112 protein-coding genes and 2 tRNA genes (2 of these 114 running past the window's edge) are annotated in these 110,374 nt (G+C 64.7%); 70 read left to right on the top strand and 44 right to left on the bottom strand.

Features of this window, described 5'->3' with window-relative positions:
* From ACUJB0_RS26445 to ACUJB0_RS26415, 7 genes are all read left to right on the top strand, one after another.
* Positions 1–1,565 carry the 3' portion of an alpha/beta hydrolase family protein gene (locus ACUJB0_RS26445; RefSeq protein ID WP_444847837.1) on the top strand. It extends 331 nt beyond the left edge of the window, so only the last 1,565 of its 1,896 coding nucleotides appear in the window; the start codon falls outside the window, past its left edge; its stop codon occupies positions 1,563–1,565.
* Positions 1,566–1,633: 68 nt separating this feature from the next.
* The gene (locus ACUJB0_RS26440) at positions 1,634–2,374 is read left to right on the top strand and encodes a substrate-binding periplasmic protein (protein ID WP_444847920.1); all 741 of its coding nucleotides are present in this window, start codon (positions 1,634–1,636) and stop codon (positions 2,372–2,374) included.
* Between the two features lie 63 nt (positions 2,375–2,437).
* Positions 2,438–2,848 (top strand): phasin family protein, encoded by a 411-nt coding sequence (locus ACUJB0_RS26435; protein ID WP_444847836.1) that lies wholly within the window; start codon positions 2,438–2,440, stop codon positions 2,846–2,848.
* 144 nt (positions 2,849–2,992) lie between these two features.
* Positions 2,993–3,658, top strand: coding sequence for a TetR/AcrR family transcriptional regulator (locus ACUJB0_RS26430; protein ID WP_008446927.1), 666 nt, complete (start codon positions 2,993–2,995; stop codon positions 3,656–3,658).
* Between the two features lie 17 nt (positions 3,659–3,675).
* Positions 3,676–4,458 (top strand): tetratricopeptide repeat protein, encoded by a 783-nt coding sequence (locus ACUJB0_RS26425; protein ID WP_444847835.1) that lies wholly within the window; start codon positions 3,676–3,678, stop codon positions 4,456–4,458.
* A complete protein-coding gene (locus ACUJB0_RS26420) occupies positions 4,458–4,994 on the top strand; it encodes an LOG family protein (protein ID WP_444847834.1) in 537 nt (178 codons plus the stop codon). Before ACUJB0_RS26425 ends, ACUJB0_RS26420 begins: the two co-directional genes overlap by 1 nt.
* 220 nt (positions 4,995–5,214) lie before the next feature.
* Positions 5,215–5,601, top strand: coding sequence for an RNA polymerase sigma factor (locus tag ACUJB0_RS26415; RefSeq protein ID WP_444847833.1), 387 nt, complete (start codon positions 5,215–5,217; stop codon positions 5,599–5,601).
* Here the strand turns inward: ACUJB0_RS26415 and ACUJB0_RS26410 are convergent.
* Positions 5,552–6,070: a YgjP-like metallopeptidase domain-containing protein gene (locus tag ACUJB0_RS26410; protein WP_444847832.1), complete on the bottom strand. Its 519-nt coding sequence runs from the start codon at positions 6,068–6,070 to the stop codon at positions 5,552–5,554. The genes ACUJB0_RS26415 and ACUJB0_RS26410 overlap by 50 nt on opposite strands.
* 78 nt (positions 6,071–6,148) lie before the next feature.
* Here ACUJB0_RS26410 and ACUJB0_RS26405 point away from each other — a divergent pair, with 78 nt between their 5' ends.
* Positions 6,149–6,499: a VOC family protein gene (locus ACUJB0_RS26405; RefSeq protein WP_444847831.1), complete on the top strand. Its 351-nt coding sequence runs from the start codon at positions 6,149–6,151 to the stop codon at positions 6,497–6,499.
* On the opposite strand, the gene ACUJB0_RS26400 is transcribed toward ACUJB0_RS26405, so the two are convergent.
* The 3 genes from ACUJB0_RS26400 to ACUJB0_RS26390 are packed head-to-tail and all read right to left on the bottom strand — an operon-like array spanning position 6,496 to position 8,410.
* Positions 6,496–6,861, bottom strand: coding sequence for a cupin domain-containing protein (locus ACUJB0_RS26400; protein ID WP_444847830.1), 366 nt, complete (start codon positions 6,859–6,861; stop codon positions 6,496–6,498). The genes ACUJB0_RS26405 and ACUJB0_RS26400 overlap by 4 nt on opposite strands.
* 47 nt (positions 6,862–6,908) lie before the next feature.
* Positions 6,909–7,739: an AraC family transcriptional regulator gene (locus ACUJB0_RS26395; protein ID WP_444847919.1), complete on the bottom strand. Its 831-nt coding sequence runs from the start codon at positions 7,737–7,739 to the stop codon at positions 6,909–6,911.
* Positions 7,740–7,795: 56 nt separating this feature from the next.
* The gene (locus tag ACUJB0_RS26390) at positions 7,796–8,410 is read right to left on the bottom strand and encodes a hypothetical protein (RefSeq protein ID WP_444847829.1); all 615 of its coding nucleotides are present in this window, start codon (positions 8,408–8,410) and stop codon (positions 7,796–7,798) included.
* Positions 8,411–8,537: 127 nt separating this feature from the next.
* Between ACUJB0_RS26390 and modA the strand changes: the two genes are divergently transcribed.
* The 4 genes from modA to ACUJB0_RS26370 are packed head-to-tail and all read left to right on the top strand — an operon-like array spanning position 8,538 to position 11,478.
* Entirely contained in the window at positions 8,538–9,281 is a 744-nt protein-coding gene (gene modA, locus ACUJB0_RS26385; protein WP_444847828.1) for a molybdate ABC transporter substrate-binding protein, read from the top strand.
* Between the two features lie 4 nt (positions 9,282–9,285).
* Complete coding sequence (modB, locus tag ACUJB0_RS26380; protein ID WP_444847918.1) at positions 9,286–9,972, top strand: molybdate ABC transporter permease subunit; 687 nt, start codon at positions 9,286–9,288, stop codon at positions 9,970–9,972.
* Between the two features lie 2 nt (positions 9,973–9,974).
* Positions 9,975–10,676, top strand: a complete 702-nt coding sequence (locus ACUJB0_RS26375; RefSeq protein WP_444847827.1) for an ABC transporter ATP-binding protein — start codon at positions 9,975–9,977, stop codon at positions 10,674–10,676.
* Positions 10,666–11,478, top strand: coding sequence for a TOBE domain-containing protein (locus ACUJB0_RS26370; RefSeq protein ID WP_444847826.1), 813 nt, complete (start codon positions 10,666–10,668; stop codon positions 11,476–11,478). Before ACUJB0_RS26375 ends, ACUJB0_RS26370 begins: the two co-directional genes overlap by 11 nt.
* Here the strand turns inward: ACUJB0_RS26370 and ACUJB0_RS26365 are convergent, their stop codons facing one another.
* On the bottom strand, positions 11,479–12,276 hold the full coding sequence (locus ACUJB0_RS26365) for a helix-turn-helix domain-containing protein (RefSeq protein WP_444847825.1): 798 nt from the start codon (positions 12,274–12,276) through the stop codon (positions 11,479–11,481). It lies immediately after the preceding gene.
* Positions 12,277–12,376: 100 nt separating this feature from the next.
* On the opposite strand from ACUJB0_RS26365, the gene ACUJB0_RS26360 reads away from it, so the two are divergent.
* Positions 12,377–13,201, top strand: coding sequence for an inositol monophosphatase family protein (locus tag ACUJB0_RS26360; protein WP_444847824.1), 825 nt, complete (start codon positions 12,377–12,379; stop codon positions 13,199–13,201).
* A 30-nt stretch (positions 13,202–13,231) separates the two neighbouring features.
* Here the strand turns inward: ACUJB0_RS26360 and ACUJB0_RS26355 are convergent, their stop codons facing one another.
* The 3 genes from ACUJB0_RS26355 to ACUJB0_RS26345 all read right to left on the bottom strand — a co-directional run bounded on the left by ACUJB0_RS26355 (position 13,232) and on the right by ACUJB0_RS26345 (position 15,304).
* Entirely contained in the window at positions 13,232–13,591 is a 360-nt protein-coding gene (locus tag ACUJB0_RS26355; protein ID WP_161092206.1) for a KGG domain-containing protein, read from the bottom strand.
* Between the two features lie 141 nt (positions 13,592–13,732).
* Positions 13,733–14,176, bottom strand: coding sequence for a TIGR01841 family phasin (gene phaP / locus ACUJB0_RS26350; protein WP_444847823.1), 444 nt, complete (start codon positions 14,174–14,176; stop codon positions 13,733–13,735).
* A gap of 99 nt (positions 14,177–14,275) precedes the next feature.
* Complete coding sequence (locus ACUJB0_RS26345; RefSeq protein ID WP_444847822.1) at positions 14,276–15,304, bottom strand: NADP-dependent oxidoreductase; 1,029 nt, start codon at positions 15,302–15,304, stop codon at positions 14,276–14,278.
* Between the two features lie 124 nt (positions 15,305–15,428).
* On the opposite strand from ACUJB0_RS26345, the gene purU reads away from it, so the two are divergent.
* From purU to ACUJB0_RS26325, 4 genes are read left to right on the top strand one after another with little or no spacing between them, the layout of a single operon-like run.
* Positions 15,429–16,298: a formyltetrahydrofolate deformylase gene (gene purU / locus ACUJB0_RS26340; protein WP_444847821.1), complete on the top strand. Its 870-nt coding sequence runs from the start codon at positions 15,429–15,431 to the stop codon at positions 16,296–16,298.
* A gap of 18 nt (positions 16,299–16,316) precedes the next feature.
* Positions 16,317–16,859 (top strand): YaeQ family protein, encoded by a 543-nt coding sequence (locus tag ACUJB0_RS26335; RefSeq protein ID WP_161086175.1) that lies wholly within the window; start codon positions 16,317–16,319, stop codon positions 16,857–16,859.
* A gap of 12 nt (positions 16,860–16,871) precedes the next feature.
* Positions 16,872–17,318 (top strand): copper chaperone PCu(A)C, encoded by a 447-nt coding sequence (locus ACUJB0_RS26330; RefSeq protein WP_444847820.1) that lies wholly within the window; start codon positions 16,872–16,874, stop codon positions 17,316–17,318.
* Positions 17,318–17,803 (top strand): YcnI family copper-binding membrane protein, encoded by a 486-nt coding sequence (locus ACUJB0_RS26325; RefSeq protein WP_444847819.1) that lies wholly within the window; start codon positions 17,318–17,320, stop codon positions 17,801–17,803. Before ACUJB0_RS26330 ends, ACUJB0_RS26325 begins: the two co-directional genes overlap by 1 nt.
* Before the next feature lie 15 nt (positions 17,804–17,818).
* On the opposite strand, the gene ACUJB0_RS26320 is transcribed toward ACUJB0_RS26325, so the two are convergent.
* Positions 17,819–19,105, bottom strand: a complete 1,287-nt coding sequence (locus ACUJB0_RS26320) for a Xaa-Pro dipeptidase (RefSeq protein ID WP_444847818.1) — start codon at positions 19,103–19,105, stop codon at positions 17,819–17,821.
* 181 nt (positions 19,106–19,286) lie between these two features.
* Here ACUJB0_RS26320 and ACUJB0_RS26315 point away from each other — a divergent pair, with 181 nt between their 5' ends.
* Positions 19,287–19,670: a hypothetical protein gene (locus tag ACUJB0_RS26315; protein WP_444847817.1), complete on the top strand. Its 384-nt coding sequence runs from the start codon at positions 19,287–19,289 to the stop codon at positions 19,668–19,670.
* Between the two features lie 14 nt (positions 19,671–19,684).
* On the opposite strand, the gene ACUJB0_RS26310 is transcribed toward ACUJB0_RS26315, so the two are convergent.
* Positions 19,685–20,464 carry a head GIN domain-containing protein gene (locus ACUJB0_RS26310; protein WP_444847816.1) on the bottom strand — a complete coding sequence of 260 codons (780 nt, stop codon included), beginning with the start codon at positions 20,462–20,464 and terminating at the stop codon, positions 19,685–19,687.
* Positions 20,465–20,670: 206 nt separating this feature from the next.
* On the opposite strand from ACUJB0_RS26310, the gene ACUJB0_RS26305 reads away from it, so the two are divergent.
* The 3 genes from ACUJB0_RS26305 to ACUJB0_RS26295 all read left to right on the top strand — a co-directional run bounded on the left by ACUJB0_RS26305 (position 20,671) and on the right by ACUJB0_RS26295 (position 23,314).
* Entirely contained in the window at positions 20,671–21,315 is a 645-nt protein-coding gene (locus ACUJB0_RS26305; RefSeq protein WP_161086169.1) for a class I SAM-dependent rRNA methyltransferase, read from the top strand.
* Between the two features lie 71 nt (positions 21,316–21,386).
* On the top strand, positions 21,387–22,508 hold the full coding sequence (locus tag ACUJB0_RS26300) for a type IV pilus twitching motility protein PilT (RefSeq protein WP_161086168.1): 1,122 nt from the start codon (positions 21,387–21,389) through the stop codon (positions 22,506–22,508).
* Between the two features lie 104 nt (positions 22,509–22,612).
* A complete protein-coding gene (locus tag ACUJB0_RS26295; protein ID WP_444847815.1) occupies positions 22,613–23,314 on the top strand; it encodes a YjjG family noncanonical pyrimidine nucleotidase in 702 nt (233 codons plus the stop codon).
* 24 nt (positions 23,315–23,338) lie between these two features.
* Here the strand turns inward: ACUJB0_RS26295 and arr are convergent, their stop codons facing one another.
* The 5 genes from arr to ACUJB0_RS26270 form a co-directional block, all read right to left on the bottom strand.
* Positions 23,339–23,728 carry an NAD(+)--rifampin ADP-ribosyltransferase gene (gene arr, locus ACUJB0_RS26290; protein ID WP_444847814.1) on the bottom strand — a complete coding sequence of 130 codons (390 nt, stop codon included), beginning with the start codon at positions 23,726–23,728 and terminating at the stop codon, positions 23,339–23,341.
* Between the two features lie 175 nt (positions 23,729–23,903).
* A complete protein-coding gene (locus tag ACUJB0_RS26285; RefSeq protein ID WP_444847813.1) occupies positions 23,904–25,178 on the bottom strand; it encodes a cytochrome c in 1,275 nt (424 codons plus the stop codon).
* Positions 25,179–25,188: 10 nt separating this feature from the next.
* A complete protein-coding gene (locus ACUJB0_RS26280) occupies positions 25,189–25,911 on the bottom strand; it encodes a c-type cytochrome (RefSeq protein WP_444847812.1) in 723 nt (240 codons plus the stop codon).
* Positions 25,912–25,960: 49 nt separating this feature from the next.
* On the bottom strand, positions 25,961–26,620 hold the full coding sequence (locus ACUJB0_RS26275) for a 3'-5' exonuclease (RefSeq protein WP_444847811.1): 660 nt from the start codon (positions 26,618–26,620) through the stop codon (positions 25,961–25,963).
* Positions 26,621–26,639: 19 nt separating this feature from the next.
* Positions 26,640–27,110, bottom strand: a complete 471-nt coding sequence (locus ACUJB0_RS26270) for a ProQ/FINO family protein (RefSeq protein ID WP_444847810.1) — start codon at positions 27,108–27,110, stop codon at positions 26,640–26,642.
* Positions 27,111–27,582: 472 nt separating this feature from the next.
* Between ACUJB0_RS26270 and rpoD the strand changes: the two genes are divergently transcribed.
* From rpoD to ACUJB0_RS26250, 4 genes are all read left to right on the top strand, one after another.
* A complete protein-coding gene (rpoD, locus tag ACUJB0_RS26265; RefSeq protein WP_444847809.1) occupies positions 27,583–30,072 on the top strand; it encodes an RNA polymerase sigma factor RpoD in 2,490 nt (829 codons plus the stop codon).
* Positions 30,073–30,198: 126 nt separating this feature from the next.
* A complete protein-coding gene (locus tag ACUJB0_RS26260) occupies positions 30,199–31,299 on the top strand; it encodes a CPBP family intramembrane glutamic endopeptidase (protein WP_444847808.1) in 1,101 nt (366 codons plus the stop codon).
* Positions 31,300–31,310: 11 nt separating this feature from the next.
* Positions 31,311–31,787 (top strand): hypothetical protein, encoded by a 477-nt coding sequence (locus tag ACUJB0_RS26255; RefSeq protein ID WP_444847807.1) that lies wholly within the window; start codon positions 31,311–31,313, stop codon positions 31,785–31,787.
* Complete coding sequence (locus tag ACUJB0_RS26250; RefSeq protein ID WP_444847806.1) at positions 31,784–32,116, top strand: hypothetical protein; 333 nt, start codon at positions 31,784–31,786, stop codon at positions 32,114–32,116. Before ACUJB0_RS26255 ends, ACUJB0_RS26250 begins: the two co-directional genes overlap by 4 nt.
* 23 nt (positions 32,117–32,139) lie before the next feature.
* Here ACUJB0_RS26250 and ACUJB0_RS26245 read toward each other — a convergent pair whose 3' ends face one another.
* From ACUJB0_RS26245 to ppc, 10 genes are all read right to left on the bottom strand, one after another.
* Positions 32,140–32,829, bottom strand: coding sequence for a DUF899 family protein (locus ACUJB0_RS26245; RefSeq protein WP_444847805.1), 690 nt, complete (start codon positions 32,827–32,829; stop codon positions 32,140–32,142).
* A gap of 8 nt (positions 32,830–32,837) precedes the next feature.
* Positions 32,838–33,617: a 3-hydroxybutyrate dehydrogenase gene (locus ACUJB0_RS26240; protein WP_161086159.1), complete on the bottom strand. Its 780-nt coding sequence runs from the start codon at positions 33,615–33,617 to the stop codon at positions 32,838–32,840.
* Positions 33,618–33,678: 61 nt separating this feature from the next.
* Positions 33,679–36,636 (bottom strand): sensor histidine kinase, encoded by a 2,958-nt coding sequence (locus tag ACUJB0_RS26235; RefSeq protein WP_444847804.1) that lies wholly within the window; start codon positions 36,634–36,636, stop codon positions 33,679–33,681.
* A 19-nt stretch (positions 36,637–36,655) separates the two neighbouring features.
* Positions 36,656–37,774, bottom strand: coding sequence for a PAS domain-containing sensor histidine kinase (locus ACUJB0_RS26230; RefSeq protein WP_444847803.1), 1,119 nt, complete (start codon positions 37,772–37,774; stop codon positions 36,656–36,658).
* A 49-nt stretch (positions 37,775–37,823) separates the two neighbouring features.
* Positions 37,824–38,234: a PAS domain-containing protein gene (locus tag ACUJB0_RS26225; RefSeq protein WP_444847802.1), complete on the bottom strand. Its 411-nt coding sequence runs from the start codon at positions 38,232–38,234 to the stop codon at positions 37,824–37,826.
* A 129-nt stretch (positions 38,235–38,363) separates the two neighbouring features.
* Positions 38,364–39,089: a DsbC family protein gene (locus ACUJB0_RS26220; RefSeq protein ID WP_444847801.1), complete on the bottom strand. Its 726-nt coding sequence runs from the start codon at positions 39,087–39,089 to the stop codon at positions 38,364–38,366.
* A 24-nt stretch (positions 39,090–39,113) separates the two neighbouring features.
* Complete coding sequence (locus ACUJB0_RS26215; RefSeq protein WP_444847800.1) at positions 39,114–40,064, bottom strand: lipase secretion chaperone; 951 nt, start codon at positions 40,062–40,064, stop codon at positions 39,114–39,116.
* Positions 40,065–40,072: 8 nt separating this feature from the next.
* The gene (locus ACUJB0_RS26210) at positions 40,073–40,588 is read right to left on the bottom strand and encodes a nuclear transport factor 2 family protein (RefSeq protein WP_444847799.1); all 516 of its coding nucleotides are present in this window, start codon (positions 40,586–40,588) and stop codon (positions 40,073–40,075) included.
* 68 nt (positions 40,589–40,656) lie between these two features.
* The gene (locus ACUJB0_RS26205; RefSeq protein WP_444847798.1) at positions 40,657–41,589 is read right to left on the bottom strand and encodes a hypothetical protein; all 933 of its coding nucleotides are present in this window, start codon (positions 41,587–41,589) and stop codon (positions 40,657–40,659) included.
* Positions 41,590–42,152: 563 nt separating this feature from the next.
* Entirely contained in the window at positions 42,153–44,978 is a 2,826-nt protein-coding gene (gene ppc / locus ACUJB0_RS26200; RefSeq protein WP_444847797.1) for a phosphoenolpyruvate carboxylase, read from the bottom strand.
* Positions 44,979–45,126: 148 nt separating this feature from the next.
* Here ppc and hemC point away from each other — a divergent pair, with 148 nt between their 5' ends.
* From hemC to ACUJB0_RS26180, 4 genes are read left to right on the top strand one after another with little or no spacing between them, the layout of a single operon-like run.
* Positions 45,127–46,152 (top strand): hydroxymethylbilane synthase, encoded by a 1,026-nt coding sequence (gene hemC, locus ACUJB0_RS26195; protein ID WP_444847796.1) that lies wholly within the window; start codon positions 45,127–45,129, stop codon positions 46,150–46,152.
* A gap of 7 nt (positions 46,153–46,159) precedes the next feature.
* On the top strand, positions 46,160–46,963 hold the full coding sequence (locus ACUJB0_RS26190) for a uroporphyrinogen-III synthase (RefSeq protein ID WP_444847795.1): 804 nt from the start codon (positions 46,160–46,162) through the stop codon (positions 46,961–46,963).
* A complete protein-coding gene (locus ACUJB0_RS26185) occupies positions 46,960–48,105 on the top strand; it encodes a uroporphyrinogen-III C-methyltransferase (protein WP_444847794.1) in 1,146 nt (381 codons plus the stop codon). The genes ACUJB0_RS26190 and ACUJB0_RS26185 overlap by 4 nt, the downstream gene beginning before the upstream one ends.
* A 2-nt stretch (positions 48,106–48,107) precedes the next feature.
* Complete coding sequence (locus ACUJB0_RS26180; RefSeq protein ID WP_444847793.1) at positions 48,108–49,304, top strand: heme biosynthesis protein HemY; 1,197 nt, start codon at positions 48,108–48,110, stop codon at positions 49,302–49,304.
* A gap of 221 nt (positions 49,305–49,525) precedes the next feature.
* Here ACUJB0_RS26180 and ACUJB0_RS26175 read toward each other — a convergent pair whose 3' ends face one another.
* Both ACUJB0_RS26175 and ACUJB0_RS26170 read right to left on the bottom strand, forming a co-directional pair.
* Entirely contained in the window at positions 49,526–49,804 is a 279-nt protein-coding gene (locus ACUJB0_RS26175) for a hypothetical protein (RefSeq protein ID WP_444847792.1), read from the bottom strand.
* Positions 49,791–50,549 carry a DUF899 domain-containing protein gene (locus ACUJB0_RS26170; RefSeq protein ID WP_444847791.1) on the bottom strand — a complete coding sequence of 253 codons (759 nt, stop codon included), beginning with the start codon at positions 50,547–50,549 and terminating at the stop codon, positions 49,791–49,793. The genes ACUJB0_RS26175 and ACUJB0_RS26170 overlap by 14 nt, the downstream gene beginning before the upstream one ends.
* 397 nt (positions 50,550–50,946) lie before the next feature.
* Between ACUJB0_RS26170 and ACUJB0_RS26165 the strand changes: the two genes are divergently transcribed.
* Entirely contained in the window at positions 50,947–51,444 is a 498-nt protein-coding gene (locus ACUJB0_RS26165) for a hypothetical protein (protein WP_444847790.1), read from the top strand.
* A 138-nt stretch (positions 51,445–51,582) separates the two neighbouring features.
* The gene (ppa, locus tag ACUJB0_RS26160; protein WP_117009736.1) at positions 51,583–52,125 is read left to right on the top strand and encodes an inorganic diphosphatase; all 543 of its coding nucleotides are present in this window, start codon (positions 51,583–51,585) and stop codon (positions 52,123–52,125) included.
* A 40-nt stretch (positions 52,126–52,165) separates the two neighbouring features.
* Here ppa and ACUJB0_RS26155 read toward each other — a convergent pair whose 3' ends face one another.
* Positions 52,166–52,756, bottom strand: a complete 591-nt coding sequence (locus tag ACUJB0_RS26155; protein WP_161090862.1) for a Crp/Fnr family transcriptional regulator — start codon at positions 52,754–52,756, stop codon at positions 52,166–52,168.
* A 245-nt stretch (positions 52,757–53,001) separates the two neighbouring features.
* Between ACUJB0_RS26155 and ACUJB0_RS26150 the strand changes: the two genes are divergently transcribed.
* Entirely contained in the window at positions 53,002–53,634 is a 633-nt protein-coding gene (locus tag ACUJB0_RS26150; protein ID WP_444847789.1) for an HdeD family acid-resistance protein, read from the top strand.
* A 2-nt stretch (positions 53,635–53,636) separates the two neighbouring features.
* On the opposite strand, the gene ACUJB0_RS26145 is transcribed toward ACUJB0_RS26150, so the two are convergent.
* Complete coding sequence (locus tag ACUJB0_RS26145) at positions 53,637–54,764, bottom strand: GNAT family N-acetyltransferase (RefSeq protein ID WP_444847788.1); 1,128 nt, start codon at positions 54,762–54,764, stop codon at positions 53,637–53,639.
* Positions 54,765–54,891: 127 nt separating this feature from the next.
* Here ACUJB0_RS26145 and ACUJB0_RS26140 point away from each other — a divergent pair, with 127 nt between their 5' ends.
* Both ACUJB0_RS26140 and ACUJB0_RS26135 read left to right on the top strand, forming a co-directional pair.
* Positions 54,892–56,955, top strand: a complete 2,064-nt coding sequence (locus ACUJB0_RS26140) for an NAD(+) synthase (protein ID WP_444847787.1) — start codon at positions 54,892–54,894, stop codon at positions 56,953–56,955.
* Positions 56,956–57,068: 113 nt separating this feature from the next.
* On the top strand, positions 57,069–57,407 hold the full coding sequence (locus ACUJB0_RS26135; RefSeq protein WP_020705920.1) for a P-II family nitrogen regulator: 339 nt from the start codon (positions 57,069–57,071) through the stop codon (positions 57,405–57,407).
* 67 nt (positions 57,408–57,474) lie between these two features.
* Here the strand turns inward: ACUJB0_RS26135 and ACUJB0_RS26130 are convergent, their stop codons facing one another.
* From ACUJB0_RS26130 to ACUJB0_RS26115, 4 genes are read right to left on the bottom strand one after another with little or no spacing between them, the layout of a single operon-like run.
* Positions 57,475–57,921 carry a GNAT family N-acetyltransferase gene (locus tag ACUJB0_RS26130; protein WP_444847786.1) on the bottom strand — a complete coding sequence of 149 codons (447 nt, stop codon included), beginning with the start codon at positions 57,919–57,921 and terminating at the stop codon, positions 57,475–57,477.
* A gap of 49 nt (positions 57,922–57,970) precedes the next feature.
* Positions 57,971–60,163, bottom strand: a complete 2,193-nt coding sequence (locus tag ACUJB0_RS26125; protein ID WP_444847785.1) for a formylglycine-generating enzyme family protein — start codon at positions 60,161–60,163, stop codon at positions 57,971–57,973.
* On the bottom strand, positions 60,163–60,801 hold the full coding sequence (locus ACUJB0_RS26120; RefSeq protein ID WP_117009744.1) for a trimeric intracellular cation channel family protein: 639 nt from the start codon (positions 60,799–60,801) through the stop codon (positions 60,163–60,165). Before ACUJB0_RS26120 ends, ACUJB0_RS26125 begins: the two co-directional genes overlap by 1 nt.
* 57 nt (positions 60,802–60,858) lie before the next feature.
* Positions 60,859–61,551, bottom strand: coding sequence for an FMN-dependent NADH-azoreductase (locus ACUJB0_RS26115; protein ID WP_444847784.1), 693 nt, complete (start codon positions 61,549–61,551; stop codon positions 60,859–60,861).
* A 115-nt stretch (positions 61,552–61,666) separates the two neighbouring features.
* Here ACUJB0_RS26115 and ACUJB0_RS26110 point away from each other — a divergent pair, with 115 nt between their 5' ends.
* A complete protein-coding gene (locus ACUJB0_RS26110) occupies positions 61,667–62,560 on the top strand; it encodes a LysR substrate-binding domain-containing protein (RefSeq protein WP_444847783.1) in 894 nt (297 codons plus the stop codon).
* Positions 62,561–62,564: 4 nt separating this feature from the next.
* Here ACUJB0_RS26110 and ACUJB0_RS26105 read toward each other — a convergent pair whose 3' ends face one another.
* Together ACUJB0_RS26105 and trxB are read right to left on the bottom strand one after the other, a co-directional pair.
* Positions 62,565–63,233 (bottom strand): Smr/MutS family protein, encoded by a 669-nt coding sequence (locus tag ACUJB0_RS26105; RefSeq protein WP_444847782.1) that lies wholly within the window; start codon positions 63,231–63,233, stop codon positions 62,565–62,567.
* A gap of 3 nt (positions 63,234–63,236) precedes the next feature.
* Positions 63,237–64,190 carry a thioredoxin-disulfide reductase gene (gene trxB, locus ACUJB0_RS26100; protein ID WP_161090812.1) on the bottom strand — a complete coding sequence of 318 codons (954 nt, stop codon included), beginning with the start codon at positions 64,188–64,190 and terminating at the stop codon, positions 63,237–63,239.
* A gap of 247 nt (positions 64,191–64,437) precedes the next feature.
* Here trxB and ACUJB0_RS26095 point away from each other — a divergent pair, with 247 nt between their 5' ends.
* The 6 genes from ACUJB0_RS26095 (at position 64,438) to ACUJB0_RS26070 (ending at position 72,890) form a co-directional block, all read left to right on the top strand.
* Positions 64,438–66,795, top strand: a complete 2,358-nt coding sequence (locus ACUJB0_RS26095) for a DNA translocase FtsK (RefSeq protein WP_444847781.1) — start codon at positions 64,438–64,440, stop codon at positions 66,793–66,795.
* 15 nt (positions 66,796–66,810) lie between these two features.
* The gene (gene lolA / locus ACUJB0_RS26090; RefSeq protein WP_444847780.1) at positions 66,811–67,446 is read left to right on the top strand and encodes an outer membrane lipoprotein chaperone LolA; all 636 of its coding nucleotides are present in this window, start codon (positions 66,811–66,813) and stop codon (positions 67,444–67,446) included.
* A gap of 65 nt (positions 67,447–67,511) precedes the next feature.
* Entirely contained in the window at positions 67,512–68,816 is a 1,305-nt protein-coding gene (locus ACUJB0_RS26085) for a replication-associated recombination protein A (protein ID WP_161084354.1), read from the top strand.
* 74 nt (positions 68,817–68,890) lie between these two features.
* On the top strand, positions 68,891–70,210 hold the full coding sequence (locus tag ACUJB0_RS26080; RefSeq protein WP_444847779.1) for an NRAMP family divalent metal transporter: 1,320 nt from the start codon (positions 68,891–68,893) through the stop codon (positions 70,208–70,210).
* A 149-nt stretch (positions 70,211–70,359) separates the two neighbouring features.
* Positions 70,360–71,988, top strand: coding sequence for a diguanylate cyclase domain-containing protein (locus ACUJB0_RS26075; RefSeq protein WP_444847778.1), 1,629 nt, complete (start codon positions 70,360–70,362; stop codon positions 71,986–71,988).
* Between the two features lie 71 nt (positions 71,989–72,059).
* Entirely contained in the window at positions 72,060–72,890 is an 831-nt protein-coding gene (locus tag ACUJB0_RS26070; RefSeq protein ID WP_444847777.1) for an alpha/beta fold hydrolase, read from the top strand.
* Between the two features lie 4 nt (positions 72,891–72,894).
* Here ACUJB0_RS26070 and ACUJB0_RS26065 read toward each other — a convergent pair whose 3' ends face one another.
* Together ACUJB0_RS26065 and ACUJB0_RS26060 are read right to left on the bottom strand one after the other, a co-directional pair.
* Entirely contained in the window at positions 72,895–73,314 is a 420-nt protein-coding gene (locus ACUJB0_RS26065) for a hypothetical protein (RefSeq protein WP_161084350.1), read from the bottom strand.
* Between the two features lie 67 nt (positions 73,315–73,381).
* The gene (locus ACUJB0_RS26060; protein ID WP_444847776.1) at positions 73,382–73,717 is read right to left on the bottom strand and encodes a DUF2917 domain-containing protein; all 336 of its coding nucleotides are present in this window, start codon (positions 73,715–73,717) and stop codon (positions 73,382–73,384) included.
* Positions 73,718–73,893: 176 nt separating this feature from the next.
* Here ACUJB0_RS26060 and ACUJB0_RS26055 point away from each other — a divergent pair, with 176 nt between their 5' ends.
* The 12 genes from ACUJB0_RS26055 (at position 73,894) to ACUJB0_RS26000 (ending at position 89,247) form a co-directional block, all read left to right on the top strand.
* Positions 73,894–75,318 carry an aminotransferase-like domain-containing protein gene (locus ACUJB0_RS26055; protein ID WP_444847775.1) on the top strand — a complete coding sequence of 475 codons (1,425 nt, stop codon included), beginning with the start codon at positions 73,894–73,896 and terminating at the stop codon, positions 75,316–75,318.
* 131 nt (positions 75,319–75,449) lie between these two features.
* Entirely contained in the window at positions 75,450–75,647 is a 198-nt protein-coding gene (locus ACUJB0_RS26050) for a hypothetical protein (RefSeq protein ID WP_444847774.1), read from the top strand.
* Positions 75,648–75,737: 90 nt separating this feature from the next.
* Positions 75,738–77,027 carry a serine--tRNA ligase gene (serS, locus tag ACUJB0_RS26045; protein ID WP_444847773.1) on the top strand — a complete coding sequence of 430 codons (1,290 nt, stop codon included), beginning with the start codon at positions 75,738–75,740 and terminating at the stop codon, positions 77,025–77,027.
* Between the two features lie 66 nt (positions 77,028–77,093).
* A tRNA-Ser gene (locus ACUJB0_RS26040) sits at positions 77,094–77,183 on the top strand.
* 30 nt (positions 77,184–77,213) lie between these two features.
* Positions 77,214–77,303, top strand: a tRNA-Ser gene (locus ACUJB0_RS26035).
* Between the two features lie 136 nt (positions 77,304–77,439).
* Entirely contained in the window at positions 77,440–78,636 is a 1,197-nt protein-coding gene (locus ACUJB0_RS26030; protein ID WP_444847772.1) for a helix-turn-helix transcriptional regulator, read from the top strand.
* A gap of 406 nt (positions 78,637–79,042) precedes the next feature.
* Positions 79,043–80,242, top strand: coding sequence for a XylR family transcriptional regulator (locus ACUJB0_RS26025; protein ID WP_444847771.1), 1,200 nt, complete (start codon positions 79,043–79,045; stop codon positions 80,240–80,242).
* Between the two features lie 92 nt (positions 80,243–80,334).
* Positions 80,335–81,579, top strand: coding sequence for a hypothetical protein (locus ACUJB0_RS26020; protein WP_444847770.1), 1,245 nt, complete (start codon positions 80,335–80,337; stop codon positions 81,577–81,579).
* 87 nt (positions 81,580–81,666) lie between these two features.
* Positions 81,667–84,792, top strand: coding sequence for a TonB-dependent receptor (locus ACUJB0_RS26015; RefSeq protein WP_444847769.1), 3,126 nt, complete (start codon positions 81,667–81,669; stop codon positions 84,790–84,792).
* A gap of 62 nt (positions 84,793–84,854) precedes the next feature.
* Entirely contained in the window at positions 84,855–86,372 is a 1,518-nt protein-coding gene (locus ACUJB0_RS26010; RefSeq protein WP_444847768.1) for a tryptophan halogenase family protein, read from the top strand.
* 44 nt (positions 86,373–86,416) lie between these two features.
* Entirely contained in the window at positions 86,417–88,057 is a 1,641-nt protein-coding gene (locus ACUJB0_RS26005) for an alpha-L-fucosidase (RefSeq protein ID WP_444847767.1), read from the top strand.
* A 224-nt stretch (positions 88,058–88,281) separates the two neighbouring features.
* Entirely contained in the window at positions 88,282–89,247 is a 966-nt protein-coding gene (locus ACUJB0_RS26000; protein ID WP_444847766.1) for a glycoside hydrolase family 62 protein, read from the top strand.
* A 30-nt stretch (positions 89,248–89,277) separates the two neighbouring features.
* On the opposite strand, the gene ACUJB0_RS25995 is transcribed toward ACUJB0_RS26000, so the two are convergent.
* Positions 89,278–90,888, bottom strand: coding sequence for a glycoside hydrolase family 43 protein (locus ACUJB0_RS25995; protein ID WP_444847765.1), 1,611 nt, complete (start codon positions 90,886–90,888; stop codon positions 89,278–89,280).
* Positions 90,889–91,019: 131 nt separating this feature from the next.
* Between ACUJB0_RS25995 and ACUJB0_RS25990 the strand changes: the two genes are divergently transcribed.
* Both ACUJB0_RS25990 and ACUJB0_RS25985 read left to right on the top strand, forming a co-directional pair.
* Entirely contained in the window at positions 91,020–91,286 is a 267-nt protein-coding gene (locus ACUJB0_RS25990) for a PAAR domain-containing protein (RefSeq protein ID WP_161090822.1), read from the top strand.
* Positions 91,287–91,332: 46 nt separating this feature from the next.
* Positions 91,333–91,662 (top strand): hypothetical protein, encoded by a 330-nt coding sequence (locus ACUJB0_RS25985; protein ID WP_444847764.1) that lies wholly within the window; start codon positions 91,333–91,335, stop codon positions 91,660–91,662.
* Here the strand turns inward: ACUJB0_RS25985 and ACUJB0_RS25980 are convergent.
* A complete protein-coding gene (locus ACUJB0_RS25980; RefSeq protein ID WP_444847763.1) occupies positions 91,659–92,171 on the bottom strand; it encodes a UPF0149 family protein in 513 nt (170 codons plus the stop codon). The two genes, ACUJB0_RS25985 and ACUJB0_RS25980, sit on opposite strands and share 4 nt — an antisense overlap.
* Before the next feature lie 121 nt (positions 92,172–92,292).
* Between ACUJB0_RS25980 and ACUJB0_RS25975 the strand changes: the two genes are divergently transcribed.
* On the top strand, positions 92,293–92,808 hold the full coding sequence (locus ACUJB0_RS25975; RefSeq protein WP_444847762.1) for a hypothetical protein: 516 nt from the start codon (positions 92,293–92,295) through the stop codon (positions 92,806–92,808).
* 1 nt (position 92,809) lies between these two features.
* On the opposite strand, the gene ACUJB0_RS25970 is transcribed toward ACUJB0_RS25975, so the two are convergent.
* Positions 92,810–92,959 carry a hypothetical protein gene (locus ACUJB0_RS25970; protein WP_444847761.1) on the bottom strand — a complete coding sequence of 50 codons (150 nt, stop codon included), beginning with the start codon at positions 92,957–92,959 and terminating at the stop codon, positions 92,810–92,812.
* Between the two features lie 118 nt (positions 92,960–93,077).
* On the opposite strand from ACUJB0_RS25970, the gene ACUJB0_RS25965 reads away from it, so the two are divergent.
* The 7 genes from ACUJB0_RS25965 (at position 93,078) to ACUJB0_RS25935 (ending at position 99,762) form a co-directional block, all read left to right on the top strand.
* Positions 93,078–93,806: an SIMPL domain-containing protein gene (locus ACUJB0_RS25965; protein ID WP_444847760.1), complete on the top strand. Its 729-nt coding sequence runs from the start codon at positions 93,078–93,080 to the stop codon at positions 93,804–93,806.
* Complete coding sequence (locus ACUJB0_RS25960) at positions 93,803–94,777, top strand: phosphotransferase family protein (RefSeq protein WP_444847759.1); 975 nt, start codon at positions 93,803–93,805, stop codon at positions 94,775–94,777. Before ACUJB0_RS25965 ends, ACUJB0_RS25960 begins: the two co-directional genes overlap by 4 nt.
* A 124-nt stretch (positions 94,778–94,901) precedes the next feature.
* Complete coding sequence (locus tag ACUJB0_RS25955) at positions 94,902–95,189, top strand: hypothetical protein (RefSeq protein WP_444847758.1); 288 nt, start codon at positions 94,902–94,904, stop codon at positions 95,187–95,189.
* 116 nt (positions 95,190–95,305) lie between these two features.
* Positions 95,306–95,449, top strand: coding sequence for a hypothetical protein (locus ACUJB0_RS25950; protein ID WP_444847757.1), 144 nt, complete (start codon positions 95,306–95,308; stop codon positions 95,447–95,449).
* Positions 95,450–95,591: 142 nt separating this feature from the next.
* Entirely contained in the window at positions 95,592–95,729 is a 138-nt protein-coding gene (locus tag ACUJB0_RS25945; RefSeq protein ID WP_175001208.1) for a hypothetical protein, read from the top strand.
* A gap of 129 nt (positions 95,730–95,858) precedes the next feature.
* On the top strand, positions 95,859–96,224 hold the full coding sequence (locus tag ACUJB0_RS25940) for a hypothetical protein (RefSeq protein ID WP_161084375.1): 366 nt from the start codon (positions 95,859–95,861) through the stop codon (positions 96,222–96,224).
* Between the two features lie 79 nt (positions 96,225–96,303).
* On the top strand, positions 96,304–99,762 hold the full coding sequence (locus ACUJB0_RS25935) for a response regulator (protein WP_444847756.1): 3,459 nt from the start codon (positions 96,304–96,306) through the stop codon (positions 99,760–99,762).
* Here the strand turns inward: ACUJB0_RS25935 and ACUJB0_RS25930 are convergent.
* On the bottom strand, positions 99,759–101,159 hold the full coding sequence (locus ACUJB0_RS25930) for a M16 family metallopeptidase (RefSeq protein WP_444847755.1): 1,401 nt from the start codon (positions 101,157–101,159) through the stop codon (positions 99,759–99,761). The two genes, ACUJB0_RS25935 and ACUJB0_RS25930, sit on opposite strands and share 4 nt — an antisense overlap.
* Before the next feature lie 4 nt (positions 101,160–101,163).
* The gene (locus tag ACUJB0_RS25925) at positions 101,164–102,477 is read right to left on the bottom strand and encodes a M16 family metallopeptidase (protein WP_444847754.1); all 1,314 of its coding nucleotides are present in this window, start codon (positions 102,475–102,477) and stop codon (positions 101,164–101,166) included.
* A gap of 116 nt (positions 102,478–102,593) precedes the next feature.
* Between ACUJB0_RS25925 and ACUJB0_RS25920 the strand changes: the two genes are divergently transcribed.
* From ACUJB0_RS25920 to ACUJB0_RS25905, 4 genes are read left to right on the top strand one after another with little or no spacing between them, the layout of a single operon-like run.
* Positions 102,594–103,073: an acyl-CoA thioesterase gene (locus tag ACUJB0_RS25920; RefSeq protein WP_117009770.1), complete on the top strand. Its 480-nt coding sequence runs from the start codon at positions 102,594–102,596 to the stop codon at positions 103,071–103,073.
* A gap of 9 nt (positions 103,074–103,082) precedes the next feature.
* Positions 103,083–103,361, top strand: coding sequence for a KTSC domain-containing protein (locus ACUJB0_RS25915; RefSeq protein WP_444847753.1), 279 nt, complete (start codon positions 103,083–103,085; stop codon positions 103,359–103,361).
* A 26-nt stretch (positions 103,362–103,387) separates the two neighbouring features.
* A complete protein-coding gene (locus tag ACUJB0_RS25910; protein ID WP_444847752.1) occupies positions 103,388–103,876 on the top strand; it encodes an SET domain-containing protein in 489 nt (162 codons plus the stop codon).
* Positions 103,877–103,878: 2 nt separating this feature from the next.
* The gene (locus ACUJB0_RS25905) at positions 103,879–104,346 is read left to right on the top strand and encodes a hypothetical protein (RefSeq protein ID WP_444847751.1); all 468 of its coding nucleotides are present in this window, start codon (positions 103,879–103,881) and stop codon (positions 104,344–104,346) included.
* On the opposite strand, the gene ACUJB0_RS25900 is transcribed toward ACUJB0_RS25905, so the two are convergent.
* Positions 104,333–107,185 carry a bifunctional diguanylate cyclase/phosphodiesterase gene (locus tag ACUJB0_RS25900; protein ID WP_444847750.1) on the bottom strand — a complete coding sequence of 951 codons (2,853 nt, stop codon included), beginning with the start codon at positions 107,183–107,185 and terminating at the stop codon, positions 104,333–104,335. The two genes, ACUJB0_RS25905 and ACUJB0_RS25900, sit on opposite strands and share 14 nt — an antisense overlap.
* 116 nt (positions 107,186–107,301) lie before the next feature.
* On the bottom strand, positions 107,302–108,057 hold the full coding sequence (locus ACUJB0_RS25895; RefSeq protein ID WP_506737538.1) for a spermine/spermidine synthase domain-containing protein: 756 nt from the start codon (positions 108,055–108,057) through the stop codon (positions 107,302–107,304).
* Between the two features lie 144 nt (positions 108,058–108,201).
* On the opposite strand from ACUJB0_RS25895, the gene ACUJB0_RS25890 reads away from it, so the two are divergent.
* The 3 genes from ACUJB0_RS25890 to ACUJB0_RS25880 form a co-directional block, all read left to right on the top strand.
* On the top strand, positions 108,202–108,477 hold the full coding sequence (locus ACUJB0_RS25890; protein ID WP_028819676.1) for a hypothetical protein: 276 nt from the start codon (positions 108,202–108,204) through the stop codon (positions 108,475–108,477).
* A 13-nt stretch (positions 108,478–108,490) separates the two neighbouring features.
* Positions 108,491–109,660: a GGDEF domain-containing protein gene (locus ACUJB0_RS25885; protein WP_444847749.1), complete on the top strand. Its 1,170-nt coding sequence runs from the start codon at positions 108,491–108,493 to the stop codon at positions 109,658–109,660.
* A 123-nt stretch (positions 109,661–109,783) separates the two neighbouring features.
* Positions 109,784–110,374, top strand: the 5' end (the start) of a protein-coding gene (locus ACUJB0_RS25880; protein WP_444847748.1) for a Ppx/GppA phosphatase family protein. The gene runs 864 nt beyond the window's last position; only the first 591 of its 1,455 coding nucleotides appear in the window; the start codon lies at positions 109,784–109,786; its stop codon lies off the right edge, out of view.

Below are 110,374 nucleotides of genomic sequence, written 5' to 3'. Positions count from 1 at the left end.
GTCTGGACGGAACGAAGGTGGCCGGCCTGGGCGAGAAGGTCATCGGCAAGGCCGAGCGTGGCAACACTGCATCGCCGAATATGCTGGTGTACACCGACAGGGAAGACGGCGACATCGGGCTGGTCAACGCGCGCACCGGCGCGATGAGGAAATTCAGCTACCCGAGCGGCAAGGCCATCAAATGGGCCTTCGACAAGCGCGGCGAATTGCGCGCGGTAACCCTGGTTAACTCGGCCTTCTGGAAAGACGTCTCCAAGGTCTCCAACTGGTACAAGCCTTCGGCCGGCGCCGAGTGGGAAAAGCTGGCGGAGTTTTCCATCACCGAGGATTACTGGGCGCCGCTCTACGTGCCTGACGAACCCAATACGCTGGTGGTCTCCTCGCGCTCCGGCCGCGACACCTACGCCATCTTTGCCTACGACACCAAGCATCGCGCGCTCGGCGAATTGATGGCGGGCCATCCAACGGTGGACATTGTCAGTGTCGATGGCATAGACCAGGCCTCCTTTGAGCAGGTCTCGACGCGTGGCATGAAGCCGCAGCAAGTCTGGTTCAATCCGGCTTGGGATGCGGTCCAGCGAGCGATCGACCAGGCGCTGCCAAAGCGGTTTAACCAGATCAGTGGAAATCCCAAGGGCATGGTGCTGGTGCGGTCCTCCAGCGACGTGGATCCGGGCTCATGGTATCTGCTGGATGTGACCAGCGGGGAGCTGCGCCTGATCTGCGTGACCAAGCCCAAACTGGCCGGCGTCGATATGCGGCCCATGGAAACATTTAAATACGCCGCCGCCGATGGTTTGAGCATTCCGGCGTTCCTGACCAAGCCTTCGGACAAGCCGGGCGCCGTGCCGTTGGTGGTGTTGATACATGGCGGCCCCACGGCCCGCGACTACTGGGGATGGAACGAGGAAGTGCAGATCCTTGCGGCGCATGGCTACGCCGTGTTCCAGCCTCAATTCCGCGGCTCCAGCGGCTTTGGCCGGCGGTTCGAGGAGGCCGGGTTTGGCCAATGGGGCTTGTCCATGCAGGACGATATAACCGCCGGGGTGGAGTATCTGATCAAGCAAGGCATCGCCGATCCCAAACGTATCTGCATTGCCGGCGCCAGCTACGGCGGCTATGCGGCATTGTGGGGGCTGGTGAAAACGCCGGACCTGTATCAGTGCGGCGTCAGCTTCGCCGGCGTCTCCGATATCGAATTCATGTTCCGTGACCGCTCGGACAGGACCGAAGACAAGGTGATGCGGGAATTCATGTTGACCCGCATCGGCGACGCCCGGTCGAACAAGGAGCGGTTCGATGACGTCTCGCCGCTCAAGCACGCCGACCGTATCAAGGCGCCGGTCCTGATTATGCATGGCAAGGAAGACGTCCGGGTGCCCATCGCACATGCCGAGAAAATGAAGGAGGCACTCGAAGAGCAGCACAAGAAGGTGCAATGGCTCACCTTCGAGAAGGAAGGGCACGGTTTGTATTATGTGAATAACGAGATCGCTTATTACAAAACGTTGCTGGAGTTCCTCGACAAGTACATCGGTCCGGCAAACGTCGCCGCCACGCCATAGTTTTCTCCAGCAAACTGGCTTAATATCAGCCTTATCGATGGTCGAGTTCGAGGTTGGTGATGCGCGTGATGTCCTGTTTGTCGCTGTTGCTGCTGTGCGCCGGCCTGGCGTCGGCCGCGCCGGACGTGCCCGTGCTGAAGATCTACGGCATGGACAGCAAGCCGGTCAGCTATGCCGACGCCGGCCAGCCGGCCGGGTTGGCGGTCGAGCTGGCGCACCGCATCCAGGACAAGCTGGGCCGCCACGACGCGATCGACATCGTGCCTTGGGTACGGGCGCAATCGCTGGCCGAGGCCGGTCCCAACGTGCTGTTGCTGACCGTGGTCCGCACCCCGGAGCGCGAGCGGCAGATGCAGTTTGTCGGGCCGATCTTCACGTCGCGCCTGGTGGCCTACGCCGTCAAGGGCCGGCTGGCCGAGCTGCGGCGCCACGATCCCAGCCTGTACAAATTGCACGCCGGCGCGCGGCGCGGCAGCATCTTCGCCAACACGGCGCGCGGCCTGGGCTTCAACCTGACCGACGAAACCAATACCTCCGAGATCGCCGCCAAAATGCTGATGAGCCGGCGCTTCGACCTGTGGTTCGACGGCGAGGAACTGATGCCCGGCGCCATGGAGCGGGCGGGACACCGGCCCGCCGAAGTCGAGGTGGCGCTGCGGCTGGGCACGGCCGAGGTGTATTTCGCCTTTTCCAGCGGCACGTCGAAGGAGCTGGTCGAAGCCTGGGCCGGCGCGCTGCGCGAGCTCAAGCGCGACGGCAGCCTGCAGAAAATCCAGCACAAGTGGCTGGCGTTTCTTCCCGAGCATTAGAAAACCTTCTCTAGTTTTGCCGACTACAATAAAATATCGGCAATGCAAATTCGGGAAGTTCACATGGCAAAGAAGTTGAAGCGGCATGACGATCAGCAAACGGCTGAAGTGGTCCGCATGTCGTCGCAGGAAATCTGGCAGGCCGGCTTGAGCGCCTTCGCCAAGGCGCAGGAGGAAGAGGGCAAGTTCTTTTCCATGCAGCTGTTCGAGGAACGCGTGCTGCGCGCGCTGAGCTCGATCGGCGTGCCCACCGCCAAGGAGGTCGAGGCGCTGACCCAGCGTGTCGACGAACTGACCCGCCAGGTGATCGCGCTGGGCGGCACGCCGGCCCCGGCCAAAAAGCCCGCTGCGGCCAAGGCGGCAGCGAAGGCCCCGGCCAAGCCCGCCGCCAAGCCGGCCGCCAAAAAAACCGCCGCCGCGCCGGCCGAGGCCAAGCCCCCCGCACGCGCACGGGCCAAAACCAGCGCGAAATAGCAGCGAATTAGCCGCCGTTGGGCGGCCGATAGCCGCATCTTTCGGCATTGAGCCGGCATATGCGCGTAAAAGCACGTGCGGATGTTTCTAAGATAGTGACATCGGTGTTATGCTTGCAGGAGAATAAACAGAGGTTTCCTTGCTATGCTACAAAAAGCACCCCGCCGTACCCGCGAACGCATACTCGAACTGTCGCTGCGCTTGTTTAATGAATTCGGCGAACCCAACATCACCACCACGGTGATCGCCGAGGAGATGAATATCTCGCCGGGGAATCTGTACTACCATTTCCGCAACAAGGACGACATCGTCAACTCGATCTTCGTGCAGTTCGAGGCCGAGATCGAGCGCATCCTGACCGTGCCCAACGGGCGCCGCTCCAACATCGAGGACGTATGGCTGTACCTGCACCTGATGTTCGAACTGATCTGGCGCTACCGCTTCTTCTACCGCGACCTCAACGACCTGCTGTCGCGCAACCGCAAGCTGGAGCTGCACTTCAAGCAGATCCTGGCGCACAAGATCAAGGTCGCCAAGCAGCTGTGCGAAGACCTGCGCAGCGAAAAATCGCTGGAAGCCTCCGACACCGCCATCGACGCCATGGCCACCAACATGGTGGTGGTGGCGACCTATTGGCTGTCGTACGAATACGTGCGCAATCCGCGCAAGTACAGCGAGCAGCAGTCGATGGCCGATGCGCTCGCGCGTGGCTGCTATCAGGTGCTGTCGCAGATCGGTCCATATCTGCGCAACGAAACCAGTTTGCTGTTCCAGAAACTGTCCGAAGAATACCTGAAGAAGCTCAAGTAAAGCTGACGGAGACTGTCATGGCGTGGAACCTCTTTCCGTATCCCGACCCCGCATACCAGTACACGCCCGCCAGCCTGGAGGCGGCCTGGCCGTTGCTGCACAGCGGCGACCAGGAACCGTTCCCGACCCACCCGCTGCTGGTGCAGGCGTGGATCGCCTTCCATGCCGGCGAGTTCGAGCGGGCCGCGCGGCTGGGGCTGGATGTCGGCGTGAACGGCTACTCGGTGGCGCACAAGGCCATCTGCATCTACGCGCACTACCTGGAGCGCAGCCCGCAGAAAAAACTCGCCACCTTCGAATGCGTGGCCGAGCGCTGCGAGCGGCAGCAACTGGAGCAGCCTGGCAATTCGGCCGGCTTTTACTGGCACGCCTACGCGCTGGGCCAGTATTCGCAAGGGATCTCGGTGGTCAAGGCGCTGGCGCAGGGCCTGGGCGCCAAGGTGCGCAACAGCCTGGACACGGCGATCCGCCTGACGCCGCAGCGCGCCGACGCGCATATCGCGCTGGGTGTGTACCACGCCGAGATCCTCGACAAGGTGGGCGCCATGATCGGCGGCCTGACCTACGGCGTCAAAAAGGAAGAATGTTATAAACAGTTTCAGATCGCGCTGTCGCTGACGCCGGAGTCGGCGATTGCCCGCGTCCGCTATGCGCGCGCGATGCTGATGTTGGAAGGTAAAAAGAAGCAGGCGGAGGCGATCAGCCTGTGCGAAGAGGCCGCCCGCTGCCCCATCCGCGATGCGATGGAACGGCTCGATTCGGACGCGGCCAAACGAGAACTGGAAGAGGAAAAACTGTAGTGAAAGCAATCTGCGTGTATTGCGGCGCCAACGCCGGTGTGAATCCTGTGTACGCCGAGGCGGCCCGCGCGCTGGGCCGGGCTTTGGTCGAGAACAACCTGTCGCTGGTCTACGGCGGCGGCAAGGTGGGCCTGATGGGTGTGATCGCCGACGAGGTGCTGCGCCTGGGCGGCGAGGTGACGGGCGTGATCCCGACCGCGCTGGTCGAGCGCGAAGTGGGCCATACCGGCCTGACGCGCCAGTTCATCGTCAAGGACATGCACGAGCGCAAAGCCATGATGGCCAAGCTGGCCGACGGCTTTATCGCCATGCCGGGCGGCATGGGCACGCTGGAGGAATTGTTCGAGATGCTGACCTGGTCGCAGCTGGGCATCCACGCCAAGCCGATCGGCCTGCTGAACGTGGACGGCTTTTACGATGGCCTGACCGGCTTCATCGAGCATGCCAGCGAGCAGGGCTTCATCCGTCCGCAACATGCGGCGCTGATGATGTCCTCGCCGGACGGCCAAGCTTTGCTGCAAATGCTGAGGGCTTGAGCCTCGCCCGCAAATAAATATTTTTGCGGGACCGATCCGTTTTGTCGCGGTTCGTCGTCTTACAGGAAACAGGCCCGATCGGCGGGCCTGGCCAACCCGAGACGAACCATGACTACCTTGATGAATTCCCTGACTGTCGATCCAAAGCTTGCCGCTTTTGCTACGATCGACTCGATCATGGGCGATGTCGTCCATGCGGCCAAGGCTTAGACAGGCGGACATGGACGATGTGATGCTTGAAAAACTGCTCGGCGAAATGCGACCCAGGCTGCATCGCTACTGCGCCCGCATGAGCGGTTCGGTGATCGACGGCGAGGACATCGTCCAGGATGCGCTGGCGAAGGCGTACGCGGCGCGCGCATCGTTCGGCGGGCTGGACAATCCGCAAGCCTGGCTGTACCGCATCGCCCACAACGCCGCGCTGGATTTCCTGCGCCGCCGCGCGCGCATGCCGCCGATGGAGGACGAGGACGAGCTCGCCGTCGAATTCGCGGACGGCCAGGTCATCGGCATCCGCGATTTCCTGTACGCGCGCTACGCGATGGAGGGGCTGGAGATTACTCCGCTGGGCTCCACAGGCGCTTGCCCGACTGGTCCAGCTCGGTGAGGTAGAGCCGCAGGTCGAATTCGTACTGGTGGTAGTTCGGCTCCATGTACGTGCACAGCTTGTAGAAGGCCTTGTCGTGCTGCTTCTCCTTGATGTGCGCGAGCTCGTGCACGGCGATCATGCGCAGGAATTCGATCGGCACTTCCTTGAACAGCGTCGCCACGCGGATCTCGTGCTTGGCCTTGAGCTTGCCGCCCTGGACGCGCGAGATGGACGTGTGCAAACCCAGCGCGTGATTGATCACGTGGATCTTGCTGTCGTACTCGACCTTGTTGATCGGCTCGGCGTTGCGCAAATGTTCATTTTTCAAATCCTGCACGTACTGGTACAGTGCCTTGTCGGTGCGCAGCTCGTGCGCCTTGCTGTAGCGCTTGAGCAGCACTTCGCCCAGCCGGTTCTGGGCCAGGAGTTGCGACACCTGCTGCTGGGTTTGTTCGGAATAGGCGCTGAGGTACTTCAGGGAGGACATGTTGTGGCACGGCTGGAAAGAATCGAGGCGTGAATGTACCACAGCTGACGGACCTCCCATCAATGAAAGGAGTGAAACATGCGGGTAACACGAATAGTGAGCAACATCGCCACGGCGGATACCGAGGCGGCCAAGGCATTTTATGGCGGCGTGCTGGGCTTGTCGGTGGTGATGGACCACGGCTGGATCGTGACGCTGGCGGGCGAGGGCGAGGCTGCGCCGCAGATCAGCTTTGCATCCGAGGGCGGCTCGGGCACGCCGGTGCCGGACCTGTCGATCGAGGTCGATGACCTGGATGAGGCCCACCGGCGCCTGGTCGCCGCGCGCGTGCCGCTGGAGTACGGCCCGGTCAGCGAGCCGTGGGGCGTGCGGCGCTTGTTCGTGCGCGATCCGTTCGGACGGCTGCTGAACATCCTGTCGCACAGCTAGCCGAGCTGCTGCGCGATGGAGCGGGTTTTCTCGGTGACCGTGTCGCCGGTGTGCAGCGTGGCTTTCTTTTCGATCAGCATGAGCAGGCATTCCTGCTCCGCCACCGGATTGTGGCGCACGCCTTTTGGCACGACGTAAGCCTGCCCCTCGGACAGTTCGACCGCGCCGTCTTCCATCTCGATGCGCAGCCGGCCCTTGAGGATGAAGAAGAGTTCGTCCTCGGCCTCGTGGCTGTGCCAGGTCAGCGAACCGAGCACCTTGGCGACCTTGATGTAGTTGTCGTCAAGGTCGCCGATCACGCGCGGCGACCAGTGTTCGGACAGCGCGGCTGCGCTGGCGGCGGGGGAGAGGACTTGCTTCATGGCGGTTCCTGTGGGGACGATGGAGCGGCCACTGTAGCCTGCCGCGTTCAGCGAGTCTTGAACGTTTGTGCGTCCGCGTTCAGGCGCAGCCAGCGGGCCGGCGGGATGCCGTAGGCCGCGACGAAATGGCGTGTCATGTGCGGCTGGTCGGCGAAGCCGGCATGGACCGCGCTGTCGGCCAGCGGCATGCCGCGCAACATGAGCCGGCGCGCCAGTTCCAGGCGGCGCAAGGTCAGGTAGCGGTGCGGACTGGTGCCGAAGAATTGCCGGAAATCGCGCGACAGGCTCCAGCGATCGCGGCCGCTGGCTTGCGCCAGCTGGTCCAGCGTCAGCGGCGAGAGCAGGGCGTCGTCAATATGTTCGCGGGCGATCTGGGCGGCGCGGAAGTCGCCGCCCGCCGGCGCCGGCTGGCCGGCCACCAGGCGCAGCGCGGTGGCGACGTTGACCAGCGCGTCGTCGCGTTCCATTGCATCGGGCGCGGAGTCGAAATTATTCAGCAGGGCGCGCGCCGCCTTGACCAGCCTGCGGTCGCCGGAGACGCCGCCATCGATGAACGGCAGCGGCGCGCCGCCCAGCACCTGCTGCAGCAACGCCGGCGCCAGGTAGGCAATGCGGTAGTGGAAGCCGTCCCTGGTGCCGGCCTGGCCGTCGTGCAGTTCGTCGGGATGCAGCACCAGCGCCTGTCCGGACAGGCTGTGGCGCATCGACGACCGATAGCGGAACGATTGAACGCCGGACATGGTCAGGCCGATGGCGTAGCTGTCGTGGCGATGCGCGCCGTACGCCGCGCCCTGGAAGAACGCTTCGAACAGGTCCACGCCCTCGGCCTGCCGGCCGTGGCGCAGCCAGTCCGTGCGTTGACGTGGCGGCAGGCTCATGGCCGGCCGCCGGCGTGGTTCGATTCCTGCCACATGCCGCTTCCTTTCACGCGATGCTATCCCGGATGCGCGCCGGCGGCGCGGGCCTGGTTGATCCCGGCTTGGCAGCTCGCGAGCGCGGTGGCGAACTTGGCGCGCCCGGGCTGGGGCTCGTTGGGATAAATGTCCGAATGTATCTGATGATAAACCGTGTGGTCGATGACGAGGTAGCGCTGGTAGAGATCCGTTTCCTCGCCGGAGTCGCCGGTCACGAAGCCATACACGGTTTCGTTGCAGTACAGGCCGTCACCGAGTGCCACCGTGACCGGTGAATTGCCGAATGCCAGGCTCATGGCACAGAAGAGCAAGGCCAGCAGCCATGCGACGCCGGCCACGAGACCGATGACGGCGCCCAGGATCCTCGGGCGGCTGTCGATGGAATAGAGCACCTGCACGCCGGCCGCGATCAGCGCGAGGGCGATGGCCATTACATTGGCGGCGTGACCTGCAAACGAAAATCCCGAAACCGCCGCCGCCGCGACGGCCACGACCAGGCCACTCAGGCACAGGTGGCGCCGCGCCGTCACGGTGCCGGCGGCGTCGAGCTTGGCCCCGCGCAGCCGCACCAGGGGCAATAGCAGCGCGGCCAATATGCCCACCGCGAACAGGGCAAGCAGTGCTTTAAAGAGCATGGGATGCAATCATGGTTTTTAAATAATATTTCAGCATAACATTCCTAGTCCCTTGTGCGTAGTGCCGGAACCGGACTATCGCTATATAATCGAGTTTATTGCGATTCATTACTTAAAGGAAAAATCGATGCGTGCGTTGAAACTTGGGGTGGTGTTGATGTTGGCGGCGACGGGCGCCTCGGCTGCGGAGATCACGGTGTCGGCTGCGGCCAGCCTGACCAATGCCTTCAAGGAAATCGGCGCCGCCTACGAGAAGGAGCACGCGGGCGACAAGGTGCAGTTCAATTTTGCCGCCTCCGATCCGCTGGTGCAGCAGATCGCCAAGGGCGCGCCGGTGGACGTGTTCGCCTCGGCCGACCAGGATGCGATGGACAAGGCCGACACGCTGAAATTGCTGGCCCCGGCCAGCCGCAGGAACTTCGCCAGCAACAGCCTGGTGCTGATCACGCCGCTGGCCGCCACGCTGCCGATCAAGGGCATCGCCGACTTGCAGCAGGCCGGCGTCGCGCGCGTGACGATGGGCAACCCGGCCAGCGTGCCGGTGGGGCGCTACACCAAGCACGCGCTGGAGCAGGCCAAGCTGTGGGCGGCCGTCGAACCCAAGGCCATCTACGGCGCCTCGGTACGCCAGAGCCTGGACTACGTGGCGCGCGGCGAGGTCGATGCCGGCTTTGTCTACGCCACCGATGCGGCCGTGATGAAGGACAAGGTCAAGGTGGTCGCCACCGTGCCGACCGAGACCCCGGTCAGCTATCCGATCGCGGTGATCGCGGCGGGGCCGCAAGCGGCGACCGGCCGCAGGTTTGCCGACTATGTGCTGTCGTCGTCCGGCCAGGCGATCCTGGCCAAGTACGGTTTCGGCCGCCCGTAACGTGATAAACGGTTTTCTCGCCGAACCGGCATGGATCGCGTTGCGGCTGTCGCTGAAGGTGGCGTGCTGGGCGACATTGCTGGACCTGCTGTTCGGCGTGGCGCTGGGCTATCTGCTGGCGCGCAAGCGCTTTCCGGGGCGCGAGCTGCTGGATGCGCTGCTGACGCTGCCGATGGTGATGCCGCCGACCGTGCTGGGCTACTATCTGCTGGTGGTGATCGGCCGCCATGGCGTGATCGGCGCGTGGCTGCAGCGCACCTTCGGCATCAACCTGATCTTCACCTGGCAGGCGGCGGTGATCGCGGCGGCCGTGGTGGCGTTCCCGCTGGTGCTCAAGGGCGCGCGGGCGGCGTTCGAGACGGTCGACACGCAACTGGAGCAGGCCGCCAGGGTGCTGGGGATCTCGCCGTTCGGCGTGTTCCTGCGCGTGACGCTGCCGCTGGCCTGGCGCGGCGTGCTGGGCGGCGCCTTGCTGGCCTTCGCGCGTTCGATGGGCGAGTTCGGCGCGACGCTGATGGTGGCCGGCAGCATCCCCGGCAAGACGCAGACGCTGTCGATCGCCGTGTACGAGGCCGTGCAGGCGGGGCAGGACGACAGCGCCAACCTGTTGGTGATCATCACTTCCGTGGTCTGCATCGTGGTGCTGATCGCGGCGAACAAATTGACGCCTAACCGCAACCCGCAGGCTTGAGCATGCAAATCAATATCGACATCGGCAAGACCCTGCGCTCCGGCTCGCGGACCTTCGAGCTGCGCGCGCAGCTGACGTCGAGCAGCCAGCGCATTGTGATCTACGGCCCGTCTGGCGCGGGCAAGAGCCTGCTGCTGAAGGCGGTGGCCGGCCTGAGCACGCCCGACCGCGGCCACATCGAGGTGGCGGGCCGCCGCCTGTTCGACAGCGGCGGCGGCATCGACGTACCGGCGCAGCGGCGCCAGCTGGCCTATCTGTTCCAGGACTACGCGCTGTTCCCGCATTTGAACGTGCGGCAGAACATCGCCTTCGGCTTGCAACGCGGCTGGCGCAACCCGCTGGCGCGGGTCGACGGCGACGCGGTGCGCTACTGGCTACAGGCGTTCGAGCTGGAACATGTGGCGCATCAGTTGCCGCATCAACTGTCCGGCGGCCAGCGGCAGCGGGTGGCGCTGGCGCGCGCGCTGGCGCCTGAGCCGCAGGCGCTGCTGCTGGACGAACCGTTCGCGGCGCTGGACCCCGGCCTGCGCCAGCGCATGCGCGCCGAGCTGGACGCGCTGCAACGCCGGCTCGGCATTCCGATGCTGCTGATCACGCACGATCCCGAGGATGTGCGCGCCTTCGGCGACCATGTGCTGCGGATGGAAAATGGTAGCATGGCCGAAATCAGGGATATGGACATCGTGGAGCGCAATGAAGCCTGAAGAACAAGCAATGGCCTTGCAGGGCAATGTGTGGCTGACCGTCGGCGGCCAGAAGCTGGGCGGGCAGGACCGGATGGCGTTGCTGGCGGCCATCGCCGAACACGGTTCGATCACGGCCGCCGCCAAGGCGGTCGGCATGAGCTACAAGGGCGCGTGGGACGCCATCGAGGCGATGAACAACCTGGCCGGCGAGCCGCTGCTGGAGCGCCTGGCCGGCGGCAAGGGCGGGGGCGGCACACGGCTGACTTCGCGTGGCGCGCAGCTTGTGGAAAATTTCCGTAAAATCGACGAAGCGCATCGCCAGTTCGTGGCGCACTTGAGCAGCCAGTCGCACGCGCTGGCCGATGATTTTCTGTTGATACAAAGGATGAAGATGAAGACCAGCGCGCGCAACCAGTTCAGCGGCAAGGTGGTGACGCTCAAGGAAGGCGCGGTGAACGATGAGGTGACGCTGGAAATTGTCGGCGGCCAGCACATCGTCGCCACCATCACGCGCGACAGCAGCGACAGCCTGAGCCTGGTGGAAGGCGCGGAGGCCTTCGCGCTGATCAAGGCGTCGTCCGTGATCGTGGTGACGCAGATGGGCGGCGCCCGCTTCTCGGCGCGCAACCGACTGACCGGGAAGATCACGCGGGTGCAGGTGGGCGCGGTCAACACCGAGGTCAGCATCGAGCTGCCGGGCGGCGGCGCCATCGCTGCCATCGTCACGCGCGACAGCGGCGACGCGCTGGAACTGCATGTGGGCATGGAGGCGACCGCGATCTTCAAGGCTTCCAGCGTGATCATCGGCACGCCGGCCTGATCAGGTGTCGAACTGGGCGAAGCGCGCCGGCGTGACGCCCAGGATGCGGCGGAACAGGGCGATGAAGCTGCTGACGCTGTCGTAGCCCAGGCTCAGCGCCACGGTCGTCACCGAGGCGCCGCCGTTGAGCAGTTCCATGCCTTTTTGCAGGCGCGCCACCTGGCGCCATTCGACCAGCGACATGCCGGTCTGGTCGCGGAAGTGGCGGGTCAGGGTGCGGCGCGACCAGCCCAGCCTGGCGGCCCATTCGTCGAGGTCGGTTTCATCGGCGGGATTGTCGGCGATGGCCGCCGCCATCGCCTGCAGGCGCGCATGGCGCGGCATGGTCAGGTGCAGCGGTTCCTCGTCGGCGGTGCGGATCTCGTCCAGGAACACCGTCAGCAGGCGCCGTCCGGCGGCGTCGGCCGGCATGCCCTGGGGCCAGGAGCACATTCGCTCCAGCAGCGACACCGCCAGCGGCGACATGCGCATCACGCGCGACTGTGCCGGCAGGTCGGCGCACAGGGAGGGCGCCAGATGGATGGTGTAGCCGGCCAGGCCGGGCTTGAAGGTGTTGGCGTGGGCGCTGGCGCCGTGCGGCATATTGGGCGGTATCCAGCCCAGCCGGCCACGCGGCAGCACCTGGCGCACGTCGCCGGCCTCGACCACGATCACGCCTTGCAGCGGGATGTACAGCTGCCCCTCCGGGTGATGGTGGGTGTGCGTGGTGCGGTCGGTGTTGTGGTCGGCGTGCTGCGCGGACACGATGACGGGCATCTCGTCCGTCAGGCGCTTCTCGCCGTAATAATTACTGCCCATATGATTTTGGCCCGATTGCGATATTACTTGTCTGTCGCCAGTTAGTGTTTGTTTCGAATTGCTGGCAATCTACGACTTTGGTTTATAACAAGGAATCGGCATGACTGCAATCGATACGGAAGAAGTCCTGGCGCTGGTGCGCGAGGCCGGCGCCGATCTGTGCGAGACCTTTTGGCGTGGCGAGCCGGTGGTGGAGGTGGACGACATGATGGCCGCCTTCCATCGCATCGACGGCGCCGCCAACGCCGGCATGAAGCGCGCGCTGGCGCGCCTGTACCCCGGCATCGCCTGGATGGAGAACGAGCTCGACACCACCGAGCCGGAGGACGACGAGACGGCCGCGCTGGCCGCCGGTGGTGAATACTGGATCTGCGACGCCATCGACGGCGCCGGGCAATTCCTGCGCGCGATCCCGAACTGGGCCATGTCGCTGACCTTGATGCGCGAGGGCGTGCCGGTGTTCACCGCGATCTTCGACGCGGTGCATGACGAGATGTTCCATGCGGTATGGGGTCACGGCGCCTACCGCAACGGCGAGCGCATCCGCGTCAACGGTCGCGCCAACCACTACCAGGGCATCGTCGCCACCAGCCAGCCACCGTTCGCCGGCCGCGACCGGCATGCGGTGCGCCGCTCCGGCGCCGCGCTGAGCGCCATGCTGCCGGACGTGGCGGCGGTGCGCAACCTGAGCGCGACGTCGCTGCAGCTGGCCTATGTGGCGTGCGGCCGCGTCGACGCGTTCTGGGAATTCGGCGACGACAGCATCAATTGCGTCGGAGGCGCGCTGCTGGTGCGCGAGGCCGGCGGACAGGTGACGCAAATCGACGGCCGGCCTTATCAGCTGGGTTCGCCGAGCATCGCCGCCGCGTCGCCGGGCGCGCATGCCTCCATGCTGCTGCGCTTGCAGGAAGTGCTGGCGGCCTGACCGAAAGAAGCGGCGCCAGCGTGCTGCCGCCTAGCGTTCGGCGGTCTTGCCGCCTTGCTGGTTGCCTCCCTTGGACGATTGCTCCGACCCGGCGCTGTGCGACGCCGCGGCGTTTTTCGCGGCGTTGGCGCGGGCCGCGGATTGCCGGCTTTCCCCGCCCTTGCGGCCGATCTGCGCCATGTGTTCGCGGTCGCGGCTGACCGCCTCGCCGCCTTTCTGGCCGGCCCGGCGCGCTTCCTCCGAATCGAATTCATGGGCCGTGCCCTTTTGATGGGCCGCCTGGCCGCCCTTGCTGGCGATGGCGCGCTGGGTTGCTTCGTCCATTGCCGCAAAGCCGCGCTTGGCCGTGCCTTTCGGCTTGCTTTGATCGTTACCTGAATTACTGGCCATAAGACCTCCTCGTGAGTGTGATGAAATTCCGTCTGGGTTCCCCGAGCGGCGGGCCGGAAGCCCGCTGCTCTGCATGGTTAGAGGTGCTACGTTGACGGAAGTTCCACTCGGGCCGAGGCGCGCTTGATGCGATTGCTGTGTTTAGTGACGCAGCTCGCTGGCCATCTGGTATCTGGACATCTGCTCGGCGGCGCGCGCGGTCTGTTCGGAGGCCTGGTGCATGATTTCCTCGGCCACGTTGTTGGCGGCGCGACGCACCGCCGGCATGTGGGTGGCGGCCGTTTGCGCCAGGCTGGAGTTGGCGCGGCTGAGGATGTCGACCAGGTGCCTCTGGTAATTTTGCAGCGCGGCGCCGCCCGGCGTGAGCTGGGCGCTGACGGCCGCGCCCAGTTGCGTGGCGTCCTTGCTGGCCATCAGCCGCTGGACGTTGCCGCCCATTTCGGCGATCAGGTCGCGGCCCAGTTGCATGTTCAATTCGCTCAGGCTTTGCAAGGCTTCCAGCGTGCGCTGGTTCAGGTCGGTGTACAGGGTGATCAGGATCTCGATCTGCGATTTGATCGCGGGGGTAATAAATTGGGGGAACATGGTCTTCCTCGTCGTGAACTAAAAAAAACGCCGGGCTTGCGGCCCGGCGGAATGTGCAGCCGAAGGATAGACGCTGCGGACGCGGAAAAGTTCCCGAATTTATTCGGCCGCCACCTGCAGCACCAGTTTGCCGAAGTTCTTCCCTTCGAACAGCATGTTGAGCGCCTGCGGGAAGTGCTCCAGTCCCTGCACGATGTCCTCCTTGCTTTTGACTTTGCCTTCCTTCATCCACTGGCCCAGCGCGGCGATGCCCAGGTGGTAGCGGTCGGCGTAGTCGAACACGACGATGCCTTCCATGCGCGCGCGGTTCACCAGCAGCGCCAGGTAGTTGGCCGGGCCCTTGACCGGCGTGGTGTTGTTGTACTGCGAGATGGCGCCGCAGATGACGATGCGCGCCTTCAGGTTGATGCGGGTGAGCACGGTGTCGAGGATGTCGCCGCCGACGTTGTCGAAGTAGACGTCGACGCCGTTCGGGCAGTGTTCCTTGAGGCCGTCCTTGACCGAGCCGCCCTTGTAGTCGATGCAGGCGTCGAAGCCGAGCTGGTTGACCACGAAGTCGCACTTGTCCTTGCCTCCGGCGATGCCGACCACGCGGCACCCGAGCTGCTTGGCCACCTGGCCGACCGTCTGGCCGACCGCGCCGGCCGCGCCGGACACCACCACCGTCTCGCCGGCCTTGGGCTGGCCCGATTCGATCAGGCCGAAGTAGGCGGTCATGCCCGGCATGCCCAGCGTGTTGAGGTAGGTGGGCAGCGGCGCCAGCTTGGGATCGACCTTGCGGAAGCCGTGGCGCTTGTCCCCGGCCGGGCCGACCCAGTAGCGCTGCACGCCGGTGCCGCCCTGCACGTAGTCGCCGACCGCGAAGTCCGGCGACTTCGAGGCCACCACCACGCCGACGCCGCCGGCGCGCATCACCTCGCCGATGCCGACCGGCGCGATGTAGGATTTGCCCTCGTTCATCCAGCCGCGCATGGCCGGATCAAGCGACAGGTACAGCACCTTGACCACGACCTCGCCATCGGCCGGTTCGCGCACCGGCTCGCTGACCTGCTGCCAGTCGCTGTCCTTGACCATGCCGACCGGGCGGGCCGCCAGGCGGAATTGAAGATTTGTCTCGTTGATTGTCATTTTGTATCCTCAAAGAAGAGTGTGGCAGCCAATATATCTCAAATTGAACGATCGTGCTATTTTTACGGTGTGGGCCCAGCCGTGCGACAATACCGGCCTTGTTAGACCTATAACGATGGTGGATATGAGCAATCCCGAATACATTTTGACACTCTCTTGCCTGGACCAGCGCGGTATCGTGCATCGCGTATCGGGCTTCCTGGCCGACCACGGCTGCAACATCATCGATTCCGCCCAGTTCGGCGATAGTGAATCGAAGCTGTTCTTCATGCGCGTGCACTTCGCGCTGGAAGACCGCAACGTCAGCGACGACCTGCTGCGCGCCGACTTCGGCCTGCTGGGCGCGGAGATGCAGCTGGACTGGGAGCTGCGCGACGCCCATTACAAGCCGCGCGTGATGCTGATGGTGTCGAAGATCGGCCATTGCCTGAACGACCTGCTGTTCCGCTACAAGAGCGGTCTGCTGCCGGTGGAGATTCCTGCCATCGTGTCCAACCACATGGACTTCTACCAGCTGGCGGCCAGCTACAATATTCCGTTCCACCACCTGCCGCTGGCGACCGGCGCGCCGCAAGAAGCCAAGCTGGCGCAGGAAGCCAAGATCATCGAGCTGATGAACTCGCATAACATCGACCTGGTGGTGCTGGCGCGCTACATGCAGATCCTGTCGCCCGGCCTGTGCGCGGCGTTGAAAGGGAAGGCGATCAACATCCACCATTCCTTCCTGCCGAGCTTCAAGGGCGCCAAGCCGTACGCGCAGGCGCACCATCGCGGCGTCAAGCTGATCGGCGCCACCGCGCACTTCGTCACCGGCGACCTGGACGAAGGTCCGATCATCGAGCAGGACGTCGAGCGGGTCGACCATTCGATGGACGCGGAGACGCTGTCGGCCATCGGCCGCGATGTCGAGTGCGTGGTGCTGGCGCGCGCCGTGAAGTGGTTTGTCGAACACCGCATTTTGCAAAACGGCGACAAGACTGTCGTCTTCAAATAATCACACAGAGATTCACCGATGGCCCTCAAAGCAACAATCTACAAAGCCGACCTGCAGATCGCGGACATGGACCGCAACTTCTACGAGACCCAGTCGCTGACGCTGGCGCGCCATCCGTCCGAGACCGACGAGCGCATGATGGTGCGCCTGATCGCCTTCGCGATCCACGCCAACGAGGCGCTGACCTTCACCAAGGGCTTGTTCGACGTCGAGGAGCCGGACATCTGGCAGAAGGACCTGACCGGCGCGATCCAGCTGTGGATCGAAGTGGGGCAGCCGGACGAGAAGGTGATCCTGAAGGCCTGCGGCCGTTCGGAGCACGTCTACGTCTACAGCTACGCCGCGACCAGCCACATCTGGTGGAAGGCGCTGGCCAACAAGGTCGAGCGTTGCAAGAACCTGACTGTGATCAACCTGGACGCGGACGCCACCGAGCAGCTGGCCAAGATGGCCCAGCGCACCATGCAGCTGCAATGCACGATCCAGGACGGCCAGATCTGGCTGACCGACGGCACCAACACGGTGGAAGTCGGCCGCGAGACCTTCAAGGGCGAGCGTTGATATAATCGGCCGATGAAAAACATCCTCTCAGCATTGCTGTTGGCGGTGGCCGTTCCGGCGGCCTTGGCCCAGGTCGAGGTCGGCGACGCGTGGATCCGCGCCACCGTGCCATCGGCCAAGTCCAGCGGCGTGTTCATGCGGCTGAAGTCGAAGCAGGATGCGCAGCTGGTGGCGGTGCGCGCCGAGGTGGCGGGCGTGGCGGAAATCCATCAGATGCAGATGGAAGGCCAGCTGATGAAAATGCACGCCGTGCCGTCGCTGGACCTGCCGGCCGGGCAGATGGTGGACCTGGCGTCCGGCGGCTACCACGTGATGCTGATGGATCTGAAACGGCAGTTGAAGCAGGGCGAGACCGTGCCGGTCACGCTGGTGTTCCGCAAGAAGGGCAAGCAGGCCGACACCGTCACCATCAATGTGCCGGTCAAACCGCTGACGTACACACCACCGAAAGGGCAGTAATGAAAACGACTCTGACCATGCTGGCTTTCTCCGCCGCGCTGCTGGCGCCCGCGGCGCAGGCGCACGTGACGCTGGAACAAACCACCGGCCTGGCGGGCAGTTTCCAGAAGCTGACCTTCCGTGTCGGCCACGGCTGCGACGGCAGCGCCACCAAGGGCTTGACGGTGTCGCTGCCGCAAGGCGCCACCAGCGCCAAGCCCATGCCCAAGGCGGGCTGGAAGGTCGACGTCGGCACCAACGGCGGCGTGCAGGAAATCAGCTGGACGGGCGGCCCGCTGCCGGATGCCTATTTCGACGAGTTCGTCATGCAGGTCAAATTGCCGGCGCAGCCGGGCAAGCTGTATTTCCGCATCGTGCAGCAATGCGACAAGGCCAGCGTGGCCTGGGACGAGATTCCCGGCGACAGCGCCGTCAAACTGAAAGCGCCGGCGCCGATGCTGGAAGTGCTGCCGGCGCCGGCCGGCACGGCCCAGCACCAGCACTGATCCAGGCCGCGCGGTCTACTTGACGACCGCGCCGCCCTTCATCACCCACTGGACGTTCTCCAGCGTCTTCACATCCTTCAGCGGCTCGCCGTCGACCGCGATCATATCCGCGAACTTGCCGGCCTCGATCGTGCCCACCCTGTCGGTCCAACCCAGCAGCTCGCTGGCGTTGACGGTGGCGGTGCGGATCGCCTGGATCGGCGTCATGCCCAGCTTGACCAGGATGCCGAACTCGCGCGCGTTCAGGCCGTGCGGATAGACGGCGGCATCGGTGCCGAAGGCGATCGGCACGCCGGCCTTGATGGCGCGGGCCACGTTCTGGCGCGCTATCGGCAGCACCACCTTGGCTTTTTCCAGCAGCGGCTTGGGCAGCTTGATGGCCTCGGCGTTCTCGATCAGCCAGTCGCCCAGGTACAGCGTGGGCACCAGCCAGGTCTTGTGTTCCTTCATCAGCTTGATGCCTTCGTCGTCGATGTAGGAGCCGTGCTCGATCGAGTCGATGCCGGCCAGCACCGCCAGCTTGATGCCGTCGCCGCCGTGCGCGTGGGCGGCTGCCTTGCGGCCCAGGCGGTGGGCGTCGCCGACGATGGCCTTCAGTTCCTCCAGCGTGTATTGCGAGGTGCGCGGATCGTCGCCGAACGACAGCACGCCGCCGGTGGCGCAGATCTTGATCACGTCGGCGCCGTACTTGATGTTGCGGCGCGTGACCTTGAGCGCCTCGTCGACGCCGTCGGCCACGCCCAGGCTGGTGATCTTGTACTCGGGCGCGTGCATGGTGTCGTCGCAGTGGCCGCCGGTGATGCTCAGCGGCGGGCCGGAGGCGGCCATGCGCGGGCCGGGCACGTCGCCGTCGTTGATGGCGTCGCGCAGGCCGATGTCGGTGTAGGCGTCGGCGCCGACATCGCGCACGGTGGTGAAGCCGGCCTGCAGCGTCACGCGGGCGTTCTTGGCGCCGGTCAGCGTGACGCGCGGCACCGACTTGGCGACGATGGAATAGCCGGCGTCCTGCGGATCGCCGGTCAGGTGGGTGTGCATGTCGATCAGGCCTGGCAGCAGGGTCTTGTTGCCGAGGTCGATGACCTGTGCGCCGGCCGGGATCGCCAGCTGGCTGCCGGCGGCGGTGATGCGTTCGCCGCTGACCAGGACCACGGCGTTGTCGACCAGCGCGCCGCTGCGCACATCGAGCATGTGGGCGGCCTTGATGGCGGTGACGGTGGGCGGGGCGGCGGAGGCGGCCGAGCAGGCCAGCAACAATAAGGGCAGCGCGAAGGCGCGGCGGACGGACATGGCGATAACGTTCAAGCGGATCTCCTTGTGGTGAGTTTCTTATTCGCGCCGGATTGATGCGGGCCAAACAGCGCCCGCCTAGCGTACCCGCGTCTACAGGCGGGCGCTACAATTTTTTGGATGAACTCCCGTAGCGATTCGTTGGTCTGACACATGGGTTCAGTTTTTTGGGAGCGGCTTCGAGGAGGTAAGGGCCATGCTGTTCGACAAACAATTTAAAACTGTGGAAGAACTCTGGGATTACGAGGAAAACGAGCGCATTAGAGAAAGCAGCGAAAAGGTCGCCAAACAGATCGGGCTCCAGGATAGCGAGCAAAAGATACTGAGCGAGGCGTTGAGGACCGCCCGCTACAGTGGAATGCAAGATGCGTTGTACACTGGCCGGATGAAGGGATACTACGAAGGCTGCCTGGAGGGCCGGCAAGCGCTGGTAGAAGTGCTGTGCGGGCTACTTGAAAAATCCGCTGTAAAACCTTCCCGGGAAACCTATAAAATGATTGCCCTGGCCGAACTGTCCGAATTGAGCGACTGGGTCCGGCAATTGATGGCCGGTGCCGAACCCAATGAGATATTTGACTGATCTAAAATGAGCCGCTATTGCGGCGAACCACCCAGCCGCTTGACGCTGCCCGAACCCAGCACGCTGCTGGTCAGCTTCGGATCGCCGTAGTAGCTGATGTCGCCCGAGCCGGCCACGCTCAGGTTCAGTGTCTGCTTGGCCCACACGGTCGCCTCACCCGAGCCGCCGATGCTCACCGTCACATCGCGCGCGGCCAGCTGGCCGGCCTGCACCCGTCCCGACCCGCCGATCGACACCTGCAAGCGCTCGACATTGCCGCCGACCTTCAGGTTGCCGCTGCCGCCCAGCGCGATCGCCACCGATTCGCTCTCCAGCTTGCGCACATTGATCGAGCCCGAGCCGCCGACGTCAAATGTCAGGCGCTCGCCGCGCAGCTGGTCGGCCTCGACCGAGCCGGAGCCGGCCACCGCGATCTTCTCGATCGAGCGCGCCTGCACCACGATCTTCATCGTGTGCGACTCCAGGTTGACATCCTTGCGCGTGGGGCGGATGCGCAGCGTGCCGTTGTCGACCACCGTCTCGATCAACGGCAGCAGATTGTCGTCGGTCTCGATGCTGATGCCCTCGGTGTTGCCCTGGCGGAGCTCGATGTTGCCGCTGACGCTGGTGGCCAGCGAGGTGAAGTGGCCGATCTCGCGGTTCTGCTTGACGATCTTGCCGCTGCCTTGCACGCGCTCGCCGTGGAACCAGCTGAACGGCCCGGCCACGGACACGCCCACAGGCGCGGCGACGGCCAGCAGGCCGGCGGACAGGAACAGGATGCGCAGCGCGCTGCGGACGGATGGATTTGCCATGATGATCTCCTCGTGATGGTTGGCACAGCTCTTGAGGTTGGATACTACGGACTTGCCCCGGCGCGCGAAACCGGGCTGCGACAGATTGCAGCGGGCGCGGAACAGAATGCACAGGCCGGGGAGCAGGCCGCGTCCGGCGGCGGGCTGGTCGGCCCGCATGAGGTATCATTCGGCCTATCTCGCAACACCGCACATATTGGACGCACATGCTTATCATCACCATCAAACAGGGCAAGGAAAAGAGCCTGCTGGCCGGCGACCCCTGGATTTACGCCTCGGCGGTCGACAAGGTCGACGGCAAGCCGCAGGAAAAGAACAAGCCGGGCGCCACCGCCACCGTGCAGACTTCGTCGCGCCAGTTCATCGGCCGCGCAGCCTACAACGCCAAGTCGCAGATCTGCGCCCGCATCTGGACCTACAAGGAAGACGAGCCGGTCGACCACGCGCTGATCAAGCGCCGCGTCAAGGCCGCCGTGGCCAAGCGCGCCGCCAGCGTGCGCGCGGCCGGCCCCAACGACCTGGTGCCGGTGGTGCGCGGCGACGAGGATGGCTTGTCCGGCCTGCTGGTTGACAGCTGGGGCGGCGTCAAGGGCTACCTGATCTGCCAGTTCCAGTCGGCCGGCGTCGACGCGTGGAAAGTGGCCATCGTGCAGGCGCTGCTGGCCGAGACCGGTTGCCCCAACGTCTACGAGCGCTGCGACGACCTGGTCCGCAAGGGCGAGGGCTTGCCGATCTTCTACCGCGCGCTGGCCGGCGAGGAACCGCCCGACCACGTGCTGGTCACCGAGGGCAAGCAGCGCTACAGCATGGACCTGCGCACCGGCTTCAAATATCCCAAGGTCCGCAGCTAAAATATTTCGATGCTGCAATTTTTTCTCTTATAATCGTTGACGGAGCACCACCGACCCCACCGAGAGCAGAGATGGAACATTACCAGTCGTCGCAGATACGCACCCTGACCTACATCGAGAACGAAGACCATCCGGTGTTCGGCACGCTCGTCGAGCAGATCCTGCATCTGCTCAATTCCAAGCTGATCTTCAGCGACATCCTGATCCACCAGAACAGCCCGTTGTTGCTGCGCCAGCCGAAGGGGCTGGTGGCGGTGACGGATTCGCCGATCACGCGCGAGGAGCTGCAGGAGTTCTTCGAGGTGGTCGAGCCGAACTGGGCCGAGCGCATCCAGGACCGCGCCTTCGACCGCGCGGTGGATTTGCACACGGCGCGCATCCGCGCCAACTGCTTCAGCTTCCAGGGCAAGAAGCGGCTGGGCTGCGTGATCCGCCGCTTCCCGAAGGAGCCGATGGTGCTCAGCCAGCTGGGCCTGCGCCAGGCCGAGCAGAACTTCGCCAAGCTCACCAGCGGGCTGGTGCTGATCATCGGCGACACTTGCCAAGGCAAGTCGACCACCATCGCCGCCATGCTGGACGAGATCAACAAGCACCGTTCCGGTCACATCATCACGATTGAGGACCCGGTGGAAACGCTGATCCCGCAGCGCCAGTGCGTGATCACGCAGCGCGAGGTGGGTTTCGACGGCGACGTCGAGAGCTTCTACCTGGGCGCGCTGGACGCGCTGCGCGAGCGGCCGGATGTGATCGTCATCGGCGAGATCCGCGACGCCCAGACCGCGCAGGAAGCGCTGGCGCTGGCCGAATCGGGTCCGCTGGTGCTGGCCTCGCTGCACGCGCGCTCGACCGAGCTGGGCCTGCAGAAGATGGTGCGGTTGCTGGGCAATGGCGAACCGCAATCGCAGGCCCTGGCGCACGCGCTGCGCGGCGTGCTGTGCCAGGCGCTGCTGCCGTCGGTCGATGGCGACCGCTACCACCTGGCCACCGAGTGTTTAACGTCGAACCCGGAAGTGGTGGGCATGATCGCCAGCGGCCAGATCTCGGCGTTGCGCAACTGGATGGAGACCAAGCCGGGCGAGGGCTGCCACACGATGAACGCCTCGCTGCGCGCGCTGCTCACGGCGGGCAAGGTCAGCGTCGACGACGCCCGCAACGCCACCACCGACCGCATCGGCTTCGCCGAGCACTACTAACCGCCAAGCAATTGGTCAAGTCTGACATTCGGACACGAGCTCTGCTGTAGGCGCGGCTTACAGCAGGGCTCGTGTCCGAATGTCAGACTTGACCCCACCATGATATGAAACACAGACTATTTCTTTTCGACCTGGACGATACGCTGCTGGACTTTAAGGCGTCCGAACAACTTTCCTTCGTGCGGACCATGCAGGCGCTCGGCCTGCGCGATGATGTGGAGGCGGTTTTTCTCCAGTATCAGGCGATCAACGTGCAACTCTGGCGCGACTTCGAGACGGGCGCCGTGACCAAGGACTTCCTGAAAGTGGAACGCTTCCGCAAGACGTTCCAGGCCAACGCCCTCGAGTTCGACCCCGAGGCGGCCAGCAGCATTTATCTTGAATCGCTGTCCGATACCGTGGTCCTCATCGACGGCGCCAAACAGCTGTGCGAAACGCTGTCGGCCATCGGCGAGGTGGGCATCATCACCAACGGCGTCGAGGCCATCCAGAACCGCCGCATCGCCAGCTCGGGGCTGGCCCAGCACATTTCCTTCGTCGCCACCTCCGAGGCGTGCGGCCACGCCAAGCCCGACGTCCGCTTCTTCGACTACGCGGCCAGCATGGCGCGCTCCTTCGCCAAGCCGGAAGCGATCATCGTCGGCGACCGGCTCGATGCCGACATCCTCGGCGCCAACCGGTATGGCATAGAAAGCTGCTGGTTCAACCCCGGCCGCCTCGCCAACGCATCGGACGCGGTGCCCACCTTCGAGGTCGCCGGCCTGGCGGAAGTCGTTCCGTCGCTCAGGAGCCTGGCCGCCGCGTAGACGTTTTACGCCGGGTGGACCGGCTCAATCGTCGACCGCCTCGATGCCTTGCAGCCTGAGCTTCTCGACGTGGTCCTTCATCGCCTGTAGCGCTTCGGGTGAGTGGCCTTGCCATTCCTTGACCTCGCCCACTACGCGCAACGCTTGCTTGGAGCGATAGGACTTGGTCGGGTTGCCGGGGAATCTTTTATCCGTCAGGTTGGGATCGTCCACGATCTCGCCAACCGGCTCGACGATGTAGATCCTGGCAGGCGCATCGCCCTGCGCCAGCTCTGCTCCCCACGTGGCCGCCTCCAGCGTTGCGCTCAGGTAGACATGGTTCGCCTTGCGCCGCGTGCCGTAGTTCGAGGTGTAGCCGGGTTCGATCAAATCGCCGACCTTCAAGTCGGCCCTGGTGCCGTGGTAGTACTCCATTCATGCCTCCCAAACATTGGGGTCAGGTCTGACATTTGGGGTCAAGTCTGACATTCGGACACGAGCTCTGCTATAGGCGCCAACGACTGCAGCAGAGCTCGTGTCCGATTGCCAGACTTGACCCCATTTTAGTTCAGCTGAGCTCGTGTCCGAATGCCAGACTTGACCCCATTTTTTAATCCAAAGGAATCGCGCGGTAGCGGTTGACGTCGTTGCCGTTGACCGGCGGTGCGTTGTTGCCCCAGGCGCTGCGCAGGTAGGACACGACCTGCGCCACTTCGGTGTCGTTCAAGACGTGGCCGAATGGCGGCATGCCGTATGGACGCGGGTTGCCTTCCGTGCCGGGCGCGAAGCCGCCGTTGAGCACGATGCGGATCGGATTGACCGCTTGCTCCATCGTCAGCGCGCGGTTGCCCGCCAGCGGTGGATAGCCGGGCGGCAGGCCGGTGCCGCCGGCGCCGTGGCAGTCGACGCAGTGCTTCTCGTACAGCTTGGCGCCGGCCGCCAGGTAGGCCGTCGCTTCGGCGCCCTTGTCGCGCTCGAAGTCGGATTTCTTGTCGTCGCCTGGCAGCGCTTTCAGGTAGACCGCCATGGCGTTGATGTCGCCGTCGCTCAGGTGCTGCAGGCTTTGCTGCACCACCTCGGCCATCGGCCCGAACACGGTCGCGCGTGGCGACACGCCGGTTTTCAGCAATTGCACGATGTGCGGCTGCATCCATTCGCCCAGTCCCGCCTCGGCGCCGGCGTTGAGCGACGGCGCGTACCAGCCCAGCACCGGGATCAGGCCGCCGGACAGGCCTTCGCCGTCGCTCGCGCCCAGCGTGTTGCGCGGGCTGTGGCAGGCGCTGCAGTGGCCCAGGCCCTGCACCAGGTAGGCGCCACGGTTCCAGTCCACCGATTGCTTGCTGTCCTCGCGGAACACGGCCGGCTTGAAATACAGCGCGCGCCACGCGGCCAGCATGAATTGCTGGTTGTAGGGGAAGCGCAAGGTGTGCGGCTGGTTGGCCTGCGCCACCGCCGGCACCGACTGGAAGTAGGCATACAGCGCGTCCGCGTCGTCGCGCGTGATGCGGGTGTAGTTGGTGTATGGGAAGGCCGGATACAGCAGGCGACCATCCTTCGATTTGCCGTTGTGCAGCGCGTGCCAGAAGTCGTCCGCGCTCCAGCCGCCGATGCCGGTGGCCTTGTCGGAGGTGATGTTGGGCGAGATGACGTTGCCGAACGGCGTTTGCAGCGCGCGTCCGCCGGCGTATTGTGCGCCGCCGCGCACGGTGTGGCAGGCCATGCAGTCGCCGGCCTTGGCCAGGTAGGCGCCGCGCGCGATCCGCTCAGCCGGCGCCAGCTTGGCGGTGACGGTGGGCGCCGGGCCGGCGTCGTCCGAGCCGCCGAACAGCACATACAGGATGCCGGCCGCCAGCAGGACGATAACGGTATAAATGATTTTCTTCATGAGCTGGCCCTCAAGGTGCCGGCACGCTGCCGCAGTTCAGCGGCAGGGGCAGGGCGATGCTGTCGGCGGCGCCGGGGCGGGCGGCGGCGTCCGGTGTTTGCTTGCTGAGCCAGCCTGAGACGGCGGCCACGTCGGCCGGCGTCAGACGGTTGGCGATCTCCGCCATGCAGTCTGGCGCGGCGGCGCGGCGTACCTTGTTTTTCCATGCGCCGAACTGGGCGTTGATGTAGTCGCTGGGCAGGCCGACCAGGCCGGGGATCGCCGGCGCCACGCCGGTCAGCGCGCTGCCGTGGCAGGCCACGCAGGCCGGGATCTTTTTCGACGGATCGCCGTTGCGCACCAGCGCCTCGCCGCGCGCCAAGGCGTCGCCGCCGGCGCTGGCGCCGCTGCCGGCCTGCGGCGGAGGATAGGGCGGGTGCTGTTGCGAGAAGTAGTCGGCGATTTCACGCAGATAGGCGTCCGGCAGATGGTCGACCATATAGGTCATCATCGGATAATGCCGCCGTCCCTCGCGGAAATTGACCAGCTGGTTGTACAGGTAGCCTGCGGGCTTGCCGGCGATGCGCGGGAAGAAGGCGTCGCCGCGTTCCTTGGCGGCGTGGCAGGCGGTGCAGGCGGCCACGCGTTGTTCCAGCGTGTCGGGCAGGGTGGCGGGCGCGGCCGCCAGCGAGGGCAGGCCGAAGCCGGCCAGAGCCAGCGCGGCGCCCGCGCGCACGACGTAAGAGGTAGACATGCCATTCCTTGAGGTCGTAACTATCTGGCAAGGATACCAGATCATCCCGCTACTGCGGCTTCGGCGGACGCGGAAGTTTCACCGCTTTCATCGGTGGCAGCTTGTTGCCGGCAGCGATGAAATGGCGGTAGACCCGCAGGGCGACCTGGGCGTCGTCGGCCGCGTACAGGATCTGCTTTTCGTTCAGGCGCGGCAGCGCCCAGTTGGTGGTGGAGATCTTCTTGGACTTCTGCAGCTTCTGGCCGAAGAACTTGGCGACGGCGGTCTTGGCGCCGAGGTCGTTGCGTTGTCCCGGCGTGCGCAGCGCCACCGACAAATCGACCACGCCGGCCGCGCGGATCGCCAGCTTGGCGTGCAGCCGCTTGACGTCGTCGGACAGGCCGAAGCCCACCTTGAGCAACGCCGGCGTTTCCAGCACCGCCTGCAAGGCCTCGAGGATGGTCGCCGAGGTGCTGGCGCCGATCTGGAACAGGTAGGCGGTGCTGTCGGTGGAAAACTGGATCAGGTGCGGACCGGTCGAGGTCTCGCCCTTGGTGAAGGTCGGCTTGGACTCGGTGTCGAAGCCGATGGCGTCCGTGGCCAGCAGGGCGTCGCGCGCGGCGACCGCCTGCCCGGCCGTGGTGACCAGCTGCACATCGGCGATGCGTATGCCGATGTAGGGCGGAAGCTCGGCCTCCGCCGGCACGGCAGGCTGCTGCTGAGTGTTCAACTGAGCCAACTGAGCCAACTCAGCCTTTGCGCGAGAATTTCGCGGTCAGCTGGTTCAGCTTGTCGGCGCGCACGCGGGCCGCTTCCTCGGCCGCGGCCGCTTCGCGTTCGGCCTTCTTGCGCTCGGCTTCTTTCTTGAAGCGTTCCTGCAGCACCTGCGTGGCGTGGGCGCGGTGGGTGTCGGTCACTTCGGCGCCGGGGGTGCCGTCCAGATCGTGGCGCACCTTGGCTTTTTCCATGACCTTCAGGTAGCGCAGCGAACCGGTGTGGATGCCGAGCGCGGTGCGCATGGTTTTGCGGTCCAGTTCGGGCATCACGGCGAGGATCTGCTTGTCGATACCGATCGACAGGGGCAGGAAATCGCGGAAGGCCGGGAATTGGGTTTGCAATTGTTTCAACAAGCTGCGCGGGGACAGCGCTGCTGGTGCCGCGGTGGCGACCGGCTCGGTGGCAGGCGCCTGAGGGGTGAGGCTAGTGTTCATCGACTTCATAGTTTAAGCAAGAGGCGTGAGCATATCATGGGGACTACGGGATTGCAGTGCCTTTTAGGCCATGATGTAAAAATAACCACAGCACCATCATACGCCAGTTGGACGCCGCAGGTGCGTTTGCGCACCAAAACATGTATAATGCGAGACGCACTTTTGCAGGACGGTGCGTTTCAGTTTGGTACAGGATGCGATTTGGACGGTCTGACAAGAGTGTGTAGCCCTTGTTATATGGTTTTAAGATGTCGGATATAGGTACTATCAATTATCCTGATGTCTCGCGATACGGCATACTTTGCCCTCTCCCTATTCTTCACTGAAAAGAGAAACAAGCCCGTTGTTGGACGCGGGCTTTTTTTATTCCGCAGATAATCGTCAGCTAAATTACAACATTTCCATCCATGCGCACTGGTAACGGTCGGCGCGGGCTATGGCATTTTGTATTTTCTGGCGAATACGCATTGAGAGATATTTAATGACAAAAACGCCGAAAACTTTAACGTTGTCCGTCAAGGCCGCCCGTACCAGCTCCGCTCCGCTGGTGGTGCCGAAGACGACTCTATCTTATGTGATCGATAATGCGCAAGAGGCAGCGAGCAAAGTAACGGTAGTCAAAAAGAAAACGCGCCTGAGCGCCGCGGCCGAAGCGGCCCAGGCGGAAGCCCAGGTGGCGGTGCAGGCCGATGCCTCGGATGCACCCATCAAGACCGTCAAGGTGGCGCGCAAGACCGCCGTCCTGCCGGGCGCCGACGACGCCGCGCCGGCCGTGGTGGTCAAGGCCGCGCCGAAGTCCAAGCTGGTCAAGGTCGCCAAGGCCGAGCCGGCACCGGTGGTTATCGTGACCGCCGGCCCGGCCGTCAGCCAGGTGACCGACGCCGCCACGCTGGCCTCGATCGACACCTCCGGCTATCTGCTGCCGAGCGTCAAGGTGCCGGGCCGCCGCGGCCGCAAGCCGTCCGAATTCACCCCTGAGAACGACGAAGTGGCCGCGCTGAACGCGGTCGAGCGCGCCGAGCTGAAGGCCGTCTCCAAGGCCCGCGAGCGCAAGGCCAAGGGCGGCGCCGCCGACATGCTGGGCATGGATTCCAAGAGCACCGCCGAGGAGCTGGAACGCCGCCGCACCCAGATCAAGAACCTGATCAACATGGGCAAGGAGCGTGGCTTCCTGACCTACGCCGAGATCAACGACCAACTGCCGGAAAACATTGTCGACCCTGAAGCGATCGAAGGCATCATCGCGACCTTCAACGACATGGGCATCGCCATCTACGAGCGCGCGCCGGACGCCGAGTCGCTGCTGCTGACCGACAGCGTGGCCACCGTCACCTCCGACGACGAAGTGGAAGCGGCCGCCGCGACCGCGCTGTCGACGGTCGACTCCGACTTCGGCCGCACCACCGACCCGGTCCGCATGTACATGCGCGAGATGGGCGCCGTGGCGCTGCTGACGCGCGAAGGCGAGATCGAGATCGCCAAGCGCATCGAAGGCGGCCTGAAGGACATGATCCAGGCCATCTCCGCCTGCCCGACCACGATCGCCGAGATCGTCGCGCTGGCCAAGAAGATCGAAGCCGACGAGCTGAAGGTCGATGAAGTGGTGGACGGCTTCGTCGACCTGAACGAGGCGAACAACGCGCCGGCCGTCGCGGCCGCGCCTGCCGTCGCGTCGGACGATGACGAAGAAGAGGAAGAGGAAGTCGAGGAAGAAGACGGCGACGCCAACGGCGGCGCGGCGGGCTTCTCGACCGAGCAGCTGGCACAGCTGAAAAAGGCCGCGCTGGAAAAGTTCGACGTCATCTCGACCCAGTACGACAAGATGCGCAAGGCCACCGGCGGCTACGGCTCCAAGGGCTACGTGTCGGCGCAGGAAGCGATTTCCGCCGAGCTGTTGGGCATCCGCTTCACCGCCAAGGTGGTCGAGAAGCTGTGCGACACGCTGCGCGGCCAGATGGAAGAAGTGCGCCACATCGAGCGCGCCGTGCTGGAGCTGTGCGTGAACAAATGCGGCATGCCGCGCGCCCACTTCATCAAGGTCTTCCCGGGCAATGAATGCGACCTGGACTGGGTTGACGGCGAAGTCGACAGCGCCTATCCGTACAGCGCCATCCTGGGCCGCAACGTGCCTGCGGTGAAAGAGCTGCAGAAGAAGATGATCGACCTGCAAGCCCGCGTGGCCTTGCCGCTGGCCGACCTGCGCAAGATTAACAAGCAGATGGCCGCCGGCGAAAAACGCGCGCGCCAGGCCAAGCGTGAAATGACGGTCGCCAACTTGCGTCTGGTGATTTCGATCGCCAAGAAGTACATCAACCGCGGCCTGCAGTTCCTCGACTTGATCCAGGAAGGCAATATCGGCCTGCTGAAGGCGGTGGACAAGTTCGAATACCGTCGCGGCTACAAGTTCTCGACCTACGCGACCTGGTGGATTCGCCAGGCCATCACCCGTTCGATCGCCGACATGGCCCGCACCATCCGCGTGCCGGTGCACATGATCGAGACGATCAACAAGATGAACCGCATCTCGCGCCAGATCATGCAGGAAACCGGCAGCGAGCCGGACCTGGCGACGCTGGCGGTCAAGATGGAAATGCCGGAGAACAAAGTCCGCGAAATCATGAAGATCGCCAAAGAGCCGATCTCGATGGAAACGCCGATGGGCGAGGACGGCGATTCGCAGCTGGGCGACTTCATCGAAGACAACACCACCCTGGCGCCGCTGGACGCCGCGCTGCACGCGTCGATGCGCAACGTCATCAAGGAAGTGCTGGACTCGCTGACCCCGCGCGAAGCCAAGGTGCTGCGCATGCGCTACGGCGTGGAAATGTCGAACGACCACACGCTGGAAGAAGTGGGCAAGCAGTTCGACGTGACTCGCGAGCGTATCCGCCAGATCGAAGCGAAAGCCATGAGCAAGCTGCGCCAGCCATCGCGCTCGGACAAGCTGAAGACCTTCCTGACGCAGAACTAAGCGTCTGCAGGGTTGAAGAAGAGGGGAGGCCATGTGCCTCCCTTTTTTATTTTGCGGTGACAAACCGCGTATTTCTTTTTAACCGGATTGCAATACACTAGCGCTTTTCCCACCACCGGCCGCTGCATGGAAACCCCAGTCTTTCGTCCGTTCTCCCGCAGCCTGTGGCTGGGCCTGCTGGCCGGCAGCGTCGCGGTGATGCTGCTGACGGAGATGCATCACTACCTGCTGCAGTTGCGCTACCCGCCGGGCGCCACGCCCATCGAACGCATCGACGATCATTCCGATACCGCGCTGTGGCTGTGGCTGCAATTGCTGGACTTCATCGGCGGCATCGTGGCCGGCGCGCTGGTGGCACGCTGGTCGCCGCGCGGCTCGTGGCGGGCGCTCGGGCTGGCGGCGGCGGGCTTGCTGGTGTACTCCTTCTTCGATTTCCTGCCGCATACCAAATCCTGGTTGCGATGCGCGCTATGGTTCCTCGCGGTGCCGTCGGGTGTGCTGTGCGGCGGCGCGCTGTACCGCTGGCGCGAGCGCGGCAGGGCCGAGGAGCCGGCCCGCGCCGCGCCCGCCGATCACATGCAGGATCTGCCGCACACGCCGCTGCCGCAGGCGCTGTTGATCATGGCGATTTGCTTTGGCGGTTTTATTTTGGATTCGTTCGGCATCGCATCCAGCGGCGCTGATGGGTTGAGTTTCAATGACGGGGTCTTCGCCGCCATGGCCGTGCAGGAACTGCTACTTGCCTGCGTGGCGCTGGCGGTGCTGCACGCCTGCCAATATCCGCTGGCGACCCTGCTGCCCAAGCCGTCATGGGGCGGGCTGGGCATCGGCGCCGTGCTGTACATCGTCGCCTGCGTGGCCGCGCTGGGTGTCGGGCTGCTGTTCGGCGGCGAACCGATCCAGCCGGTCGACACGATGCTGGCGCAGTCGCATGTCACGTTGCCCGCGCTGGTGGCGATGGCGCTGATCAACGGCACCTTCGAGGAAGTGTTTTTGCTGGCCTACCTGCAGCGCGGGCTGCGGCGCTTCGGCGCTTCCAACGCCATCGGCGCCGCGATCCTGGTGCGGCTGCTGTGCCACTGGTACCAGGGGCCGGTCGGCGCGGCCAAGGTGCTGGCGATGGGCCTGGTGTTCGGGATATATTATGCGCGCAGCGGGCGGCTGTTCCCGGTGATCGCCGCGCACGCGGCGGCGGATTTCCTGCCTTTTCTCGATGTCGTGCAGTGAAAGTGAGAGCGATGATCAAATCGGTATTTTTCGGCGCGGCCCTGGCCTGCGCGTCCATGATGGCGGGCGCGGCGCGTATCGATATCGCCACCGGCATCCAGCTGGCGCAGATCGACTTCGATACGTATCACGCCTTGCTGCTTGAACGCTGCAAGACGGAGGCGCCGGATTCGGTCGATGCGCTGGCGGAGGCCTTGGCGCAGTGGAAGGCGCAGAACGCGGACGCGCTGCTGATCCTGCGCCAGCTGTACAAGGTGCAGCTGATCCAGCAGATGCGGGCCCGCCAGCCGGCGGCAACCGAGGCGGAAATCGATGCCCATGTCGCTGCGGTGATGGGCGTGTTCAACGGGGGCCTGAAGGACAAGGTGGCGGCCTTGCCGGCCGGCGAGGCCAGGGCGTCCTGCGAGGGTGGGTACGCCAACGACCTGGAGACCAACCCCGACATGGATTTCAACGAGCTGCTGGAGCGCATGACGCTGGGGCGTTGAGCGGCCTGCTGGCGGACGGGTTTGACGAGCTGCGCGCGGCGATAGGCGGGTTGTTGAAGCAGATACTGCCGATGGTCGGGGAGGGCGATGTGGCGGCCACGCTGATCGGCTCGTCCATGCCGGTCGATCCCGACGGCGGCGATGGCTGGCGGGCCGCCATGTTCGACATCGAAGACCGGCGACGTAAGCGCGCCTACGTGGTCCTGCCCTATCGCCAGCGCGCCACCGGCGGCTGGCAATACGGCCCCATGGAATTCTCCGAGGGGCGCTGCCAGATTTTTGCGGGTAATGAACGAAAACTGTTTATATCAATGTACTGTTCTACCTGACGCGCGGCCGCCGCAGCGCCGCCTCAGTAAGATAGTTTCGGATACCAGTCCGTGCCGCGTCCGGCCGGCGTCAGGTCCAGGATATTCCACAGCGGCGTCGGGTCCGGCGCGCCGCGTGGGTCCTGGCCGGGATCCTCGGTGCCACCCAGCTCGCTGGCCCAGAAGTGGTGGACCTTGCCGTCGCGCTTGACCCAGACGTCCAGCGCCGGCCACTCGCTGCCGTCCGGCGCCAGGCCGCGATAGTCGCGCGGGAAATCGTCGCCCACGCATTGGTAGAACGCCAGGTTGCGCCATCCGCGCTCGCGCGCGAAGGCCAGCTGGCGCGACACCGGCGAACGGCCCAGCACCGCCACCGCCACCCGCTGCGACAGGTCGCGCGACGGAATGTCGATGGCGCCGAGGAAGGCGGTACACATCGGGCACGGCCGCTCGCGCTGCGGCCCGTACATCCAGAAGTAGGTGACCAGCGTGTCATGCTGGCCGAACAGGTCGGCCAGCTTCACCGTCTTGCCGTTCTCGTCGAGGAAGCTGTAGTCGGGCACCTCGCCGCCAAGCGGCAGGGCGCGGCGCTGCGCGGCCACGCGTTCGATGTGCCGCCGCAGTTCTATCTCTTCGGCCAGCAGGGCCGTGCGCGCGGCACGGTAGGCGGCGCTGTCGTTCGGATAGGGAGTGCTTCGGGCAGCCAGTTCAGCTGCCGGCGTCAGCGTGGCCATGGCGCCTCCTACTGCATGAACCAGCCGTGGCTGACCACCAGCGATTGCCCGGTCAGCGCGTTCGACGGGAAGCTGGCGAACAGCAGCGCCACTTCGGCCACGTCCTCGACGGTGGTGAACTTGCCGTCCACGGTGTCGGCCAGCATCACTTTCTTGATGACGTCTTCCTCCGAAATGCCCAGGGACTTGGCCTGCTCGGGGATCTGCTTGTCGACCAGCGGCGTGCGCACGAAGCCGGGGCAGATCACATTGGCGCGCACGCCATGCTCGGCGCCTTCCTTCGACACCGCCTTGGCCAAGCCGATCAGGCCGTGCTTGGCCGTCACATAAGCCGACTTGAGCTTGGACGCTTCCTTCGAGTGCACCGAGCCCATGTAGATTACGCTGCCGCTACCGGCCTTGTACATATGCGGCAGGCAAGCCTTGGTGGTGAGGAAGGCGCCGTCCAGGTGGATGGACAGCAGCTTCTTCCAATCTTCGTAAGGGAATTCCTCGACCGGATGGATGATCTGGATGCCGGCGTTGCTGACCAGCACATCGATTTGCCCCCAGGCCTCGACCACGCTGGCGATGCCGGCGTTGACCTGGCCTTCGTCGACCACGTTCATGGCGACGGCCATGGCCTGGTGGCCGCTGGCTTTCAGTTCATTGGCGGTGGCCTGCGCCGCCTCCAGGTTCAGGTCGGCGATGACGATCTTGCCGCCTTCGCGCGCGTACACCAAAGCGATTTCCTTGCCGATGCCGCTGGCGGCGCCGGTGACGATGCAGACTTTGTCTTTCAGTTTCATGAACTTGCTCCTCGCAGGTGGGAATACAAAATGTGATTACAGCGATACCGCGCAGCGCCGTCTATGCGCTGGCGTACATAGTGGGCAAGGACAGGCGCACAAACGCGCCGCCTTCATCCCGGTTGCCCAGCTCCAACTTCGCGCCGATGCGCTCGGCCCGCTCGCGCATGCCGACCAGGCCCCAATGGCCACTGCGGCCGCCTTGCGCCAGCGTCTCCGCCGCGATGCCCTTGCCGTTGTCGCTGACCTGCAGCGTCAGCCGTTCGGTGCCGTAGTCCAGCTCCACTTCGATGGCGTTGGCCTGCGCGTGGCGGAAGGCGTTGCAGATGGCCTCGCGGCCGATGGCGAACACCTCGTCGGCGGTGATGACGGGCAGGGTGTATGGTGCGCCTTTTTGATCGAGCCGGAAACTGGCCGAAAGTCCAGCCGCCAGCCGCTGGCCGAAGCGCTCCAGCGACTCGCCCAGCGTCTCGTTGTCGCGCAGCGGCGAGCGCAGGCCGCGCACCTCGTCGCGGCCCTCGACCAGCGCCTGCTCGATGTAGCCGATGCCGCGCTCCATGGCGGCGCGCGCCGGCAACGCGGGCGGCACCTGTTCCATCGCCAGCTGCATCATTAAAATGGTGCCCTGCGCCTCCTGCAGGAAGGTGTCGTGCAGCGCGCGGGCGATGCGTTCGCGCTCGCTCAGGCGCTCGATGTGGCGCGCCTCGATCAGGCGCGCCATCTGCGCCAGCCGCCAGCGCCAAGCCGCCACCAGCGCCGCCGCCACCGCCGCCGCGCAGATCAGCTTGAACCACAGGCTTTGCACGAAGGTCGGCGGGATCGTCACCGGCAGCGCGGCGCCCTCGGTGTTCCAGACGCCGTCCTTGTTGGCGGCGATGACCTGGAAGCGGTACTGGCCCGGCTCCAGATTGGTGTAGAACGCCTCGCGCCGGTTGCCGGCCGGCTGCCAGTCGCGGTCCACGCCCTCGAGCCGGTAGCGGAAGGCGATCCGCCCCGGCATCGACAGGCCCAGCGCGCTGAACGTCAGGTGCAGATTGTTCGCGCCTTGCGGCAGCGTCAGCGGCGCGTCCGGCGCATAGGCCCGGCCACCGCTCTCGACTGCGCGCACTTCCACCGGCGGCGGCATGGTGTCGCGGCCGATCTGGCCGGGCGATATCAGCATGACGCCGCTGTGGCTCGACAGCCAGAGCTTGCCGTCGCTGGCCTCCACCATCGACGGGAACGGCCCGGTCGGCTGGACCGCGCCGGTCAGCCCGTCGTCCACGCCCAGCAGTTCGTAATCGACCGCTGCGCCGTCAGTGACGAAGCGGCGCAGCTGCGCGGCGGGGATGCGGAAGGCGCCGTCATGGCCGTGCAGCCACAGCTCGCCGCCGGCCGTCTCCACCACGCCGCTGATGCCGCGCAGCGCGTGGCCGTCGGCCGCCTGCAGCGGCACGAAGCGCTTGCCGTCCCACAGCGCCGCGCCCAGTTCGCCCGCCACCCACAGGTGGCCGTTGCGCTCGGCCGCGCTTAGCACGTTGCCGATCGCCAGGCCCTGCGCCGCGCCCAGCACCGTGACGGCGGCGCCGTCGACGACAGCGATGCGGTTGCCCTGGTAGCCGATCCAGACGCGGCCGCGCTGGTCCGGCCACATCGACAGCACGCGCGCGTCCGGCAGCCGCGCATCGTCGACGTGGCGCCAGGCGCCGTCGTGGTGGCGGTAGAGGCCCAGGTTCAGGTAGCTGGCCCACCAGTCGCCGCCGCCGTCCTGGGCCAGCGCGCGCATCATCGGCGCGTCGCGCAGCGTGTCGGACGGCGGCGCGATCAGCGTGCCGCCGTTGGGGCCGGGCAGCCAGATGCCGTGCTCGGTGCCGAGCGCCGGGCGGCCGTCGCGGCCGGTGGTGGACGACAGGAAGGAGCGCGTCGTGTGCTCGTACCGCGTGCCGGCGGCGTCGGCCAGCCAGGAGCCGGCGCTGAAGCCGCCGATCCGCACCTTGCCGCCGGCGTCGGCCCGCAGCGCCGGCGTGGCGATGTCCAGGTCGCTCGGCAGCGGGACCACGCGGTTGCGGCGGAACTGGTCCAGGCCGTTGACGGTGCCGATCCAGACGTTGCCGTCGCGGTCCTCGAAAAAGGTTTGCGGATTCAGGCCGCTCAAGCCCTGCTCGCGCGTGATGCGCTGGCGCGGATCGGGGAACACGTCCGGCAGCATGCGCTCGACCCGGTCCTCGCTCAGCAGCCACATGGTGCCGGCGCGGTCGAACCACATGCCGCTGCCGGGCAGGTCGGGGTGGGACGGCGGCTTGCCGTCGGGCGCGCGCTGCGACAGCTTGTAGTTGGCGTCGTTGCCGTTGGAGGCCCAGACGGTGCCGTCCGGCCCCGCCGCCATCGACGACAGCGGAATGTTGGCCGGGCTGGCCACGTGGTAGCGGCTGTCGCCCTGGCGGCGGTAGTAGATCGCGCGGTCGCTCGACACCCACTGCGTGCCGTCGCGGTCGAACAGCACCTGCCACACCGAGCGGGCGCCGGGATTGAAGCCGCTGTCGGGGCCGACGCGGCGCCAGCGGCCGCCGTCGAGCCGGGCCAGTCCGCCGGCGCTGGTGGCCCACATGGCGCCGTCCGGCGCGCGCGCGAAGCTGTAGGTGGCGCCGGGCGGGAAGCCGTCGGCGGCGCCGTAGTGGCGCACCTGGCCGTCCTTGAACACGCTGGCGCCGCCGAAGCGGTAGCCGACCCACAGCGCGCCGTCGGGCGCCGTGTACAGCGGCAGCACGATGGTCGACTGCAGCTTCCGGCCGCCGACCTGCTCGCGCCGTTCGAAGTTGAGGCCGTCGAAGCGGTACAGGCCGTTCGGCGTCGACAGCCACAGCCAGCCGTCCGGGGTCTGGGTGATGGCCTGGATCTGCGCCGGCGCGCCCTCGGCGGCGGTCCAGGCGTGATGGCTGTAGTCGCTCAGCAGGCGCGCATGTTCCGCAGCGGCGGCCGGGCGCGACGCCAGCAGCAGCACGGCGGCCAGCAGCCAGGCGCGGCGCGGGCTAAAGCTCATCGGGAGAGGCGGGCGGATGTCAGGGTACCGGGATGGTGGCCGGCAGGTTCATGCGCAGCACGGTGCCGGCGCCGGGCAATTGCGCCACCGCCAGCTCGCCGCCGAAGTCCGCCAGGCGGGCGCGGATGGCGCCCAGGTCGAGCGCGCCGCGTGGCGACTGCGGCTCGGTCAGGCCGTCGCCGCTGACGATGATCGACAGCTGCTGCGGCCGCAGGTTGAGCGTGGCCTGTACGCTGCGGGTGCCGGCCTGGTCGCACAGATAGCCCAGCGCCGTCAGCACGATGCCGTAGATGCCGGTGACCTGGCGCTGGTCCAGCGTCGCGCTGTCTTCCAGCAGCTCCAGCCGGCAGCTCAGGCCGTGGCGCCGCTCCAGTTGCTGCATCTGCCATTCGATCGCGGCCGACAGGCCCAGCTCCAGCGTGCGCGGATGCAGTTCGTTGATCAGTTCGCGCACCGCGAGGATGCTGGCGTCCAGCGTGCTCAGCGCCAGCGTGGCGCGCTGGTGCAGCAGCGGCTGGCGCGCGCGGGTGCGGTTGTGCAGGGCGGTCACGTCCAGCTTGAGCGCCAGCAGGTTTTGCGCCAGGTCGTCGTGCACGTCCTGGGCGATGCGGCGGCGTTCGCTTTCCTTGGCCGTGTGCTGGTGGTGGGACAGGGTGCGCAACTCGTGCAGGGACGAGGTCAGCCTGCTCTCCGCGCGCTTGCGGTCGGTGATGTCGACGCACATGGCGATCAGCATCTTGGGCCGGCCCTGCTTGTCGTAGATGGGTTGCTTGTGGGTTTGCAGCCAGCGGTTTTCGCCGAGGCCGGCGTGCCACAGCTCCTCCTCGTAGACGACGTGCTTGCCGCTTTCAAAGGCCATGCGGTCGTGTTCGAGGAAGTAGGCGACCTGCTCGGGCGGGAAAAAGGCGGCGCCCTCGTTGCCGCGCATGGCCTCGAAGGGGATGCCCCACAGCGCCTCGCAGGCCGGGTTCATCAGCAGGACATTCGATTGCGCGTCCTTGATGAACAGGGCCAGCGGCATGGCGCTCACCAGCTGATGCAGATCGCCGTCCGGTGCCGCGGCCACGCCGTCGCCCTGAACCCGGCTGAGCATGCTTTCAATATCCGATTTTCCCAGCGATTCGATCAGGTTTTTCATGACGGCGTAGGCAGTGGTCCGATGTTCACATTCTAATGCTATTTTGCTGCTAGCCTTCAGTCCGTTTGCGATCGGTGATGTCGACGCACATGGCGATCAGCATTTTGGGCTGGCCCTGCTCGTCGTAGGTGGCTTGCTTGTGGGTTTCCAGGCGGCGGTTTTGGCCCAGGCCGGCGTGCCACAGGTCTTCCTCGTAGACGGTGTACTCGCCGCTGTCGAAGGCGATGCGGTCGTGCTTGAGGAAATAGGCGGTTTGCTCGGCCGGGAAGAAGGCTGCGCCGTCGTTGCCACGCATGGCTTCGAAGGGGATGCCCCACAGCGCTTCGCAGGCCGGGTTCATCAGCAGCACGCGCGATTGCGCATCCTTGATGAACAGGGCCGCCGGCATGGCGGCGATCAGCGCGTGCAGCTCGCCGTCGGGCGCGGCGTTGCCGATCTCAGTCTTGATACGGTTGAACATGCTGTCAATTTCCGATTTTCCCAACGAGTCGATCAGGTTTGTCATGGCAATCCAAGGTAGTGAATGTTGTTATATTCTAATGCCTTTTTTGCCAGATTGACCAATCTTTAAGGAAATAATTAAGCCGGCCTACCTGGCCGTCGCGTCCAGCTTGGCCTCCAGTGCCTGCTTGTCGAACGCGGTGCCGGTGCGGGTGCCGTCGCTGAAGTAGATGGTCGGCGTGCCTGCCACGTGCAGTTTCTTGCCCAGCGCGAGGACTTGCTCGTTGGGTGTCGGGCAGGCGGCCGGCGCGGCCGGTGCGGGCTTGGCGTTGACGATCCAGTCGTGCCAGGACTGGGCGCGGTTGGCCGCGCACCAGATGTCCTTGGATTTGACCGCCGAGTCGTCCGACAGGATGTTCAGCAGGAAGGTGTAGATGGTGACGTTGTCGATGCCTTCCAGCGTCTGGTGCAGCTTGCGGCAGTACGGGCAGTTGGGATCCTCGAACACCGCCATCACGCGCTTGCCGTTGCCCTTGACGGTCTTGATGGCGGTCTCCAGCGGCAGCTCGGAGAAATGGATCGCGGCCAGCTGGTCGGCCCGGGCCCGCGTCAGGTCCTGGTAGTTGTTGGCGGTGTCGACCACCTTGCCGACGAACAGGTAGCGCGCGCTTTCATCGGTGTAGAAGATGTCGCCGTTGGTGCTGATTTCGTACAGTCCGCCGTATGGCGTCTTGGTCACCGAGTCGACTTTGATGTTGACGCCCAGGCGGGGCGTGATCAGGGCTTTGATGCGGGCTTCCGCTGGTGTTTCGGCGTTGGCGGCGGGCAGGGCCAGGAGGCTGGCTGCCAGCAGCAGCGCGGTGGTTTGCTTCATGCGTCGCGTTCCTGTTGAGTGGAGTTATTCGATGCCGCTGGCGCGTGCGCGGATGCGTTCGCGCTCGTTGGGGAAGATCCGCGCTTGCAGTGCTTCCAGCTGGCGGCGGCGGGCGTCGGTGCCGGCGGTGGCGGTCAGCAGGGCGGCGTCGGCGCGGTAGCGCAGGTAGAGCGCGCGCCAATCGCGCTCCTCGCCGGCGGCGGATTCGTAGCTTTGCGTGGCGCGGGCCAGCAGTTCGCCGGTGTCGGTGTCGCGTGCCGCCTCCCACGTGGCGTCATGCAGGCGGCGCTCGCGCAAGGTGTTGGAATCGGGTTCGGCTTCGTTGCCGGTGGCGGCGCCCGCGCCCGCGTTGGCGCGCGCGCGCAGGTCGGCCACTGCTTGCGCCAGTTCGGCGTCATCGGCGCCAAACCAGCGGCTGGCGATGGCCGGCCCGAACGTGCTCTGGCGCAGGCGCGCGCGCTGCTGCTGCCACGTCGCCAACTGCTCCACTTGCTGCGGCGTGGGGGCGGACCCGGCGGCCAGGGCGATGCGCTGGCCTGCCAGCAGCTCGTCATGCGCGCGCATGTAGGCCGTGTAGCGGGTGGCCAGCGTCCTGGCCTGTTCGCCTGCGGCACCGCTGACTTGCCGCTCCAGATGCGTGCGCAGTTGCGCGGCGCGCGCATCGAGGTCGGCGCCGTCGCCGCGCACCAGGAAGAATTCGAACAGTACCCGCAGCGGCGCATCCACCACCAGGTTGCCGCTGGCGTCGGTCGACAGCGAGGAGGGCGCGAGCTGATCGTCCAGCGGCAGTTCGCTTGGCTGGCGCGGGCCGTTGTTCCATCTGGCGAGGCCGAAGGTGTCGTGCGGCGCCGACGCGGCGGCTGGCGGCACCTGCACGGCCGGGCTGTCGCTCGTCGGCCAGTACCACACCAGCGCCACGCCGGCCAGGACGGCGGCGCCCAGCCAGTAGCGTTCCCGGTGCAGGGATGTCGTCATGGCCGGCTTCAGTATTTCTTGTTGATCGCCGGCGCGGCCAGGTCGGAGCCCGGCACCGCCTTGCTGGCGCCGTCCACGGTGGCGGCGTAGCGGGTGAGCACCTTCCACGCCCCGTCCACCTGTTTCCAGGTGTCGACCACAAACACCTGGCTGGGCAGCGCGCTGTTTTTCGGCGCGGCGATTTTCCACATGAAGCTGACCACCGCCAGCTCGCCGTATTCGTGCACCGCCATTTGTTCGATGTTCGATTCCAGCGCCGGCGCGGCAAACGCCTGCTGCTGCCATTCCGCGCGCGCGGTGGGACGGCCGGGCACGGCGGCGCTGCGCAGTTCGAATTCGTCGGCGACGATTTTTTTCACGGCCTCGGCGTCGCGGTTGTGCACCGCGTCCAGCCAGTCGTTTTCCAGGGTGCTGAACAGTTGTACCGTGCGGGTGACGGTCGGCACGGTGCGCGGCGGCGCGGCCTGCGCCACGGTCTGTGCCAGGGCCAGCAAGGCCAGCCCGATTATCGATGTCTTTTGCATGAACGTTCCAGTGAAAGGGACGCCGCCGCGATGCCCTGCGGCGGCTGGATCAGTTCAGACTGATTGTATTACGGATAGTGCTGCGCGCACGCCTGGCTAGGCTGCAGCACCCAGTTTTGCTGGATCAGATACTTCATGGTGCCGAAGGTCTGGTTGTACTTGGCGCCGTTCGAAGCGGTGGCGGTGGTGCCGAAGTTCCATGCGCACTTGTCGCCGTTCTCCATGCCGCTTTGCGTCGAGTACCAGGCGTTGCCGTCCGGGTCGGTGACCGCCTCTTCCAGTTCATGCGAGAAGATGCTGGCCATGGCGTCCGCGCCCGGCGTGTTGTTCGGGCTCGGCGACGTGGCGCCGCACGCCGACGCGCACTGGGTTTCCGGATTGCCGACAAAGGCGTACTTGATGTTCTGGCCGTTGAAGTTGGTGTTGGTGTGCCAGCCGCAGTACTGGGTGCAGAAGCCCGAGGTGGCGGTGGTGTTCTTGTCGGTCATCACGAAGTACACCGCGTTGGAATCCAGCGGCAGCGCGCCGGAGCTGATGGCGCTGGTCACCACGGTCTGGATGTTGGCGTCGGTCAGCTTGCTGCCCAGCGTGCCGGAGTTGCTGGTGCTGCCGGCCAGTGTCACCTGGTTGACCACGTGGGTGTTGCTGGCGTTGTAGTAGGTGGTGTTGATGTTGAAGTAGGGCGAGCCGCCGATGTGCGAGGCGATATTGTTGAGCACGTTCTGCGACGCGCTGTCCCAGGCCGAGCCGTACCAGATGTAGTAGACCTTGGTCGGCGCCACCATGACCGGGCCGCCCTGATAGGTCAGGTTGGCGCTGCGTTGGGCCTTCAGCGTGGCGGCGCGCTCGGGATGGCTCATCGAATCAAGGTCGAGCTCGCCCCAGCCCTTGCCGGTCGGTTTGAACAGGGAGTCCTTGTCTTCTTTGATGGCGCCGGCGTGCGCGGCGGTTACACAGGCCAGGCAGGCTGCCAGCATGGTCAGTTTGCGGCTGAATGTCATGTTGTCTCTCCAAAAGGTGTGTCGTCAGGGTGTGCCACAAGGTTCAACTGCGTAAAGTCGTCCTGGGGGACGATCTGTTTTGTGCGTCGCCACGCAGGACAGCAGCCAGGCGCGGCGCGCACGCTTCCAACGCGTACCTTGCCGGCACGCGTGAAATCGGGGGAATTCGGAGATTGGGGGGCTCTAGAGCCAGAGCGCTGGGTGGGCCGGAGAGGGGCCAGACGGATGCAGCGGGCGACGGGTGCTCAACTTCATGTGTATCCTCCGGGTCAGATCTTGCCGCTTCGTTCCGCTCCGCGCTTTTGGCGCCGGCGGATATCATTTATACCGTTTCAACTTGTCGATCGGGTGTGATTAATTCTACTTAAAGCTTGCAAGTTGCCTCAGGATTTTCGTGCGGTGTGTCTGCAAATCCATACACTTTTCGGGAAGAATCCCAAGTATCGCGATGCTGAAAACCATCACTGTTTGGCTGGTTGATGACAGGTGGTAGGTTTTTTTTCATTTTTTAACAAAAACGCCCCGGACCTTGCGGCGCGGGGCGTTGTTTGGCGTGCGGTGGCTTAGCCGGTGTTGCGCAGGCCGGCCGCGACGCCGTTGATCGACAGGTGGATGCCGCGGTGCACCCGCTCGTCAGCCTTGCCCGGCTCGCTCGACAGCGCGCGGTGGCGCTTGATCAGCTCGACCTGCAGGTGGTTCAGCGGATCGAGGTAGGCGAAGCGGTTCTGGATCGAGCGCGCCAGCAAGGGGTTGCCGGCCAGGCGCTCGCTGGCGCCGGTGATGCTTTGCAGGATGTTCAGCGTGTTCGCGTGTTCCTCGGTGATGCGCTTGAAGATGCGCTCGCGCAGTTCCTTGTCCTGCACCAGCTCGGCGTAGCGCGAGGCGATCGCCAGGTCGGTCTTGGCCAGCACCATGTCCATGTTCGACAGCAGCGTGGCGAAGAACGGCCACTGGCGGAACATGGCCTGCAGCTGGGCCAGGCGCTCGTCGCGCGGGCCGTCGGCGATCCAGGCGCCGATGGCGCTGCCGAAGCCGTACCAGCCCGGCAGCAGCAGGCGGCACTGGCCCCACGAGAAGCCCCATGGAATCGCCCGCAGGTCCTCGATGCGCTTGGTCGACTTGCGCGAGGCCGGGCGCGAACCGAGGTTCAGCTCGGCGATCTCGGCGATCGGCGTGGCGGCGAAGAAGTAGTCGGTGAAGCCCGGGGTCTCGTAGACCAGGTTGCGGTAGGCCTTGTAGGCGCGGTCGGAGATCTCGGCCATCACGGCCTCGAACTGGCGCAGCTGGGTCAGGTGGGCGCCGTCGGCCGACTGCGGCATCAGGCTGGCCTCCAGCGTGGCGGCCACCAGCAGCTCCAGGTTGCGGCGGCCGATGTCCTTGTTGGAGAACTTGGAGGCGATGATCTCGCCCTGCTCGGTCAGGCGGATCTGGCCGTTGACGGTGCCGTGCGGCTGCGCCAGGATGGCCTCGTACGACGGACCGCCGCCGCGGCCGACCGTGCCGCCCCGGCCGTGGAACAGGCGCAGCTTGACGCCGGCCTTTTCAAACACGGTGACCAGGTGGGTCTCGGCCTTGTACAGCTCCCAGTTGGAGGTGAGGAAGCCGCCGTCCTTGTTGGAGTCCGAATAGCCCAGCATGACTTCCTGGATCTGGCCCTGGCGCGCGATCAGCGCCTTGACCAGCGGGATCGCCATCACGGCTTCCATGATGCCGGCCGCGCGCTGCAGGTCGGGGATGGTTTCGAACAGGGGGATCACCATCAGGTCCAGCTCCTGTTCGGCGATGCGCAGCAGGCCCATCTCCTTTTGCAGCAGCAGCACTTCCAGCAGGTCGGACACGGTCTCGGTGTGCGAGATGATGTAGTTGCGGATGGCGCGCGCGCCGTACAGCGCGCGGATCTGGCGCGCCGCGCGCAGCACGCCCAGCTCGGAGTCGGTCTCGGCCGAGTAGGCGATGTACGGCGAGTACAGCAGGCGCGGTTGAGCCAGCTCGCTCAGCAGCAGCGCCACCTTGGCGTCCTCGTCCAGCGACGAATAGTCGGCCTGGCCGCCGGCCTTGGCGAACAGCTCGCCCAGCACGCGCTCGTGGATGTCGGACGACTGGCGCATGTCCAGCGAGGCCAGGTGGAAGCCGAAGATGTCGGCCGCGCGCTTCAGGGTCGACAGGCGCGGCTGCACCAGCACGGCGCCGTGGTTGGCGTTGAGCGAGTCCACCAGCACCTGCAGGTCGGCCGAGAACTCGGCCGCCGTGGCGTATGGTTCGGCGTGGCCCACTTCCTTGCGCAGGATGTTGGTCGCGCCCAGCGCGCGGGCGGTGCTGGCCAGGCGGGCGTAGATGCCGATCAGCGCGCGGCGGTAGGGCTCGTCGGCGCGGTGGTCGGAGGTGTCCGGCGACTGGTCGGCCAGCGCCTGCAGCTGCGGGCTGCAGGCGATCATCAGCGTCGACACCGACAGTTCGGCGCCCAGCAGGTGCGCCTCCTCCAGGTAGAAGTCGAGGATGGTGGTGGCCTGGCGCGTCAGCGCGTGTTCCATGGTGCCGCCGTTGACGTTGGGGTTGCCGTCGCGGTCGCCGCCGATCCAGCTGCCCATCTGCACGTAGGGCGCGGTGATGGCCTTGGCCTCGCCGCCATCGCCGTAGTGCGCGGCGATGTCGGACTCGATGTCGTCGTACAGGCCCGGCAGCTCGCGCAGGAAGGTGATGCGGTAGTAGGACAGGGCGTTTTCGATCTCGTCGGCCACGGTCAGCTTGGAGTAGCGCAGCATGCGGGTCTGCCACAGCGTGGCGATGCGGGCGCGCAGCAGGTGCATATTGGCCGCCTGTTCCTTGGGCGTGAGCGGCAGGTCGCGCTCGGCCAGCAGGCGGGCGATATCGTGTTCCGCGTCAAGAATGGACTTGCGCTGCACTTCGGTCGGGTGGGCGGTCAGCACCGGCGCGATCAGCGCGTCCTGGAAGAAGGTGCTGACGGTTTCCTGGCTGACGCCGGCTTCCTTGAGCTTGCACAGGGCGAAGTTGACGCTGCCTTGCTGCGGCTTCGAGCCGCCCAGCAGGTGGGCGCGGCGGCGGCGGATGTGGTGCTGGTCTTCCGCGATATTGGCCAGGTGCGAGAAGTAGGAGAACGCGCGCACCACCGAGATGGTCTGCTCGCGCGTGAGGATCTTCAGCATGCCGTCCAGTTCCTTGGCCGCGCCGGCGTCGGCCTCGCGGCGGAAGCGCACCGCCGTCTGGCGGATGGTTTCGACCACGGCGTAGACTTCCTCGCCCTCCTGGTCGCGCAGTACGTCGCCCAGCAGGCGACCTAACAGTCGGATGTCTTCTTTGAGTGGCGCGTCTTTGTCCGCGCCAGGTTGTTCAGCCGTTTGATCGTTCGTTGCACTAGATTGGTTTGCCATGAGATAAGCCGCAAAGATGTGAAAAGTCGGTGCAAAGGCTTGTGGCCCGGTTCTGCAAGAAGGTGAGCATGATAAAATTTGTGATCTTAAACACGCACGTGGTACTGGCCTGCGCCGGTCAGCGTCAGCTACAGCGAAAGAACTGGTTGTGAAAATATCGGAATTACTACAAAATCCTCCGTCCACCTTGGTGATCGCTTCGCGTGAAAGCCGGCTTGCCATGTGGCAGGCCGAGCATGTTCGGGCTCGCTTGACTTTATTATATCCGCAGTGCGATATTAAAATTGTAGGAATGTCGACAAAAGGCGACCAAATTCTTGATCGCACCCTGTCCAAGGTCGGCGGCAAGGGCCTGTTCGTCAAGGAACTGGAGGTCGCCATGGCCGAGGGCCGCGCCGACCTGGCCGTGCACTCGCTCAAGGACGTGCCGATGGAGTTGCCGGAAGGCTTCGCCCTGGCCGCCGTGCTGGAGCGCGAAGACCCGCGCGACGCCTTTGTTTCCAACGATTACGACTCGCTGGCCGCCTTGCCGGCCGGCGCCGTGGTCGGCACCAGCAGCCTGCGCCGCCAGTCGCTGATCGCGGCGCGCTACCCGCACCTGGTGATCAAGCCCCTACGGGGCAACCTCGACACCCGCCTGGGCAAGCTGGACCGCGGCGACTACGCGGCCATCATCTTGGCCGCCGCCGGCCTCAAGCGCCTGGGCCTGCCCGGGCGCATCCGCGCGCTGCTGGATCCGGCCGACAGCCTGCCTGCCGCCGGCCAGGGCGCGATGGCGATTGAAATCCCCGAACGCAAGGCCGTGGGCGGCGTCGACCTGATGGCGCTGCTGGCGCCGCTGAACCACGAAGCCACCGCGCAAGCCGTCACGGCCGAGCGCAAGGTGTCCAAGGTGTTTGGCGGCAGCTGCCAGGTGCCGCTGGCCGCCTACGCCACGGTGGAAGACGGCCAGATGCACCTGCGCGCCATGGTCGCCACGCCGGACGGCGTGCGCATGGCCAGCGCCGAGGTGCGCGGCGCCGCGGCCGAGCCGGAAGCGCTGGGCGAGCAGGTCGCCGCGCTGCTGCGCGCGCAGGACGCGGTCGACATCCTGGCCTCGTGCCTGAGTGAAGCGGCCCAGTCCGAGGCCGACGCCCGTTCGGCCACGCTGGCCGGCGGCCCGTCCGGCGCCTGACCCGGGGATGACCGGCGCCGTCGTCATCACCCGTCCCTTGGCGCAAGCCCGCCCGCTGGCGGCGCGCATCGCCGCGCTGGGCCGCCGGGTGGAACTGCTGCCGCTGCTGGAAATCGAACCCCTGCCCGAGCCGGCCGCGCTGCTGGCCGCGCTGGCGCGGCTGTGCGCGCCGCAGCCGGGCTATAAACTGGTGGCCTTCGTCTCGCCCAACGCCATCGACGCCGCCTTCGCCCATATTCAACAGTGGCCGGCCGGCGTCCAGCTGGCGGTGCTGGGGGAGGGCAGCCGCGCCGCGCTGGCCGCGCACGGCATCACGCCCGACACGGCCGACATCGTCAGCCCGGCCGACAGCGCCCACAGCGACTCCGAACACCTGCTGCAAACGCTGGACCTGGCGGCCCTGCGGGGCCAGCCGGTGCTGATCGTGCGCGGCGAAAGCGGCCGCGAGCTGATGGCCGACGGCCTGCGCGCGGCCGGCGCGGTGGTCGACGTGGTGCCGGCCTACCGCCGCTCGGTGCCGCGCCTGACGCCGGCGCTGGCGGCCACCTTGCGCGATTTGCTGGCGCAGCAAAACGACTGGATCATCACCAGCTCCGAGGCCCTGCGCGGCCTGTGCGCGCTGCTGGCCCAGCTGGACGCGGAACACCCTGATGCAACGCAGCAGAACAGTGTTGCGGCGATGCAACAGCAGCATTTGATCATTCCGCACGCCCGAATTGCCGAAACGGCAAACAATTTGGGCTTTTCCCGACTGACGCTCACCGGATCAGGCGACGAACGCCTGCTGGCCGCGTTACAATCACGCCTATGAACGATTTGCCTACCTTACCCGATCCTGTCGTCTCCGCCGGCGCCGCCGCCGAGACTCCGCCCGCGGCCAAGCCGCAGCCCGAGCCGAGCCTGCTCGAAACCGTGCAACAGCCGCAAATGCTGCTGGTCGGTATCGTCGTGCTGGCCATTTTGCTGGCCGGCCAGACCTGGTCCTCGCACAACCAGGTGCGCAACCTGCGCGAGGAAATGGCGCGCCGCCTGCAAAAGGGTGACGCCAGCAACGCCGAGACCGGCACCCTGGCGCGCGCCGTGCAGGAGACCAGCAAGGAGCTGCAAGGCAAAGTCGCCCTGTTGGAGAGCAAGCAGCAGGAAGCGCAGAGCCAGCAACTGGCGCTGGAGCAGCTGTACCAGGACCTGTCCAAGAACCGCGACGAGTGGGCGCTGACCGAGATTGAGCAAGTGCTGTCGACCGCCAGCCAGCAGCTGCAACTGGCCGGCAACGTGCCGGGCGCGCTGATCGCGCTGCAGAACGCCGACCGCAGCCTGTCGCGTTCGGACAAGCCGCAATTCATCACCATCCGCCGCGCCATCGCCAAGGACACCGAAAAGCTCAAGGCCCTGCCAAGCGTGGACTCGGTGGGCATGGCGCTGCGCCTGGACAACGTGATCGCGCAGATCGACACGCTGCCGATGCTGTCGGACGAACAGCCGACGCTGCCGGCGCCGCCGGAAAAGAAGGCCAAGACCAAGCCGGCCGTGGGCAAGGGCGGCAAGCCTGAGCCGGTCGAGCAGACCAGCCCGTGGCTGCAAGCCATGCAGGACGCCTGGAGCGGCTGGAGCACCGAGATGTGGACCGATGTGCGCCAGCTGATCCGCGTACGCACCGTGACCACGCCGGACGCGCTGATGCTGTCGCCGACGCAGGCCTACTTCCTGCGCGAGAACCTCAAGCTGCGCCTGCTGAACGCGCGCATGGCGCTGTTGTCGCGCAACGAGGCGGCCTTCCGCGCCGACCTGATCGCGGCGCAGGAAGCGCTGGTCAAGTATTTTGACGTGCGCGCCAAGTCGACGCAGACCGTGCAGATGCTGCTGCGCCAGGTGCAGAGCAACAACCTGGCGATCGAGATGCCGACCCTGTCGGACAGCCTGAACGCTGTGCGCAACTACAAAGCGAAGCCATAGTCATGCGTTTATTTCTCTGGATAGTCGCTTTGATGGCCGCGGCCATCGGTATCGCCGTGACGGCGCGTTTCAACCCGGGCAACGTGGTGCTGTTCTACCCGCCGCACCGGATCGACCTGTCGCTGAACTTCTTCGTGGTGCTGGAGGTGGCGCTGTTCGCCTTCCTGTACGTGGTGATCCGCGCCTTCCGCGCCACCGTCAAGATGCCGGGCAAGGTCGCCGCCTACCGCCAGCGCAAGCGCGAGCGTGACGGCAACAAGGGTCTGCGCGAAGCGCTCAAGGCCCTGTTCGAAGGCCGCTTCGGCCATGCCGAGAAGGCCGCGATGCGCGCCTCGGAGCTGCCGGAAAACGCCGGCGTGGCCTCGCTGATCGGCGCGCGCGCCGCGCACCGCATGCGCCAGAGCGCCCGCCGCGACAACTGGCTGGCCAAGCTGGCCGACGACAACGCGATGAAAACCGCGCGCCTGATGACGATGACCGAACTGCTGGTCGACGACCACCAGCCGGAGCAGGCGCTGGCGGCGGTGCAGGAGCTCAACGCCAGCGGCACCCGCCACATCCACGCGCTGCAATGGTCGCTGAAGGCGCACCAGCAGGCCAAGAACTGGCCCGAGGTGCTGCGCCTGGTGCGTTCGCTGGACAAGCATCGCGCGCTGCATCCGGCGCTGTCGTCGCGCCTGCGCGAGCTGGCCTACGACGACATGCTGTCCGACAGCGCGCACGACGCCGAATCGTTGCAGCGTGTATGGGCCACCGTGCCGAACGCCGACCGCATCAAGCCTTATGTGGCCTGTCGCGCCGCCACCGCGCTCAACGCGCGCGGGCTGCACGACGAGGCGCGCCTGGTGGCCGAGGAATCGCTGGCCGCCGACTGGGACGACCGCGTGGTGCGGGCCTACCGCGAAGCCGCCGCTCCGGCCGGCTCGGCCGCGCTGCTGATGCAGATCGAGCATTGCGAGAACTGGATCCACGCGCGTCCGACCGACGCCGAGCTGGCGCTGACGCTGGGTTCCCTGTGCCTGAAGCAGAAGTTGTGGGGCAAGGCGCAGCGCTACCTGGAGCAGGCTTTGTCGGATGCGGCCGATCCGCGCATGGTGCGCGAATCGCACCTGAAGCTGGCGCAGATGCACGAAGCGCTGGCCCAGCCGGAAGAAGCGGCCAGCCACTACCGCCAATGCGCGCTGGCCACCATCCTCTAAAAAAGAACCCGTCCTCGCGACGGGTTTTTATTTTTCGGACGGATGATCTTCCGCCTGGTTTTCGGAGCCAGGTTTTCCGGTCTCAAGATACACCCAGATCGAAACGCCCAGCCCGACAATTATTGCGATGGTAGAGGCGATGAACATGATTATCTCTCCTTGACTCTCGGAAGATAGATCCTCAGTTTAGGCGGGCTTCCGGGTTTTGCTATTGAGTCCGCTCACGGCGCTGTGTAGAACCTTTTCAGCAGTGCGTTAACGGCGGCGGTCATGCCCAGCATCGCCGCCGCGTGCATGCCGGCGGCCGCCAGCACCAGCGTCTGCGAACCGGCCAGGGCCACCTCGCGCACGGTGCCGTCGCTGCCGCACAGCGGAACCAGCATCGGCGCCAGCATCAGGCCGGCGCCGTGGAGGGCCGTCATCAAGGCGGCCGAGGCGACGTGGCCGGCCGCGATGGGCGTCACGGCCTGCAGCGCCTGGTTATGGTTATGCCGCCACATGACAGCACGCAGCCGCAACTGGGGCGGCTTCGTAACGGTCGTGGTGGCGCACCCATGCCATTGTGTAGGGCAGGGCGTCCTCGTGGCGGCCCAGCGGGGTCAGGTCGAGGAAGTTATAGGTGTGCATCATCACCTCCACGCCACGGCCGTAGGTCGAGTAGCTGTGGTAGACCACGCCGTCGTCGTCCTTGTAGAACACGCTAACGCCCGGCATGTCGGGGTTTTTAATCGGCTGGCGCTGGTAGTTGTAATAGATTTCGCCGTTGGCCAGCTCCTCGGGACGGAAGCTGACGTGGAAGTCGTAGTTGAAATCGCCTTCGCCGGACGACACCCAGTTGAAGCGCCAGCCCATGCGATGGCGGAAGCGCTCGATGTCCCCCAGCGCCGCGCGGGAGATGGCCACGAAGGTCACGTCGCGCTGCGCCAGGTGGGCGAGGGCGCCGTCGGTATGGTCCGCCATGTAGGAACAGTGGCTGCAGCCCTGTTCGGCGCCGGGCGTGAACATGAAGTGCTGCACCACCAGCTGGCGCCGGCCTTCGAACAGATCGGCCAGCGAGCGCCGGCCTTGCGGCGTGTCGAACACATAGTTTTTCTCGACGCGCACCCACGGCAAGGCCCGGCGTTCGCGGGCGACCTGGTCGCGCATATGGGTCAATTCCTTCTCGCGCGCCAGCAGGTTCTGGCGTTGCCGTAGCCATTCGGCCGGCGAGACGACGGCATGGTTCAAGGTTTCGGTACTGGTCATGGTTGGCTCCTGTGGATGCGCCTCGAATTGGCGCTGCAGGACAACTTTAGGCCAGTGGCCTTGCGGCAGGGAGTAACAAGATTGTCGTGAAACCGGCCGAGTAATTCGCTGCGAATTTTTATTGGCCGCAGCTCGGGTATGTACAGGGCGGGGGGTGTTTTTTCGGCTTTTACTAAAACCCGCTAACCACTACTACCCGATACTAACCATCGATATTTCGTACGACTCCGCGCTATTTTCGGAACTAAAAGCCGCTAATCGCCTCTAACGAATACAGGCCGAAAATTTAGTAGTGATTAGCATGCGATCCGGCATTTTTAGTAAGTGATAGCGCTGGATAGTACAGGTCAGTAGTGGTTAGCAGCGCTTAGTAAAACCCGATTTTAGAGAGCCCCCCATGCCTACCTCGCCCAAAATCAAGCCCACGTACAACCTCCAGTTCCCGATCCGCGTCCCTGACGATGTGCTGGTTGAGCTGGGCGAATTCACCGGCAATTTCTGGTCGGATTCGCTGGCGCAGGAGCCCTTCGTTATCGAAGCTATCCGCAACTACATCAATCCCCCACCGCCCCCCTCGCAGCAGCCTGCCGCGACAACCGAGACGGGCTACCAATGGAAGCAGGTCTTTCTTCCCGAGGGCACAAGGCTGCGCGCCAGCTTCGGCAGCCAGCCCTATTTCGCCACAGTGGAGGGAGCGGAAATCAAGTATGAAGGGCACACGGTATCGCCATCGTGCTTCGCGAACCTGCACGGCAGCGGCAACCGCAATGCATGGAAAGCCATATGGCTGCGCCTTCCCGGCAGCAACGAATGGTTGTTGGCAGACGTCTGTCGATCGGCGCGAAAAGCCGCGATAGCCCGTCTGCACGAGGGCGGCGCTCAAGCAGCCCCCTGAAGAGCGTGTTGCCATTGAGCATGCTCACGGCGCCGTGGCGTCCGGGGGACTGTTTTGCGGTGCTGCGCCGCACAAGCGGGCTGTACTTCGCTATAATTACGCGGTTAAACATTTGCCAGCACTTACGAGGAAACCCCCATGAGCTTGAATAAAGTATCTTCCGGCCGCGATCTGCCGAACGATTTCAACGTCATCATCGAAATCCCGATGAACGCCGATCCGATCAAGTATGAAGTTGACAAGGAATCGGGCGCGATCTTCGTCGACCGCTTCATGGGCACCGCCATGCACTACCCATGCAACTACGGTTACGTGCCGAACACCCTGTCCGCCGACGGCGACCCGGTCGATGTGCTGGTCATCACCCCGTTCCCGCTGATCCCGGGCGTGGTCGTGCGCTGCCGTCCTGTCGGCGTGCTGAAAATGACCGACGAAGCCGGTGAAGACGCCAAAGTCCTGGCCGTGCCGGTCGACAAGGTACTGTCGATCTACAGCCACTGGCAGAAGCCGGAAGACCTGAACGAACTGCGCCTGCGCCAGATCCAGCACTTCTTCGAGCACTACAAAGACCTGGAAAAAGGCAAATGGGTCAAGATCGACGGCTGGTACGGCCCGGAAGAAGCGAAAGCCGAGATCCTGAGCGGCGTCGCAGCGTACAAGAAAGAAAACGGCATCGCCTAATCAGCGCCGCCAATGGAAAAGCCCCGCAAGGGGCTTTTTTTTATCCGCGCGGCGCGCCGCTGGCCGCCTCGGCCTCGCGCCGCAGCCGCGACATGTATTGCGGCGTGATGCCCAGGTAGGATGCGATGGCCCGCTGCGAGATGCGCGCCTCCAGCCCCGGGTATTCCTCGCGGAAGGCCGCCAGCCGCTCGTGGGCCGAGGTCTCGCCGTTGGTGTAGGCGCGCTGCGCCAGCGTCCGCAGGCCGTGCATGGCGATGTTGAGGTGGTAGTGCTGCATCACCTCGTGCTGGGCGCGCAGTTCGCAGGAGTGCTTCCAGTCCAGCGTGAAGCCGTGGATCGGCGTTTCCGCGACCAGGAATTGCACCGCCGGCTGGCCGCCTTCGCCGTTGATCAGGTCCGTCAGCGTGGTGGCCGACTCGCCCTCGCGGTAGAAGCGCAGCGTCACCTCGATGCCGTCGCGGTTGAAGAAACCGCTGCGCACCACGCCGCTGCTGATCCAGTGCACCTGGGTCGCCGGCACGCCGGCGCGCTGCAGGTATTCGCCCTTGCGCACGTGGAAGGGCTTGGCGATGGGCGCCAAAAGCTCGGTTACGTTGCTGTAGGATTCTTCGCTGACGTCGATCCGCTTCATGGTCGCGGTCTTGAAGCGCTCACGCTGTCTTATAAAATCTGCATTCATGCTTGGCTTGCCACATTCTTGATAAAACCCTACAACGGGCCCAGAGTATAGGCTCGATTGAAATTGCTGTGAAGCAAACTGGTTTCATCCCCTACGAAGATATTAGGTAACGCTTCCATTCTACCTGCGTTTTACGGAACCCTTTGCCCGCCACGCCGGTCTGACATGGGTGAGCGACGGTTGACGGGGAGGTGAGCATGGATGCGAGGCCGATGGTTTTGCGCAGCTGGTGGATGCTGGCGCTGCGGGGCGTGTTGTTGCTGCTGTTTGGCGGGCTGGCGCTGGCGATGCCGGGGCCGACCGTGCTGGGCCTGGTGGCGATCTTCGCCGTCTATGCGCTGCTGGCCGGCGTCATCTACCTGGCCGGCACCTGGCGCCACCGGCGCCACGCCACCGGCACCCACGCGGTCGACTGGTGGCTGCTGCTGTTGGTGGGCCTGGTGAGCGTGGGCGCCGGCGTGGTGGCCATCATGCAGCCCTTGCTGGCGGCGCTGGTGGTGGTGATTGTCATCGGCGTCAACGCCATGATCAGCGGCGTGCTGGACATCATCCTGGCCGTGCGCCTGCGCAACCACCTGCGCGGCGGCGCCTGGTTGCTGCTGGCCGGCGGCCTGGTGTCGCTGGTGGTCGGCACGGTGCTGGTGACGCTGCCCGGCATGGGCGTGCTGGCGCTGGCGTGGCTGGTCGGCGCCTATGCCATCGTGGCGGGCCTGCTGTACCTGATGCTGGCCTACCGCGCCTACGCGCCCACGCCGGGGCGCGCGGCCAAGCCGGGCCACGACGAGCGGCGCATGGGAGAGCGCCGCACCGCGCCGGCCAGCCCGCAGTGATGTCAGCCGGCCTTGAACGGCACGTGCTCGGCCAGTTCGTCGATGTAGTCGTCCATCGCCGCGGTTTCCTCGCGCAGGAAGTCGGCGATCGCACCGGCGAAGCGCGGATCGGCCACCCAGTGGGCGGACCAGGTCGGCGTCGGCACCAGTCCGCGCGACATCTTGTGCACGCCCTGCGCGCCGCCCTCGAAGCGGGCGATGCCGTGGCGGATGCAGTAGTCGATCGATTGCACGTAGCAGGTTTCGAAGTGCAGGCCGGAGACGAATTCCAGCGTGCCCCAGTAGCGCCCGTACATGATGCCGCCGCCCACCAGGTTCAGCGCGGCCGCCACCGGGGCGTCGCCGCGCCTGGCCAGCACCATCATCATGCTGTCCGGCGTCTCGCGCAGGATGCGCTCGAAGAAGGCTTTCGACAGGTAGGGCTTGGAGTAGTGCGCGTGGTAGGTCGACACGTAGCAGCGGTAGAAGAAGTCCAGCACCCCGGCGCCGATCCGCGCGCCGGCCAGGTGCTCGAAGACGATGCCGGCGTCCTGCACGCGGCGGCGGTCCTGGCGGATCTTCTTGCGCTTGTCCATCTTCATGCTGGCCAGGAAGGCCTCGAAGTCCGCATAGCCGGGATTATCCCAGTGGAACTGGACGCCCTCGCGCAGCATGTAGCCAGCCTCGGCCAGCGCCTGCTTGTCCTGCGCGTCGGGGAACAGGATGTGCAGCGACGACGTGCCCAGCTGGCGCGCCACCTGCAGCGCGGCGCGCGCCAGCAGCTGGCGGTCCTCCTGCGTGCGGGCCAGCAGGCGGCTGCCCGTCACCGGCGTGAACGGCACCGCCGACAGCAGCTTGGGGTAGTAGTCGATGCCGTTGCGGTGGAAGGCGTCGGCCCAGGCGTGGTCGAACACATATTCGCCCCGGCTGTGATCCTTCAGGTACAGCGGCATGGCGCCGGCCAGCACGCCGTCGCGGTGCAGCACCAGGTAGCGCGGCGTCCAGCCGGTGTCGGGCGACGCGCAGCCGGTCTCGTGCAGCGCGTGCAGGAAGCCGTGGGACAAGGTCGGATTGTCGCCGGCCAGCGCCTGCCATTGCGCGGGGTCCACGCTGTCCAGTGTATCGATGATGGTCAAGACTGCTTCTGACACGCCTGCCTCCGGCCTTTGATGTTGGCGCAAGTCTAGCCTATCTGGCGCGGCTTTGTTGGCGGCGGCGCGGCTGTGCCCGTGCGATAATTCGATTTTGCATGTCCCTTGTGCTCGCGAAAGACTACACATGACCTCGAATTTCCTGAATCTGTACACGCACGATTTCGCCCGCGTCGCCATTGCCGCGCCGGTCTGCCGCATCGCCGATCCCGCCTACAACGCCGCCCGGACCATCGAGCTGGCCGGACAGGCCGCCGCCCAGGGCGCCGCGCTGGTGGCCTTCCCCGAGCTGGGCCTGTCGGCCTACACCTGCGACGACCTGTTCCACCAGCGCGCCCTGCTGGACGGCTGCCTCGACGCGCTCGACAGCATCGTCGCCGCCTCGCAGCAATGGAAGCTGGCGCTGGTGGTCGGCGTGCCGCTGCGGGTCGAGCACCAGCTGTACAACTGCGCGGTGGTGATCGCCAACGGCCAGATCCAGGGCGTGGTGCCGAAGAGCTACCTGCCCAACTACGGCGAGTTCTACGATGCCCGCCAGTTCAGCAGCGGCGACTACGCGGTCGCCACCGAGATCGACCTGCTGGGCGAGCGCGTGCAGTTCGGTTCCGGCCTGCTGTTCGAGGTGGCCGACATGCCGCTGTTCAAATTCCACGTCGAGATCTGCGAGGACGTGTGGGTGCCGATTCCGCCGTCGTCGTTCGCCGCGCTGGCCGGCGCCACGGTGCTGGTCAACCTGTCGGCGTCGAACGCGCTGGTGGGCAAGGCCGGCTACCGCAACCAGCTGGTGTCGCAGCAATCGGCGCGCTGCATCTCGGCCTACCTGTACACCTCGGCAGGCACCGGCGAATCGACCACCGACCTGGCCTGGGACGGGCAGGGCGTGATCTGCGAGAACGGCGAGCTGCTGGCCGAGTCCAAGCGCTTCAGCGACGAAGCCACGCTGACCTTCGCCGACATCGACCTGGAGCGCCTGTCGCGCGAGCGCATGCGCATGAACACCTTCGCGCAATCGGTGCAGCGCCACGCGGCCGAGGTGAACAAATTCCGCACCGTGTTCTTCGAACTGGAGATCGGCCGCGAAGCGCCGCTGGCGCTGAAGCGCTGCGTCGAACGCTTCCCGTACGTGCCGGCCGACGCGCGCCGCCGCGACGAGCGCTGCAACGAGGTCTACAACATCCAGGTGCAGGCGCTGGCGCAGCGCCTCACCTCCAGCAACATCAAGAAAATCGTCATCGGCATTTCCGGCGGCCTCGACTCGACCCATGCGCTGCTGGTGTGCGCGCGCGTGATGGACAAGCTGAACCTGCCGCGCACCAACATCCTGGCCTACACCATGCCCGGCTTCGCCACCAGCGATCGCACGCTCAAGCAGGCGCATGCGCTGATGAAGCTGGTCGGCTGCTCGGCGCAGGAAATCGACATCCGCCCGAGCTGCATCCAGATGCTGAAGGACCTGAACCATCCGTACTCGGAAGGGCAGGCGCAATACGACATCACGTTTGAAAACGTCCAGGCCGGCGAGCGCACCAACCACCTGTTCCGGCTGGCGAACCACCACAACGCCATCGTCTGCGGCACGGGCGACCTGAGCGAACTGGCGCTGGGCTGGTGCACCTACGGCGTGGGCGACCACATGTCGCACTACAACGTCAACGCCAGCGTACCGAAGACGCTGATCTCGCACCTGGTGCGCTGGGTGGCCGAATCGGGCGTGATCGGCCGCAACGACGCGCAGGTGCTGCTGGACATCCTCGGCACCGAGATCAGCCCCGAGCTGGTGCCGGGCACGGCCGACGGCCAGCCGGAGCAGCGCACCGAAAGCACCATCGGCCCGTACGAACTGCAGGACTTCAACCTGTACTACGTGCTGCGCTTCGGCTTCCGTCCGTCCAAGGTCGCCTTCCTGGCGCTGACCGCGTGGCAGGACAAGGAAAAGGGCCGCTGGCCGGACGGCGACCACGTCACGCGCAACCAGTACGGACTGGGCGCGATCAAGAAGAATCTGGGCATCTTCCTGGACCGTTTCTTCCGCACCAGCCAGTTCAAGCGCAGCTGCGTGCCGAACGCACCGAAAGTGGGCAGCGGCGGTTCATTGTCGCCGCGCGGCGACTGGCGCGCGCCGAGCGACGCGCAAAGCGTTGTATGGCTGGAGGAATTGCGCTCCATTCCGGTGCAAGAAGCAGGGAATTGACAGGTATTCGCATACGTTGATGGACAGTAGGCGCGTGTCGATTACAATACAAAGTAATCGCTCGCGGCTCGCCCGGCTACAGATTTTCGATTTAAATAAAATTAGGAGAAGTCATGAAACAGATTACCGCTGTGATCAAGCCGTTCAAACTGGATGAAGTGCGTGAAGCGCTGGCAGAGGTCAACGTCACCGGCCTGACGGTCACCGAAGTCAAGGGCTTCGGCCGCCAGAAGGGCCACACCGAGCTGTATCGTGGCGCCGAATACGTGGTGGACTTCCTGCCGAAGGTCAAGGTTGAAGTCGTGGTCGACGACGGCGTGGCCGAGCAGGTGGTGGACGCCATCATCAAGGCCGCCCGCACCGGCAAGATCGGCGACGGCAAGATCTTCGTGCAGAACGTCGAGCAGGTCATCCGCATCCGCACCGGCGAAACCGGCGCCGAAGCCGTCTAAGCGCGTCCCGCCGCACCAATCAAAATGCCGCTTGATGCGGCATTTTTTTATACTGTTTCCGTCCGGGTTAGATGGCGTAGGTATAGAAGAAGTCGTCGTCGCGTTCCCACCCTTCGCGTTCGTACAGCGCCTGCGCCGTGGTGTTGGTGAGCGAGGTGGAGAGTCCCAGACGGATGGCGCCCACCGCGCGCGCGAAGTCGATCGATGCCGACAGCAGGCCGGAGGCGACGCCCTTGCGCCGCCCACCCTCGTTGACGAACAAGTCGTTCAAGACAAAAATCCGTCCAAGCGAAACGCTGGAGAAACTCGGGTACAGCTGGGTGAAGCCGACCGGGTTGGCGCCATCGTGGGCGATGAACAGCACCGATTCTCCATGCTCGAAGCGGTCCAGAAGGAATTGCTTGGCCGCCGCCACGTCGCTCTGCCGGCCGTAGAACTGGCGGTAGCCGTCAAATAAAACGGACAGGGCTTCGATGTCGGCCAACACGGCCTGGCGGATGCTGATGTTGCTCATGCGTTTCTCTTTCGTGAATAGTTAAAGTTGTTGAGGGCGGTGTGCCCATTTATTTGGCTGCCGCATCCTTGACGCCCCGGAACCCGATGCCGCCGGAGCGGTCCTTCGATGGCGCCATGAGCAGGTATTTTCCGTGTTCATTGAGCTTGTAGGCTTGCGGGAAATACCAGTACGAGTCTTGCGGCTGGTAGTAGCTGCCGCCGCGCAGGATCGCCGCGCGGGTGTGCTCGTCGGCGAACTCGTTAGTCCATTGCCAGACGTGGCCAATCATGTCTTCGACGCCGAACGGACTGGCGCCCTGTGGGTGCTGCCCGACCGGTTCGGGCGCCGGCAGCTCGCGCCCCTTGGCGGGCGCGGACACCATGGCGGCATCCCACGCGTTCCCCCATGGGTACAGGCGGCCGTCGCCGCCTTGCGCGGCGTACTGCCATTCCCATTCATTCGGCAGGCGCTTGCCGGCCCAGCGCAGATAGGCGCGCGCGTCCTCCAGCGACACCCAGGTCACCGGCCGGTTTTCATCGCCGGCTTTCGGGGCGCCATCGACCCAGTGCTTCAGGAAGTTGTGCGCGTCCTTCGGGCGATACGCCGTCGCGCTGACGAAGGCCTTGAACTGGGCGTTGGTCACCGGATGCTTGTCCATGTAGAACGGCTTGATCGACAGGCTATGCACATGGCCGCGCCGCGCAACGGTCTCCCACGGATATTGCACATCCAGCCCCGGTTTGTTTTCGCCTTCGATTTCAATGCCGTGAACCTGGAAGTCGAAAACCGCTCCCGGTATCCTGACCATGCCTTCGGGCTGGCTGGTGGCGGGCGAGGTGGCTTCAACCGGCGTCATGGTCTGGAGCAGCGGCTTCCACTCGCTGGAGTAGGACTGCAAGGGCCGCGCAGCCTGCTGCGCCAGCCGCTTCAGAGTGGCGTCCAGATTGGCGACGTGCGCATCGCGGTCGACGCGCAGCACGGCACCATAGCCGTGCGCCTCCATCGGCATGCTCAGCTCGGCGTAGCCGTCGCGGACCAGCGGTTTGATTTCCTTGCCGTTCCACAGATCGAAATAGCGCTGGCCCGGCTGGTGCGCAACGCGCATGATGCGCTCGCTCACGTCCCAGTCGGTGCGGTTGATGATCGTCCACAGCGTGCTGCCCGGCAGCGGGAACTCGCTGGCGTAGACGCCGTAATGCAGCGTCGGCACATGCGGCACCCAGCCGGCGCTGACCAGATGATCGGGGAGGGCGCGGTAGATGGTGGCGATGCGGCGCATGGCCTCGCCGTCGCGCGCGGTGAACTGGTTCCACCAGCCCCAGACGTTCTCCCAGCTTTCAACGCCGACGCCGTTGAAGAAGGCGTCCTGCAAAATACTGGTGCGGTCGGTGGCCCAGCGGTCGCACACGTGAACCATGTGGCGCGGCTCCATCCACTTCCATTTGCTGACCAGCGGCACCAGCGGCGTCGTCCAGTAGCCCCAGCTCTGCTGGTTGTAGGCCAGCATGCCGTCGTCCTTGAAGGCCAACTCCGGTTCCAGCGCGACCGGATGGCCGGTGGCGTCGGAGGCGGTGCGGTAGGCCAGCGGCAGGCCGTCCATGGTGTCGCCGTTGATGCCGTCCGCGCCGATCTCCGCCATCAGCGCCGCCGTGGCCTGGTGCATGGTGGTGCCGACATCGCGCGAACCGGTATCCCACGGCATGGTCGGGAAGAAGACCTTGACGCCGCGCGCGTGGAAATCCTGGATCAGCTGCCGCACGCCGGCTATGCCGCCGGGCAGGTCGCGCACCATGTCCCACTGGTTGCGGTTGTCGACGCCGATGTTGGGATAGACCGGCCACAGCAGCACACTGTCGATACCGCCGTAGCGCCGTTCAAGGTCGTTCAGGTAGCGGTCGACGGTGTAGCGTCCGGCGACCGGGTCGTACAGGTAGCGGTCCTCGACCATCGCCTGCGGCTGCACGAAATTGCGCTGGGTCCAGCGCAGCTCCGGGCGGCGGTATTGCGCGTCGTCGTAGCCGATGGCGGCCAGCCGATTGCTGCGCCAGGTGCGCATCGCGGCCAGCCATTCCGCATGCTTGCCATTGGGATCGCGCTTCCAGTTGTTGAGGCGGGCGAGCCAGTCCACCTCGCCGATGTCCTGCTGGTCGGGGCCCAGCAACTGGCTACCGCGCACCTCTATCGCAACTGGCGCCGCGCCTGCCTGCGCGACGATCGCGCCCGATAACAACGCCGCCACGGCGGCTGGAATTATTTTCATCAGTTTTTGTGATAGTGGAGATGCAGTTCGAACTTCCAGGTGACCAGCCGCAGCAAGGTGATGCAGGCCGCGCTGGCCCACAGCGCGAAGTCGTCCGAGACGTCGGTGTATTGCAGGCCGATGTACATCCAGCAGCCGAAGAAGGCGCAGATGGCGTACGGTTTGCCGTCGCGGAAGACCATCGGCACCTCGTTGCAGACGATGTCGCGCAGCACGCCGCCGAAGATGCCGGTGATCACGCCCATCATCGACGCGATGAACAGCGGCATGTGCGCCGCCTGCGCCTGCGACACGCCAGCCACGGCAAACAAGCCGAGGCCGATGGCGTCGGCGATGACGATCAGGCGTTCGGACAGGATCTGGCGCAGCGTGCGCATCAGCGGCGCGGCGACCAGCGCCAGGATGAAGATCAGGATCGCGTATTCCTGGTGCAGCACCCAGAACAGCGGCCTGCGGTCGAGCAGGATGTCGCGCAGCGTGCCGCCGCCGAACGCGGTGATGAAGGCCACCGTGAACACGCCCACCACGTCCATGCGTTTGCGGCGCGCTTCAACAAAGCCGGAAAACGCACCCACCAATATCGCGACAACTTCGATCACGGTGATCAGGGAAACGTGCGGAACAGGGACGTGCTTCATGTAGGCGATCGGACAAATTGACGATGCCATAGGTTAACATGACAAACCGACCACGTGTCATGAATCTGAACTCGGACGCCGCTGCGCGCCTAACTGCGCCACCAGCCGCTCGACGTGTGACTCCGCCGCCACAATCGACTCCTGCAGCCGGGCGTCGCCGAACTCGTCGAATTCGACGGCCACGCCATGCACGTCGGTGATGCCGATGTAGCCGAGCGCCGTGGTGATGGACGGTTCGACGTGGTTCATGTGGGCGATGCGCTGGCCCTCGCCGTAGCCGTAATCGCCGCGAGAACTGAGGATGACGAACGATTTGCGGTCCTGGTCCAGCAGCGGCCAGTAGGGTGCTCCGGCGCGGCCGCGGTCGAAGCCGAAGGTCCGGCCCACGCGCACGATGTTGTCGATGTAGGCCTTGAACTGCGCCGGCACGTTGAAGTTATACATCGGCACGCCGGCCACGATGACGTCGGCCGCGCACAGTTCGTCGATCAGCTGGTCGCTTTCGCGCAGCACCGCGTCCATCCACGGCAGGCGCTGCTCGGGCTTGGTGAAGGCCGCGTGTATCCATTCGCCGGTGACGTGCCGCGGCGGATGTGCGCCCACATCGCGATAGATCGCGGTGCCGTCCGGATGCGCGGCGCGCCAGCGGGCGACAAAATGCGACGTCAGGCGCCGGGTGTGCGAGCCGAACGGCTGGTTGGCGGAATTGCCGGGGCGGGCGCTGGAATCGATGTGGAGGAGTGTGGTCATGGTTAGCTTGCGGTATGCTCGTGGGTTGTCGAGCAATGACTATAGGCCGCGCCGCCAGACCCGACAAACCAGCTGTATTGATGCCAGATGAATTGGATTCACCCAAGGACATTCCATGTTTCGAGCTTTACCGGTTATCGCATTGCGCACCTTCGAATCCTCGGCGCGCCACTTGAGCTTCAAGCTCGCCGCCGAGGAGCTGGCGGTGACGCCGGGCGCGGTCTCGCATCAGGTGCGGACGCTGGAAGAGTGGCTGGGTGTGGCATTGTTCGACCGCCTGCCGCGCGGCGTCCGGCTCACGCCCAAGGGCGAAAAACTGTTCCACTCATTGCATTCGGCGCTGGCCGACCTGGCGCAGGTAACCAGCAGCCTGCGCGAAGTGCCGGTGGCCGGCCGGCTGACCGTGACCACCCCCTCGTCGTTCGCCGCGCTGTGGCTGGTGCCGCGCCTGGACCGTTTCTACGCCAGGCACCCGGAAGTCAATCTCCGGCTGGATACGTCGACCGCAACCATCGACCTGCAACAGGACGCCAGCGTCGACGTCGCGATCCGCTACGGCGGCGGCCCTTATTCGGACCTGTACAGCCCGGGCAGCATGGCCGAAACCTTCGGCGTCTACGGCGCGCCGGGCAGGGTGGATGAGTGGATGGCGCACGCCGCACCGTCGCTGATTTCGGTCCACTGGAACAAGTCCACGCTGTACCGCGACAGCTGGCGCGCGTGGTGCGACGAGGCCGGCAAGGACTGGCTGCCGACGCTGGCGCTGCGGGAATATGCGGAAGAAATGTACGCGCTGCAGGCGGCGATCGCGGGGCAGGGCCTGGTGATGGCCAGTTCCATCCTGGTCGCCGACACGGAGCAGAGGGGATTGTTGAAAGCGGCGCGGCCGGACCTGCAAATCCCCGGCGGCACCTACACAGTGTTGTGCGTGCCGGGCCGGGAACGGCACCCGCCGGTACAAGCTTTCTTCGATTGGTTGCGCGACGAGTGGAACACCGCCGCGCCGTAAAGGTTTAGCGCACCGGCTTGAGCGCCGCGCGCAACAGCACGATCAACGCGCCTTCGCCACCTTCGGACGAGCGCGCCTGGCAGAAGGCCACGACTTCCTCCTTCTGCACCAGCCAGCTGTGCACCATCGACTTGAGCACCGGCTCCTGGCCGCGCGAGCCGAAGCCCCGGCCATGGATCACGCACACGCAGCGGTAATTGCGCATGGCCGACTTGCGCAGGAAATCGCCGATGGCGTCGCGCGCGTCGTCGCGGCGCAGGCCGTGCAGGTCCAGCTCATCCTGCACCGGCCAGTGGCCCTTGCGCATCTTCTTCACCACGTCCGGGCCGACGCCGGGCGCGGCGTAGTTCAGCGCCGGATCGTCTTCCAGGTAATGATCGACTTCGAACAGGTCGGACAAGGACTCGCGCAGCACCGCCGCATCGTCCTCGGCCTGGGTCAGCTTGCGGGCCGGCGCGGCGGCCGTGGCGGCCGACTTCGGCAGCGACGGCACGTAGCGGTCCGACACCGGCATGCGCTTGACGCCGCCCACGCTGGCCTGGAAGATATTCGCCTCCACGGCCCGCGTTTTCTCCTGCTTGACGCGCTCCGCCTCGGCGGCGGCGCGCGCGTCAGCCTGTTCCTTGAGCTGCTTGGCCAAGGATTTCAGGTCGGCGAAGTCTTTCAAGCCCACGACTTACTCCTGGCCTTCGAGGTAGCGCTGGGCGTCCAGCGCGGCCATGCAGCCGGTGCCGGCGCTGGTGATGGCCTGGCGGTAGATGTGGTCCTGCACGTCGCCGGCGGCGAACACGCCCGGCACGCTGGTCGCGGTGGCCATGCCCTCGGTACCGGTCTTGGTCTTGATGTAACCGTTGTGCATGTCCAGCTGGCCTTCGAAGATGCCGGTGTTCGGCTTGTGGCCGATGGCGATGAACAGGCCGTGCACGGTCACGTCGGTGACGGCGCCGTTCTCGGTCGAGGCGATCTTGATGCCGGTCACGCCGCTGTCGTTGCCCACCACTTCCTGCAGCGTGTGGTTGTACTTGATGACGATCTTGCCCTCGGCGACCTTGGCGTTCAGGCGGTCGATCAGGATGGCTTCGGCGCGGAACTTGTCGCGGCGGTGGATCAGCGTGACCTTGGTGGCGATGTTGGACAGGTACAGCGCTTCCTCGACAGCGGTGTTGCCGCCGCCGACCACGGCCACTTCCTGGCCACGGTAGAAGAAACCGTCGCAGGTGGCGCAGGCCGACACGCCCTTGCCCATGAACGCCTGTTCCGACGGCAGGCCCAGGTACTGTGCCGAGGCGCCGGTCGAGATGATCAGCGTATCGCAGGTGTACTCATGGCTGTCGCCGATCAGGCGGATCGGCTTTTCCTGCAACTTGACCGTATGGATATGGTCGAACACGATGTCGGTATTGAAACGCTCGGCGTGCTGCAGGAAACGCTGCATCAGGTCCGGGCCTTGCACGCCCATCGGGTCCGCCGGCCAGTTTTCCACGTCGGTGGTGGTCATCAGCTGGCCGCCTTGCTCGACGCCGGTCACCAGCATCGGCTTCAGGTTGGCGCGCGCGGCGTAGATGGCGGCGCTGTAGCCGGCGGGGCCGGAGCCAAGGATCAGTACACGGGCGTGTTTAGGAGTGGTCATGGAAGGCTTCTTAATATGTTGGATTAATCCGAATTTGGGGGCTATTTTAGTGACGGCAAGGGCGGCGGCAGGGCCGCCGCTATTGCATTCACGCAGGCAATACAAGATTATAGTGCAAGCAGCCGATCAGGATGAATCGTCGGGCCTGTTGGGGCCCTTATGCCTTAGAATAGCCATATCTGAATTTCCTGACCGACAAGATTGCAACACCTTTATACCTATGAGCAGTAAAAAAGTTCAGGAACGCATGCCAAAAGCCACTTCCTCCGGTTCTTCCGCCTATACCCGCACCCCGACCGAACGCCAACCTTTGCCCAACCGGCTGGTGCGGCTGCTGTCGGAGGCGCGCTGGCTGGCGCTGGCTGTGCTGGGCCTGTATTTCGTGCTGATCCTCATCAGCTACGACAAGATGGACCCCGGCTGGTCCCACGAAACGCTGGTGCCCAAAGTGCACAATCTCGGCGGGAGGGCGGGCGCCTGGCTGTCCGACCTGCTGTTGTATATTTTCGGCTTCTCGGCCTGGTGGTGGGCGTTCTGCCTGCTGCGCATCGTCTGGCTGGGCTACCGCCGGCTGACGCAGAAGTACGTGCTGTCCAAGGAACCTGATCCAGAACACGCCCAGGAACCGCTGATCCGCGCGATCGGCTTCGTGCTGCTGTTTATCGGCAGCGTCGGGCTGGAATACCTGCGCATGTACACCCTGCACGTGCAGCTGCCGCGCGCGCCGGGCGGCGTGCTGGGGCAATTGATCGGCCATTCGGCCCACGTCGCGTTCGGGTTCACCGGCGCGACGCTGCTGCTGTTGCTGCTGTTCGGTCTGGGCCTGAGTCTGTTCTTCCACGTCTCGTGGCTGACCTTGGCCGAGCGCATCGGCGGCGGCATCGAGATGATGATCGACTGGTTCATCCAGCGCTACCAGTACCGCGAGGACCGCCGCCAGGGCGAGGTCGCGGCGGTCAAGCGCGAGGAGGTGGTGGTCATCGAGCGCGCCAAGCACGTGGAGAAGCATCCCGTGGCCGCGCCGCCGGTCAAGATCGAACCGCAGGTGGTCACGGTGGTCAAGTCCGAGCGGGTGGAGAAGGAGCGCCAGGCCAATCTGTTCCAGGACTTGAGCGGCGACAGCGCCTTGCCGGCCCTGTCCCTGCTGGACGAGGCGGCCGAGGTGCAGGAAACCGTGCCGATCGAGACGCTGGAATTCACCAGCCGCCTGATCGAGAAGAAGCTGTCCGACTTCGGCGTCGAAGCCAAGGTGGTGGCGGCCTATCCGGGTCCGGTGGTCACGCGCTACGAGATCGAACCGGCCACCGGCGTCAAGGGCAGCCAGATCGTCGGCCTGGCGCGCGACCTGGCGCGTTCGCTGTCGCTGACCTCGATCCGCGTGGTCGAGACCATCCCGGGCAAGAACTACATGGCGCTGGAGCTGCCGAATCCGAAACGCCAGATCGTGCGCCTGAGCGAGATCGTCGGCTCCAAGGTCTACAACGACAATCCATCGCCGCTGACCGTGGCGCTGGGCAAGGACATCGCGGGCAAGGCCGTGGTGGCCGACCTGGCCAAGATGCCGCACTTGCTGGTGGCCGGTACCACCGGCTCGGGTAAATCGGTGGGCATCAACGCCACCATCCTGTCGCTGCTGTACAAGTCCGACCCGGCCGACGTGCGCATGATTCTGATCGATCCGAAGATGCTGGAGATGTCGGTGTACGAAGGCATCCCGCACCTGCTGGCGCCGGTGGTGACCGACATGCGCCAGGCCGGCCACGCGCTGAACTGGGCGGTCAACGAGATGGAGCGCCGCTACAAGCTGATGTCCAAGCTGGGCGTGCGTAACCTGGCCGGCTACAACGCCAAGATCGCCGAGGCCAAGAAGAAGGAAGAGCTGATCCCGAATCCGTTCAGCCTGACGCCGGATTCGCCGGAGCCGTTGGAAAAACTGCCGACCATCGTCATCATCATCGACGAGCTGGCCGACCTGATGATGGTGGTCGGCAAAAAGGTGGAAGAACTGATCGCCCGTATCGCGCAAAAGGCCCGTGCGGCCGGCCTGCACTTGATTCTGGCGACGCAGCGCCCATCTGTGGACGTGATCACGGGCCTGATCAAGGCCAACATCCCGACCCGTATCGCGTTCCAGGTATCGTCGAAGATCGACTCGCGCACGATTCTGGACCAGATGGGCGCGGAAACGCTGCTCGGCATGGGCGACATGCTGTACATGCCGCCGGGCACGGGCCTGCCGGTGCGGGTGCACGGCGCCTTCGTCTCGGATGACGAGGTGCACCGCGTGGTCAAGCACTTGAAGACCACCGGCGAGCCGGACTACATCGACGGCATCCTCGAAGGCGGCACGCTGGAGGGCGAGGGCGGCGGTGCCGGCGGCGAGGCGGGCGAGGGCGGCGGCGAGGCCGATCCGATGTACGACCAGGCGGTGCAGGTGGTGCTGAAAAACCGCCGCGCATCGATCTCGCTGGTGCAGCGCCATCTGCGCATCGGCTACAACCGCGCGGCGCGCCTGCTGGAACAAATGGAAAACAGCGGAGTCGTCTCCGCCATGCAATCGAACGGCAACCGCGACATCCTGGTGCCGGCCGCCAGTGCTGAATAAAATAGGATAAACCGTATGATGCGTTTCAAGAATATCGCGGTATTGACCGCCGGCCTGCTGGCCGCCACCCTGGCCCAGGCCAGCGCGCTGGAGCAGTTCAAGACCTTCGTGGCCTCGACCAAGGCCGCCAAGGGCGAGTTCACGCAGAAGCAGGTGAAGAACACCAACGGCGAAACGCCCAAGGCGTCCAACACCGCCACCGGCACCTTCGTGTTCGCCCGTCCAGGCAAGTTCATCTGGACCTACGTGAAGCCCTACGACCAGGTGCTGCAAGCCGATGGCGACCAGCTGTTCATCTTCGACAAGGACTTGAACCAGGTCACGGTGAAGAAGCTGGGCGACGCGCTGGGCTCGTCGCCGGCCGCCATCCTGTTCGGCAGCAACGACCTGGAGAAGAACTTCACCTTGTCCGAAGCGGGCACGAAGGATGGCCTGGAATGGCTGAAGGCGGTGCCGAAAGCCAAGGACACCAGCTTCGAGCAAATCACCATCGGCCTGCGCAACGGCTTGCCGGAGGCGATGGAGCTGAAGGACTCGTTCGGCCAGACCTCGGTGCTGTCGTTCCGCAAGATCGAAAAAAATCCGGCGCTGACTGCGACGAGTTTTAAATTCGTCATGCCGAAGGGCGCCGACGTATTCAATAATAATTAAGCCCTTGCTGTCGCGGGCGCCGACGCCGCAGCCGCGACGCTGCGGCGTTTTTCCTTTTAAAGATCATGGCAGATTTATTTTCCACCGAACCGCGCCAGCCGCTGGCCGAAGCCCTGCGGCCCAAGACGCTCGACGACGTCATCGGCCAGCACCACCTGCTGGGGCCGGGCAAGCCGCTGCGCCTGGCGTTTGAATCGGGCCAGCCGCATTCGATGATCTTGTGGGGGCCGCCGGGCGTGGGCAAGACCACGCTGGCGCGGCTGACCGCCAATGCCTACGAGTGCGAATTCATCGCCTTGTCGGCCGTGTTCTCCGGCGTGAAGGACATCCGCGCCGCGATGGAGCAGGCCCAGCACAACCTGGACATGGGCAAGCACACCATCCTGTTCGTCGACGAGATCCACCGCTTCAACAAGTCGCAGCAGGACGCCTTGCTGCCGTATGCCGAGTCCGGCCTGGTCACGCTGATCGGCGCCACCACCGAGAACCCTTCGTTCGAAGTCAACTCGGCTCTGTTGTCGCGCTCGCAGGTCTACGTGTTGCATTCGTTTGACGAGGCCGAGCTGCGCCAGCTGGTCGACAAGGCCCGCGCCAAGGTGCTCACGCATCTGGAGTTCGACGAAGCCGCGATCGACACGCTGATCGGCTACGCCGACGGCGACGGCCGCCGACTGCTGAACCTGCTTGAACAGACCAGCACCGCCGCCAACGCCGCCAAGACCAACAAGATCACGCCAGAGTTCATCCAGAACGCGCTGACCCTGAACGCGCGCCGCTTCGACAAGGGCGGCGACAATTTCTACGACCAGATCTCGGCTCTGCACAAGTCGGTGCGCGGCTCCAATCCCGACGCCGCGCTGTACTGGCTGTGCCGCATGCTGGACGGCGGCGCCGACGCCAAATACCTGTCGCGCCGCATTGTCCGCATGGCATGGGAAGACATCGGCCTGGCCGACCCGCGCGCCATGCAGCTGGCCAACGACGCGGCCGCCACATACGAGCGGCTCGGATCGCCGGAAGGCGAGCTGGCGCTGGGGCAGGCCGTGATCTACCTGGCCATCGCCGCCAAGAGCAACGCCGGCTACAACGCCTTCAACCAGGCGATGGCCTTCGTCAAAAAGGACAAATCGCGCGAAGTGCCGGTCCACCTGCGCAACGCACCGACCAAGCTGATGAAGGAACTCGGCTACGGCCACGAATACCGCTACGCCCACGACGAACCGCACGCCTACGCCGCCGGCGAAACCTACTTCCCCGACGACATGCGAGAGCCCGGCTGGTATCAGCCCGTACCGCGCGGCCTCGAAAGTAAAATTTCCGATAAGATGGCTTTCCTGCGCAAGCTCGACGAGGATGCCGGCAAGAGCTGATGTGTCCGGCAAAACAAAGCAGAGTCCGCGCTGGCCTTGCCCGTGCACGGGCGTCCATGATTATTGGGAGAATCATGCCGAATGCTGACCATACCGCAACCGCAACCGCTACCGCAACCGCGCCCGCTGGCGAGCGCGACGGCGCCACCAGCTGGCTGAAAAAACTCGGCCCCGGCCTGATCACCGGCGCCGCCGACGACGACCCCAGCGGCATCGCCACCTATTCGCAATCCGGCGCCCAGTTCGGGTTCCAGATGCTGTGGACGGTCTTCCTGACCTACCCGCTGATGGTCGGCATCCAGGTGGTCAGCGCGCGGATCGGGCGTGTCAGCGGCAAGGGACTGGCTGCCAACATCCGCGAGCATTTCCCCGCATGGCTGGTGCGCTCTATCGTCGCGCTGCTGCTGGTCGCCAACACCATCAACATCGCGGCCGACGTCTCGGCCATGGGCGAAGCGATGACGCTGATCGCCGGCGGATCGTCGCGCGTGTATGCCGCGCTGTTCGGCGTGGTCTCGCTGCTGCTGCAGGTGTTCATTCCGTATCACCGCTACGTGCGCCTCCTCAAATGGCTGACCTTGGCCCTGCTGGCGTACGTGGCGACGGTGTTCACCGTCCACGTGCCGTGGCTGAAGGTGTTGACCGCCACCGCGCTGCCGCATCTGGACTTTTCGCCGGAGTACATCACCACCATGGTGGCGGTGTTCGGCACCACCATCAGTCCCTACCTGTTCTTCTGGCAGGCCTCGCAGGAAGTGGAGGACATGCAAGCCAATCCGCAAGCGCAGCCGTTGATCGATGCGCCGGACCAGGCCGGCGCCAGCTTCCTGCGCATCAAGATCGACACGGTGATCGGCATGGGTTTCTCCAACCTGGTGGCCTTCTTCATCATGCTGACCACGGCCGTGACGCTGCACCAGCACGGCATCACGTCGATCGAGACCTCGGCGCAGGCGGCCACCGCGCTGCGTCCGGTGGCGGGCGATTTCGCCTTCGCGCTGTTCAGCGCCGGCATCATCGGTACCGGCCTGCTGGCCGTGCCGGTGCTGGCGGGCTCGGCGGCCTACGCGGTGGCGGGCGCCTTCAAGTGGGCCAAGGGGCTGGAGAAGACACCCTCGCAGGCCAAGGGCTTCTACGGCATCATCGCCGTTGCCACCATCGTCGGCATCGCGCTGGGCTTCACGCCGATCGATCCGATCAAGGCGCTGTACTGGAGCGCCGTGATCAACGGCGTGATCTCCCTGCCCATCATGGCCGTGATGATGCTGATGGCCGGGCGTTCGTCCATCATGGGCCGCTTCGTGATCGGCCGCCGCCTGCGCGTGCTGGGCTGGGGCGCCACCGGGGCCATGGCGCTGGCGGTGCTGGCCATGTTCTGGACCATGATGCAATAATTACGTTGTTGAATGGCAACGGAACTGGGCGAATCGTAAACCGGCGTAATATACTTGTAACATCTAGCGCCGCCGAACCCCCGCGTGCACAAATGGCTAGTCCATTTCGACCCGCAGTGTCCTGACGGACTTGCTACACAGGTGTGCTCATGCGGCATTCATTTGGTTTTTTCTTAAGTTTCAAGTTCAAGATCAGCGTGCTGGTGATCGCGCTGGTGCTGATCGCCGGCATCGGCAGCGGCGGCTTGTCGCTGCTGATCGCCGAGTCCGAGCTGCGCCAGGTGATCGCGCGCCAGGAGCTGTCGCTGCTGACCAGCGCGGCCGCCCTGGTCGACAACGATCTGCAGGACAAGCGCCAACTGCTGCGGTTGTTGGCCGAGCAGTTTCAGGCCCATCAGCTGACGCTGGGCCAGGTCCAGGAGGAGCTGGAAACCCATGAAACCCTGCGCGACGAATTCTTCAACGTCTCCGCCTTCGACGCCTCGGGCGCGCTGATCGCCAGCCTGCGCGACCGCAACGCCAAGCGCATCAATATCTCCGACCGCAAGTACTTCCAGGAGACCATGCGGCTGAGGGAGGGCGTGGTGTCGGCGCCGTTCAAGAGCGTGCTGTCCGGGCGCCCGGTGGTGGTGCTGACCCAGCCCCTGCGCGACGCCGACGGCAAGATCGTCTGCATCCTGCTGGGCGCCATCGATTTGCTGAGGCCATCGTTCTCCGCGCAGATCGACTCGCTGCGCTCCAGCTCCGAGGGCTACCTGTTCATCGTCACCGACGACGGCGTGCTCATCCACCACCCCGACCGCAGCCGCCTGCTGGAGAAGACCGATCCCGAGCCCGGCGGCGTGCTGGAGGCGGCGCTGCAAGGCGGCGAGGGCTGGCAGGACGGCATCCTCGACAACGACGTGCCGGTGCTGCTGGTGCACAAGCACCTGCGCGAGGCAGCCTGGAACATCGCCCTGTCGTATCCGATGGAAAGCGCGTTCGCGCCGATGCGCAGCGTGCGCTGGCGGGCGTTCCTGGGCGCGGCCCTGCTGACCGGCCTGGCCGGGTTGTTCGGCTGGGGCGTCACCAAGAAACTGCTGCGGCCGCTGAAGCGCTTGCACGACCACGTGGAGGACATCAGCGCCGGCCGCGCCGGCATCGCGGTGTTCGATGTGGACCGGGGCGACGAGTTCGGCCACCTCAGCCGGGCGTTCTACGCCTTGTCGCAGCGGCGCGAGCAGGCCGAGGCGGAGCTGCACCGCATCGCCACCACCGACGTCCTGACCGGCATCCACAACCGCCGCATGTTCGACGATTTCCTGCCCAAGGCGCTGGCCCGCGCGGCGCGCGCCGGCCAGCAGGTGGGGCTGGCCTTCCTGGACATCGATCATTTCAAGCACATCAACGACACGCTGGGCCACGCCGCCGGCGACGAGGTGCTGGTGGAATTCGCCCGGCGGCTGACGGCCGCGGTGCGCACCACGGACACGGTGGCCCGCCTGGCCGGCGACGAGTTCGTGATCGTGTTCGAGCAGCTGGGCTCCAACACGGAAATCGATCTGCTGGGACGCAAGATCCTCGACGCCATGCAGCCGCCCTTCCTGGGCGGGACCGCGCGCCTGACGGTGACGGCCAGCATCGGCATCGCGCTGACGACCTCATCGAACGTCACGGTCGACGAGGTCATGCGGGCGGCGGACCAGGCGCTGTATGGCGTCAAGGCCGCCGGGCGCAACGGCTTCGCGGTGAACATGGTCGGCGCAGAGCGCGTGTTGCGGGCGCGGATCAAGACCTAGCCTGGTGCGGTCTCAAATGTTGTAAAAATGTTGTAAGATCAAGGATTGACGAGGCGGCGCAGAGGAATGAAATGCAGGTAACAAAGGTCGATGGCATCGAAGTCCATATCGAAGGTGAAGGCACCGAGACCATCGTGATGATCCACGGCTGGCCGGACACCTACCGCGTGTGGGACGCCCAGGTTGCCGAACTCAAGCAGCATTACCGCTGCGTGCGCTTCACGCTGCCGGGCTTCGACATCGCCAAGCCGCGCCGCGCCTACTCGCTCGACGCCACCATTCGCCTGATCTCCTACGTCGTCAACAGCGTGAACCAGAAGCAGAAGGTGATCCTGATGCTGCACGACTGGGGCTGCGTGTTTGGCTACGAGTACTACATGCGCAACAAGCAGGCGGTGTCGGCGATCATCGGCGTCGACATCGGCGACGCCCAGTCCAAGGCGGTCGAGCGCTCGCGCACGCTGGCGCAGAAGATGATGGTCAAGGGCTACCAGGGCACGCTGGCGCTGGCCTGGGCGATCGGCGGGTCGATCGGCAACATGATGACGCGCTACATGGCGCGCAAGCTGCACGCGCCGTCGCCGATGGAATACATCAGCGTCAAGATGAACTTCCCGTACTACATCCTGGCGGCCGGCGAGGCCGGTTCCTACCGCTCGCTGGTGCCGTTCGTGCCCAAGGTGCCGATGCTGTTCATCTACGGCGCCCGCAAGCCCTTCATGTTCCATTCGGACGAGTGGGCCGACAAGCTGGAGGCCAAGGAGGGCTGCAAGGTGGTGGGCTTCAACACCGACCACTGGCCCATGCTGCGCCAGCCGGAGCGCTTCAACCAGGTGGTGCTGGCCTGGCTGGAGAAGCCGGCCGACAACGACGAGGCCCCCGCGCAGGACGCGGCGGCCTGACGCATCAACGCAGCTTGATCGGCTTCAGGTAGGGCGCGAACGGCGGCGCCGGCAGCTGCACCGAGGCGTAGGCCTCGCGGAAGCAGGCGGCCTTGCTGTTCTCCACGTCGGTGGTGCTGCGGGTGACGCGGCCGCTGGCGTCCAGCGTCAGCACGATCACCACCGGATACTTGGACTTGTCGTGGCAGTTGCCGCGCTCGTCCAGCTTGTTCGTGTTGTTGAAGTTGATCGACACGTCCTCATACTTGCTGGCCTTGGGATTCGGGAACTGGGCGTTGAACTTGGCCATTTCGGTGGCGAAGGCCGGGTTGGCAGGCGGCGGCGCCTCGTCCGCGGCCGAGCCCTGGCCGCCCATGGTCGAACAGCCCGCGGCCAACAGCAGGGTGGCGCCGGCGGCGATGGTTTTCAGGAATGGTGTGTTCAAAATCGTGCTCCTCGGTGTCAATATTGTTGACGTATCGTACATAGTCCGACGAGTGCGTGGCGCACGATTAGTTGCGTAGGAGAAATCCTACATCCTGCAGCGCGCCGGCGAACCTGCGCTGCAAGCCGAGCCAGCCGCCGGGCACTTCGGTGTCGGCCGGCAGGCGCACGCGCACCGTGCCGCAGCCCGCCGCGTCGATCAACATGAGGCCGTTGTTGGGCACCTCGAAGCGCTGGCCCTGGCGCAGCATGAAGTCGGTCTGTTCGCCGTAGGCGGTGATCCAGGCGGTGCCGGCCAGGCATTCGATGTGGCGGCCGGCCGCGCCGGCGATGCGCAAGGGATGGTTTTCCGACAGGCGGTATTCGGCCTGTCCCTGTGTCAGTGCGAGTAGTTCCGGTTTCATGGCGGCTCCTGCCGTGGTCTATCATGCCACCAGCTTAGCCAGCGTCGCGCGGGCAGAACAGATGCAGCAAATCGAAATTGTGACCGTCACACGGCCGCTTGCACTAAACTGTGCTGGTCGAAATTTGCAGCCGCTGTACCTGTCGCGGGCGGGCGGGGCGGGGCCACAATACACGGATGTCCACTCAACTCAATTTGTACGAGCACCTGGCCAACGAACTGGGCGGGCTGATCGCCAGCCGCGTGTTCGCGCCGGGCGACCGGCTGCCGTCGATCCGCCACCTGGCGCAGCAGAAGCGCCTGTCCGTCAGCACCGTGATGCAGGCGTTGCGGCTGATGGAGGACCGCGGCCTGGTCGACGCCAGGCCGCAGGCGGGCTATTACGTGCGCCACCGCGCGCGCACGATGGCGGTGATGAGCGGCGCCGAGCATCTGCAGGAGCCTGCCTATGTCGGCATCAACAACCTGCTGATGCGGGTGCTCAAGGCCAACGACGCCGGTGGCCTGGTCCAGATGGGCTCGGCCTGGCCGCAGCACGAACTGCTGCCGATGAAGCGCATGCAGAAGACCGTGGCCGCGGTCGCCCGCCGCGATTCAAATTTGTTGAGCACGGTGAGCTGCTGCGAGACCAACCACCCGGAGTTCGCGCGCCAGATCGCCCGCCGCGCGCTGGAGTGGGGGCGCCTGGACTTGAATGAAATCGTCGTCACCGGTTCCTGCAGCGAGGCGATCAGCCTGTGCCTGCGCGCCGTGGCCAAGCCTGGCGACACCATCGCGATCGAATCGGCCACCTATTTCGTGCTGCTGCAATTGATCGAGTCGCTGGGCATGAAGGCGCTGGAGATCCCCACCCATCCGGTGACCGGCGTGTCGATCGACGCACTGGAGCTGGCCATGAACGCCGGCCTGGTGCGGGTGGTGATGCTGATCCCGAACGCCAACAATCCGCTGGGCTGCATCATGCCGGAGGCGAACAAGCAACGGCTGGCGCAGCTGCTGACCCGCCACGATATCCCGCTGATCGAGGACGACATCTACGGCGACCTGTGCTTCACGCCGCAGCGGCCCTGGCCGGTCAAGGCCTACGACACCAGCGGCCACGTGATGCTGTGCGCGTCGTTTTCCAAGGCCATCAGCCCCGGTTCGCGGGTCGGCTACGTGGTGGCGGGGCGCTATGCGCAGGACATCGCGGTGCTGAAGATGGTTTCCAGCGGCGCCAACAGCCATTTCTTCCAGGCCGTGCTGGCCGACTTCCTGGCCGGCAGCGCTTACGAGCAGCAGCTGCGCAAGATGCGGCGCGCGCTGTCGCAGCGCATCGCCCGCATATCGGATGCGATCTGCGAGGCGTTCCCGCAGCAGTGCACGGTATCCGAACCGCAGGGCGGTTTCGTGGTGTGGGTCAGCCTGCCGGAGCAGGTTGACGCGCTGGCCCTGCACGCGGACGCCATCGGCCGGGGCGTGGCCTTCATGCCGGGGCAGCTGTTCTCCGCGTCCGGCAAGTACCGCAACTATCTGCGCCTCAACTGCGCCACCCCCTGGGGGCCGCGCACCGAAGCCGCCATCGCCACGCTGGGCGAGCTGGTGCACCGCCACGCCGGCTGAATCTTTCAATTCCCACCTGTTTTTTGCACTTCAGGCGCCGTTTCCAGCGCTTCGTCGCATCCCGATGGCGGCCCATACGGCCTTTAGGTACAGTACAACCATACCGAACCAACTACCTGAAGGAGCACATCATGAACATCGCTAAAAACATGGAAATCATCTTCGTCGCCGCCACCGTGCTGGCCGCCGCCACGAGCTTCGCCACCGCCGCCGACAGCGCCGTTGCATCGGCCGCTCCGGCCGCCAAAGTGGCCGTTTCGAACGCCAAGATGCAAGTGGTCACCGTGACCGCCAAGCGCCTGACCGCCGCCGAAAAAGCCGCACTGTAATCGCCGCAGCCGGCGGGCTGTTCAAAACTCGCAGGGAAGTGGCATCCTCTTGGTACAATTGACGTTTTCGATACAACGGCACTTGTTCCCATGATTGATATCCAACTTCTCCGTAAAGATATAGCCAACGTCGCCGCGCGCCTGGCGACCCGCAAGTTCCAGCTCGACGTGGACGGGTTCAACGCCCTCGAAGCCGAACGCAAATCGATCCAGACGCGCACCGAAGAGCTGCAGGGCAAGCGTAACTCGCAGTCCAAGCTGATCGGCATGATGAAGGGCAAGGGCGAGGACACCACCGCGCTGATGGCGGAAGTGGCCGGCCTGGGCGACGAGCTCAAGGCGAACGAAACGGCACTGGCCGCGGTGCAGGCCAAGCTGAGCGATTTCATGCAGGCGATCCCGAACCTGCCGCACGAATCGGTCCCGGTCGGCACGGATGAAAGCGGCAACGTCGAAGTGCGTAAGGTCGGCACGCCGCGCAGCTTCGAATTCGAAGTCAAGGATCACGTCGATGTCGGCTCCCCGCTGGGCCTGGATTTCGACGTGGCGACCAAGCTGACCGGCTCGCGCTTCTCGGTCATGAAAGGCGGCATCGCCCGCCTGCACCGCGCGCTGGCGCAGTTCATGCTGAACACCCACACCGACGAGCACGGCTACACCGAGTGCTACACCCCGTACATGGTCAACGCCGACTCGCTGCGCGGCACCGGCCAGCTGCCGAAGTTCGAAGCCGACCTGTTCTCGGTGAAGAAGGGCGGCGTGGAAGGCGAGGGCGAGAACTTCTACCTGATCCCGACCTCGGAAGTCACGCTGACCAACATCGTGCGCGACGAGATCGTGGCGGCCGACACGCTGCCGCTGAAGATGACCGCGCACACCCCATGCTTCCGCTCGGAAGCGGGCAGCTACGGCCGCGACACGCGCGGCATGATCCGCCAGCACCAGTTCGACAAGGTCGAGATGGTGCAGGTGGTGCATCCGGACACCTCGTACGCCGTGCTGGACGAAATGGTCGGCCATGCGGAAACCATTCTGCAGCGCCTGGGCCTGCCGTATCGTGTGATGTCGCTGTGCACCGGCGACATGGGCTTCGGCGCCACCAAGACCTACGACCTGGAAGTGTGGCTGCCGGCGCAGAACACCTACCGTGAAATCTCGTCGCTGTCGAACTGCGAAGCCTTCCAGGCGCGCCGCATGCAGGCGCGTTTCCGCAACGCCCAGGGCAAGCCGGAGCTGCTGCACACGCTCAACGGATCGGGCCTGGCGGTCGGCCGCACGCTGGTCGCCGTGCTGGAAAACTACCAGCAGGCGGACGGCTCGGTGGAGATTCCTGCGGTGCTGCGTCCGTACATGGGTGGATTAACTCACCTCAAGGCGTAAATACTCCTTCCCTTTTCCCAGCGGCCTGCTATAATCTTGCCTTCTCGCAGCAGCAGGTGGGAAAACGGAGAGGTGGCAGAGTGGTCGAATGTACTTGACTCGAAATCAAGCGTAGGGGCGACCCTACCGTGGGTTCGAATCCCACCCTCTCCGCCACAAAACGCTGCTGTAAGAAATGTACCACCAGGAGAGGTGGCAGAGTGGTCGAATGTACTTGACTCGAAATCAAGCGTAGGGGCGACCCTACCGTGGGTTCGAATCCCACCCTCTCCGCCATAATTAAATAGGAAAGCTCCCGCAAGGGAGCTTTTTTATTTGTGCGGCGTAATCGGCTGGCGGTGCGCCTTTCACCTGTTATGATGCCGGGACCGTACCATCAAGAGTACGGCGCCGAGACAGGTCAATACCCAATATGCAAGAGTTCTATAAGAAAGCGCTGCTGGCGCTGATTTCACTGCTGGTCGTGGACGCGCTGCTGGCGGTCTTTTTTGTCTACCGGACTTTCCCGACCCAGGCGCTATTGCCCGCGAATAAAGACGGCTCCCGCTGGCACTACGGAACATATTCCGATGTATCCACCGGCGGCGCGTCCTCGGTGCGCCTGCACGACACCTCGCGCGACCGCCTGCGCTTCGACTTTAAGCTGAAGGACGTGAGCGCATACCCCTATGTCGCCACCGACATGGTGCTGGAGGACGACAAGGGGCAGCCGGTCCACGCGGATTGGTCGAAATTCCGCACCATCACCTTTGTCGCCAAATGCGCGCCGGCCACTTCCCTGTTGATGGAGCTGTCCACCTTCGACGAAAAATTATCCAAGCCAGGCCAGTACGCGACCTATGTTCCGCCGAGGGCGTATTTCTCATGCAGCGAGCAGGGCATGCCCGTCACGCTCGATCTGGGCCGGCTGATGATACCCGAATGGTGGTTCCCTGCGCGCAAGCAGGACCTGGCACTCCAGGCGTACCGGCTCGACAAGGTCGCGAAGATCATGTTCGGCACCAGCACCGTCACGCCGCGCAATGTGGATGCCTACGTTGAAATCAGCGAACTGACCTTGCATGGCCGCGACTACCGCTACCTGGCTGCGCTGGCGGCCTTGGTCCTGGGCGGCTGGGTGGCATTGGGTGTCTGGTTTTTCTTCGCCTATTCCCGCGCGCTATTGGCCAGCGTGAATTCGAAAATGAAAATCAATTTGCCGATCGTGGCCTATCGCCAGTTAACCCTGGAACCGTATAAGGACAAGGAAAAGGCAGCGGTCCTGCGGTATATCGCCAGTTCTTATACCGACCCCAATCTGGACCTGGAAGCCGTGGTGGAAGGGACCGGCGCAAATCGCTATAAAATCAATGAAGTGCTGAAATCCGAACTTGGCATGACATTCACCAGTTATCTGAATAAACTGCGGCTGACCGAGGCATCCAGATTATTGACTGAAAAAAGCAGCGCCGCCGTCTCGGAAATCGCGTATTTGGTTGGCTATTCAAATGTTCCGTATTTTAATAGGCTGTTCAAGGAGGAATTTGGCTGCGCGCCGAAGTCATTCCGGATGATGGCCGCCCAGCGGCAGCAGCCCGCCGACAGCACCACGCCAGAACCACAGGCCTGAACCACCCCCCATCCCAACGACTCAGCCTGAGCCGGCGCGTGCCGGCCACGCAGGCTGATCCTGCTCGTCTTCCGCCCGCCACAGCCGTTTTGCACCATAGCTGACATTGCTTGCAATTTCTGCGCTGTGCAAGAAATTCGCTTGACTGCAATACCGTTGCTCCTGCCGGACATCCTATGCTTTAGACGTCGGCCGGGCTCCGCTGCCACCCGTCCGTAGCTGGAACAGGTTTTATGGGGAGAATGAATGTTCTCCATATATTAGAAACCGAATCGATCAAATCGATTAAGTTTATTGCTCTCCTCGCTGCGTGCTTGCGCAGTGATTTTATGGGGCAGCTTTGGCTGCCCCTTTTTTTAGGATGAGCGAAACAAAGGGCGGGCAAGTGCGGAGGTATATAAAAAAAATGAAGACAACGAAAGTACACCGGATCGCGCTGTTATTCAACGCGAACAAGATATTCGATCACGAAGTTATTGCCGGCATTGCGGCATATTTTGGCAGTACCCGCGCGGCATGGGATGTATTCCTGGAAGAAGATTTTCGGCTGCGCCTGTCGGGCATCGAGCACTGGCAGGGCGACGGCATTATCGCCAATTTTGACGATCCGGCCGTGGCGCAAGCTTTGTCGCGCTGCCGCGTTCCGGTGGTGGCGGTGGGCGGTTCCTATGCCGACCCGGCCAGCTACCCAGCCGGGGTGCCGTATGTGGCGACCGACAATTTCAAGCTGATCGAACTGGCGCGCCAGCATCTGATCGATGTCGGCCTGCAGCGTTTCGCCATGTTCAGCGTGCCCGCCACCGCGGAAAACCGCTGGGCGCAGGAGCGCGAACTGGCCTTCCGCAGCCTGATGCAGGGCGACCAGCTGAAAGCGGAGATCTTCCGCGGCTGGGAAACCAACGCCCATTCGTGGAACGCGGCGGTCCAGGTCCAGGTCGACTGGTTGCGCAGCTTGCCCAAGCCGATAGGCGTGATCGCCGTCTCGGACGCGCGCGCCCGCCAGCTTTTGCAGGCCTGCATCCTCGCCGGCATCGAAGTGCCGGAGCAGGTGGCCATCATCGGCATCGACAACGACCCGCTGGTGCGCCGGCTCAGCCGCATCCCGCTCAGCTCGGTGATCCAGGGCGCGCAGGAAATGGGGCGCGAGGCGGCCCATCTGATGGAGCAGATGCTGCACGGCGTGCGCCCGCCGGACACACCGGTGGTGGTGCCGCCGGCCGGCGTCAACGTGCAGGCGTCCAGCCAGTACCAGCTGATCCGGCATCCGAGCGTGATGCGGGCGCGCCATTTCATCCGCCAGTACGCCTGCCAGGGCATCAAGACCGAACAGGTGGCCGAATACGTGGGCGTGTCGCGCTCTTCGCTCGACGCCGACTTCCGCCAGGAGCTGGGCTGCAGCGTGCATGACGTGATCATGAGCTTCAAGCTCAACGCCGCCAAGGCCGCCCTGGAAAGCGGCGATTGCAGCATCGCCGACGTGGCGCAGGACAGCGGCCTGACATCCAGCCAGTACATGCATCGGGTATTCAAGCGCGAGCTTGGCTGCACGCCGCGCGCCTACCGCGACCGCGTGCTCAGCGAGCGCGGACTGCTGTCGCCAGCTTAGATCTGACCAAATTTCAACGAGAGGGGCATGGAGGGCCCGGGCGGAGGCGTGCCGGGAAATTTTAGCAAACACAAAAAGAAAGGAACATCCCAATGAGGAGACATACTATGAAATTCCAGATGACGGCGGTCGGACTGGCTTGTGCCACGTTGCTGGCCGGCTGCGGTGGTGGCGGCGGTGGCAGCGAGGGCGGGACGGCGCAGGCCATTTCCTTCACATTCCCGGGCGGCGCTGTCCTGGCGGCCCCGCCCCAGGTCGCGACCGTTACGCTGAAAGCGACGGCCAGTTCCGGCGGACCGGTGACCTACGTGTCGAACACGCCGGCCGTGTGCAGCGTCAGCGGCGCCACGCTGTCGCTGCTGAAGGCGGGCGAGTGTTCGGTGAGCGCCAACCAGGCCGGCGGGAACGGATACGCCCCGGCCACGGAGCGCCAGCTTTTCGTCGTTCCCAAGAGCGATCAGGTTATTCTGGGCTTCCTCAACCCGGGAGCCCTGCCCGTGGGGACATCGGTGCAGGTGGCGGCAGCTTCCAGCAAGGCCGCGTTGGCCGACCTTCCCATCACCTTTGCCACCAGCACGCCGGCGGTGTGCTCGGTGAGCGGAACCACGCTGCAAACGCTGGCCGATGGACTGTGCGTGGTCTCCGCCACCCAGCCCGGCAGCGACTACTTCAATGCGGCTTCGGTGACCAAGACCATCCCGGTCGGCACGGCGGAAGCACCCACGCTGGTCTTCGCAGGCGGCTACAAGGCAAACGATGCCGGGCGCACCGCGGACAACGGCAAGATCGAATCGTACGCCTCGGATTCCAACAAGGCCACCGTGGCAGCCGACGGCAGCACACTCACGTTCTCCATGGCCAAACAGTCCAGCGTTCCTGATTTCGGCGGCTACTTCGGCCTCAGGTTGTACGCAGCCACCCTGGATAGTCTCGTCTCCGGCGCCGACACGGAGGCCGGTGTGCGGATCGATTCGCAGAAGGCGATCAGGTTCGATCTCATGATGAACCCTGAAATGATCGCCGCGCAAAAGACCCGGCTCAGGGTCTGGCTGTACCTCGGCCACTACGCCAACAACTGCAACGTGGTGCTGGAGAAGTTCGTGACCCCGGTATTCGCGTCCCCCGTGCAGGGCGTGCAAGAGCAAAGCATCGATCTCAAGTCGTTCACGGTGTCGAACAGTTGCGGCCTGCCGGACCTCGACGTCTGGAACGAGCTGCAGAACTACGCGATCTCCAAGCTCGAGTTCAATGTCCCGGATATCAACAACAAGGTGCCAACCACGGGGACCGACACCTACACGACCAGCGTAACGATGGGGAAAATCAGTTTCAAGTGATGGCGCACGGCAGGACAACTATACGAATTCAATAGGATGGAGACAATGAGAACAATCGCAAAAATGATGCATCGGAAGCCTTTGAGAATGACCGCGCTGGCGTTCGCCGCGGCGCAGCTGGCGTCGATGTACAGCGCCGCCGCGCAAGCGCAAACCGCGCCTGCGGCGCCGGCCGCCAAGGACGAGGAGATGGTCACCGTCGTGGTCAGCGGACAGCGCGCGGCCATGAAATCGGCGGCCAAGCTCAAGCAGAACGCCGAAGAGGTCATCGACGGCGTCGTCGCCGAAGAGGCCGGCAAGCTGCCCGACAAGTCGATTACCGAGGTGCTGCAGCGCGTGGTCGGCGTGACGATGGACCGCAACCGCTCGCGCGGCGACCCGGAGCACTTCTCGGTCGAGGGCTCCGGCATTTCGGTGCGCGGCCTGACCTGGGGTTCGTCGACCCTGAACGGCCGCGAATCGTTCTCGGCCGGCTGGCCGGGACGTGAATTGAGCTGGGGCGACATCCCGCCTGAGCTGATGTCCGCGGTGGTCGTGCACAAGAATCCGCCGGCCGAACTGGTCGAGGGCGGCGTCAGCGGGCAGGTCGACTTGCGTACCGCGCTGCCGTTCGACTACAAGGGCGACAAGTTCACCGCCTCGACCAGCCTCAACTACAACGCGCTCGGTTCGAAATCCTCGCCCGCGGTCTCCGGCCTGGTCTCCAAGCGCTGGGAAAACGACTTCGGCCAATGGGGCGCGCTGCTCGACCTGTCCGCCAACGAGAGCAATACCCACAACGATTCGCTGCAGGTGGACGCCTACTTCCCGCGCACCGACGTCGTGCCCGGACAAACCGTATGGGTGCCCAAGTCCGGATCGTGGCGTACCAACACCAGCAAGAACGACCGCGCCGGCATCTATGGCGCGCTGCAGTGGAAGAAGTCGGGCATGGAGTCCGCGCTGACGTATTTCCACTCGGGCTACAAGGAAAGCAGCGTCGAGAACGCTTCGTTCACGGGGGTGGAAAATCCCTATCTGTCCAAGCTCATCGACCCCGTGTTCGACGCCAACGGCATCCTGCAGTCGGCCAAGTACACCTATCCGATCGGCGGCGCGGGCGCGAATCAGTTCGCGGCCGGCGGCCTGGGTTTCAATTCCAACCAGGCCTATGCCGAACGGAAGTCGCAGACCCGGGAGATCGCCTGGAATGCCAAGTGGACCATCAACGATCGCTGGTCGGTCCAGAACGACCTGCAATGGGTCCATGCAACGAACCGGTCTGTTGGTGGCGGCATCGTGCTGGCCACCTTCGTGCCGAGCATGAATATCGACCTGAGCAAAAATCCCGGGCAGATCACCTTCGACGACGCGGCGAGAAAATTCCTGGCCGATCCGAAGAACTACTACATCTCCAACGTGCAGACGGGCGATGACAAGGCCAAAGCCGACCTGTATGCATGGAAGGCCGATGTGCGCTACAAGTTCGACCATCCGGTGCTGCGTGACGTGCGTTTCGGCGTGCGCCTGACCAAGCGCACGTCCGACCACACCGAGGCCAGCGGCGATACCTGGTACAGCAACGCCGAGCCGTGGGCGATCGTGCCGACGAGCACGCCGGGGCAGCTGCCCAGCCAGGCCGACAAGGATAAGGGCTGGCAGCCATACGCCAACTTCGGCTATATGAGCGATCCGAGGTACGCGGCCCTGCTGCCGGTCACCGCCTTCAATTACACCGATTTCTTCAACGGCAAGGTCCCCGCGCCCCCGACCCTGGTGCAGCCGACCATGGACGCGGTCAAGGACTATCCCGCCGCCTACCAGAAGCTGGCGCTGATCCGCCAGTACTCATGCGAGAACGCCAACGCGTACTGGCACAAGAACGACGACTGCTCGAACAAGGTCGACTGGAAGCCCTTCGTCTACGACGGCGATCCGGCAAAGACCCGGCTGCAGTCGGAGAAGACGCAGGCCGCCTACCTGATGACGCGTTTCGGGTTTGACGACCTGCGCTTCCCGGTCGAAGGGAGCGTCGGCGTGCGCGTGGTCCACACCAACACGACGGCCCACGGCTACACCGTGTTCAAGCCGACCTACAGCAGCAGCGCGCCGGCGTCCGTGCCGAAGTTCGGCAAGATCGACGAGCCGATCGACTCCAGCCACGACTATCTCGACGTGCTGCCGAGTGTTAACCTGAAGATGGACTTGACCGACAAGTTGCAAGCGCGCTTCGCGTTCGCGAAGTCGATGTACCGGCCGAGCTTTGGCGACCTGGCCGAATACGTCGAGCTCGAGCAGGCGATCGGCTTCGACAGCAAGACCAACACCATCCAGAGCATCATCTACCGGGGCACGAACAAGGGCAACGTCAAGCTGGACCCGACCAGGGCCAACAGCTTTGACGCGACGCTCGAGTGGTATCCGGGCAGCGGCTCGTCGCTGACGGGCGCCTTCTTCTACAAGAAGGTGCGCGACGTCATCCTGCGCTCGGCCTACGTCGCTGAATACAATGACCTGGCCGGCAACCCGCAAACCTTCCTGATCAACGCGCCGACCAACGCGGCGGACGGCAAGGTGGCCGGACTGGAGCTCGCCGGCCAGACCTACTTCAACAACGTGCCGGGGCTGGAGGGCAAGCTGCCGGAGTGGGCCAAGGGCTTCGGCATCTCGGCGAACTACACCTACATCAAGAGCAAGCAGACGCTGCACCATCCGTTCGCCCTCAATTACTGCCCGGCCGCAGGCTCGTTCAACAACAGTTCCCTGAGCTTGTATGGCTGCGACACCGATGGCCTGCCGTTCACCGACATGCCCTTGCAGTATCTGTCGCCCAACGCCTACAACCTGATGTTCCTGTACGACCAGGGGCCGCTGTCGGCGCGCCTGGCCTACAGCTGGCGCAGCCGTTTCCTGCAGGGCGTGAACGTCAACGGCACCTCGGACCCCAACGGCGGCGCCACCAGCGCCGATCCATCCCGGGCAACGGTCGTGGACGGCAAGACGGTCCATCCGACGGACGTGGCCTGGGGCTTGCCGACCTGGCAGGAGGCGACCGGCCAGCTGGACTTCGGGGTCGACTATCGCTTCAGCGACCATGTGCAGGTCAGCTTCTCGGCGAGCAATCTTCTGGATGGCATCGTTAGGCAGACCCAGCAGCAGCACATCGGCGCCATGACCCGTGCGTGGTTCGAGCCTGGCCGCAGCTATCGCCTGTCGCTGCGCTACACGTACTAAAGGGCAGGGCGGTCCCGCGTGCGGGGCCGCCTCCCAAGGTACACCATCAGAAAGCGACACTTATGTCCGATACCGGAATCCGAAAAGTCGTCATCGTCGGTGGCGGCACCGCCGGCTGGATGACGGCGGCGCCGCTGGCGCTCAAGCTGGGCGGGCGCTGCGAGATCGTGCTGGTCGAGTCGCCCGAGATCGGCACCGTCGGCGTGGGCGAAGCGACGTTGCCGACCATCCGCTACTTCAATCATGCCCTGGGCCTGGACGAAGCCGACTTCGTCAGGAAGACGCAGGCAACGTTCAAGCTCGGCATCGAGTTCAAGGATTGGGGGCGGGTCGGCAACCGCTTCTTCCACGGCTTCGGCGACTTCGGCCCGCCGATCGACAACCGGCCGGCGTATATGTATTGGCTGCGCCTGTCGCGCGCCTTCAAGGATATGCCGTCGTACGAGCAATGGTCGGTGGCGACGGCGATGGCGCGCGACAACCGCTTCACGCCGCCGCACGGCGAGCTGCCATCCATCAGCGACGCCTATAGCTACGCCTACCATTTCGACGCCGGCCTGTATGCCGCCTATTTGCGCGACTATGCCATGCGCCGCGGCGTGGGGCGGATCGAAGGCATGATAGATGGCGTCGAACAGCACCCCGAGAGCGGCTTCATCACCGCCCTCAAGCTGCGCGACGGGCGCCGCGTCGAAGGCGACCTGTTCGTCGATTGTTCCGGCTTTCGCGGCTTGCTGATCGAAGGCGTGTTCAAGGCCGGCTACGACGACTGGAGCGCCATGCTGCCGTGTAACAGCGCGCAGGCCGTGCCGTCCGCCAAGGCCGGCTTGCTCACGCCCTACACGACATCGACCGCCCAGAGCGCCGGCTGGACCTGGCGCATCCCGCTGCAGCACCGCACCGGCAACGGGCACGTCTACTGCGACGCCTTCACCACCGACGAGCAAGCGGGCCGCGTGCTGCTGGACGGCCTGGACGGCGAAGCGCTGGACGCGCCCCGCCAGCTGCGCTTCACCACCGGCCGGCGCCGCAAATGCTGGATCAAGAACTGCGTCGCCATCGGTTTGTCGAGCGGCTTTCTCGAGCCGCTCGAATCGACCAGCATCAACATCATCGAACTCGCGGTCGGCTGGCTGCTGCAGTATTTTCCCCAGCGCGATTGCCGTCCCGAGCTGGCGGACGAGTTCAACCGCCTGATCGCGGAACGCTACGAGTTCGTGCGCGACTTCATCGTCCTGCACTACAAGGTCAACGACCGGACCGACTCGGCGTTCTGGCGCTACTGCGCCAACATGCCGATTCCGGATTCGCTGCGGCACCAGATCGAACTGTTCCGCGAAACCGGGCGCGTCGTCGTCTATGACACGCAGGGCTTCGGCGTGCAGTCCCACGTCTCGCTGCTGATGGGGCTGGGCGTCGTGCCCAGGCAGGACGATCCGCTGATCGACACCATGCAGTTCGAGCAGCTGCTGGCGCACTTCGCCAGCCGGCGCGAAATGATTGCGCGGACGGTCAAGGCGATGCCCGACCACGCCCATTACCTTTCCCAGCACTGCGCGGCGCCGGCCAGCTCGAAATAATTTTTTAACCGATAACAGGAGTAATTTTGAAACGACGCCAATTATTGAAACATCTGGGAGCGGCGATTCCGGCCGTCGCCTTGTCGCCCTACGCGCGCGCCGCCGACGCGCTGACGCAAGCCGCCCCGGGTGCGATCGCGGCAGGCCCGTTTGCGCCGACCTGGGATTCGTTGGCGAACTACCAGACGCCCGACTGGTTCCGCAACGCCAAGTTCGGCATCTGGGCGCACTGGGGACCGCAGTGCGAAGCGGAACATGGCGACTGGTATGCGCGCGGCTTGTACGAAGAGGGCAGCGCCCACTACCTCTACCATGTGGCGAAGTACGGCCACCCGTCCAAGTTCGGCTTCAAGGATGTGATCCAGCAGTGGAAGGCGGAGCGCTGGGACCCGGACGCCTTGCTGGCCCTGTACAAGCAGGCCGGCGCCAAATACTTCATGGCGCTGGCCAACCATCATGACAACCTCGACCTGTACAACAGCCGCCACCAGCCGGACTGGAATGTCACGAAGGTCGGCCCGAAAAAGGACCTGATGGCCGGCTGGAGCAAGGCGGCCCGCGCCAACGGCATGCGCTTCGGCGTCAGCGTGCACGCCGCGCACGCCTGGACCTGGTACGAGACGGCGCAGGGCGCCGACAAGAAGGGCCCGCTCGCCGGCGTTCCCTACGACGGCAAGCTGACCCGGGCCGACGGCAAGGGAACCTGGTGGGAAGGCCTCGATCCGCAAGCGCTGTATGCGCAAAACCATCCCTTGAGCAAGAACGGTAGCGAGGGCGGCGTGTGGGACCAGCAGTGGTCCTGGGGCGGCGGCGCCGCCATTCCGAACCAGGCCTACTGCGACAAGTTCTTCAACCGCACGCGCGACCTGATCGATGCCTACGACCCGGACATGGTGTATTTCGACGACACCGTGCTGCCTCTGTGGCCGGTCAGCGACGTCGGCCTGCGCCTGACCGCGCACTTGTACAACCGCAGCATCGCCAGCAAGGGCAGGAACGAGGCCGTCGTCAACGGCAAGATCCTCAATGAACAGCAGCGCCGCAGCATGGTGTGGGACATCGAGCGCGGCCAGAGCCACCGGATCGAACCCTTGCCATGGCAGACCTGCACCTGCATCGGCAACTGGCACTACGACCGGTCGCTGTACGAGCGCAAGGCCTACAAGAGCGCGCAGACGGTGGTGCATACGCTGATCGACGTGGTCAGCAAGAACGGCAACCTGCTGCTCAGCGTACCGGTGCGCGGCAACGGCACCATCGATGAGCAGGAGCGCGCCATCGTCGAGGAGATCGGACGCTGGATGGCGGTCAACGGCGAGGCCATCTACGACACTCGGCCCTGGGCCGTGTACGGGGAAGGGCCGGTGGCGCGGGAGGCGGCCACGCCGCTGTCGGGCGCGGGCTTCAATGAGGGCCAGGGCAAACCGTTCTCGGCCGCCGATGTGCGCTTCACCGCCAAGGACAAGACCGTGTTCGCCTTCGTCATGGGCTGGCCGGAATCGGGCAGGGTGTCGATCGAGGCCATGGGCAGCGCCAGTCCCCACCTGGCGGGCCGCATCCAGCGGGTCGAGCTGCTCGGTACCAAGCGTGCGCTGGCGTTCGAACAAACCGCGCAGGGCTTGCAGGTCACGCTGCCGGCCGATATGCCCGCCCTGGCCTACGCCAGCGCCTTGAAGATCTCTTGAGGCGAGGCAGACCTAACACTTCTGTCACTTTTTCTTCAACAAAGCAGCAAGTTGCAGAAGTCGTTGCTGTCTGCCTTATCCGCATGCGCATGGTCCGGTCTATGCTCGCTCCGCAAAAAAATTTTTGATACGCCAAAAAATGGAAGAAATTAATGAGACTAAAAAAACGCAGTTTGATGGTGGCTTTGTGGGCCGCCTTGGCGGTATGTGGCGGGAGCAATGCAATGGCCGGCAGCACCACGTTTAACTGGACTTCGAGCCCGCAGCTGATCGCGCCTCAACCAGATCCAGGCCAGACAATCTACGGCGTGAAGGATCCCTCGATCGTTTACGTGAACGGCAAATACCACGTCTTCGTGACGACGGCAGGGACCGCCGGCTGGGGACTTGGGTACACCAGCTTTGACAAATGGTCGGAAGCATCGGCCGCGAAGATAGTCCCGCTGGACAAGTCCCCCATGGGGCCGGGTTATCGCGCGGCGCCGCAAGTGTTCTATTTCGCTCCGCAGAAAATATGGTATCTCGTCTATCAAGGTGGCGATCCGATGTATTCGACCTCGAAAGACATCAGCGATCCGATGTCCTGGAGCGCACCGAAGCCGTTCTTTTCAGTCACGCCCGACATCATTAAGGCTCCACAAGGCACCGGCTGGCTGGATTTTTGGGTGATTTGCGACAACAAGAAGTGCTATCTGTTCAATACCGACGACAATGGACGCTTGCTTCGCTCCGAAACCGAATTGAGCCAGTTCCCGGCGGGCTTCCATAACACGGTGGCTGTCATTACCGAGAAAAAGGAAGACGTGTTCGAGGCGAGCAATACCTACAAGATCGCCAACACGAATACCTACATCACGCTGGTGGAGGCCATTTCGCCCAAGGGACGCTACTTCCGGATCTGGAAGAGCAATGGCCTGGACGGAAAATGGGAGCCGTTCTCCTCCGCGCCGATGAACGCTTTCGCGACGCGCGACAATGTTGAACGGATCTGGTCGGAAGGAATCTCCCACGGTGAAATGGTGCGGACCAATCCCGATCAAACGATGACCATCGATCCGTGCCGGCCGCTCGAATACCTCTTCCAGGGGAACGACCCCGCGGTGCGCGTGGACGACTACATCAAACTTCCGTACCGCCTGGGTGTCATCACGGCGAAGGGGGATAACCCGGTAAGCGCGCTCTGCCGCTAAACAAAAGGGGCCTGCTGGCCCCTTTCTTCATTATTTATCCTGGTATTTAATCCTGAACCAATCGAAATCCACATAGCCGCCGGTGTTTTTGGTCGCGTAATTGAACAAGCCAAAACGGTAGCCCATGAAATGCGGGATGGCGTAGGTCATCTTCAAAGTATCGCCAATCGGAGACCATGATTTTCCATCCAGGCTGTACGCGAAGGTGGCCTGATCTTTTTTATCGGTGAAATCGCAATCGATCTTCAGATAGACCTGGTTAGCTGTCAGGGGAACCTGCTGTACCTCCACAGGCTTATCGGATCCGGCGTTGACCATGAATATCCATTTTTTGCCGTTTTCGACTTTGACGCCAACCTGTCCGTAGTTTTTCTGGAAGGCGCTCAAGCCTGCGAAATCGCCTTCCTTCATTTTCGACACATCCACCAAGGTGGCGCCAGTGCTCGCCGGGCCGATGGTGCGTTGCGTAAGCGTATTCCTGGCCTGCACAAACGAGGTCTCGAGCCTGCCTGTTTTCAGCCGCAGATATCCTTTTCGTTCTTGTACCGACCAGAGCTTGTTGTCCGGATTATGATTCCATTGCCAAACCAACGGCAACGCCGCTTGCCCTTTTTCTCGATTGAATTCATCGGAAGCAACCAGGTTGGGAATCAAACCTGTACTGGCGGGCAAGTCCAGCTGATCCGGAGCTTTGCCTCCTTCGCCCAACACGGGCCAGCCGTTCTCCCACTTGACTGGAACCAGATAGGGAATCCGGCCAACGGCACCAAAATCGCGGAACAGATAAGAGAACCAACGCCCGTCGGGCGTGTCAATCAACCCACCTTGGGCGATGCCTCTATCCTGAAGGCCAACTTTCCCTTCCCAAGGGCCGTTGATGCTATCGGCTCGATGGATAACGACTGTCCGGTTCTTGCCCTTTGGTGCGCAAATATTAAATAAATAGTATTTACCGTTCACCTTAAATAATTGGGAGCCCTCGGCGATAAGGCCCATGTTGTCGCCTGCGGGTGCGTCGGCGTTTTCGATGAGGACCTTTTCCGGAACGCCTGGCCTGGCGCCTGTCAGGTCATCATTCAACTCGATGATCTTGAGCGTATGGGCGTTGTGAATTAAATAGGTTTTGCCATCGTCGTCAAAAAACAGGGAAGAGTCATGATACGCAGGTTTGAAAGAGGTCCTTTCCCAGTTCCCTTTCTCTATATCTTTCGTTTTAAAGATATAGGTTTCATTCGTGGTCTGCGAAAAAGTGGTGACGTAGTACATGCCCTTATGAAAGCGCAGGCTGCTGGCCCAGGTGCCCTTGCCATAGGCGTTGTGGCCCGCCGTCAAATTCAGATCCGGCGTATCGGCCAGCGTCTCGTAGGCATAATTGATGATTTTCCAATTCACGAGATCCGTGGATTTCATGATGGGCAGGCCCGGATTCATGTGCATGGTCGTACTGCTCATATAGTAATTTTCGCCGACCCTGATCATGGCCATGTCAGGCACATCGGCAAAAATGACGGGATTTTGAGCTTGCGCCAAGGCGGCGGCCGATGCTGGCAAGAGCAGCGAAGCGACAATGAGGTTGACTATTTTCTTCAAGGTGATTCCAGGTTCGGTAAGAAGGGGGGATTTGCAGATTTTCTCGGTCACGGGCATTCTGCGCGCTCCTCCTCCACGCCGCAATTTTCAAAATCACCAATGTGGGGAGTCATTTTTACTGTCGTGCGACGTGGCGAAAATAGCAATGCTATGATCGCCGCATTGAATTAATGCGAGGCGATATGGGCGGGAAAGCGATCATCAGGCTGGGCGACAAAACATCGCACCACGGCACGGTGCTGGAGGGTCATCAGGATGTCATCGTGATGGGCAAGCCGGTGGCCGGCGTGGGCCACAAGGTGAGCTGCCCCAAGTGCCGGGGCACGCACACCATCGTCGAAGGCGCGGTCACGCACACCGTCATGGGCGTCAGCACCGCGGTGGAGGGGATGAAGACTTCCTGCGGCGCCGTCCTCATCGCCTCGCAGCAGACCGACACCATTGGCTGAGCAGCGGCGCCTGTTCGCGGTAACGGAGGCCGACGCGCCACGCGTATTGAGCCTGCTGGCCGCAGATGCGAACGATATAAACAGTTTTACACGTTATAGCGAACGCCGGGAATTTGGCGGCCATGTCATCGAACTGGTGACCGATTCCGTGGCTATGCTTCAGGCGCTGGACGCGATGCGCTTACGGCCACCCGCGCCCTGGCTGGCCTTTCCCGACCTCGATGCCGGCGGCACCGGCAGTCTGCAGGGCAGCCTTGATTATTGGTGGAACTGGCTCTGGATGCCGTACTGGACGAACGCGACCCAGGACGAGCGCGAACAATGGCTCGAGCTAGCCTCGGACGACTGGCGCGAGTTCATCGAACTGCACGTTTAGGCCGCGTCGCCGCAGCACTTCTTGTACTTCTTGCCGCTGCCGCAAGGGCAGGGATCGTTGCGGCCGACTTTCGGGCCTTTCGGTGGATGCCAGTAGGCGTTGATCTGGATGACCGATGGCGTCACCGCGTCGGCCCAGGCGTCGCCTTCGCATTGGAACGGCGCCAGCCATTCCGGATGGGCAGCCCGCAGCGGCGCCCACGCCGCCGCGTCGGCCTGCATGCCGGCCTCGAATCCCTCGCACCATTGTTCCGGTCCCCAGTTGCCGCCGCATTCGTAGATCGGCTCGAAGCTGCCCGGGTCCTTGCTCATCCAAGTGCGCATGTAGTGGTAATGGCGCAGCAGCAGCGGCTCGGCTGCCGGATTCTTCAGGGCCGCGGGCAGCCAGCTTTCCGGCGCCGGCGAGCCGGGGCCGATGACCACGGCGGTCAGGAAACCTTCCAGCCAGGAGACGTCCTGCAGGGCGTCCAGCGCATCGTATTCGTCGTCGTTCAGTGGGGTGTGCTGCATGGGATGGGCCTTGTTGACTGTTTGAGCCGACATTCTACGCACCAATCATGTGGCCATGTTTGCGAGTTTGGCAATATGATGCGTGCCAGCACCAAACAATACCAACATTCAAGGAGCAACCATGAACCCGATAAAAACCCTGGCAGCCGCCAGTTTGCTGATGAGCGCCATGTGGGCCCAGGCATCGGCCCCCACCGCCGCGCCGGACGCCGCCCAGGTCAAGGCCGCGCATGACCTGCTGGTGTCGATGCAGGCCGAGAAGATGGTGCGCACCACCGCCGGCATGAGCAAGTATCCCAGCCCGGCCCAGCGCGAGCTGATGATGGCCAAGCTCGACAAGCTGCCCAACGAAACCGTGTACAGCCGCTTGGCGCTGCCGGTGGCGCGCCTGATCAGCACGGAGACGGCGGTCGAGATGACCCAGTACTACCAGTCCAGCTACGGCCAGAAGGTGCTGACCCAGACCTACAACGGCCCGCCGCGCCTGTATCCCGCCGATCCGACCCCGACCGCCAAGGAAAAGGCCGAGCTGAAGAAGCCCGCCTTCGTCAAGGCCAACCAGGAGTTCAAGGCGGCCGAGCAGGCCATCCACCATGAGGCCTTCCTGCTGATCGGCGAGATCAACAAGGGCAAGTAAGCTACTTGGCCTTCGGCGGCACGGGCTTGAGTTTGGGCGTCTCGACAATCAGCACATGCTTGTCGACGGCGCCCGATTTTTCCTGCTTGACCACCTGTACGGCGACCGGCCGGTTGTCATGCACCGACCTTGGACGTCTTGGAACCAGCATCTTCTTCCCCCGAGTGATTGTTGTTGAAGTCGCAAATGGGCATGCCGGCGCTTTTTGCAAGTTGTTAAATAGTAAAAAGTATTGGATACTCCAGCTTTCACTCCCGAAGGAAGCTCGAATGCTGAAGAAACTCGCCGTTGCCTTAGCCCTGTTGCCGATGGCGGTGCAGGCCTCCAACCTGCCGGACTACCCCTTCATCCACGTCGGCGGCGAAGGCTTCCTGCGGGTCATGCCCGACATGGGCGAGATTGATTTCGACATCAGCGCCTTCGACGCCGACACCAACGCCGCCGTGGCCGTGGTGCAGGCGCGCGTGGCGGAAGTGCAGGCCTTGCTGGCCGAGCAGGGCGGCGATTCCGGCAAGGATACCGAAGCCGAGGTGTCCTTCCGCGACATGCGCAAGGAAATGCGCAAATCCGCCAATCCCGATCCGAACGCCGCGCCAGAATATGAGATCCGCAGCGCCGTGCACATCGTCGTGCGCGACCTGACCAAGTGGACCGCCATCATGCAGGGTCTGCTGAGCAAACCGAATATCGACCACATGAGTACCGGCTTCGGCAAGAAAGACCGCCTGCAGACCGAGCAGGAACTGACCGCCATCGCGATCAAGGATGCGCAGCGCCGCGCCGAGGGGATGGCGGCCGGCTTCGGCAAGAAGGTGGGCGCGGTCACGGCCATCTCGTCGGGCCAGTTGCGCAACCTGACCAACGCGGTCGGCCTGCTGCCGGTGGATTTCTACAACAATCGTCGCGGCACCAGCGCCAAGTCGGCGGACAAGGACTTGCTGTCGATTCAGTCGCTGCAATGGTCGCAGACCGTGGACGTGATCTTCCGCATCAAGTGAGCGAGATCTCGATCGGCTGCCTGCCGCAGGGGCTGGACAACCCCGCGTGCAACGCCTTCATCCAGAGCGCGCCGCTGGCGGCCTGGATGCCGGTGTTGAGCCATCTTCAACAGCAGTTCGGCCTGCCGGATGGCGCGTGGGAGAGAATCCCGCAAGGCGCCAACGCCTTGTTCGGACTGGGCGGCGAGGTGATCGTCAAACTGGTGCCGCCCAACTGGCGCCGGCAGGGCGACAAGGAAATCGTGGTCGCCCCGCTACTGGAAGGCAAGCTGTCGCTGCAAACGCCGCGCCTGATCGGCAGCGGGGAGATCGACAACTGGGTCTTCGTCATCACGAGCCGCCTGAAAGGTGTTTTGCTGGCGGACGTGTGGCCGTCGCTGGACATCGAGCAGAAGCGCTCGATCATGGTCCAGACCGGCCAGGTCCTGCGCGAACTGCGCGCGGTGGCGTTCGATGAGGACATCGCGATTAAAGTGGATTGGCCGTCCTATCTCCAAGAGCTGACCGCCGGATGCCTGGCGCGGCACCAGCGCAGGAACATGCCCGACGGCTTGCTCGACCAGGTCCTGCCGTACATCGAAGCGGCGGGGGACTTTGCGGAAGCGGGCGAGCCGCGCTTCATCCACATGGACGTCCACCCGTGGAACCTGATGGCGAAGCAGGAGGAGGGCCGCTGGAAGCTTGACGGCCTGCTCGATTTCGGCGACGCGATCGTGGGTTGCAGCGACCGGTTCGAGTTGCTGACGCCGATGATATTTATGGCGCAAGGCAGCCCTTTGCTGCTCGACGCGCTGCTCGAATCCCATGGCGGGACCGGCGGCGTCGTCTTGCGGCGCCAACTGACGGCCTGCATGCTGATCAGGCCGGATTCCGACGTCATGTTCTGCATGCGGCAAGTTCCGGCCAGCGGCCCGCGCGACACCTGGGACCAGGTCGCCGCGCAGATGTTTCCCTTCGATTCAACCAGATAAGGAGTACGCGTGAACCTCGTCAAATTGATCGCCATCGCCCTGCTTGGCTGCTGTTCCATCGCATCGGCGCAGGATGGCCTGTTTTCCGGATATTTGCGTCTCCAACGCGGGAGGATGCCAGACCATGGACGTCAAGGTGGATCAGGTCTACCTCGGCGAAGCCGGTGACGAGACCCGGCGGTTCGAGTCCCGCATCGGCGAATGGGGACCGAGTTATCCGGTGACTGAAAAACAGATCATCGTCGGCGTCGAGGCGGGTCGCGTCTCCTGGTCGTTGGCGACGGTGAAGGATGGCCGGATCTTCATCGACCCCAAGCGCCTGCGCAGCATCGCCGGCGTCCCGACCGCGCCAAAGAACAGCGAAGACCTGGTGGCGCTGGACGATGTGCTCGCGATGGTCAAGACGAAGTAGCGCAAGGCGCCAGCGTGCGGCAACGCACGCTGGCGTGCAATCGGGCGCTTGTTTATCCGCCGGCAGCCCCTAATCTGCTTCTTGAATGGATAGCCTATTTCAAGGAGGACCGCCCCATGAACACCCGCGCCCATACCACCCCCGAGCCCGACATGCCGCCGCCCCAGCCGGAAAAAGACCCGCCGCCGGACAATATGCCGCTGCCGGACCACGCCCCCATCGAAGAGCCGCAGCCCAAGCAGCCACCCGTCAAAACCTGATCCCGTGATGCCCGTGAGAAAGTATGATGGCTGTTGCTCAACGGATACATATTTTAAACTTTGTGTTCGCTGTCACAACGGCGTAACCAAAGTGTTTCTATAATTTAGTCATGTCATCGATTTTCCTCTCACGGAGAGCATCATGGGCAATTCCTTACACAACAAAATCTACCTCGGCCGTCGTAGCGTCGCCTTCAGTGCGAAGCGTGTCCAAGCCTTGATTTGTGTAGCGGCGTTTGCCACCATCGGCCTGATCTGGCTGGCGATCCGAGCGTTTTGAGCCACACTTTATTTTCGTTTTGATACGCCCGTGCCGCCGCAGCAGGCGCCGGAAGGGCGTATCCCTTGCCGCCGCCCCGCCGGGCGCGTACCATGAGGGCCGCAGCAGTCTCTTATGGATAAAATGGCAATGAAGAACGAGAAATTAACGCAAGACGAATACAACGCACTCGATGAGGTCAAGCGCGGCACCCAGGGTGAGCGTGTCAGCGCCTGCGTGGGCCGCAACACCAAGCGTCTGGCCGGCATCAAGCTGTTCAGCATCGCCCGGAACGGCCGCATTTCGCTCACCGACAAGGGCGAGGAAGTATTGTTCCTGCGCCGCTGCGTGCTGGGCATGCGCGCCATCGAAGCCGATCCGGCCAGCCCGCTGGACGCCGATGTCGCCCTGTTCCTCGGCAAGAAGTCCCACATCGTGCCGCGCGCCGAGGGCGGCTTCGAACTCAGCGACAAGGGCCGGGAATCGTTGGCCGATATCGCCAATCAAGGCTTGTAAGACAAAAAACGCTCCTCCGGGGCGTTTTTTTTGCGGTAATGTAGAGGCATAACAAAACCAAAAGAGACCGCCGGCCGCCATGAAACCGGATACCTTGCAGAAGTTCCGTAAACTGTTCGGCGTGCTCGTCGCGGCGGTGGCCGCGGTGCTGCTGCTGGTGTCGCTGTTTGTGGCCCATGTGCTGCAGGCCAGCCAGGCGCGCTACTACGCCAACGCGGCCGAGACCGCGCACAACCTGGCCGTCTCGCTGGAAAATTTCCTCCATTCGCATTTCGAAGAAGTCGACCTGGCCATGCGCCGCGCCGGCGTGGAGTTCCGCGACATGCAGACGGCTGGCCGCTTCGAGCCGGACAAGTTCAGCGCCTACCTGCGCACGCTGCGCGAACGCATCCCCAACGCCCAGGCCGTGCGCGGCTCGGACGCGGCCGGCCGCGTGGTCTACGGCGAACAGATCGACCTCGCCCATCCGCAGGACCTGAGCGTCCGCGAGTTCTTCCCGCGCGCCCGGGTCGAGCACGAGCTGATCATCGGCCTGCCGGTCAAATCGCGCATCAGCGGCGAGTGGGTGCTGCCGCTGGTCTACCCGCTGGCCATGCCGGACGGCAGCTTCGGCGGCACCGCCTACACGCTGATGAACAGCTCGCGGCTGACCGAGCTGTTCTCCTCGCTCAACATCGGCCCGCACGGCTCCATCGTGCTGCTCGACGACCGCCGCCGCGTGCTGCACCGCTATCCCTTCGTCGACACCATGGCCATCGGCGACACCATCAAGATCTCGCCGCAGACCCAGGCCATCCTCGATGGCCGGCAGGACGGCGACACCTACAACATCATCAGCGACCGCGACAAGCTGGAGCGCACGATGAGCCTGCAGCGGGTCGGCCGCTATCCGTTGTACGTGGCGGTCGCGCTGGCCAGCGAGGATTTCCTGGCGCCGTGGCGCAAGGAGGTGCGCAACGCGCTGCTCTTCATCGGCGTGCTGGTGGCGTTCGCGGCGGCGCTGCTGGCGGGCGTGTGGTACGCGATACGCAAGCAGTCGCAGGCGGTGCATCAACTGGTGGAGGCCGACCGCGCGCTGCAAGCCTCGCTGGTGCAACTGACCGCGTCCGAATCGCGCTGGCGCTCGCTGACCGAAGGCTTGCCGCAGATGGTGTGGACCGTCACCCCGGCGCTGCGCCTCAATTTCATCAGCCACCACTGGGAGCGCTTCAGCGGCGTGCCGGCGGCTGCACTGATCGAGGCGGGCGACTGGTCGCCGGTGCTGCACCCGGACGACCGCGCGGCGCTGCAGGCCGAATGGCAGCGCGCCGCCGCCACCGGCGACGCCTTCCGCTGCGACTGCCGGCTGCGCCGCCTGGACGGCGCCTGGCGCATCTTCGACAACCACGCGCTGCCGCAGAAGGATGGCAACGGCCGCGTCCTGGGCTGGGTGGGCAGCAGCACCGATTCCACCGAAGCGCGCGCCGCCCACGACGCGCTGCGCCTGGCCAAGGAGGCGGCCGACCAGGCCGGCCGCGCCAAGTCCGAGTTCGTCGCCAACATGAGCCATGAGATCCGCTCGCCGATGAACGCCGTGCTGGGCATGCTGCAACTGCTTCAGCAGACCGAGATGAGCGAGCGCCAGCAGGACTACGCGGCCAAGGCCCACGCCGCCGCCAGCGCCTTGCTGGGCCTGCTCAACGACATCCTGGACTTCTCCAAGGTGGAGGCCGGCAAGCTGGCGCTCGATCCCCATCCGTTCCGGCTCGACAAGCTGTGGCGCGACCTGGCCGTGATCCTGTCGGCCAACGTCGGCAGCAAGAATATCGAAGTGCTGTTCCGCATCGATCCGCAACTGCCGGCGCTGGTGGTGGGCGACGCGCTGCGCCTGCAGCAGATCCTGCTCAACCTGGCGGGCAACGCCATCAAGTTCACCGAAGAGGGCGAGGTGGTGCTGTCGGCCCAGTTGCTGTCGCGCGCCGACGACACGCTGACGATAGGCTTCTCGATCCGCGACAGCGGCATCGGCATCTCGGACGAGCAGCGCCTGCGCATCTTCGACGGCTTCTCGCAGGCCGAGGCATCGACCGCGCGCCGCTACGGCGGCACCGGCCTGGGCCTGGCGATCAGCCAGCGCCTGGTGCGCCTGATGGGCGGCGAGCTGGGCGTGACCAGCTCGCTGGGGCAGGGCAGCGTGTTCGAATTCGCGGTCGCCTGCGGCGTGGCGCCGATGCCGGCCGAGGCCGAGGCGCCCGACCTCGCGGTGGCGGCGCCGGAGCGCGGGCTGCTCAAGGGCCTGACCTGCCTGGTGGTGGACGACAATCCAACCGCGCGCATGGTGCTGAGTGAGATGGCGCAGTCGTTCGGCTGGCAGGTGGACGTGGCCAGTGGCGGCCATGAGGCGCTGGCCGCCGTCACCGAGCACATGGCCGCGCAGCGCGCCTACGACGTGGTGCTGATCGACTGGCGCATGCCGGTTTTCGACGGTTGGGAAACCAGCCGCGAGATCCGCAAGCTGGCGCCGCACGGCAAGCTGCCGCTGATCGTGATGGTGACCGCGCACGACCGCGAGCTGCTGGCGCAGCGCCACATGGAAATGGAACCGGTGCTGGACGGCTTCGTGGTCAAGCCGGTGACGGCCTCAATGCTGTTCGACGCGGTGGCCGACGCCCGCATGGAAAGGCGCGCGCCGCTGGCGGCGGTGGCGCTGCCGTCGTTGCAGCGGCTGGCCGGCCTGCGGCTGCTGCTGGTGGACGACAACCCGGCCAACCAGCAGGTGGCCAGCGAGTTGCTGGGCAACGAGGGCGCGCAGGTCGAGGTGGCCAGCTCCGGGCAGATGGCGATAGCCGCCGCGACGCGCGCCGGCCCGCCGCCGGACCTGATCCTGATGGACATCCAGATGCCGGAGATGGACGGCTACGAGGCGACGCATGCGATCCAGCGCCTGCTGGGCGGGCAGGCTCCGCCCATCGTCGCGATGACGGCCAACGCCATGCCGGCCGACCGCGTCGCCGCGCTGGACGCGGGCATGGTCGACCACATCGGCAAGCCCTTCGACTTGGTCCAGTTGATCGCGGTGATCCTGCGGCATGCGCGGCGCGCTGGCGTGCCGCTGGAAATGGCGGCGGGGCAGGTGGTGGAGGCCGTGGCGGCCGCTGCGGCCGATGTGACGGGCATGGCGCCGCTGGCGGAGGCCGGCATCAACAGCGCGGCCGCGCTCAAGCGCATGGGCGGCCTGCTTTCGGTCTATCTGGTGGCGCTGCGCAGTTTTGCGGTGGAGGCGAACAAGCTGTCGGCCCAACTGCAGGCGGCAGGCGACGGGCAGGACGGCGGCGCGGCGCTGCCGCTGCTGCATACGCTCAAGGGATTGGCCGGCACCGTGGGCGCCGACCGCCTGGCCGGCCTGGCGCACCGTGCCGAGCGGGCGCTGAAGGCGGACCCCGGCGCGACAGGCTGCGCGCAGCTGGCGCCGGTGATCGACGCCATCCCCGGCGTGGTGGACGAGATCGCCCACCTGGCGCGCCAGCTGGACCCGGCCGGCGCGCTGCCCCAGCTTTAACGCGGCTGGAAACCGTCCGCGCTGATCTGCAGCTCGGTCACTTCGCCGTAGGTCTTGGCGATGTCGCGGATGGCGTCGGCTTTCCCCACCAGCACCGTTTGCAGCTTGGTGCGCGGGAAGTGCTTGTCCACCAATGCCTTGGCGCGCTCCGGCGTCAGGCTGTCGACATCCTTCATGAAGTTGTCGATCTGCTCGCGTCCGACCTTGGACGCGTACATATCGCCCAACAAACCAGCCAGCTGCTCGCCGGTCTCGTAGCGCGGCGGGAACTGGCCCTTGACGTAGGCCTTGGCCGATTCCAGCGTGGCCTGGTCGATGCCCTTGTCCCACAAACGCTGATAGGTCTTGTGCGCCAGCGCCAGTGCCGCCTCGGTCTTCGGCAGCGCGGTGAAGCTGGAAATGGCGAAGGTGCCGGTCTGCGCCAGCGTGGCGAACTCGCTGCGGGCGCCGTAGGTCAGCCCGGAATTCACGCGCAGCTCGTCGTTCAGCCACGAGGTGAAGCGGCCGCCGACGATGGTGTTGAGCACCTGCATGGGCACATAATCCGGATCGTTGCGCGCGATGCCGACGCCGCCGATCAGGAAGGTGGTCTCGATCGCGTCCGGCTTGTTGACCAGCCACACGCGCGCCTTGTCGGCCTGCACCTTGCCGTTGTCCTGTTGCGGCAGCGCCGGGCCGCTGGCCTTCCACGCGCCGAACAGCGACTCGATCTGCTTGCGCATCTCGGCCGTCTGGAAGTCGCCCACCACGATGATGGCGGCGTTGTCCGGACGGTAGTAGTGCTGGTAGTAGCCCTGCACGTCGCTCTGCTTGAGCGCGCTGACGCTGCTGACCGTGCCGCCGGGCGGATTGGCGTACGGCGCCTCGCCGAACAGCATGGCGCGGTAGTAGTTGCCCACCACGTTGCGCGGCGCCTCCTTGGCCTGCTTCAGGCCGTTGACCTTGCGGTCGCGCAGCTTGGCCAGCTCGGCCTCGTCGAAACTCGGCTGCTGGACGATCTCGGCAAACAGCGGCAGCAGCGTGGCGCTGTCGGCGCGGGCGAAGTTGGCCTGCACCGTGCTGGCCTCGGTACCGGCGCCGCCGGCCAGGCGGGCGCCGCGGAAGTCGAAGGCCTGGTCGATGGCGGTCTTGTTGTGGGCTTTACTGCCCAGCAGCAGGGCGTCGCCGGTCAGGTTGGACAGGCCCGGCTGTTTTTCGTCGTTGACGGCGCCGGCCTTGACCACGGCGCGCACCGAGATCAGCGGCACCTCATGGCGCTCCATCAGGTACACGGTCAGGCCGTTGGGCAGGGTGACGGTGTCGAACGCCGGCAGGCGGAAATCGGCGGCGCCGGCCAGTGGCGCCGCGCCCAGCGCGGCCAGCACGGCGGCGGCCATTACGGTTGCTTTGATGGTCATCGTATCAGTCCTCCTTCGCAGCCAGCACGCCGACGGTGCGCTGCGATTTTTTCAGGTATTTGGCGGCGACGGCCTGGATATCGGCCGGCGTCAGTTTTTCGTAGGCGGCCGGGGCGTCGAACATCTTCTTGTAGTCGCCGAAGAACACCTCGTAGTTGCCCAGTTGCTGGGCCTTGCCGTTGATGGTTTCCTGTTCGCGGTACAGGTTCAGCAGCTTCTGGTTCTTCACCTTTTGCAGCTCGTCGGCGGTTACGCCGTTCTTGACCAGGTTGTCGACCTCGGCCAGCAGCGCCTGTTCCAGCTGGGCCGGCGGCGTCTTGGCGGTGGCCACCGCCGACAGGTACAGCAGGCCCGGATCGAAGCCATCCATGCTGCTGGCGCTGACCTGCGTGGCCAGCTGCTGCTCGACCAGCGCCTTGTACAGGCGTGAGGTCTTGCCTTCGCCCAGTATGCTCTGCAGCACTTCCAACGCGTAGTAGTCGGGGCTGTTGGCGGCCGGGACCTTGTAGGCGATCGCCAGGTTGGCCGAGGTGGCCGATTCCTTGGCGACGAACACGCGGCGTTCGCCTTTCTGTTCAGGCTCCACGGTGCGCACGGCGGGCGGCAGCGCGCGCTTCGGAATGCCGCCGAAATATTTGGTGGCCAGCTTCTTCACCTCGTCGGCCTTGACGTCGCCGACGATCACCGACACCGCGTTATTGGGCGCGTAATAGGTGTTGAAGTAGCGCTGCAGGTCTTCCTGGGTCCAGGCCTTGATGTCGGACTCATGGCCGATCACCGGCCACGAATACGGATGGGCCTGGAAGGCGACGCCGTTGACTTCCTCGTGCAGCGCGCGGATGTTCGAGTTCTCCAGCCCGGTGCTGCGCTCGGACAGCACCACGCCGCGCTCGCTGGCGACCATTTTCGGGTCGATCGTCAGGTGGGCGATGCGGTCGCTTTCCAGCGTGAAGATGGTTTCCAACGACGCCGCCGGGAACCAGTCCTGGTACACGGTCAGGTCGTTGCTGGTGTAGGCGTTGTTGGAGCCGCCCTTGGCTTCCATGGTGCGGTCGAACATTTTCGGGCCGAAGTGCTTGGAGCCGTTGAACATCATGTGTTCGAAGAAGTGCGACAGGCCGGTGATGCCGGGCGCCTCATTGCGCGAGCCGACCTTCCAGAACGTGTACATATTGGCGTTGGGGATGGTGTGCGATTCGAGCACGATGAACTTCATGCCATTGGCCAGCGTGAAGGTGTGGACCTCGTCCGCCGTGACGGCGTGGGCGGTGGCGGCCATGCCGAGCATGAGACTGGCGGCCAGGACTTTCCATTTCATGGTTGCTCCTTTTTTCGTGAAGCGCAAAGCATACGATAAAGCTAGTGGTTTTTGATAACTATTTGCGAATGACAAGCTTAGCGGATAGCATGGAGAAAACAACTATGGAGTATGCAATGCAAAAACCGATGAGCTGGACCGCCCACGAACTGAGCATGACCGTCCTGATGACGCCGGACATGGCCAATTTCTCCGGCAACGTCCACGGCGGCACCATCCTGAAATATCTCGACAGCGTGGCCTACGCCTGCGCCAGCCGCTACTCGGGCAGCTACGTGGTGACGCTGTCGGTGGATCAGGTGATGTTCCTGCAGCCGATCCATGTGGGCGAGCTGGTGACCTTCCTGGCGTCGATCAACTACACCGGCCGCACGTCGATGGAGGTGGGCATCCGCGTGGTCACGGAAAACATTCAGCAACGTCTGGTGCGCCACGCGAATAGCTGCTACTTTACGATGGTGGCGGTGGACGAGCACCGCAAGCCGGTCGAGGTGCCGACGCTGGTGCCGGAAACCGAAGAGCAGAAACAGCGCTGGGACCAGGCCCTGCTGCGCAAGCAGGCGCGCCAGATGGTCCACGGAGCGCGCAAGGCCTGAGGAGGCGGTATGGAAATGAAACGCATCAACGCCGGCAAGCTGCGCGCCATCGGATATGATGCGCGCGAGCGCATGCTGCGCGTGGAGTTCGACGATGGCGTCGCCATCGACTACTCGGGCGTGGGCAACGAGGTGTGGCGCAAGCTGTCGACCTCGGCTGCCGCGTGGAGCTACTATCGCGACAATATCGAAGACGAATTCAGCGGCCGGCGCGGCGTGGTGCGCAAGCCCACCAGCCGCGCCGAGCTGGAAGACCTGTTCAAGCCGCCCGGCGGCGATGCCAACTGAGCCGACCTATGTTGACTGAAAATGTAATGGAAAGTCCGGCGGTGCTGTCCGACCAGCCGGCGTACATCGTCAAGACCTCGCCGGTGCACGGGCGGGGCGTGTTCGCCAATCGCGACATCGCGGTCAGCGAATGCGTGATCGAATACACGGGCCGCGAGATCACCTGGCCCGAGGCGCTGGAACGCGCGGCCGCGCAGGACATGCCGCACAACCACACCTTCTTCTTCAGCCTGGCCAACGGCAACGTCATCGACGGCGGCGATGAGGGCAACGAGGCGCGCTTCATCAACCACTCGTGCGAGCCCAACTGCCAGGCCATCGAAGACGAGGGCCGCATCTACATCTACGCGCTGCACGACATCAAATGCGGCGAGGAGTTGAGCTACTCCTACCCGCTGATCTACGAAGGCCGCCACACGCCGGCGATCAAGCGCTCCTTCGCCTGCCGCTGCGGCGCACCCGGCTGCACCGGCACCATGCTGGCGCCCAAGAAGCGGCGCCGCAAGCTGGCCTGAAAATGAAGAGCCTTATTTATGGCTTCTTGTTCCTATTTGCGACCAATATATCGGCGCGCGAAATTGTTTTGAAACGTGTTTATGCGGACAAAGCTGGAAATATTCACGCGGTCACCCGGGATGGGAAGGATAGGCAGCTAACCCGCGGCGGGCGAACCACCCGGGCGGAATTGTCGAAAGATGGCCGCACTGCGGCGTGGCTGGTAGAGAATACGTGGACTGCGGAAGGCGACTCAGGGCCAGGGGCTAGCCGTCTCACCGTCTACCGCGACGGTAACCTCCGATCTATCGAATGCCAGCCGTTTATACGTGACTATTGGTTTTGGGAAGATGGGGAAAAGGTCGGGATAGATTGTGGAGGAAGGCACTTCGCCGGGACATTGATTCTCTACGACGTTCGCAGCGGGAAGAAGATTGAGTCTGTCTTCCAGCAGGATGGAGAACTTCCCGTGTGGGCTAACCCTTATTAGCAATCAAACGCGGCAGATTCCTGCCCTCCGTCAGCATCTGCCCGAAGGCCTCGGCCGGCACCGCCCGGCTGAAGTAATAGCCCTGGATCTCGTCGCAGCCGTGCAGCCGCAGGTAGTCCAGCTGGGCTGCGGTTTCCACGCCCTCGGCGATCACGCGCAGCTTGAGGTTGTGCGCCAGCGCGATAATGGATACCACGATGGCCGCCTCGTCGCCGTCGCCGATGTCGCTGACGAAGGAGCGGTCTATCTTCAGCACGTCGATCGGGAACCTGCGCAGGTAGGAAAAGCTCGAATACCCGGTGCCGAAATCGTCGATCGACAACGCCAGCCCCAGCGCCTTCAACTTGTGCAGCAGCTCCACCGCCAGCGCCACGTCGTGCATGAACAAGCCCTCGGTGAGCTCGATGTCCAGACAGGACGGCGGCAGGCCGGTCCGCTCCAGCACCTCGGTGATCGAGGCAAGCAGGTTCGGCTCGCCGAACTGGCGCGGCGACAGGTTGACCGCGATCCGCAACGGCCCGAAGCCCGCGTCCTGCCACGCCTTGGCCTGCGCGCACGCCACCCGCAGCACCCAGGCGCCGATCGGCACGATCAGCCCGGTCTCCTCGGCCAGCCCGATGAAGCGGTCGGGCGCCACCATGCCCAGCTCGGGATGGCGCCAGCGTATCAGCGCCTCCATGCCGACGATGCGGCCGCTGCCGAGGTCCACCTGCGGCTGGTAGTGCAGCACGAACTCGTCGCGCTCCAGCGCGCTGCGCAGCGCGGTCTCGATGCGCACCCGCTCCAGCGCCTCCTCGTTCATGGCCGGCTGGTAGAACTGCGTGTTGTTGCGGCCCAGTTTCTTGGCGCGGTACATGGCGATGTCGGCATGCTCGATCAGGCGCTGCGCCGGCATGCCGTCCGGGTCGTACACCGCCACGCCGATCGAGCAGGTGACGAAGAACTCCTTCCCCTCCAGCAGCACCGGCTGCGCCACCGCCCGCATGATGCGCTGCGTGACGTCCAGCGACAACGCCTCGTCCGGGTATTCGGTCAGGATGGCGACGAACTCGTCGCCGGACAGCCGCGCCACGGTGTCGCTCTCGCGCACGCTGTCCTGCAGGCGCAGGGCCACGGTCTTGAGCAACTGGTCGCCGGCCTTGTGCCCCAGGCTGTCGTTGACGAACTTGAAGCGGTCCAGGTCGATCAGCATGACCCACAGCGGGTTGCCGCTGCGGTTGGCGAAGGCGGCCGCCTGCGTCAGCCGGTCCTGCAGCAGCACGCGGTTGGGCAGGCCGGTCAGCACGTCGTGGTGGGCGATGTGGTGGATGCGCTGCTCGGACTGCTTGCGCTCGGTGATGTCGGTGCCGGTGCCGCGATAGCCCTTGAACACGCCGTCGTGGTCGAACAAGGGCTCGCCGCTGATGCTGAACCAGTGCTGCTGGCCGTCGGTGCCGGCCAGCGCGTATTCGAAATTGAGGAAGGGCAGGTGGGCTTGCAGCAGCGCGATGTGGTCCTGGCCCCAGCGCGCCTGCCGCATCTCGGGATGGTGTTCCCAGCGCGTCTTGCCCATGAAATGGTCCGGGTCCTGCTTGCCCTTGTCGAAGAAGCCGCCGGTGATGCTGGTGAAGCGGAATTGCTCGTCCTGCTCCCAGTACCAGTCCGATGACAGCGCCAGCAGGCGGCGGAAGCGCAGCTCGCTTTCCTGCAGCGCCTGCTCGGTGCGCGCGCGGGCCGCCACGTCTTCGTTCAGGCGCTCGTTGCTGAGCTGGAGCGCGCGGGTGCGCTCGTCCACCAGCCGCTGCACGCGCACCGAGCGCCGCGCCAGCGAATTGACGAAGGCCGCCGTCAGCAGCGAGAACAGCAGCCCGCCCAGCAGCGTGGACAGCGAACCCAGGTGATTGGCCAGGAAGGGGCGCGGCAGCGGCGTCACCTGCACGTGCCAGGCCTTGCCGGCCGCGCTGAAGGTGCGGGTGTAGACGTCGTGGTAGTCGAACGCCAGCCAGCGCTGCAGCGGCTTGGCCGCCACCGCCTGTCCGACCGGCTGGCCCAGGCTGTAGATCAGGTTGTCCGGCCGGACATCGTCGCCCACGTACACCCGCACCACCAGCGAGCTGTCGTCCAGCAGGCCGGCGCCGTGCAATATCTTCTGGATCAAGTCGGTGGAGCGGATGACGGCGCCGGTGCTGCCTATCCACGCCGCGCGCCGTTGTTCGGCCGTGGCGGTCTGCGCGCCCGGCCGGTAGACCGGCATCAGCAACACGAAGCCTTTCTGGTTGCCCCGTTCCTGCGCCAGCCTCAGCAGCGGCGTGGCCAGCGTGGTGCCGGCCGCCACCGCCTGGTTGACGGTGTTGGACATCGGCCCCAGCGACATCACGTCCAGCCCGAACGCCGCCTCGTTGCCGTGCATCGGTTCCAGATAATCGACGATGGCGTGCCGGGGCCGCGACGACAGCGGCAGGCGGCCGCCGTCGAACATGGCGTAGCCGGGATAGCGCTCGCGCAGCGCGGCCTCGTGGCGGCGCGCCTCCTCGTCGGTCAGCACGCGGTGGAAATTGAAAGCTTGCACAAAAGGATAGCGCGCCAGCAGCGGCCGGGTGAAGTCGCCGAACTGCTCGCGGCTGACCGGGCCCACCGACTTGAATAGGTCGTTGATGATGGTGACCAGCTCGAGCGTGTCGTCCAGGCCGCTGCGGATGGCGGCCGCGCGCGCCTGGGCGCGTTGCTGGAAAGCGAGCTCCATCTTGCCGTATTCCAGCGCGCTGACGGCCACGAACAGCATGCCCGTCACTGCCAGTCCGGTGACCAGCGTCAGCATGGCGGCCAGCGAGATCGGCGGCGACTTGGAAAACAGCGGCATGCGGCGCTTTCGGGGTATGGACGGCAGGGCAGGCGGATGAGCCTAGTGTGGCATAACTCATGCTCCCAGGACAGTCATTGGCCCCTGGATTGTCTTATACAAGCCACGTTTTCAGGCTAGTCCGCGCCGGAGCGCTCATGGTTCCAGCGCAGCCGCAGCACGATCCAGTGCGCCAGCAGGCGGTTGAGCAGGGCGAAGCCCAGGCCGTGGCTGCGCGCCACCTTCTGCTGCATGGCCAGCGCCGGCGACGGCTTGCCGCCCTTGACCGCGAACAGGATGCGGTTGTTGCCGGCGATGCCACGGAACCAGCAGATGCGGCCCTGGAAAGTCTCGCGCAAGCGCCGCAGCATGGGCCCGTACTGCGGATCGTAGCTGAAGATATTGGCCACCATCACGCCGCCGGGCCGCAGCGCGCGCCGGCAGTCGGCGTAGAAGCTGGCGCTGCCCAGAGCCGGCGGCAGGCCGTCGGCGTCGAAGCCGTCCACCAGCAGCACGTCGGCCGCGCCGCTGAGCGTGGGCATGTAGGCGGCCGCGTCGGCCTGGATGATGCGGAAGCGGGCGTTGTCGCGCGGGATGGCGAACTGCTCTCGCAGCGCGATCACGTCGGCGCGCAGCTCCAGCACGGTGATGCGGCTGTGCGGCAGGTAGCGGTAACAGAACTTGGCCAGCGAACCGCCGCCCAGCCCGACCATGACGATGTGCTCGGGCCTGGGGTGGAACAGCACGAAGCACATCATGGCGCGCGCATAGCTGAGCACCAGGTCGTCCGGCCGCGACAGCCGCATCTCGCTCTGGATCATGCCGGGCTGGAATTCCAGCGAACGTTTGTCGCCGCGCGTGTGCACTTGCGGCCGGTGGGAAGACTGGGTCAAGGGGCGTATTGTGGATTTACGGGGGCGTTTTATAGTAGCATGCCGGCCAGTAAGCCACATTGCATTTACAGAAGCAACAATTGTAGGTACATTGGCGATAGCACAGGCCAGCCCCTTCCGGCGGCCCCCATGGAGAACGAGACGATGTTTTTAGACCACCCTACGCTGACCGCCACCAACAGTTTCACCGAGCCAGACCGCCTGGAGCGCCTGACCCGCGTCTACGGCTACGTGGTGGCGCTGGCCGACATGGCCGGCAAGCAGGCCTTCATCGAGAAAGTCAGCCAGCTGCACGACCACAAGGGCACGCTGATCGTGTTCTGGCACGACGCGCCGACCGAGGACGAAAAAGCATACTTCGCCCAGGCCTGGGCCAGCAAGATGGGCGACGGCAGCACCAACGTCGAGCACGAGGTCTGACCCGCCGCAGGTCATGGATATAAAAACCCTGGTACTGGCGCTGGCGCTGGGCAATCTGAGCCTGTGCGCGGCGCTGTTCTTTTATGAGCAGGAGCGCCGCCGAGCCGGCCTGGCGCCGGCCAGTTCCACCTGGGGCATGGCCAAGCAGTGCCAGGCCTTGGCCTGGGCCCTGCTGTACCTGCGCGGCACGCTGCCGGACTTCCTGACCATCCCGATCGCCAACGGCGTGCTGTTCGCCGGTTTCGCGCTGGACGCCTCCGCGTTGTGGGAGCAGGCCGGCCGCCGCGTGTGGCGGCGCTACCTGCTGCCGGCGCTGGGCGCGGCCACCGGCGTGTTCACCGGCGCCTGGCTGCTGGAACTGCCGCCCGCCGATCGCATCGCCATCGGCTCGCTGGTGATCGGCCTGTTTACCATCGCCGGCGCCGCCGCGCTGGGCCGGGGCTGGAGCGCCGGCACGCTGCTGCGTCGTTACCTGGTGCTGTCCTCGCTGCTGCTGGCGCTGGCCGTGATCGCGCGCGGCCTGCTGACGCTGCTGATGCCGGAGGGCTGGGGCTGGGTCAGCCCGGCCATCGTCCAGGGCGTGGGCATCGGCGCGCTGTACCTGATGATGATCAACAGCGCCTTCGCCTACCTGCTGCTGGGCCGTGAACAGCAACTGGCCGAACTGGCCCGGCTGGAGGTGGTCGACGCGCTGACCGACGTGCCCAACCGGCGCGGCTTCTACCAGACGCTGACGCCGTGGATCGCGCTGGCGCGCCGTCCCGGCATGCCGACCGCGCTGATCATCCTCAACCTCGATCACTTCAAGCGCGTCAACGACAGCTACGGCCATCCGGTGGGCGACCAGGTGCTCAAGGCCATGGTCGACGTCTGCAAGAAGCAGCTGCGCGACAGCGATTTGATGGGCCGCCTGGGTGGCGCCGAATTCGCCATCCAGCTGCCGCGCACCTCGCAGGAGGACGCGCTGATGGTGGCCGAGCGTATCCGCAACGCGGTCGCCGCGCTGCCGGTCAAGGCCGGGAAGGCCGTCATCAACATGACCGCCAGCCTGGGCGTGACCACCATCCGCGCCGACGACACCACCATCAGCCTGTTCAAGCGCGCCGACGAGGCGCTGCAGGCGGCCAAGCAGGCGGGCCGCAACCGCGTGGCCGAGGCGCAGGCGGGCACGCTGCCTGCCTGAATAGCCACACCACTGTCATCAGCCGGTAACAAACTGCGCTTATCGTGATTATAATCATGTAAATCGTTTAGTTTGATTCACCCGCGAGCCTTCGTTGCCGTGTGCCGAGAGAGGCTTCCAAATATGTACGCAGCAGTAGATCTGGGTTCCAACAGTTTTCGCCTCCACATCGGCAAGCATGACGGGGAGGCGATCCGCGTCCTGAAATCCGTGCGCGAACCGATCCGCCTGGCCGCGGGCCTGGACGAACAGGGCAACCTGACCCCCGCCGCCATGCAAACCGCGCTGGCCTGCCTGAAGAACTTCCGCGCCGTGCTGGCCGCCTACCGCCTCGATGGCGTGCGCGTGGTCGCCACGTCGGCCATGCGCGTGGCGCGCAATTCCGCCGCCTTCCTGCCGGAGGCCGAACTGGCCATCGGTTATCCGATCGAGATCATCTCCGGCGAGGAGGAGGGGCGCCTGATCTACATGGGCGTGGCCAACGCGCTGGCGCTGCCGGGCGAACGGCGGCTGGTGATCGACATCGGTGGCGGCTCCACCGAACTGATACTGGGACGCGGCCAGGAAATCGAGCAGGTCGAATCGTTCAGCGTGGGCACGGTCAAGCAAAGCCTGTCGTTCTTCATCGGCGGCCGGGTCGACGCGCCGTCGTTCGAGGCGGCCATCCTGTCGGCGCGCAGCCATTTCGAGGACGCCGCGCCGCCTTACCATCCG

The organism is Duganella caerulea (assembly GCF_040362985.1).
GTDB classification, from domain to species: domain Bacteria; phylum Pseudomonadota; class Gammaproteobacteria; order Burkholderiales; family Burkholderiaceae_D; genus Rugamonas; species Rugamonas vulcania.
Note: the sequence above shows the minus strand (reverse complement) of the source record. Positions and strands in the feature narration are given on the sequence as shown.

Excerpts from the sequence above, each read along its gene's own strand:
- ACUJB0_RS26440 (WP_444847920.1), top strand. The coding sequence starts at position 1,634 with ATGTCCTGTTTGTCGCTGTTGCTGCTGTGCGCCGGCCTGGCGTCGGCC.
- ACUJB0_RS26435 (WP_444847836.1), top strand. The coding sequence starts at position 2,438 with ATGGCAAAGAAGTTGAAGCGGCATGACGATCAGCAAACGGCTGAAGTG.
- ACUJB0_RS26430 (WP_008446927.1), top strand. The coding sequence starts at position 2,993 with ATGCTACAAAAAGCACCCCGCCGTACCCGCGAACGCATACTCGAACTG.
- ACUJB0_RS26425 (WP_444847835.1), top strand. The coding sequence starts at position 3,676 with ATGGCGTGGAACCTCTTTCCGTATCCCGACCCCGCATACCAGTACACG.
- ACUJB0_RS26415 (WP_444847833.1), top strand. The coding sequence starts at position 5,215 with ATGGACGATGTGATGCTTGAAAAACTGCTCGGCGAAATGCGACCCAGG.
- ACUJB0_RS26410 (WP_444847832.1), bottom strand. The coding sequence starts at position 6,070 with ATGTCCTCCCTGAAGTACCTCAGCGCCTATTCCGAACAAACCCAGCAG.
- ACUJB0_RS26405 (WP_444847831.1), top strand. The coding sequence starts at position 6,149 with ATGCGGGTAACACGAATAGTGAGCAACATCGCCACGGCGGATACCGAG.
- ACUJB0_RS26400 (WP_444847830.1), bottom strand. The coding sequence starts at position 6,861 with ATGAAGCAAGTCCTCTCCCCCGCCGCCAGCGCAGCCGCGCTGTCCGAA.
- ACUJB0_RS26395 (WP_444847919.1), bottom strand. The coding sequence starts at position 7,739 with ATGAGCCTGCCGCCACGTCAACGCACGGACTGGCTGCGCCACGGCCGG.
- ACUJB0_RS26390 (WP_444847829.1), bottom strand. The coding sequence starts at position 8,410 with ATGCTCTTTAAAGCACTGCTTGCCCTGTTCGCGGTGGGCATATTGGCC.
- modA (WP_444847828.1), top strand. The coding sequence starts at position 8,538 with ATGCGTGCGTTGAAACTTGGGGTGGTGTTGATGTTGGCGGCGACGGGC.
- ACUJB0_RS26375 (WP_444847827.1), top strand. The coding sequence starts at position 9,975 with ATGCAAATCAATATCGACATCGGCAAGACCCTGCGCTCCGGCTCGCGG.
- ACUJB0_RS26370 (WP_444847826.1), top strand. The coding sequence starts at position 10,666 with ATGAAGCCTGAAGAACAAGCAATGGCCTTGCAGGGCAATGTGTGGCTG.
- ACUJB0_RS26365 (WP_444847825.1), bottom strand. The coding sequence starts at position 12,276 with ATGGGCAGTAATTATTACGGCGAGAAGCGCCTGACGGACGAGATGCCC.
- ACUJB0_RS26360 (WP_444847824.1), top strand. The coding sequence starts at position 12,377 with ATGACTGCAATCGATACGGAAGAAGTCCTGGCGCTGGTGCGCGAGGCC.
- ACUJB0_RS26355 (WP_161092206.1), bottom strand. The coding sequence starts at position 13,591 with ATGGCCAGTAATTCAGGTAACGATCAAAGCAAGCCGAAAGGCACGGCC.
- phaP (WP_444847823.1), bottom strand. The coding sequence starts at position 14,176 with ATGTTCCCCCAATTTATTACCCCCGCGATCAAATCGCAGATCGAGATC.
- ACUJB0_RS26345 (WP_444847822.1), bottom strand. The coding sequence starts at position 15,304 with ATGACAATCAACGAGACAAATCTTCAATTCCGCCTGGCGGCCCGCCCG.
- purU (WP_444847821.1), top strand. The coding sequence starts at position 15,429 with ATGAGCAATCCCGAATACATTTTGACACTCTCTTGCCTGGACCAGCGC.
- ACUJB0_RS26335 (WP_161086175.1), top strand. The coding sequence starts at position 16,317 with ATGGCCCTCAAAGCAACAATCTACAAAGCCGACCTGCAGATCGCGGAC.
- ACUJB0_RS26330 (WP_444847820.1), top strand. The coding sequence starts at position 16,872 with ATGAAAAACATCCTCTCAGCATTGCTGTTGGCGGTGGCCGTTCCGGCG.
- ACUJB0_RS26325 (WP_444847819.1), top strand. The coding sequence starts at position 17,318 with ATGAAAACGACTCTGACCATGCTGGCTTTCTCCGCCGCGCTGCTGGCG.
- ACUJB0_RS26315 (WP_444847817.1), top strand. The coding sequence starts at position 19,287 with ATGCTGTTCGACAAACAATTTAAAACTGTGGAAGAACTCTGGGATTAC.
- ACUJB0_RS26310 (WP_444847816.1), bottom strand. The coding sequence starts at position 20,464 with ATGGCAAATCCATCCGTCCGCAGCGCGCTGCGCATCCTGTTCCTGTCC.
- ACUJB0_RS26305 (WP_161086169.1), top strand. The coding sequence starts at position 20,671 with ATGCTTATCATCACCATCAAACAGGGCAAGGAAAAGAGCCTGCTGGCC.
- ACUJB0_RS26300 (WP_161086168.1), top strand. The coding sequence starts at position 21,387 with ATGGAACATTACCAGTCGTCGCAGATACGCACCCTGACCTACATCGAG.
- ACUJB0_RS26295 (WP_444847815.1), top strand. The coding sequence starts at position 22,613 with ATGAAACACAGACTATTTCTTTTCGACCTGGACGATACGCTGCTGGAC.
- arr (WP_444847814.1), bottom strand. The coding sequence starts at position 23,728 with ATGGAGTACTACCACGGCACCAGGGCCGACTTGAAGGTCGGCGATTTG.
- ACUJB0_RS26285 (WP_444847813.1), bottom strand. The coding sequence starts at position 25,178 with ATGAAGAAAATCATTTATACCGTTATCGTCCTGCTGGCGGCCGGCATC.
- ACUJB0_RS26280 (WP_444847812.1), bottom strand. The coding sequence starts at position 25,911 with ATGTCTACCTCTTACGTCGTGCGCGCGGGCGCCGCGCTGGCTCTGGCC.
- ACUJB0_RS26270 (WP_444847810.1), bottom strand. The coding sequence starts at position 27,110 with ATGAAGTCGATGAACACTAGCCTCACCCCTCAGGCGCCTGCCACCGAG.
- rpoD (WP_444847809.1), top strand. The coding sequence starts at position 27,583 with ATGACAAAAACGCCGAAAACTTTAACGTTGTCCGTCAAGGCCGCCCGT.
- ACUJB0_RS26260 (WP_444847808.1), top strand. The coding sequence starts at position 30,199 with ATGGAAACCCCAGTCTTTCGTCCGTTCTCCCGCAGCCTGTGGCTGGGC.
- ACUJB0_RS26255 (WP_444847807.1), top strand. The coding sequence starts at position 31,311 with ATGATCAAATCGGTATTTTTCGGCGCGGCCCTGGCCTGCGCGTCCATG.
- ACUJB0_RS26245 (WP_444847805.1), bottom strand. The coding sequence starts at position 32,829 with ATGGCCACGCTGACGCCGGCAGCTGAACTGGCTGCCCGAAGCACTCCC.
- ACUJB0_RS26240 (WP_161086159.1), bottom strand. The coding sequence starts at position 33,617 with ATGAAACTGAAAGACAAAGTCTGCATCGTCACCGGCGCCGCCAGCGGC.
- ACUJB0_RS26235 (WP_444847804.1), bottom strand. The coding sequence starts at position 36,636 with ATGAGCTTTAGCCCGCGCCGCGCCTGGCTGCTGGCCGCCGTGCTGCTG.
- ACUJB0_RS26230 (WP_444847803.1), bottom strand. The coding sequence starts at position 37,774 with ATGAAAAACCTGATCGAATCGCTGGGAAAATCGGATATTGAAAGCATG.
- ACUJB0_RS26225 (WP_444847802.1), bottom strand. The coding sequence starts at position 38,234 with ATGTTCAACCGTATCAAGACTGAGATCGGCAACGCCGCGCCCGACGGC.
- ACUJB0_RS26220 (WP_444847801.1), bottom strand. The coding sequence starts at position 39,089 with ATGAAGCAAACCACCGCGCTGCTGCTGGCAGCCAGCCTCCTGGCCCTG.
- ACUJB0_RS26215 (WP_444847800.1), bottom strand. The coding sequence starts at position 40,064 with ATGACGACATCCCTGCACCGGGAACGCTACTGGCTGGGCGCCGCCGTC.
- ACUJB0_RS26210 (WP_444847799.1), bottom strand. The coding sequence starts at position 40,588 with ATGCAAAAGACATCGATAATCGGGCTGGCCTTGCTGGCCCTGGCACAG.
- ACUJB0_RS26205 (WP_444847798.1), bottom strand. The coding sequence starts at position 41,589 with ATGACATTCAGCCGCAAACTGACCATGCTGGCAGCCTGCCTGGCCTGT.
- ppc (WP_444847797.1), bottom strand. The coding sequence starts at position 44,978 with ATGGCAAACCAATCTAGTGCAACGAACGATCAAACGGCTGAACAACCT.
- ACUJB0_RS26190 (WP_444847795.1), top strand. The coding sequence starts at position 46,160 with ATGACCGGCGCCGTCGTCATCACCCGTCCCTTGGCGCAAGCCCGCCCG.
- ACUJB0_RS26185 (WP_444847794.1), top strand. The coding sequence starts at position 46,960 with ATGAACGATTTGCCTACCTTACCCGATCCTGTCGTCTCCGCCGGCGCC.
- ACUJB0_RS26180 (WP_444847793.1), top strand. The coding sequence starts at position 48,108 with ATGCGTTTATTTCTCTGGATAGTCGCTTTGATGGCCGCGGCCATCGGT.
- ACUJB0_RS26175 (WP_444847792.1), bottom strand. The coding sequence starts at position 49,804 with ATGTGGCGGCATAACCATAACCAGGCGCTGCAGGCCGTGACGCCCATC.
- ACUJB0_RS26170 (WP_444847791.1), bottom strand. The coding sequence starts at position 50,549 with ATGACCAGTACCGAAACCTTGAACCATGCCGTCGTCTCGCCGGCCGAA.
- ACUJB0_RS26165 (WP_444847790.1), top strand. The coding sequence starts at position 50,947 with ATGCCTACCTCGCCCAAAATCAAGCCCACGTACAACCTCCAGTTCCCG.
- ppa (WP_117009736.1), top strand. The coding sequence starts at position 51,583 with ATGAGCTTGAATAAAGTATCTTCCGGCCGCGATCTGCCGAACGATTTC.
- ACUJB0_RS26155 (WP_161090862.1), bottom strand. The coding sequence starts at position 52,756 with ATGAAGCGGATCGACGTCAGCGAAGAATCCTACAGCAACGTAACCGAG.
- ACUJB0_RS26150 (WP_444847789.1), top strand. The coding sequence starts at position 53,002 with ATGGATGCGAGGCCGATGGTTTTGCGCAGCTGGTGGATGCTGGCGCTG.
- ACUJB0_RS26140 (WP_444847787.1), top strand. The coding sequence starts at position 54,892 with ATGACCTCGAATTTCCTGAATCTGTACACGCACGATTTCGCCCGCGTC.
- ACUJB0_RS26135 (WP_020705920.1), top strand. The coding sequence starts at position 57,069 with ATGAAACAGATTACCGCTGTGATCAAGCCGTTCAAACTGGATGAAGTG.
- ACUJB0_RS26130 (WP_444847786.1), bottom strand. The coding sequence starts at position 57,921 with ATGAGCAACATCAGCATCCGCCAGGCCGTGTTGGCCGACATCGAAGCC.
- ACUJB0_RS26125 (WP_444847785.1), bottom strand. The coding sequence starts at position 60,163 with ATGAAAATAATTCCAGCCGCCGTGGCGGCGTTGTTATCGGGCGCGATC.
- ACUJB0_RS26120 (WP_117009744.1), bottom strand. The coding sequence starts at position 60,801 with ATGAAGCACGTCCCTGTTCCGCACGTTTCCCTGATCACCGTGATCGAA.
- ACUJB0_RS26115 (WP_444847784.1), bottom strand. The coding sequence starts at position 61,551 with ATGACCACACTCCTCCACATCGATTCCAGCGCCCGCCCCGGCAATTCC.
- ACUJB0_RS26110 (WP_444847783.1), top strand. The coding sequence starts at position 61,667 with ATGTTTCGAGCTTTACCGGTTATCGCATTGCGCACCTTCGAATCCTCG.
- trxB (WP_161090812.1), bottom strand. The coding sequence starts at position 64,190 with ATGACCACTCCTAAACACGCCCGTGTACTGATCCTTGGCTCCGGCCCC.
- ACUJB0_RS26095 (WP_444847781.1), top strand. The coding sequence starts at position 64,438 with ATGCCAAAAGCCACTTCCTCCGGTTCTTCCGCCTATACCCGCACCCCG.
- lolA (WP_444847780.1), top strand. The coding sequence starts at position 66,811 with ATGATGCGTTTCAAGAATATCGCGGTATTGACCGCCGGCCTGCTGGCC.
- ACUJB0_RS26085 (WP_161084354.1), top strand. The coding sequence starts at position 67,512 with ATGGCAGATTTATTTTCCACCGAACCGCGCCAGCCGCTGGCCGAAGCC.
- ACUJB0_RS26080 (WP_444847779.1), top strand. The coding sequence starts at position 68,891 with ATGCCGAATGCTGACCATACCGCAACCGCAACCGCTACCGCAACCGCG.
- ACUJB0_RS26075 (WP_444847778.1), top strand. The coding sequence starts at position 70,360 with ATGCGGCATTCATTTGGTTTTTTCTTAAGTTTCAAGTTCAAGATCAGC.
- ACUJB0_RS26070 (WP_444847777.1), top strand. The coding sequence starts at position 72,060 with ATGCAGGTAACAAAGGTCGATGGCATCGAAGTCCATATCGAAGGTGAA.
- ACUJB0_RS26060 (WP_444847776.1), bottom strand. The coding sequence starts at position 73,717 with ATGAAACCGGAACTACTCGCACTGACACAGGGACAGGCCGAATACCGC.
- ACUJB0_RS26055 (WP_444847775.1), top strand. The coding sequence starts at position 73,894 with ATGTCCACTCAACTCAATTTGTACGAGCACCTGGCCAACGAACTGGGC.
- ACUJB0_RS26050 (WP_444847774.1), top strand. The coding sequence starts at position 75,450 with ATGAACATCGCTAAAAACATGGAAATCATCTTCGTCGCCGCCACCGTG.
- serS (WP_444847773.1), top strand. The coding sequence starts at position 75,738 with ATGATTGATATCCAACTTCTCCGTAAAGATATAGCCAACGTCGCCGCG.
- ACUJB0_RS26030 (WP_444847772.1), top strand. The coding sequence starts at position 77,440 with ATGCAAGAGTTCTATAAGAAAGCGCTGCTGGCGCTGATTTCACTGCTG.
- ACUJB0_RS26025 (WP_444847771.1), top strand. The coding sequence starts at position 79,043 with ATGAAGACAACGAAAGTACACCGGATCGCGCTGTTATTCAACGCGAAC.
- ACUJB0_RS26020 (WP_444847770.1), top strand. The coding sequence starts at position 80,335 with ATGAGGAGACATACTATGAAATTCCAGATGACGGCGGTCGGACTGGCT.
- ACUJB0_RS26015 (WP_444847769.1), top strand. The coding sequence starts at position 81,667 with ATGACCGCGCTGGCGTTCGCCGCGGCGCAGCTGGCGTCGATGTACAGC.
- ACUJB0_RS26010 (WP_444847768.1), top strand. The coding sequence starts at position 84,855 with ATGTCCGATACCGGAATCCGAAAAGTCGTCATCGTCGGTGGCGGCACC.
- ACUJB0_RS26000 (WP_444847766.1), top strand. The coding sequence starts at position 88,282 with ATGGCCGGCAGCACCACGTTTAACTGGACTTCGAGCCCGCAGCTGATC.
- ACUJB0_RS25990 (WP_161090822.1), top strand. The coding sequence starts at position 91,020 with ATGGGCGGGAAAGCGATCATCAGGCTGGGCGACAAAACATCGCACCAC.
- ACUJB0_RS25980 (WP_444847763.1), bottom strand. The coding sequence starts at position 92,171 with ATGCAGCACACCCCACTGAACGACGACGAATACGATGCGCTGGACGCC.
- ACUJB0_RS25975 (WP_444847762.1), top strand. The coding sequence starts at position 92,293 with ATGAACCCGATAAAAACCCTGGCAGCCGCCAGTTTGCTGATGAGCGCC.
- ACUJB0_RS25970 (WP_444847761.1), bottom strand. The coding sequence starts at position 92,959 with ATGCTGGTTCCAAGACGTCCAAGGTCGGTGCATGACAACCGGCCGGTC.
- ACUJB0_RS25965 (WP_444847760.1), top strand. The coding sequence starts at position 93,078 with ATGCTGAAGAAACTCGCCGTTGCCTTAGCCCTGTTGCCGATGGCGGTG.
- ACUJB0_RS25955 (WP_444847758.1), top strand. The coding sequence starts at position 94,902 with ATGGACGTCAAGGTGGATCAGGTCTACCTCGGCGAAGCCGGTGACGAG.
- ACUJB0_RS25950 (WP_444847757.1), top strand. The coding sequence starts at position 95,306 with ATGAACACCCGCGCCCATACCACCCCCGAGCCCGACATGCCGCCGCCC.
- ACUJB0_RS25945 (WP_175001208.1), top strand. The coding sequence starts at position 95,592 with ATGGGCAATTCCTTACACAACAAAATCTACCTCGGCCGTCGTAGCGTC.
- ACUJB0_RS25940 (WP_161084375.1), top strand. The coding sequence starts at position 95,859 with ATGAAGAACGAGAAATTAACGCAAGACGAATACAACGCACTCGATGAG.
- ACUJB0_RS25935 (WP_444847756.1), top strand. The coding sequence starts at position 96,304 with ATGAAACCGGATACCTTGCAGAAGTTCCGTAAACTGTTCGGCGTGCTC.
- ACUJB0_RS25930 (WP_444847755.1), bottom strand. The coding sequence starts at position 101,159 with ATGACCATCAAAGCAACCGTAATGGCCGCCGCCGTGCTGGCCGCGCTG.
- ACUJB0_RS25925 (WP_444847754.1), bottom strand. The coding sequence starts at position 102,477 with ATGAAATGGAAAGTCCTGGCCGCCAGTCTCATGCTCGGCATGGCCGCC.
- ACUJB0_RS25920 (WP_117009770.1), top strand. The coding sequence starts at position 102,594 with ATGCAAAAACCGATGAGCTGGACCGCCCACGAACTGAGCATGACCGTC.
- ACUJB0_RS25915 (WP_444847753.1), top strand. The coding sequence starts at position 103,083 with ATGGAAATGAAACGCATCAACGCCGGCAAGCTGCGCGCCATCGGATAT.
- ACUJB0_RS25910 (WP_444847752.1), top strand. The coding sequence starts at position 103,388 with ATGGAAAGTCCGGCGGTGCTGTCCGACCAGCCGGCGTACATCGTCAAG.
- ACUJB0_RS25905 (WP_444847751.1), top strand. The coding sequence starts at position 103,879 with ATGAAGAGCCTTATTTATGGCTTCTTGTTCCTATTTGCGACCAATATA.
- ACUJB0_RS25900 (WP_444847750.1), bottom strand. The coding sequence starts at position 107,185 with ATGCCGCTGTTTTCCAAGTCGCCGCCGATCTCGCTGGCCGCCATGCTG.
- ACUJB0_RS25890 (WP_028819676.1), top strand. The coding sequence starts at position 108,202 with ATGTTTTTAGACCACCCTACGCTGACCGCCACCAACAGTTTCACCGAG.
- ACUJB0_RS25885 (WP_444847749.1), top strand. The coding sequence starts at position 108,491 with ATGGATATAAAAACCCTGGTACTGGCGCTGGCGCTGGGCAATCTGAGC.